This window comes from Mariprofundus sp. KV (genome assembly GCF_013387475.1).
Lineage (GTDB): Bacteria > Pseudomonadota > Zetaproteobacteria > Mariprofundales > Mariprofundaceae > Mariprofundus.
Window position 1 is genome coordinate 1 of record NZ_VWNB01000006.1, and the last position, 115,343, is coordinate 115,343.

The window sequence follows — 115,343 nt, forward strand, 5'->3', positions numbered from 1 at the left end:
TAGGGTAACTTTAGCATCGTTCATGGTCGCGGTGTCCTTTGGTCAGTTGCTTGGTGGTACAAACAATCTAACCGGGGACACCGCCCACTTTAAACTCTATTTCCCGCTAATCCGCGATGAACCAAAATTTTGGGTGCAAGATTTTCATCAACGCCATAACCATTATCTGACACAGAGAGTTGCGCATATTGACCAGCCTTCACCCCTTCATAGCGGCCGGATTGAATCGCATCCACTGTCACCAAACGTAGATCCAGTGATATCTCAGGTTGCTCAACAGCGGAAACCGCATGTACTGCGTTTGTGATCAAATTCATAATGACCTGATAGAACTGGTTAGGATTTACCTTTACCATCATTTCATCTTCGCCAAGCGTACAGTTAAACTCAATATCCTCCAGAATTGCAGTGCGAATGAATTTATTAATCTCTTTGATGAAGGAGCTTAATGATACGGTTTCAGTCTCTACATCCTCCTTCCTGACAAATGTGAGTAGCTGTTTAATCATCTCAGAGCCCTGCCTGCCAAGACTCTCTATCAACTCCAGTCGTTCCAGAAGCTTGCGATCTCCATCTGCCATTTTCCGACACAGATAGGCCTGCCCAAGCATGCCACTAAGAAGATTATTGAAATCATGAGAGATTCCACCAACAAATGTCCCCAGAGCTTCCATCTTCTGAGCTTGCAGAAACCGCTTTTCCATTGCATTTTTTTCGGTCATATCCTGCTGAAACGAGACAAAATGGGTAATCACTCCATCGTCATCCAAGACAGGTGAGATAGATGTTCTGGCTGGATAAAAAGAGCCATCTTTGCGCTGGTCTGTAAGTACGCCTTCCCAGACCTCTCCTGCAGTAATGGTTTGCCAAAGCTCGGAATAGACCTCAGAAGGCTGCGCAAGACTTTTCAATAATGAAGGCTTGCAACCCAATGCCTCTTCAAAGCTATAACCAGTGATGGTTGAAAATGCCCGATTAACGTATTCAATTGTACCATCTGGCCGAGTAATCATCACGGCTTCGGAAGATTGTTCAACGGCTGCTGAAAGTTTACGCAACATGATTTCTGTCTGATAACGTTCGCTGATATCACGCAGCACAGCAGTAATAATGACGCGACCATCCACATCTATCGTAGAGATAGAGGCCTCAACAGGAAACGTCCTTCCATCTTTGGCGAGACCAAATATCCCTCCTCGGGAATGCTTGTAGCGAGGCGGCTCCTGAGCGGTATGAAAGTCATGCACATGCTTCTTGTGTTGATGACGAATCGCTGAAGGAATTAATATATCAAGACTCTGGCCAATCACCTCATCTCGAGAGTATCCGAAAAGTGACTCGGCAGCATTATTAAACAGCACAATGCGTTGGTCTGCACCGATAGAGACTACAGCATCAGGCACGGTATTCAGTATCTCAGAAGAGATAGCATCCACATGAGTAGAGTGGCCGTTATAGCGCTCGTTTTTCACACAAAATGCCAAGCAATCAATGTGCCAACTACAAAACGGAAAACTGATCTGCCCTGTGCAACTTCATCAGCAGTTAATTTGAGTTTTGGAAATAATATCGTTCACGTGTATCTTTCGCCCCCGCAAAAGCTACGCAACACCTATACTGACGAAGTACACTGGAGTCCCCATGCAGGTTTCACCTCTTACCGCCCTCTCACCACTGGATGGCCGCTATGCCGGCAAAACCGGGGCACTGCGTCCGATCTTCAGTGAGTATGGTCTGATCAAGGCGCGTGTGACTGTTGAAGTGCGCTGGCTGCAGATGCTGGCCGCCAACAGTGATATCAGTGAAGTCCCTGCATTCTCGACCCAGGCGCAGGCATTTCTTGATGCCATTGTCTCCGACTTCTCTGTGGCCGATGCCAACCGTGTCAAAGAGATCGAAGCCACCACCAACCACGATGTTAAAGCGGTTGAATACCTGCTTAAAGAGAAGGTGGCCGATAATGCCGAGCTGGCAGCGATCTCGGAATTCTTCCACTTCGCCTGCACCTCTGAAGATATCAACAACCTCTCCTATGCGCTGATGCTCAACGAAGCACGCCAGAGTGTACTGATCCCTGAGATGCAGAAAATTGTTGATGCCATCGCTGCCGGTGCCAAGACCCATGCCGACCAACCACTGCTGGCACGCACCCATGGTCAGACAGCCAGTCCGACCACGATGGGTAAAGAGTGGGCCAATGTCGCCTACCGCCTCGCCCGCCAGCTTAAACAGATCGAAAATGCCGAGGTGCTCGGCAAGATCAATGGCGCGGTTGGCAACTACAACGCCCATCTCGCCGCCTACCCTGAGCTGAACTGGGAAGCCATTGCTAAAGGCTTTGTTGAGTCGCTGGGCATCAGCTGGAATCCCTACACCATCCAGATCGAACCCCATGACTATATTGCCGAGATCAACAACGCTACCGCCCGTTTCAACACCATACTGATCGATTTCAGTCGTGATATCTGGAGCTACATCTCACTCGGCTACTTCAAACAGAAGGTGATCGCCGGTGAGGTCGGTTCATCAACCATGCCACATAAGGTCAACCCGATCGATTTTGAAAATGCCGAAGGCAACCTCGGGCTGGCCAATGCTGTGCTGGCACATCTGGCTGAAAAACTGCCGATCTCACGCTGGCAGCGTGACCTGACCGACTCCACCGTACTGCGCAACCTCGGTGTCGGCTTCGGTTACTCGATTCTTGCCTACAGCTCGGCCATGCGCGGATTCAGCAAACTGGAGATCAATGCCGAGCGCATCAATGCCGATCTTGACGCCAGCTGGGAGGTGCTCGGTGAAGCGGTGCAGACGGTGATGCGTCGTTATGGTCTGGAAAATCCCTACGAGCAGATGAAGGCACTGACACGCGGCATCGGCATCACTCCTGAGCGTCTGCGTGAGTTCATCGAAACACTGGAGATTCCAGCCGATGCCAAGCAGTCACTGATTGAGATGAGCCCTGCCACCTACATCGGCAACGCCGCCGATCAGGCTAAAAACATCGATAATTTTCTGAAATAGTTACAAAAAACATAAAATCGAACCACGAATGCACACAAATCAACACGAATAAGAGAGGCTGTACTGGTTGAATATCTTTAAATTCGTGCTCATTTGTGTCTACAAGGTGAATGTACCACTGTGCAGAGAAGGTGGTCAGGGCCATTCGTGGATCTGAATGTATGCACTGAATTATTACCCTCTTTTTAATATAAACCCATCAATAATAAGAAATTCAGCGCAGCTCTGTGGGCAGACTGAAGGTGACATTCTCCTCACGCACCTTGAGCACTTGCGGCGTAGCAAAACCACGCGCCATCAGCCAGTTGCTCACCTGCTCCACGAGCACCTCCGGTGCAGAAGCTCCCGCCGAGATACCGATACGATCGCCAAAGCCGAACCAGCCCGGTTCGATATCATCGCAGCCATCAATCAGATAGGCGGCGCAACCGGTTCGCTCAGCAACCTCACGCAGGCGATTGGAGTTGGATGAGTTTTTGGAGCCGATCACCAGCACCACATCAGAGTTGGCAGCCAGCTCCTTCACTGCCGCCTGACGGTTACTGGTGGCATAACAGATGTCCTCACGCTTGGGTGACTGAATGTTCGGAAAGCGCTTCTGCAGAGCCGCAATCACATCGGCAGTATCATCGACACTGAGTGTGGTCTGGGTGACATAGGCAACCCTCTGCGGATCCGCCACTTCAAGCTGCTCAACATCTTCGGGTTGTGAAACCAGCAACACTGCACCATCAGGTGCCTGACCCATCGTGCCTTCAACTTCGGGGTGCCCGGCATGGCCGATCAGGATCACCTGATCACCATTCTGATAGTGACGCAGCAGCTCAAGATGTACCTTGGTCACCAACGGGCAGGTGGCATCAATGACACGCAGGCCGCGCTGATCAGCGCTGCTGCGCACCGCTTTGCTGACACCGTGGGCTGAGAAGATCAGCAGCGAATTATCCGGCGCATCATCCACCTCCGCGACAAATACAGCCCCTTTCGCCTTCAACCCTTCAACGACAAATTTGTTATGTACGATCTCGTGACGCACATAAACCGGAGCGCCGTAGACCTCCAGCGCCCGCTCAACGATCTCAATCGCGCGATCCACACCGGCACAGAAACCACGCGGCTCAGCCAACAGCACCTGACTCATAAACATATCTCCATGTGGCGAAGGCTAGCATCGTGACCTATGCTTGCGCATCCGATAATCCAGTTTTGCACTGACAACCTCAGCCAAGGAGCCTTTCATGAGCACATACACGATCAATCCCGGTGATACCGCACCTGCCGATATCGAGCTGCAGACCTGGCCTGAGGGCAGACTCAAGCTGGCCGATCTGAAGGGCAAATGGATCATCCTCTACTTCTATCCGAAAGACAGCACCTCCGGCTGCACCACCGAGTCGTGTGCGTTCCGCGATGCCCTGCCCGACTTCTCCGCTGCCGATGCCGCCATCGTCGGTGTCAGTCGTGATTCCGTGAAATCTCACCAGAATTTCGTCACCAAACAGGAACTCAACTTCCCGCTTATCTCTGATCCTGATGAAACACTCTGCAAAGCCTTTGATGTTCTGCAGATAAAGAAGAACTACGGCAAAGAGTATCTCGGCATTGAGCGCTCCACCTTCATCATCAACCCTGAAGGTGTGATTACTAACGCCTGGCGCAAGGTAAAGGTTGCCGGCCACGTTGAAGAGGTACTCAATACCCTCAAGGAAGCACAGGGCTAACATGTTGAAGAACAGACGCATCCTCATCGGCATCGGTGGCGGCATTGCGGTCTACCGTGTGGCCGAGCTTGCCCGCCTGCTGATCAAGGCAGGGGCAGAGGTGCGTTGCGTGATGACCCGTTCAGCCTCTGAATTTGTCACCCCGCTCACCTTTGAGGCTTTGACCGGCAACAAAGTGCATAGCGAACTCTTCGACCTCACCTCTGAGAGAGAGATGGGCCATATCCAGCTGGCACGCTGGGCTGATGCCGTAGTCATTGCCCCTGCCACAGCCAACATTCTGGCCCGGCTTGCATATGGTATCGCAGATGACCTGCTGACCACGATGATGCAGGTCAATGAGGCACCGGTACTGCTGGCCCCTGCCATGAACAGCTCGATGTGGGAGTCCGATGCCACCTGCCGCAATGTCGAAACGCTCAAAGCACGCGGTATATCATTTGTCGGCCCTGAAGCGGGGACACTGGCCTGCGGAGAGCAGGGCACTGGCCGCCTCTCTGAACCGGAAGCGATTGTCGCGGCACTGCAGCCGCTGCTCTGGGAAGATCAGGCTCTGAAAGGTCAACAGTGGGTGATCAATGCCGGGCCGACTGTCGAGGCGTGGGATGCCGTACGCGTGTTGACCAATCGCGCCAGCGGCAAACTCGGTGCACTGCTTGCCTCAACTGCCACAGCCATGGGAGCAGCGGTTACACTTATTGCAGGCCCGGGAACCCCTCATACTCATCCACAGGTGAAACGCATCGATGTTGAATCTGCAGATGATATGCTCAGTGCATGCCTGAAAGCAGCCAAAGGTGCCGATACATTTATCGCCACAGCCGCCGTCAGTGATTTCCGTTTTCATGAGATGTATACCGAGAAGATGAAACGCGGCGGCACAACCAGCATGCATGTCGAACTGATCGCCAACCCCGATATCGTCGCCCACATCGCCAACATGGAGAGACGCCCGTCTCGCGTCATCGCCTTTGCCGCTGAATCGTCCAACCATATCGCGTATGCAAAGAGCAAACTGTCGCAAAAAAATGTCGATGCGATTGTCGCTAACGATGTGAACAACATGGGATCGCACAATGCCAGCGGCTGGTGGATCACCCCGCAGAGTGAAACCACGATCGACACAGTCAGCAAACAGGCATTTGCCGAACAGATTATTCAACACATTACGGAGCTAAAGTGATGAGCAACCCGAAAGTACAGATTCAACGACTACCTCATGGTGAAGGTATTGATCTCCCCTTCTACGCCACCACCCACGCGGCAGGAGCCGATCTTCGCGCAGCGGTTGATGATGATGTGATCATTCAACCCGGAGAGACAGCACTGATCAAAACCGGTTTCGCCATGGCCCTGCCTGATAATTTTGAAGCCCAGGTTCGGCCCCGTTCAGGTCTTGCCCTGAAATTCGGCATCACCGTGCTCAATACACCGGGCACCATCGATGCCGACTACCGTGGCGAGGTGGGTGTCATCCTGATCAATCACGGCAAAGCCCCCTTCACTGTCAGCCGTGGCGACCGCATTGCCCAGATGATCATTGCCCCGTTTGTGCAGGCCGATTTCGAAGCAGTTTCAGAGCTTTCTGAAACCCAGCGCGGCAGCGGCGGTTTTGGCAGCTCAGGCAGAAAGTAGAGGCAGCGTGCATCCGGCTGGCCTCAGATTTGCTTTGCATCACATTGATAACAATGCTCTAATTCACAGACGATCTGCATAAACGTCTGTTTTATGGCAGCAGGGAGATAACGATGAAGTTTTGGGCTGGTCTTCTAGCGGTATGTTTAACAGGTGCTTTTACGGCATCTGCAGAAGATGCTGTCACAGCAGAAGAGGGATCGATGCCTGATGCCATGCAGCATCTGGTTACCGCCCCTGAGATCGATTTTGCCAACCTGCGTGACCCTTTCGCCTCCTATCTGGTGCGTGTCGCTTCACGTGGCCAGAGCGCCCTGCTTGATAACAAAACCCGCCTCTCCAACCGCGAACGCGAAAAACTCGAAGATTTTGATCTGGCCACACTGAAGCTGGTTGCCATCTTCTCCATGGGTGGTGAACGTGTAGCCATGGTTCAGGATGGAACGGCCAAGGGTTATATCGTACGTCGCGGCAACCATATGGGTAAAAACAACGGCAAGATCGAGAAGATCACCGATGACACCCTCTTCCTCGTTGAGCAGGTGCTGAATCCTGCCGGTGAGATCATCGACCGCCAGGTCAACCTGACCCTGAACGAAGTTAACGAGTAACAGCCCCTCACATGGCTAAGAAAATGACTGCTGCCAATGTGCGGCGCTTCTTTGAACACCTGCAAGCCATCGACCCCGAACCGGTCACCGAACTCAACTACAGCAATGATTTCGAACTGCTTGCCGCAGTGATGCTCTCCGCACAATCCACCGATGTGGGTGTCAACAAAGCAACCGCCAAGCTCTATCCGGTTGCCAACACACCGCAGATGATTCTCGATCTCGGTGAGGAGGGGCTGAAATCCTATATCGCCACACTCGGGCTTTATAACAGCAAAGCCAAACATCTAATGGCCACCTGCGCGATGCTGGTTGAGCTACACAATGGTGAAGTGCCGCGTACTCGCAAAGAGTTGGAAGCCCTGCCCGGTGTAGGCCGCAAAACCGCCAACGTGGTGCTCAATATACTGTTCGGTGAACCCACCATGGCTGTGGACACCCACATCTTCCGCGTCGGCAACCGTACCGGCATCGCACCGGGCAAAACCCCGCTGGATGTAGAGAAGGGACTACTGAAAAGAATTCCCAAAGAGTTTATGCAGCATGCCCACCACTGGCTGATCCTGCATGGCCGCTACACCTGCACTGCCCGCAAACCCAAATGCCACGCCTGCGCTGTAGCCAACGAATGCACCTGGCCCGAAAAACCAACTGCGATTTAATAGCTCTCACGCATATTCACATCCATTAAGATGGCATAGCGATAAAATCCTGAGAATTTTATTCAAGAAGTCTGAACAAAGAACCCTTTGGCAGTAAAAAGTAACAGACATGCATCAGCGACATCTGCATCATAGTGAGTACCCCTATTGGTTCTGATTTCATCCAGAGCCCGATCAATGCCCAGCCCGGCCCGATAGGGACGATGGTTACTCATCGCTTCAACCACATCGGCCACAGCGACAATGCGAGCTTCCAGACAGATCTCTTCCCCCTTCAGCCCATGAGGATAACCCGAGCCATCGACACGTTCATGATGCTGCTGTGCAATCAATGCTATAGGCCAGGGGAAAGCAACATCCTTGAGGATATCATAGCCCGTCTGGGCATGTGTCTGGATCAGTGAATACTCAATCCCTGTCAGTCTTGATGGTTTGCTTAATAACTCTGCAGGTGTCTGAATCTTACCAATATCGTGGATAATGGCTCCCAGATAGATACCTTTGATACGATCTGAATCCAGCCCCATCTCATGGGCAATCGCTACAGCTATCTCTGCCACTCTATTCTGATGACCAGAAGTGTATGGATCTCTTGCCTCAACCGCCTTGGCTACTGCAGAAACTGTGCCTTCCAAAGAGACTCGAAGATACTCATGACTCTGTTTCAGATCCTGTTTAGTTTTGATGGTCTCGGAAATATCTAGGAATGTGACCACACTGCCTGCGATCTTATCGCCTTTATAGATCGGGTGTGTCCAATAAGAAGCTGGGAAATAGCTGCCATTTTTTCGCCATATCACCTCATCATCAACATGAGACTCCTCTCCTGTCTCTAATGCTCGATACACAGGGCATTCATCTATGGGATATATTGTCCCATCTGAACGGCTATGGTGAATCAACTCATGCATATTTTTCCCTATTAACTCAGAGTGATCTTCATAACCCAGTATTTCCAAACATGATGCGTTTGCGAGAAAACATAGACCATCTCTATCAATACCATAAATTGCTTCTGCAGTAGAATCGAGAAGCAGACGAGTTCTCTCTTCACTTGCCTTGAGTGCCCGTTCAGCAAATTTTCGTTCAGAAATATCCCGAATTGAAGCCAAGAGAAGATCTCCACCATTCAAGATGGTACTCGTTAACAGAACCTCTGCTGAAAACTCTTCGCCTGAACTCTTTTTACATATCCATTCAAACTGAATAGAGCCCTCTTTATATGCTTCATCGATTCGCTCACATGCAGCTGTTTGCGAACAGCTACCATCCAATTGAACCTCTGGAGAAAGATCAGCCAAGTGCTGACCAATCAACTGCTCCTTACTTGAATATTCAAACAAGCCTAGCGATGCACTGTTACAATCTAAAACACCCACATCATCGAGCAGAAACAACACATCGGCGGAAGCATCAAAGATTGTGTGGAACTTCGCCTCACTTTTTGAGTGTTCAACCTCCGCGATTTCACGAATGCGAATCTCTCTGACCAGATCATCTCGAGATACAATCGCTTTCCTTAAACCTTTAGCCATACTATTAATGGACTGTGCAATATCTCCAATCTCATCACCTGACAAAGAATCAACCCTGCTATCAAGGTGGCCTGAACCTATCTCTTCAGTCACCTGCTTGAGTTTAACTATTCTGCTCATAATTCCGCGTGAGAGCAGCAAACCAAACAGAATAGCGGCAAGCAATACGCCAATAACAAGCTGAATAGTCAATGTAATGTTGGACTCAGTATCATCTCTAGCCCTCACCAACGCATTTTTCATCTCATTGGAGGCATCAATTCTCAGCTTAAAAGAGATCGATAAAATCTCCGCCACTAGCGGATTGATCTTATTATTGAGTAACTGATGAGCTTGCAAATAGGCACCCGAATTGAGCAATAACCCCAATTGCTCATTAATGGCATCAAATTGCGTTGATCGCCGCTTAAGGTCATTGATTTCTTTGATTTCTTGTAGTTCATCTTCATGATCAACCCACGCCATCTGCATTCGTGAAATTTGTTCCAGCGACAGGAGCGATTCATTCAGATCTAGAATGTTTTTTTTCACACCCTCTCTGGCCTTAGCAATATCAGCTGGATGTTGAGCAACCTGAGTTTCAAATATCCATGCCAGATAATTTAATTTGAGGCTTTGAATAGCACCATCAATTTTCTCTGTTAACTCTATTTCATGGGTGTTTGTATGAATAATCTGATCAATCTGGTGGAGAGAGTCATAGTGGCGTGTAAGACTATAGCCTCCGACTACAGCTACCAATGCACCCATTATTACGAAGCCCGAAACAACCTTATGACCAATTCTCATTGGGCTTGCACCTTCAAAAGAAGCACCATCATAGTGATACACTCTATTTCGCAACAATTAGTCATAATTTCATTATAGCAGCTTATTTTTCACTTGCTCTTGAACATAGCCCTGCATGTATTATGGATATCAGGCCTTATGGATCACGCAAGAAAGTTTTATAAAACACAACCCGAATGATTAAATCGCTCGCTCTGGAGAATCAGCCAGCACCTGCGGTTCGGGTTTAGAACTCTCTTTCACAAGCTGGACATCCTTGCCAAGCAGCATATCAATAAAGGCCTGATGGGTGGCATCAGATGCATCGTGAAACTGATTGAAAGGCGTATGTCGCTGCTGATCGGTCAAATCCAGTTCAATGCCCCAGATCGGTTTGGTGGAGGTTGGCAGCATCGAGTAGCGAGTATCACCAATCAACAGCTTTTCACCCGGAAACAGGGAGATGTAACCATCAGAGAAAAACTCAAAGCGTTTAATATCTGCTGCCAATACAGAGTCTTCGGATACCTCTGGAAGATCGGTCAATTCGAAACGTTTCACCGATTCACCGGCATAGAGCTTCTCTTCACCGGGTAGTCCGGCACGCACGGCATCCATATAGAAGTGGCCATCCGCCTCATAGATCGAGCGCCACAAAATCAGATTGCCCATTGTCGGTTTAATCTCGATGCGATCTACCTGATGGCCTCGTGTTTCAGCCAGCGCCAGCGCCATCGCTTCAACCCGTTCATGCTGGCCAAATCCGATCAGCAGATAGGATATGGCAAAGCAGAGGCCAAAAGCGGCATAGCGCGATGTACGTTTCACGGCTGCAAAAGCAATCGCGGTAATCAGCGCAATTGAGAAGAGCGGATCAAGAATAGAGATGATATTCCATGAGATGCGCTCATCAGTCAGCGGCCAGAGCAGAGAGGTTCCATATGAGGTGCAGGCATCAATCAGGCCCGATGTGCCGTAACCGGCGGTCGTAAACAGTAGTGCACGCTTAAACGGCAGCACCTTTTTCAGCACCGGCCACATCAGCAGTGCCGCAATCAGGCCGCCGAAAGGGATAAAGAAGATCGAGTGGGTAAAGTGGCGATGAAAATCAAGCTGCAGCAGTGGATCAAATTGGGAATGGGTAAACAGCGCATCGATATCAGCAAGCAGCCCTGCCAGAAACCCGATCACCATAGCAGTGCGCGTCTCATCCTTTTTGGAGAAACTCTGCGCCAGTACAGCACCAGCCAACCCCTGCGTTACAATATCCATAGCGCGGAATCGTGCCGTGTTACAGGCGATGGCTCAAGCCCCGACAAGATTAGGCCTGCTCCCTGTTCTATTTTTCAATCAGGCGATAGTGTTCGCCCATGCAGATATTTAACTCATGGGATGAGGCCAAAGTTTCAGAGATTAAAGGCGGTGCTATTACTGTCGGTAATTTTGATGGCGTACATATGGGCCATGAACAGGTGCTGGCTGAAACCAATGGTCACGCCAGCGCAGCCGACGGGCCGACGATTGTCGTCACCTTTGAACCGCACCCGCGCGCTGTTCTCTACCCTGAGGAGGCACCACGTCGCCTCTGCCATGTGCAGGAGCGTATGCAGTATCTCCAGGCTGCTGGCGTAGATGCTGTGCTACTGCTGGAGTTCACCAAAGAGCTGGCGACATGGTCAGCTGAAAGATTCTCCAACACACTGCATGAGACATTTGCCTTCAAACATATCCATGTCGGATACGATTTTGCCTTTGGCCATGATCGACAGGGCCATGTCGATGATCTGCGCAGGCTTGGCGATACCCAGCACTTCACTGTAACTGAAGCCTCTGCCTTTGAGATGATGGGCGCTGTGGTCTCCAGCTCGCGTATCCGTTCAGCTGTTGAGGCGGCCGATTTCAAACTGGCCAAAACACTGCTCGGGCGTGATTACTCGATAGCAGGCAAGGTGCTGCATGGTGAGAAGCGTGGGCGTGAGATGAATTTCCCTACCGCCAATGTTGATGTGGCTGATCTGGCCCACCCGCCGGTTGGTATCTACGCCGTGCGTGCCAACAATATCGACAGATCAAAAACGTGGAATGGTGCCGCCTACCTCGGCTACCGCCCCACCTTCAATGGCCGCACCCTGCTTCTGGAGACGCACCTGCTGGATGACTCTCCTGATCTCTACGATCACTGCCTGAATGTCAGTTTTATCAAACGCATTCGCGAAGATCGCAAATTCACCGGCCACGCCGATCTGGCTGCCCAGATCGCCAAAGATTGTGATATGGCCAGACAGATTTTAGAAGACACTGAGTAATTTAGACACAGATGAACGCAGATTGACGCAGATAAATTCAAATTCAAGGAACTGACTGAGCAGATTATTCGAGTGGCATATACTGTCCATAACGCACTGGGCTCAGTGCTTTCTGGAAAAAGTTTACGAGAATGCAATGGTGATTGAACTCGGCAAGACGGGTCTGAAAATCGATCAACAGGTTCCCTTACAGGTACAATATGATGACTTGATTGTAGGTGAATATTTCGCAGATCTGGTGGTGAATGATAAAATCATAGTGGAATTGAAATCAGTATCGCATATCCTGCCGGTTCATGAAGTGCAACTGGTCAACTATCTCAAGGCAACTGGCCTTGAAATCGGACTACTGATTAACTTCGCAGAGAAACGGGTGGAAGTCCGACGCAAGATTGAGAGCAGAGGTTAAATCTGCGAATATCTGCGTTCATCTGCGTCTAAACAAATGGAGCCACACTGTGTCTGAACAAGAAGTATTCGATTACAAATCTACTGTTTTCCTGCCAAAAACTGACTTTCCCATGCGTGGCAACCTGCCGCAGAGCGAGCCTACCCGCCTGCAGAAATGGGAAGATGAGAACCTCTACGCGCAGATTCGTGAGGCGCGCAAAGATGCGCCGAAGTTCGTGCTGCATGATGGCCCGCCATACGCCAACGGCAGCATCCATATCGGTCATGCCCTGAACAAGGTACTTAAAGATGTTGTGACCCGCTCCCGTACCATGCTCGGTTTTGATGCCCCTTACGTACCGGGATGGGATTGCCATGGCCTGCCCATTGAGTTGAAGGTGGAAGAGAAGTTCAAAAAGAAGAAGCGCAAAAAAGAGGATATCTCCGACTCTGAATTCCGTGCCGAGTGCCGCGACTATGCCAAAGGGCAGATCGATGTGCAGCGTGAAGAGTTCAAACGTCTGGGTATCACCGGTGATTGGGAAAACCCGTACGTCACCATGGATTATAACTTTGAGGCCAACACCGTTCGTGAGATCGGCAAGTTCCTCGACAATGGCGGCCTCTATAAGGGGGCCAAACCTGTGCACTGGTGTGTCTCCTGCGCGACTGCGCTGGCAGAGGCGGAGGTGGAGTATGAGGATCACACCTCACACTCGATCTATGTGAAATTCGCTGCCGGTGAAGATCTGACCGATATCGCACCTGAACTGACCGGTGATCTCTCTATTGTTATCTGGACCACCACACCGTGGACGATCCCTGCCAATCTGGCTGTCTCTGTCGGCCCATCTATCGAATACTCAGCTGTGAAGATCACCGATGCCGCTGATAACCGCAATCTCAAAGTCGGAGAGATCATTATTCTGGCAGAGGATCTGCGTGCCGGTGTGATGCAGGCGATCGGCGCTGCCGGTGAGGTTGTCGCAACATTCAGCGGCGACAAACTGGACAAACGCAACTTCCGCCACCCCTACCTCGATCAGCATGCTCCGATTCTGGTCGGCGATCATGTCACACTGGAGGCGGGTACAGGATCGGTGCATACCGCACCCGGCCATGGTCAGGAAGATTACGAGATCGGCATGAAATATGGCCTGAAGGCTTTCAACCCTGTCGGTGATACCGGCCTGTTTGATGAGGCCACCCCTGTTGTTGCCGGTCGCCACGTCTATCAGGCCAACGCCATCATGGTTGAGCATCTGCTTAACTGTGGCGCCCTGCTTGAGACCAGTGAAGTTCGCCACTCCTATCCGCACTGCTGGCGCTGCCACAAACCTCTGATCTTCCGTGCCACACCGCAGTGGTTCATCTCCATGGATGCCAATGATCTGCGCAGCAAAGCACTGGCCGAGATCAAGAAGACAACCTGGACACCGGAATGGGGTGAAAACCGCATTCGTGCGATGGTGGAGCAGCGCCCTGACTGGTGTGTATCACGCCAGCGCAACTGGGGTGTACCGATCACCGCCATCCGCTGTGCCTGTGGTTCACATAAGGTGACCACTGCCGAGGTCGTTGAAGGCATCGCCAAACAGGTAGAAGAGGGAGGTGCAGATGTCTGGTTCGCCAAAGATGTCAGCGCATTCCTGCCTGCCGCTGCAACCTGCCCCGATTGCGGCGGCACTGAATTTACGAAAGAGACCGATATCCTCGATGTATGGTTCGACTCAGGCAGTACGCACGCCTGCGTGCTGGAACATCGTGATGATCTCTCCAGCCCTGCCGATCTCTACCTTGAGGGCTCTGATCAGCATCGCGGCTGGTTCCAGTCCTCGCTGCTGGAGAGTGTCGGTACCCGCGGCGTGGCACCGTTTAAAGGTGTGCTCACGCACGGTTTTGTGGTCGATAAAAACGGCAACAAGATGTCCAAATCCAAAGGCAATGTTGTAGCGCCGCAGAAGATTATCCAGCAACTCGGCTCAGATATCCTGCGCCTGTGGATCGCATCTGCCGACTATTCAGCAGATATCCGTATCTCTGATGAGATTCTCAAACAGCTGGCTGAAGCCTATCGCCGCATCCGCAACACCATCCGCTTCCTGCTCGGCAATCTCGATGGCTTTGATCCGGTTCGTGATGCTGTTGCTCTGGCCGATCGTACGCCTCTGGATCAGTGGGCCAGCCACAGGCTTTCTCAGGTTGAGCACGTGGTGCACGATGCTTATGAGCACTACCAGTTTCACCGTATCCATCAGGAGATTCACAACTTCTGTTCGGTTGATCTGGGTGGCTTCTATCTCGATATCATCAAGGATCGTCTCTACTGTGATGCAACCGACTCCAGACGTCGCGCCTCAGCCCGTGCCACCCTGTATGATCTTGCCGATACACTGATTCGACTGATTGCTCCGATTGTGCCATTCACAGCCGATGAGGCGTGGGAGTTCCTGCCCGGCTCTGATGAGAAGAGCATCCACCTGCAGCGCTTCCATCCGGTTGCTGATATCACTGTCGATGAGAAGGCGTGGGAAGCCTTCTTTGCCCTGCGTGAGCAGGTCAACACAGCGATGGATCAGGCCAAGAAGGATAAGATCATCGGTTCATCCATTGCAGCGACGGTGACAGTACCAAATCTGGATAGTGCATTTGCCAAAGCTGTGGGTGAGAGCTGGGAACAGCTGTTCATCGTTGCCAAAGTGGAAGCCGGTGAAACCATCACAGTCAGGGCTGCAGATGGTGTGAAATGCCCACGCTGCTGGAACTTCAGCGCACCAGCCGAGCCAACCCATGCTGTGCATAACGAACTCTGCCCACGCTGCTTTGAAGCCGTAGCATAAGGGCGGAACCTGTGCGGCCCACGACGGGTCGCAGTAGCACGATGCGATGCGTTAAAAGCGTGTACGCATCCCGGCTCGCAACAATTTCCATTCGGTCGGGGAGAGGGCGAATGGATCTGCCGCATGGATGCAGCAGAAATTTCAGGATGAAAAAAAGGCCCCGCATTTGCGGGGCCTTTCTATTGCACTTTACGGCTTTCGCATTATCCGTTGAGATCTTCCGGCTCTTTGGAGAGCGCCTTACGACCTGTAATCATCGCTGAAACCAGGCCACCACCCTCTTTGATCTCGGTACGTACCACGACAAAGATATGCAGAAGAATCAGGAACATCAGGAAGTAGGATGTGTAGATATGCACAGTGCCGAACGGGCCTTTGAATGCGCTCAGGGCTTTGGCTTTCTCTGCATCAGTACCTGTTTTGTCATACGGTTTGATCGTTGCAGGATCAACACCTTCTGCTGCGATCTGTGCGGCAAACGTGGAACCAAACGGCGGGTAATAGATATCGGTACCGGCACGAACCAGACCGGTCACCGCCATCACAGAGAGTGAGAGCATAATCACCGCTACAGCCAGACGACCCAGCGGATTGTGACCCACATACTGTTTTGGCTCACCAGCTTTGATGCTGCCCAGATAGGCGCTCAATTCACCGATATAACCTTTACCGGGAAAGATATTCATCCAGCGCGAGTAACGACCACCGACAAAACCCCAGCCAATACGCACTGCCAGATTCAGAACAAACACATAACCGATCAGCACATGGATGGTTTTCAGGGTGATCTTCGCCTCCAGGCTGGTGATGCCCATATCCTTCTTGAACAGCATCATCAGACCCATAAAGATCAGTAGCAGCACGGTCGTGAAATTCACCCAGTGGAAAATACGCGTAGGGAGATCCCACGCCTTGTACGACTTCAAAATCTTCTCTTTCAATTCAGATCTCCTATCTCTTATCAAAGTCATGTGTGACTTCGATTGTTTCATAAAAATAACCCTCCCCCCATACAGGGGAAGGGCAGCAATGTTATTTGTGAATTGTGACAAAATGATGAATCATTTCGATGCATCATGCATAGCTCTCTACTTGTTGGCTTCTGCCTGTGCCGCCTTGGCAGCCTCTTCCAGCTTGGCAGCAGCTTCTGCTTCTGCCTTCTCATCAACGATCGCAACCAGTTCAACCTCGAAGATCAGTACGCTGTTGGGACCAATCTTGGCACCGGCTCCACGCTCGCCATAAGCAAGCTCAGATGGCAGAACAAGCCTGTATTTGGAGCCGACATTCATCAGCTGAACGCCCTCCTGCCAACCGGCAATCACGCCAGCCAGAGGGAAGGTGATCGGCTCACCACGGCTGTAGGAGGAGTCGAACTCAACACCATCAATCGTTGTACCTTTGTAGTGAACGGTAACTTTATCGTTGAGGGTCGGCTTGGCGCCCTCACCCTGCAGAATCACCTGATAGTGCAGACCACTCGGCGTTACAGTCACGCCCTCTTTGCCTGCATGCTCAGCAAGAAAAGCGGTGCCTTCGGCCTTGTTCTTTTCAGCTGCCGCTTTCTGCTCAACTGCCTTCTTCTCAGCCTGCTTTACAAAAAAGGCCTGTTTCACCTTGTTGGCATCTTCCTGAGTCAGTTTGGTCTCGACGCCATCAAGCCGATCATTGATCGCGGCTATCATTACAGCCCGATCCAGATCAGTACCCAGCGTTTTTAGTGACATGCCGATATCCATACCGATGGCATAGGCAAGTTTGGACTCCTCACTATCAAGTGTTAGTGCCGGAGCTTTTTTCTCCTCCTGCTGACTGCATGCTGCAAGCAGAACAACACAGGCAAGAATAAATACCTTTTTCATGATCTCTCCCTTCATAAGAAACTGTTAACTACCCGCTTATCAAAGCTGATATATCTGAAGATGGCAAGGTCAAACTTCTCGCTGCAACCCTGCAGTTGTTTTATTCCCACTCAATAGCGCCACCGTTGCTATTTAACAAAAACAAGGGGGTTTGTAAGTTCTTTGTAACACGATCGAGGATTTCGACTGAAACACAGAACTTCTAACCCCTTGATTTTAAAGAACTTTCAAAATCACAACTTACAAACTTTGCAACATAGTACCGCTACACCCTGCTACTGCAATCCCTTCGTACTTCCTGCGCTAATTCTACAACATTTTGTATATCTGCCTATAAGCACGATCATAGGAGAACGACATGCTGTATATCAAAGGAAGAGTGAACTCATCAAAGCTGGTTGAGCCGGATGGTAAGAAGCCATACTACAACGTCCAATTCATCAGCGAGGCCGCAAGCGGTGCGCTGATACCAACATGGGCGAGGGTCTATTCAGGATCAGCAATCAATATTGGCGACGAGCTGGAAGTTCAGGTCAAGGTGAATGCCTGGGACAAGGACAAGTTCCAGCTCATCGGCTTCATGGACTGAGGGAGTCGGGGAGGCCAATGCCTCCCCGTTGTCTTATGATGAAGCGACTGACACACCTTCATGCCTTCAATGTGGATGAGCGAACAGCTCACCACCTGCATCTGCTTTGTAATCGCTACGAGCTGAGCGAGAACGAACTCATTGCGAAGGGTCTCGAACTCGCGGAGCTGAAACTGGCCGAGTTTGAGATTCGTCTCGCCGTACAACTGGAGGATTGGCCGGATGAAGCTTGAGAAGTGCAAACCAATCGAAATTCCCATCGACCCAGCCAAGTTCTCGGCGGAACGCCGCGCGAAGAGAAAGGCGTTCGCCGAGATCCTGTTCAGGCTCCTCATAGGTGCTGCGGTTCTCTATTTCCTAACCCATCCAGCCGACCTCATGGCGACCATCACCTACCTGCAGAAGCTGTTCTCGTCGCCATGGTAGTAAAATCAATTCCGAATCACCTGCTGGAGCAATGCCTCGTGCTGTTTCGCGCTCTGTCGCTCTACTCTGTGGAGAGCGAGAGCTACATGTTCCCGAATATCGTGAGATCGAAGCAGAATGAGTTGGTGGTCGTGGCTCCGTATTCGATCAGCAGAGAGAAGTTCGAGAAGGCATTGGACGGGCTGGGAAGCATCTTCGGTCGCAAGTTCATCGGGCTGGAGGATTTGGGCAACCACCGATGGCTGCTTCAGGAGTACAAGCTCCCTGAACTGGTGCCGTACTCTTCCCGCCCCGCGAATATCCCTGTCGAGGACTACTGGCTGGGCACCTATGAAGATGGCTCGCCTGTCGTTCTGAGATTTGAGCATAGTCCGGTGCTGCTCGTTGCTGGTGCATCAGGATCGGGAAAAACCGAGCTGTTCAAGGTGCTGCTGCGGGAGATCGAGCAAGCATGGGGATCGGATGTGATCACTATCGCCGAGGGAGCCAAGGCCGGAAATGACTTCCGGCATCAGCCTTGCAAAAAGCTAGTCACCGAGACAGATGAAGTGCTAGCGGTGTACGAGCATATGCTCTCGCTCTATGAGAAGCGAAAACAGCTCATCAAGAAGCTCGATGTGGACAACTGGCTACAGGCTCGGGAGAAGGGAGTTGAGTGGCGGCCTCACTATTTCCTGATCGATGAGTGCCCACTATTCCTGTCAGCTCCGAAAAAGGGCGATGATGACTTCAACGAACGAACAAGAATCATCAAAATCGCTTCTCATCTCGCCGCACGTGGTCGCTATGTCGGTCTATTCCAGATTCTCGGAACTCAGGACCCATCCAGTACAGGGCTGCCCTCGGATATCATGAACCAAGTCAGGCTCAAGATTGGCTACTCAATGCGAACCGCTGAGATGAGCCGAGCCTACTTTGGTCAGGCAAGCGCACATGCAGCTGACCTCGTGAGAGGCAAAGGTATCGCGATGCTCGGTAGTGAGCCTCGGATTTTCAGAGGCGCATTAAATTAGGCGTGCTAGCCGCCACAAACAAAAAAGCCACCCCGAAGGGTGGCTCGATGCGATCAGGTGATCAATCCTCCCAAGGCGAGGGATACAGACTAGGATTACGGGTCATGGAGATGTATTGCGCGAGAGCCGTGATAAGACGCGGGGTACCAAAAAGGTACATGTCTCGGCTATTAACCCAGTCATGCTCATGATTCTGTCGCTCACCATCATTAAAAGCCACCCAGATACGATCATCTGACTTAACCTCACCACGGTGGCGGCCTACTGTAAAATAAGTGCATTCAACTTGATGCTCATCGTCGCAAGCCACCCAGATACGATCATCTGACGTATCAGCAGATTTAACAGAAGTTACGCCAATAATCCATCCCTTCTGTGTTCCTGCCAACAGAGGATCACTTTCGAGGTACATGCGAGTTGTGAGTTTCTGGGGGACTGATTTACCCCAACCCTCGCCATAAAAGACAACCTCGAGCGGATCAGAGACTCCCTTGAGATCACCAATCTTATACTGTCGATCGGTATCGACCTTATTCTGCACCGCCACATAGTAATCATTAGCTACCTCAGCCAAACGAAGTTCGATAGTCGCAATATCGGCCCCCTTAAGACTCTTGGCATACTCAGGAAACTTCATACAAGTGTCGTAAAAGATTTGACGAAATCCTTCAGGCTTGACCCATGCTTCCTTCGGGATAGAAGCCTGACCCTTACAATAATAAGAAAGGTCCATAGCCGGATACAACCATGTTGAAATAAAGCTACCAATTTTGCGGTCATAATCAATGTCATCAAAACTCAACCAATAATCCGGATAACGTGACAAGTTCTCCTTCGCAAGTTTATAATCCTCCCTGAAAACCTTCTTCCGTTCCTTAAGAATAGCCGCCTCCCTAGCAGCTAAAAGCTTCGCTTTATCTGACTCCGTTGCAATAACGCGCTTAGTTGGCGGGGGCACAAGGTCCGAGGGGCCAGCTGACGCCGAGAGTGGCGCTGCCAGCGTGAGTGTAAATAGAATAGTTAGTGATGTGATCAATCGATGCATTAAATGAAGTTCCTTTTAGGATTGTTGTGCAATTTTCAGGAATTAAAGCACAAAAAAAGCAAACATCAAGTCGCTCCCTTGATATGTATGCCATAACTCAAAAATTATGACGATTCATACAGATTAAAGTACATAGACCATGCACCAGCAAGCTCATTCCCTTGAAAAACCTACAGCGTTTTGTAATGGCTGGAATGAGTTACCAATTCCAACCATCCAAGAAGCCAGGAGGCTTCATTCATTTTCAAGTCGGCGAGAATGATGTGTCATTCAAATGCTCGGAAAAATATTACAAGACGCGAAAAGAGACATCAGAGAAAACAGGCACTCGCGGTTCCATTGTGTTGTTCTCCAACAAGTCGAAGCACGGACTCCGTCATAAAATTAGAAATACTCAACACACTTTCAAACAGTTTATAACGTTGACCTATCCGGCCAAATTTCCGATGGATGGTGCTACAGCAAAGCAGCACATTAATAATTTCACAACTAGAATGCGTCAGGAATTCCCTGGCATCCAGTATTGCTGGGTATTCGAAGCCCAGACTCGTGGTGCTCCGCATTTTCACATTATTATTGATACAGAACTTCCGAATGAGAATCATCAAGATAAGGATGGGGAATACTTCTACTCGGAGAAGTGGTCAAAAATATGGTCAAAAATCACAGGTAATGCAGAAAACAAGCAGCATCTGCGCCGTGGACTCCGAATTGATCCGATCTGGAGATCGGATTCCAAAAAGTTGGCCAACTATTTTGCGAAATACTACACGAAGAACGAGCAGAAGGAGTTTACTGCTGGATTCACTAATATCGGCAGGTTCTGGGGAACATCGAAAGGGTTTTGCGAGCCTCGATCAGAAGGAGTCTACCGAGCAGAAGACCTGAGGTGGATGCTCAAGCTCTGCTTTCACTACGCCAATCTCGAACGGGATCGCAAAGGGCTCAAGCGATACCGATACAGTACCGAGGCAGGATGCTCCCTCTGGGATTTCCGCGAAATCCTGTTCGGCAAGGTGCTGCCACAGATGCCAGCATCCGCATCTGTTAGGCTGGCGATGCCGTATCAGGGACTGAGCAGGCCGCCGACCATCACGAGCTAGCCTTCTTTTTCCAACAGCAGGCCGAAATCCGGGTTCTTAGCATCCTCGTACTGTTGCAGTGCTGCCGACTTCATCATTTCATCCATTGCATGGCCATAATGGTTCTCGATAAAAGCCACTCCGGTGCCAGCAATCTTAGACATATTCCAAACCGTCACACCAGCAGCCAGTCGCATTGTGATTCCAAAGTGTCTCAGGCTGTAGAACGACAGCTTACGGCTCTTGTGATCGACTCCGATCCCAACCATCAGCTCTTCCCAGTATCTGTAGAGCTTGGTCTTGTCGAACTGCTCCGAAGCGTCCAACGATGAGAAAACAAAATCATCATTGGAGCGGTAGGGAGTCCGCTCTTTCAGTCGTCGAAAATATTGCCCTCCTCGGGTGATGATATCTCGCCGCTTGCGATTCTTAGAAGTCACCGCGCGAACACCTATATGAGCGAGTGCTGTCCTCCTCTCCGCGTCATATTCGTGATCTTCTACCCGCACATCCCCCCACTTAAGCTGCCTTGCCTCACCAATTCGCATGAAGGTGTTCGACAATATCAAAACAAAATCTCTGACTAACAGCTTTTCCAGCCTGACTCGCTCATCCGGATTGTGTTTCTTACTCGACCACGACCGCATAAAGCGAGTCAGAGCATCATACTCATCGGGTGTAAATACATCCCGCCGACCCGCCTCAGTAATGCGCGGCATGACGTCGAACTCCAGCTTGGGAAGTGAACAATGTCCATTCTCGAATGCCCAACGGATCAGAGCATTGATTGTAGATTGCTCATTTCGGATGGTGATATCCTGAGCCTCATCCTTGATACGGAAGTCCCTATATTCGAATGCCGACTTTCGCTCCAGCTCACTGAGCTTGGTTGGTGCTCCCTTGTAGCGGAGAAAGTGACGGAGCTGGCTGTCAATGGTTCTCAACCGACCTGCGGTAATGACTCCCTTCTCGACGTGCTTCTCGCGATGCTCAAGGTAAGCGTTCACGAGCTCCCGCAACGTCATGCTGAAAATCTTTCTTCCGGACTTGATATCAGAGTGGATTTGAAGGTACTCATCCCGAGCTCTGAGAATTGCGGCTCCCTTATCCCGAGTGCGAAGCGACTTCCTGACGTACTTGCCCTCTTCCGAGACATAGCAGCGAAACTGCCACACCCCATTGGATGCCTTGGTTTGGAGAATATGGGCAGCACCATCGAGAATTTCGTGGTGGTTCATCGTCCAGCGATCATTGTTTTCAATAGAACTCATAGTTTGTAAGCCTCTTTGTAAGCCGAAATCCCAAGTGGTTGAAAACTTAATGATTTACGAGCACTTTGTATAGAGTTTGTAAACTATGAATCCTTATATAACAATTACTTAAGAGCGAATTCCTATTCCCACTCAATCGTGGCAGGCGGCTTGCCCGAAACATCATAGACCACACGGTTGATGCCGCGCACCTCATTGATGATACGGTTGGATACCCTGGCCAGCAGCGCATGCGGAAGCTCTGCCCAGTGTGCGGTCATAAAGTCCTGTGTCTCCACTGCACGCAGTGCAACGACCCACTCATAGGTACGGCCATCACCCATCACACCAACCGATTTCACCGGTAGAAAAACGACAAAGGCCTGACTGGTCTTCTCATACCAGCCGGATGCGCGCAGCTCATCAATAAAGATGGCATCAGCACGGCGCAGAAGATCGGCATACTCTTTTTTCACTTCGCCGAGAATGCGGACGCCAAGACCCGGCCCCGGGAATGGATGACGATAGACCATATCGTGCGGCAAACCGAGTGCTACCCCCAATTCACGCACCTCATCCTTGAACAGGTCACGCAGCGGCTCCAGCAGTTTCAGGTGCAGGGTATCAGGCAGGCCGCCGACATTATGGTGACTCTTGATGGTGTGCGCCTTCTTGGTTTTGGAACCGGCCGACTCGATCACATCAGGGTAGATGGTTCCCTGCGCCAGCCATTTGGCTTTGGGCATACCCTCAGCCTCTTTCTGGAACACATGCACAAATTCGCGACCGATAATCTTGCGCTTGGCCTCCGGATCAGCGACTCCTGCCAGCTCACTGAGGAACTTATCAGATGCATCGACATGATCCACCTTGACGCCAAGGTTACCGGCAAACATCTCCATCACCTGTTCAGCCTCGTTCAGGCGCAACAGACCGTTATCGACAAAGATACAGGTCAGCTGATCACCAATAGCGCGATGCAGCAGCGCTGCGGCTACAGAGGAGTCAACGCCACCGGAGAGGCCGAGAATCACATCTTCACTGCCGACCTGCTCACGAATCTTTGCTACCGCCTCATCAATATAGTGCGGCATCGTCCATTCACGACCGCAACCACAGATATCATGGACAAAACGGGAGAGCATCGCCTTACCCTGATGGGTATGGGTCACTTCCGGATGGAACTGCAGCGCATAAAAACGGCGCGACTCATCAGCCATACCAGCGATCGGTGTGGAGTCATTACTGCAAAGCACCTCGAAACCATCCGGAAGCGCGGAAACCTTATCGCCATGGCTCATCCAGACATCGAGAATACCACCCTCTTTATCTTCAATACCGCGAAGCAGCGGAGAATTACCTGAAGCTTTAAGCTCTGCATAACCGAACTCACGCACATGGCCTGTTTCAACCGCACCACCAAGCTGCATGGCCATCGTCTGCATGCCGTAACAGATGCCCAGTACAGGCACACCCAGTTCAAACACCACTCCGGGTGCCTTAGGGGTCTCATCTTCATAGACTGAGTTAGGACCACCGGAGAGAATAATACCGGAAGGTTTAAAGGCGCGGATATCAGCCTCTGACATATCCCAGGGGTGCAGCTCGGAATAGACCTGCGCTTCACGCACACGCCGCGCAATCAGCTGCGTATACTGTGAACCAAAATCCAGAATTAATATTTTATCCATTGAGTTCCCTTCACCCGCAAAATATATCCGTATATTTTGCTTAAATCGTTACGCAAAAGCGTCGTTTTGCTTCACTCACAGCCTCATTTCATTTGGCCGCCACCCATCCATGGGTGGATATAAAGGAGCTTTGTTGCAAAGCCCATGACAATTCAATCCGCGCGGCAAACATACTATCACACGTTGAAACTATCGATCCCCACCCATGGATGGGTGGCTTTAGTGAACCTTATGAAAACCGCGCTTTTCATGAGGTATTTAAGGCAGAGGGCAGGAGCCCGATGCCATATCAAGCAATCAGGACTCGAAACGGTAGTTCGGAGCTTCCTCAGTGATCGTTACATCATGCACATGTGATTCACGCAGGCCAGCACCGGTAATACGGACAAACTTGGCACGCTTGTGCATCTCTTCGATGCTGGCAGCACCGGTGTAACCCATGGATGCGCGCAGACCACCAACCAGCTGATGCAGAATGTCGGTCAGTGCACCCTTATAGGCCACACGACCTTCAATACCTTCAGGAACCAGCTTCATCGCTTCATCGACATCGCCCTGGAAGTAGCGATCTTTACTACCCTGTTTCATGGCGCCGATGGAGCCCATACCGCGATAGGCTTTATAGGTACGACCCTGATAGAGGATTTTGTCGCCAGGCGCCTCTTCAGTACCGGCAAACATGGAGCCGAACATGCAGGTCGAAGCGCCAGCGGCCATCGCCTTGGCAAAGTCACCGGAGAATTTAATGCCGCCATCGGCAATCACCGGCACACCAAGCGCTTTACCGGCCACAGCGCACTGCATTACCGCTGTCAGCTGTGGTACACCCACACCGGCAACGATACGCGTGGTACAGATTGAACCCGGGCCGATACCGACCTTCACAGCATCCGCACCGGCATCAGCCAGATCACGTACAGCTTCAGTGGTAGCGATATTGCCGCCAACCACCTGAATCTTGTCACCATACAGGCGTTTGATTTCACGTACCTGATTGATTACACCCTGCGAGTGGCCATGGGCGGTATCAACGATAATGGCATCCACACCAGCAGCGTAGAGCGCCTCAAAGCGCTGCATCTCAGCATCACCGACACCAATTGCTGCAGCAGCCAGCAGACGGCCAAGATCATCACGTACGGCATTCGGATTGGCCGAAGACTTTTCGATGTCGCGAACAGTTACCATACCCTGCAGACGGCCTGTTGCATCGACAACCGGCAGCTTCTCAATACGGTGCAAGCGGAACAGATCCTTGCAGGTATCAAGATCAACACCATGCTCAACAGAGACCAGACGCTCACGCGGGGTCATCATATCTTTTACTTTACTGTTCGGGTCACGCTCAAAACGGATATCGCGGTTGGTGATAATACCGCACACCTTGCCATCGTTATCCAGCACAGGAAAACCGGAGAAACCGTTCTCTGCAGCCAGCTTGTGTATCTGTGCCAGCGTCGTTTCAGGTGTTACCGTCAAAGGCTCCTGCACCACACCTGCTTCAAAACGTTTCACGCGACGGACTTCAGCAGCCTGTTCAGCAGGGGTCATGTTTTTGTGGATAACACCGATTCCGCCCTCCTGAGCCAGCGCAATCGCTGTGCCCGATTCGGTAACGGTATCCATCGCGGCTGAAACCACCGGAATATTCAAACGGATCTTTTTGGTTAATTGCGCTGAGGTATCAACCCCGCGCGGCATGACGCTGCTTGCCTGTGGCACAAGTAGCACATCGTCAAAGGTTAGTCCCTCACCCAGCATCTGCTCATTCATGCGATTGTTACCTCCGAAATCCGTATAAAAAGAGGGCGGCATGATAACGGAACAACAGGCATCCCGAAAGCAGCGATCAAAACCCCGATCTCAGGTCAGGCATCATCCTCATGGAAAACCTCGGGCTGGGCATCCTCCTGCGCAGTTGCGCAGTGCGGACAGAAGAGATAATCCGGTGCGATACCATGATTACAGGAGGTGCACTTGGCAGAGTTATTGATCATGCGCCCCACCTTCACGGAGATCACCGCGGTTACCATCGCAAACATGCAGATACCGGACATGATCAGACTTGCCGCCAGCACCTTGCCGAGAGCAGTCTGCGGCACAAAGTCACCATAACCCACCGTACTCATGGTCACCAGCGACCACCATGTACCTTCAAACGCATTGGAGTAGGTCTGTGGCTCAAGGATATAGATCATATTACCCACCATCACAGAGATCAGGCCGATGGTTCCCAGTACACCCATAAGCAGCTTCAGTGAGCCACGAAGCGAGGCAAACAGGGATCGAACCACGGGGAATGAGATCGCCACCCTGATCACACGCGCCAGACGCAGCAGTCGCACCAGCACAAAGGAGTCGCCGACAACAAACAGCGGCAGCACCGTAATCAGATCGACAACACCGTTAAAGCTGAGCATGTAGTGCTTACGATTGCGCGCCGCGTATACCCGCAGCACATATTCAATCGCAAAGGCGTAGAGTACCCAGCGCTCAAACTCATAGATCTGCTCACCCCACTGCGCATTGTAGGCATCTACAGTGTTAACCATGGAGCCAGTCACCACAATCATAATCAGGGCGAGCATGCTCCAGTTAGTGATCCGACCTACCAGCGTGCGCGTATCAAAAAGTATCTCATTAAGAACCTTTCGCACTCCGCTCAGGTGCAGATGATGGTCATCCAGATCCTTCAGATCCTTGCTTTGCATAAGAATTTCCCCTATATCGAAGTCTCGGCGAAAAATTAGCAAGAAGTTCGCCAAAACACGAGCAAAACAGGATCTGTCCCCCAAACGTGGGACAACAGGGGAGGGTTCGCATCTTCTGCATACAGTGTTTGACAACCACCACCCCCAACTTATAATGCGCCGCCCTTGCACGGCAGACCACCTTGAAAAAGGGGTCAACGCAACACTCGCAAACATGGAGAAATTTTTTATGCGTACTTGGACTGTTCGCCCCGGCGATATTGAACGCAAATGGTATATTGTAGATGCCAATGATCTTATTCTGGGCCGTCTGGCAACTCAGGTAGCAACTGTTCTGCGCGGCAAACACCGTCCGCAGTACACTCCGCATGCTGATTGTGGCGACCATGTTATTATCATCAACGCCGATAAAATTGCTGTAACCGGCAATAAAGAGAGCGCCAAAACCTATTACCGTCATACCCGTTTTGCCGGTGGCCTGAAAAGCATCACGCTGGAAAAACAGCGCGAAAAGTTTCCTGAGCGCATCATTGAACTGGCTGTTAAAGGCATGATGCCAAAAGGTCCTCTGGGCCGCGCTATGCTGAAAAAACTGAAGGTTTACGCTGGCAGCGATCATCCGCATGCCGCGCAGCAGCCTGAAGTAATGAAACTGAATTAAGAGGAAAGTGAAGATGGCAGAGACAATGTATCGCGGCACTGGTCGCCGTAAACGTAGCGTAGCCCGTGTAATCATCCAGTCCGGTAAGGGCAATGTGCTGGTTAATGGTCGTGAAGTAGAAAACTACTTCCCGGTTGAGATTGTTCGTCAGCAGGCTCTGTTGCCACTGACTGCAAATGATCTGGCAGGCCGTATCGATGTGCGTGTTAATGTTCATGGTGGCGGCACATCCGGCCAGGCTGGCGCAATTCGCCACGGTATCGCTCGTGCTCTGCTTGAATATGATTCCGGTCTTCGTCCGGCACTGAAAGCGGCAGGCTTCCTGACTCGTGACTCTCGTAAGGTTGAGCGTAAGAAGGCTGGTCTTAAGAAAGCACGTCGCGCTCCACAGTTCTCCAAGCGTTAAGTTTCGCAAGAGACATTTTAAAAGGGAAGGCATTGCGCCTTCCCTTTTTTTTGGTTCATCGCGGATTTGCGGAAACGATGAATTGCACTCTTGTTTTTTGATCCCCCGTTAGCAGGCTGACTGGACAAATCAGCAGGAGAGCTGATTTGTTAGAGTGCAGGATCGGGAACCCGACAGGAGTAAGCGGCGCTGTCCCGCCGCGCGATGAAGCTTTTTTTGGCTGTATTATATCCTGCAACATGCCGATGGTTGGCAACGCCCGGTCAGACGATAGGCTAAGCGCTGATCCATGTTCAAACTCTGAACTCATCGCAGGTGCCGATTGCACTACTACCGACACGGAGAACCACTTTGATCCCATCCGTTTATGAACCTGAACGCTTCAGCAGTCCGGAATATCTCGCCGTTCTTGATGACAGCCAATCGCCGGCAACACTCTCTCTGCCCGCCTCCTGCATCGAGGCGATTCAGAATCAGGGGGAAGCCGGTTATCCGCATGAGATATGCGGCCTGCTCATTGGCAGCATCACTGAAAACGGCTGGATGATCACTGAAGTCAGACAGGTTGAAAATCTTAACACTGCGCGGGCAGCCGACCGTTTCGAGCTCGATCCGGCAGCCTACCAGCGCATTGACAGGGCGTTGCGTGGCACCGGCCATGAGATCGTTGGCGTCTATCACTCCCATCCTGATGCTCCGGCAAAACCTTCACCGACCGACCTTGGCAGCGCCTGGGAGGGCTTCGCTTACCCCATCATCAGCATCTGTGATGGCAAAGTTGCTGATCTGCGCTGCTGGTCAATCAATGAAAGCGGCGACCGCTTTCAGCAAAACGCTATTGTGGATGCTGCATGATCAGCTGTTTGAGAAAGGCCGCCACACTGCTGCTCTGCAGCGCCCTGCTTGGCGCCTGCAGTATCCAGAAATCCGACCGGGGATCAGAAGCTCACGAATCTGAAGCGGCGCAAAAGAGGCAACAGCAACAGATTGAGCAGATGGATCCCCCGTTTCTCTATCTGGCTGCGCAAAATGCACTGAAAGATGGCAACCGTCCTCTGGCAGCACGCTTCCTCACAGCCCTAGTCGAGAAAGAACCGGAGGCGATTGAGCCGCAGATCCAGCTGACCAGCCTGCTACTACAGCTGGGCAAAACCGAAGAGGCAGAGAGACACATTGCCCTGCTGCTCAAAAAAGAGCTTAAAAAGGAAGACCTGGAACAACTGCTGCTGACTCAGGCGCGCATGAAGGTAGCAAAAAACAAGCAGGATGAGGCACTGCCGCTTCTTGATCAGCTGTTCAAAGAGAATCCGGCCAACCTCTCCGGCCGCGACCTGCAAGCCCGCATCCTCTCCGGCCAGAGCCGCTATGCCGAAGCTCTTGCCGCTATCGATGTGGCAATCCGCAGTGAAGAGCTGCCTGAATTCCGTCTTCTGCAGGCGCAACTGTTTCTCAAGCAGGAGGATAGCAAAGCCGCCAGAGTATCACTGCAGCGCATGCGTCTGCTGGCGCCTGAAAACGATACTGCTGTACTGCTGCTCAGCAACATCTCCCTGCAGGATAATGACACAGATAGAGCCGAGAAGGAGCTGCGTGATTTCCTCAATGCCTATCCGGATGCCATTCGGGTGGGCCACGCCCTTGGTAAACTGCTCATTCAGGAGAACCGCATAGCAGAAGCCATTCTGATCTATCGTGATCTGGCCAACCAGAGCGGCCAGAATCCGGAGATCCTGAAAACACTCGGCATACTCTATTTCCGCTACAAGGACTTTGAGAAGTCTGAAGCAACCTTCAAAAAACTGAACCAGAACAGTCCGGACGATCAGAGCCGTTTCTACCTTGCTGCCAGTCTTGAGGCGCTGGAACGGCCTGATGAAGCCCAACCGCTTTATGAGCAGATCGACCCGAAAGGGGCAATGGGGGATGCTGCGCAGATACGCCTGGCAGGCATTGATTTCGCCAATGATGATCTTAAAAGTGCGCTAACACGGCTGCAGACTGTTCTGAAATCGAAACCATCCGACACCGAAGCCCATCTGATGCGCTCAGCCATTCGCCTGGCCCAGAAACAGTACAGCCTGCTGCTTGAGGAGACCAGTGAGCTCTCCACCATGAACAAGGTGCATCCGCAACTGCTGTTTAACCGGGCTGTCGCCTTTGATCATCTGAAACAGTATGACCAGCTGGAGTTGATGCTCTCTCAGCTGCTCACCCACGCTCCGAAGCACTCCGAGGCGATGAACTTCCTCGGCTACAGCTACGCCATTCAGGGCATTGAGCTGCATAAAGCTGAAAAACTGATTCTTAAAGCGCTTGAGCTGAAGCCGGATGATGGCTACTACCTTGATTCGCTGGCATGGGTCTATTTTAAACGTGGTGAGTTCAAAAAAGCCCTGACCACCCAGAACAGAGCCCTCAAACAGATCAGTGATGATCCGATTATGTTTGAGCACCTTGGCGACATTCTCTGGAAAAATGGTGATCAACCTGCTGCACGAGAGGCATGGGAGAAGTCCCTGCAGATGAACAGTGACGATTCCGACGCCATTAAACATAAAATTAAACATGGTCTGGATGGCGACTGATGTTTGCCGCAGTCAGGTCTCGCGTTGCACCTTTAGCGTTACTGTTGATCTGCACAGCCATGCTTACATCGGCATGTGTTAAGCAGCCTGTTACCACGACTGAAAAAACCTCTATCGGCCCCTACAGCGACTTTGCAGCCCGGCTTATTGTCATCGAACCCAAACGTCGCTGGCAGGTGATGCTGCAGTGGCGTGCCGACTCCCCTGACAGAGGCGATGTGAGACTAACCCATGCTGCCACCGGCACCGTCATCGAACTGCGCTGGTTCGCCAATCAGATGCAGCTGCGCAGCACAGCGTCGCGGATGTGGGAGCCCGTCGATTCGACACAACTGGGAAGTCAGGGCATTGTTATTCCGCCGCAACAGCTGGCCTCCATTCTACTGGGGCAGATGCCCAGCCACTTCATCCATAAAAAAGAGGGGTTATGGGAGAGCAGAGCATCGGGAAGTCCGATCCGCCTGCAGTGGACTGCATCGATGCACAAACTGACCATGACCGACATTAAACATGGACGTCGGGCAACGATGTTGATTCAGCCATGAAATTGAGACTTCCTGCGCCGGCCAAAATCAACCTGCACCTGTTGGTCACTGCGATTCGCGAGGATGGCATGCACGAGCTTGATACCAGCTTCGCCTATACCGACATCTGCGATGAGCTGCAGATAGAGCCTTGCGATACGCTGACAGTCAGTTGCTCCACGCCTGAGCTCTCAGGTGAAAAGAATCTGGTGTATAAACTGCTTGATGCTTTCAGAAAACAATACGGCATCTCGCAGGGGCTTGCCGTTCATATCGTCAAGAATATCCCTGCGCAGGCGGGACTGGGTGGCGGCTCCTCCGATGCTGCCACCGCACTACTGGCTGCCAACCGGCTTTGGCAACTGGATATTCCGACAGCGGAGCTGATCACTTTCGCAGCCCCCTTCGGCGCTGATATCCCCTGCTTCCTCTATGGCAAGGCGAGCTGCGCTCGCGGTATCGGTGAAAAACTCAATGATTACCCGGATTCACTACCTGAAAAGGCACTGCTTCTGGTCTGGCCCGGCACAGGACTCTCTACCGCAGAGGTCTTTCAACACTTTGATCATCAGATAAATTCGGGGGATCGCACATTGACCCCGCCAGAGGGGCTGGATACCATCCGGCGCGATTCAAGCTGCCTCGGGAAAAATGATCTCGAAGGTAGCGCATGCAGCCTGAGTCTTGAGGTTTCGCAGCTCCTACAAGCGTTGCGCAAACATTCAGATACAGTATGGATGAGTGGAAGTGGCTCAACATGTATTGCCCTGTTTGATCATCCTGAACAGGCCAGAGCCGTGGCAGCACATCTGAAGATGCAGAACCCGGCAAACTGGACGTTTGTCGGCACAATGCAGCAGCAACATCAGCTGGATGAGAAATATTGGGACGTAGCCAAGCGGTAAGGCAGCGGGTTTTGATCCCGTCATGCGCAGGTTCGAATCCTGCCGTCCCAGCCAGTTATTTTTTCGGGATGCTCTGAATAACTACATCCGTGTAGGCATTCAGCAGGCAAAGGAAAAAGTGTCACTGTTCCTTTGCTCACAACATCAGGCACTTAGCGTGCATGATGTTGGCAGGCCATCCATAGCCTGCTCGGATACGCTGACTTTTTCAGCGCATCCTTAGCAGAACCCAGGGTAGAGGTGATCGATGAGCGCTTACACTATCGAACAGAGGAGTGATCACACTATGGTCTACGAGAAACTGCGTCTCTTTTCAGGCACCTCAAATCCACCGCTTGCACAGGCGATCTGCGAACATATCGGTAAACCTCAGGGTGAGATCTACACCCAGCGCTTCTCTGATGGCGAAATCTTCATACAGGTCAAAGAGACCATTCGTGGTCTGGATGCCTTCTTTATCCAGAGCACATCTGCTCCTGCCAACGACAACCTGATGGAGCTGCTTATCTTTATCGATGCAGCCAAACGTGCCTCAACCCGTAACATCTGTGCTGTCATCCCCTACTTCGGCTATGCACGTCAGGATCGTAAAAGTGCCGGACGCACCCCTATTTCAGCCAAACTGGTTGCCGATCTTATCTCCCGTGCCGGTGCAACTCGCGTATTGACCCTCGACCTGCACGCCACCCAGATTCAGGGCTTCTTCGATATTCCGGTGGACAACATCTTTGCTATCCCGCTGTTTTCCAAGGATATTGAAGAGAAAAACAATATGGATAATGTGATGATCGTCTCCCCCGATGTGGGTGGTGTGGTTCGTGCCCGCGCACTGGCTGCTCGCTTGCATGTGGATATGGCGATTGTGGATAAACGTCGCCCTGCCCCTAACGTTGCCAAAGTGATGAACATCATTGGTGATGTGGCTGGCAAACACTGTATTCTCATCGATGATATGGTGGATACTGCCGGAACCCTCTGCGGCGCTGCCGAAGCCCTGCTTGAGCGTGGTGCGACCAAGGTCAGTGCCTACGCCTCCCACGGTGTCCTCTCTGGACCTGCGGCAGAACGACTGGTTAAGTCCAATCTGCATGAGCTGGTGATTACTGACAGCATTCTGCAACCGCAGCGAATTCTCGATACCGGCAAGGTTCGCACAATCTCAATTGCCCCTCTGATGGGAGAGGCGATCACCCGCATCTACGACGCCCGTTCAATCAGCAGCCTCTACGAGGATTAATTTCGATGACGCATCGGCACAGAGAGATGCCGAAGTCACAATAAATATGAAGCTGATCTCTGTTGATACTGAAGCTATTGAGCAGCACTACGCGGTACTGAACCGGATCGGCCCTGTCGACGGTGATCCCGACAACGGTTTTCTTCGCGCCCCCTACTCCGCTGCTGAAACTGCAGCCATCAGCTATATCCAACAGGTTGCCAGAGCGGCAGGCCTGAACTGCCGATTCGATGCTGTCGGCAACCTGATCGTTGCAACCCCCGGATCGTTCTCCGCATGGGTAGAGACAGGTTCGCATATCGATACTGTTCCGGGTGGCGGCAACTTTGATGGCACTGCCGGTGTGGTGGCAGGACTAGCGGCACTGCTGGCCATCCACAGCTCCGGAACTGTTTTACAACGCGGTCTGCGCCTGCGTATCTGGCGTGGCGAAGAGTCCGCCTGCTTCGGTGTCACCTCTATCGGTTCCAGAGCTGCCTTTGGCAGACTCGATGCATCAGCTCTTATGCATAACTATGCCGGAAGATCACTTGCTGAGGCAATGCTTGAGCAGGGGGCAGACCCTGAGCTGATTCGTGCAGGCAGACCGGCAATAGATAAGCATGAACGTGATAGCATCGCCGCCTTTCTCGAACTGCATATTGAACAGGGCAAGGTGCTCGAAGCTTGCGGCAAGGATATCGGTATCGTCACCGCCATCCGCGGCTCCAAACGCAGCTGGGTTAATCTTCACGGCACCTTTGATCACTCTGGAGCCACGCCGATGGGGCCTGAATTCCGGCAGGATGCCAATCTGACTATGGCATATATTATGGTACGGCTCGATCAGCTACTCAGACAGGCCAACAGTGAAGGTGCCGATCTCGTACAGACCGCGGGTCTGGTGAATCCTCCGCAGCAACCCGGCTCCAGCCTTCCTCTTGGTGAAAATGCCATTACCAAAATAAGTGGAGCCGCCTGCTTCTCATATGAGGTGCGTGGTTGCGATGCAGAGAGCGTGGAGAGCTACTGTGATCGCGCCTTTGCACTGATCCGTGAAACTGCAGAAGAGTTCGGCACCACTGTTGCGATAGAGACCTTCTCCGATCAGGCTGGCATCCCAAACCTGAACCCTGAACTCCAGAAACTAATGACAGAAAGCTGCATGGCACTGGATCTCAGCTACACATCTCTGCCCAGCGGCGCCTGGCACGATGCAGGCACACTGGCACAACAGGTAAGAGGCGATGGCACAACCATCCCGGTCGGCATGATATTTATTCCGTGTTACAACGGCATCAGCCACTCACCAGATGAACGCTCTACCCCCCTGCAGATCGCCAGAGGGGCATCGTTGCTCGCCACAACCATGATCGAGCTGGCCTCTATCTGACCTGCTCAACCGAACCGGTCTGCTTGAAAAAACTGTCCGCTGCCTGCTGTGTGGCATCCATTGCCTGCTGAACAGACAGCAGCGCTTCATGATCATCAGCATCTGCCGCAACGCTCACAGCTTCACCATAGACGATAACGCCAGCAGTAAAAGGCTTGGGGATATAGAAGTGATCCCATGATGAGGTGATGCGCCACTGCCGTTTTGTTGCCCAAATCACAGGGCGAATCGGCAGCCCGGTCTTTTTAGCCAGTTGAATGGTGCCGAGCTGCACCCTCTCACGCGGCCCCTTCGGCCCGTCCGGTGTAATGCCGAAATCGCATCTCTCTTTCTGATAGGTTCGCACCATCTGCAACAGTGCTCTGGCTCCGCCGCGCGTGGACGAGCCGCGTATGGTTCTAAATCCCTGCAACTGCAGTGTATCAGCAATATAACCGCCATCACGATGTTCGGAGATCAGCGTATAACCACGACACCCTCGCAGGGCCACCCCCATCATCAGGATGCGTGCATGCCAGAATGCGAAGATATGGCGCTCAGGGGCCGCCGGATCGTAACAACCTCCCAGACGCTGCCAGCGAATCGTAAGCGACAGAAAGGCGATGATCAGCCTGATCAAGCGCGGCACCAGCCAAATCAACAGTCGCTCTCTCATCCGTTTTACTACCCTCTCCCCAAAAAAACGTTTTTCTGTTCAACCCTAAACTTATCACCAAATCCGGAACGACGTTAGAGCCTTCTCATCTTAACGTGGCTCTGATTCAGAATCAGAGTCCTGAAATGCAAAAAAAGGTCTGACTTGCGCCAGACCTTGATCACTTCATCGTTGCTGCGAACCTGCTTACTTCATCACAGCCGCAGCCGCATCAACAGCTTCGGAACTTTTTTCACTGACAACCTCTGCAGCGTCGGAAGCCACTTCAGCAGTGGCATCAACCGCATCAGATGCAGCTTCACTAACGACCTCTGCAGCATCAGAAGCCACTTCAGCAGCTGCATCAACAGCTTTAGAGGCGGCCTCGCTTACAGCTTTCGCTGCATCTGCTGCAGTATCAGAAGCAGCCTCTACAGCACTGGACGCTGCAGCCGGAATAGTACGTTCTGCAGGTTTTTCGCTTGAACAAGCCGCCAACGAAAATGAGACTACAGCTGCGACGGTTATAATCAGGGTATTCAACTTCATCAGGTTTATTCTCCTTTTTTACAATGCTCAATCATTTTTTGAACAGTGCCTCTATCAGGTGCAGTTCATAGCGTATGACAGCGCATCAAATAGTCAATCAATCCGCTGCATTGATTAAATTCATGCGTGCAAAATATGATCACCTTACAGCTCATCTAGAGCGCAGAAAACAGCTCCGATAGCAGCAACAGCGAGATCGCAACAGTCAGGCCGGAGAACAGAAACAGTTTCCTGCCATAACCGTTGAGTTTGGAGAGTGGAGGCAGGCGCTCTTTATAACGCCTCTGCTCCTCTTCAGGCAGTTCAATCATGAACAGCTGCTTAGGTCCGAAACGAATATAGATATAGAGCCCGAAAGCGCTATTCATGGTCAGCAGCAACAGCATGATCATGACAGTTTCAGCTGTCATCTCAAATTCTGCTGCCGGCATTTATTTTGCTCAATGTCCAACTCCCTGGAACTCTTTCAGTCGCCAACCCTCAACCGATAGTCGAAATCTGTATAGTCCCAAGAGGGGGGATAAGACAAATTGGACTTTTATGTTGCAATGCATAGAGTGCGCGCCCGCGTTGAAAACCTGTATCAACGCCGCCGTCACGGGATAACCCGACGGTGCATTTTTTGGAGGATATACTATGACTGATTTTATTGTAGAAGCTGAGCTTCGCGAAGAGACTGGCCGCAGTGCAGCACGCCGTCTGCGCCGCGCCGGCAAACTGCCCGGCATTATTTATGGCGGCGACAAGCCTGACCTGCCGATCACTATGGACTACAACACTGTTTCCAAGCTGTTGAATGAAGAGCTGTTCCACACCTCTATGCTGGAAGTTAAAGTAAAAGGCTCACGTGGTAAAAATACCGTGATGCTGAAAGATTCCCAGTATGATCCTCTGAAAGATACTGCAACCCACCTCGACTTCATGCGCGTATCTGCCTCTGACAGCATCACCATGGACGTTCCAGTTGTAGCGATCAATACCGAGAAGTGCCCTGGTGTTGCCATGGGTGGCATGGTTTCCATCATCCGTCACTCTCTGGAAGTCAGCTGCCGTGCGGACTCCGTACCTGAGCACATCGAGATCGACTGTGGTGCACTGGAGCTCGGCGCTTCTGTTCACATTGAAGACATCACGCTGCCAGCAGGCACAGAAGTGCATCACGATGTAAACTTCACCATTCTGAACATTGCTGTACCGAAGGGTGCAGGCAGCGCTGAATCAGAAGAAGAAGATGCAGTAGAAACCGAAGTAGAAAACGGCTCAGCTGAGTAAAGCTTAAGTGAAGCTGCTTGTCGGCCTGGGTAATCCGGGTAGCAAATACGAGCAGACGCGCCATAACATCGGCTTTCGTTTTCTCGATCTGCTGGCGAAATCGGAGGGGCTGCGCTTTGACGCAGCCCCTCGTTTTCATGCCGAGACAAGTATCTGGAACCGCTCACCCAGCCAGCGTGTTCTACTGATTAAACCCCAGACATTCATGAACCATAGCGGTGAAGCTGTGGGTTCTCTGGCCCGCTATTATCAGGTCGATGATGAGGATATCTTCGTTGTCTATGATGACCTTGACCTGCCCAGCGGCAAACTGCGCATCAAACAGGGTGGTGGCCATGGCGGCCATAACGGGTTGAAATCACTCAATGCCCACCTGAGCACACCTGAATATACGCGCATTAAAATCGGTATTGATCGCCCCTCTCACGGCGATGTCAGCGCCTGGGTGCTTGGCAAAGCGGATGAGGGCGATCGTGCTGATGAGAACCGCATCTTTGCTGCCCTGCTGGATGAGATCGGCACCCTGCTCGATGGCCAGAGTGACAAAGCGGCTAATCGCATTCACCTGGCACTACAGGATTAAAGCCTTATCCACTAAGGCACAGAGGCACAAAGATATTACACCAAAGACATACGAATTCATTCCGGCTTTGTCTCTTCGTGTCTTTGTGGTGAAAAAGAGGTTATAACAACATGGCACTGAGTATTGGTATTGTGGGTCTTCCCAATGTAGGTAAATCCACGCTTTTTAACGCACTTAATGGTGGCGGCGCAGAGGCGGCCAACTATCCGTTCTGCACGATTGATCCCAATGTCGGCATTGTGCCGGTACCGGACAAACGCATTGATGCTCTGGCTGCCATTGTTAAACCGCAGGCAATCCAGCACGCTATCGTTGAATTTGTTGATATTGCCGGTCTTGTGGCTGGTGCAGCCAGTGGTGAAGGGTTGGGCAATAAATTCCTCGCCAACATCCGCGAGTGTGCAGCCATCGCCCATGTAGTGCGCTGTTTTGATGATGAAAATGTAACCCATGTTGCAGGCAAGATTGATCCGCTTTCCGACATCGAGATCATCGATACCGAATTGATGCTCAAGGACATGGAGGGTGTTCAGAAAGGCCTGATCCGCATTGAGAAGCTGGCCCGTACCGGCGACAAGGATGCAAAGAATCAGGTTGAGGTGTTCAAAAAGGTCAATCAGGGGCTGGAGGATGGCACACCAGTGCGCCGTCAGGGACTGAGCCGTGATGAGCTGGCCATGGTCAAAGAGCTCTGTCTGCTGACTGCCAAACCGGTTCTCTACGTCACCAATGTTGATGATGGTTCACTGCCCGATGGCAACGCCTATGTCGATAAGGTGCGTGAGTACGCAGCCCAGGAGGGTGCCGGCGTTGCGGTTGTCTCCGCCCAGATCGAAGCCGAACTGATTGAGATGGATGAGGAGTCCCGGAGTGAATTTCTCGCTGATCTCGGCCTCACCGAGCCCGGTCTGAACACTGTGATTCGGGAGGCATATACGCTGCTGGATCTGATCTCCTACTTTACTGCAGGCGTCAAAGAGGTGCGCGCATGGACTATTCATCGTGGTGATACTGCCCCCAAAGCGGCAGCAGTGATTCACAACGATTTTGAGAAAGGGTTTATTCGTGCAGAGACCATTGCCTATGAGGACTATGTCACCTTTGGCGGCGAAGCCAAATGCAAAGAGGCGGGCAAGATGCGTCTGGAGGGCAAGGATTACATCGTTAAAGATGGCGATGTGATGCATTTCCGATTTAATGTGTAAGGGGTAAGGTGAGAAGCGCACCGCCGACAATACTCTTCGTGTACTTCAAGAGCGTCGTGGTGAATAATTACGCCATCAACAATCAAAAGGGAGAGCAATCGTGGATATTTCTAAAATTCCTGTAGGGGCTGATATGCCCAATGACATCAATGTTGTGATCGAAGTGCCGCAGCACGCCGATCCGATCAAGTATGAGCTGGATAAAGAGTCCGGTGCTGTATTTGTCGATCGCTTCATGCACACCGCCATGCACTATCCGTGCAACTACGGTTTTGTGCCCAACACCCTCTCCGATGATGGTGATCCGGTAGATGTGCTTGTTGTAAGTCAGTACCCGCTGATTCCCGGTTGTGTCATCCCTTGCCGCCCTGTCGGCGTATTGCAGATGGAAGATGAGGCTGGTATGGACGCCAAGATCTTGGCTGTACCTGCGTCCAGACTCAAACCCTACTACTGCAACGTGAAAGGCCCTGAAGATCTGCCTGTGTTCCTTATCGATCAGATCAAACACTTTTTCGAGCACTACAAGGATCTGGAAAAGAACAAGTGGGTGAAGGTGACCGGCTGGGGTGACGCAGAAGAGGCCAAGAAAGAGATCATCGATTCAGCGGCACGCTATCAGGCAGAAGCTTGACGGTTCCGTTTTAAAACTTCATAAAGGCGGTTGAGTAATCAACCGCCTTTTTTTATGGCTATTCAAATGTCGCTGGGGAGGTTCTTATGACTACAACAATGATTCCGGTCATGTTTGGTATGCTGGGACTGGCCTGCGCCTGGTATATCTTCGTGGCCGTCAAACGATACCCTGCAGGTGAAGGTAAAGTCACCGAAATCGCAGCAGCCATCCATCTTGGCGCCATGGTCTTCATGCGCCGTGAATATACGATTCTTGCCATTTTTGTCGCCATCGTTGCATTCGCCCTGGGTGTAAGCCTGGGCAGCCACACCACCATCGCATTTCTGGTTGGTGCAGCCTGCTCAGCGATGGCCGGATACTTCGGCATGTTTGCCGCCACAAAAGCCAATGTACGTACGGCTGTAGCTGCCCAGCATGAGGGTGCAGGCACAGCGCTGACCATCGCTTTCTTCGGCGGCTCTATCATGGGGCTCACTGTTGCTTCACTCGGACTGCTTGGGCTTGGTACCCTCTATCTCTTTTTCGGCGGCGACCCGGTCACAGCACACGCCATCCACGGCTTTGGCATGGGCGCATCATCGGTTGCCCTCTTCTCACGTGTCGGCGGCGGTATCTTCACCAAAAGTGCCGATGTCGGTGCCGATCTGGTGGGTAAAATAGAGGCGGGTATCCCTGAAGATGATCCACGCAACCCCGGTGTGATTGCCGATAACGTCGGCGATAATGTCGGCGATGTGGCGGGCATGGGCTCCGACATCTTTGAATCCTACTGTGGTGCTATTATTGCAACGATCGCTATGGCATCAACACTGGCGGCAGATATTCTCGATCCACTCGGCAATCAACAGTCTCTGATGTTTCTGCCCCTGGCGCTCGCCTCAACCGGCCTGATCTGCTCCATCGTCGGTATTGGCGTGGTCAAAGTGTTATCATCCCATCAGGCAGAGGCAGCGCTGCGTGCCGGCACCATTGGTGCCTCACTACTGTTTATTGCAGCGGCCTACTTTGTTATTTCTCTCAGTGGAATCTCCTCTCATGTATGGGGCGCGGTTATCTCCGGAGCGATTGGCGGCATCGTCATTGGACTTATTACAGAGTATTATACCGGTGACCAGCCGGTTCGCGATATTGCCAAGTCCGGTGAAACCGGTGCTGCGACCGTCATCATCTCCGGTCTGGCTATCGGCATGCAGTCGGTCATTATCCCCGTACTCACTATTGCCACGATCATCTTCATCTCCACGAAACTCTGTGGCCTCTACGGTGTTGGTATTGCCGCTGTCGGTATGCTGGCCACCGTCGGCATGACCATGGCCATCGATGCCTACGGCCCGGTCGCTGATAATGCAGGCGGCATCGCCGAGATGGCTGGTCTCGGTGATAAGACACGAGGCATTACCGACTCGCTCGATGAACTGGGTAACACCACTGCCGCCATCGGCAAAGGTTTTGCCATTGGTGCAGCAGCGCTTGCCGCTCTGGCAATCATCACCGCCTATGTACAGACCGTTTCAGTCAATGTTCCCGACTTCAGCCTTGATCTCTCCCATCCCATTGTACTGGTCGGCATGTTTATCGGTGCCCTCTTCCCCTTCTGGGTCGCATCCCTGACCATGACAGCGGTTGGTGATGCCGCCTTTGAGATGATCAAAGAGATTCGTCGCCAGTTCCGTGAAATCCCCGGCTTGATGGAGGGTACGGCCGAGCCGGATCATGCCCGTTGTATTAATATCGCCACCAATGCGGCACTGAAAAAGATGGTACTGCCCGGCATACTGGCTGTGGCAGCACCGGTGCTTGTCGGCTTCGGATTGGGGCCGGAGGCACTCGGCGGCATGCTCGGTGGCGCACTGGTCTGCTGTGTACTTCTGGCGCTGACCATGGCCAATGCCGGTGGCGCCTGGGATAATGCCAAAAAATATGTCGAACAGGGCAACCTCGGCGGCAAAGGTTCGGATGTGCACAAAGCCGTGGTGGTTGGCGATACTGTGGGTGATCCGTTCAAAGACACCTCCGGCCCTTCGATGAATATTCTGATTAATGTGATGGCCATCGTTTCTCTGGTGATCGCACCTCTGCTAGGATAGCCCGAACCGGTCTCTCAGCAGACCATAATTACCAGGAGTTAATATCATGAGTGATGATCTCAAAGAAAATGTGATGGATACCAATATCTGGCTGCGGCTGGTTTTCATGCTGCTGTTTGCCGTGGTGTTTGCTGCTACACGCGTGGTGCTGGTAGCCGTCATTGCAATACAGTTCCTCTGGGTGCTGTTTACCGCCAATCGCAATGAAAAGCTGCTCTCCTTCGCCTCCCAGCTGGCCACCTTTCTCTATCAGATCTACCGTTACCTGAGCTTTAATACCGAAAAGCGTCCGTTTCCTTTTGATGATTTTCCATCCGATGAAGCCCTGCTGGATGACAATGAAGCTGAGGTAGCCGTTGCAGCCGAAGAGGCTGCTGCTGAGCCGGAAACTGCCGCCGAAGCAGAAGTCGTCGAAGAGAAGAGAGCGGCTGCAAAGCGTAAAGCACGCAAGCCGGCCACCGATAAGCCCGGTGATGAGGCAGCTTCTGACGACGCATCAGATGTAGCATCTGAAAGCGGTATCGAAGCAGACAAAAGCTGATCAAACACCTTAACCTCAAAGGGCGGCCCGATACCGGTGCCGCCCTTTTTTGTCTGATTGCTCATAAACAGAGCCGTGAATATCAACCGCCGAGTTCTCGGGTGGCAGCTTCGATATCTCTCTCCAGCTTCTTAAGCAGATCATTACGCCGCACCGCATTCACCTCTTCTGCAGGAATATAGGGGAGAAAACGGAAGGTGATGGTGCCCGGCTTTTTGATGAATCCGCGTTTGGGCCAGAGGGCTCCGGCATTGTGTGCCATCGGCAGAATACCGGCCTTCGCCTTCTGCGCCAGAATCACGCCGCCGGGCTGATAGTTACCTGTAGTACCCACAGCTGAGCGTGTCCCCTCGGGAAAGATCACCACCCAGCGCTGTTTCTCAAGCATGGCTGTGCCATCCTGAATCACCTGCTTGATCGCCTCGCGAGGGCTTCCCCTGCGAATGCCGATCGTGCCCATCAGTGCCAGCGCCCAACCGAAGAATGGAATATTGAACAGCTCGCGTTTCAGTATCCATGTGTAGGGCGGAACCAGAATCGGCATGGCCACGGTCTCTGCCGCCGACTGATGTTTGGCTACCACCACACAAGCATGATCCGGCATATGCTCTTTTCCCTCAATGACAATGCGAATACCACAGAGCACCCTTAAGAGCAGGAAAATGCTCTTCGACCACATCTTTGCCCAGATCCATGAGGCTGAAAAACCAAACGGGCGAAACAGAATCACCAGCAGCGAAAAGAGCGGCGTGAGAACCATAAAACAGAGATTAAACAGGGCTGATCTTATGGTCAGCATGCAGCCCCCCCTAAAACAGCATCAACGGCAGCGCCCAGATCGGCAAAAGCGCTGATCTCCGGCATCAGCAACTTCGATCTCTGCAAAATCTTTTCACTCTCACCATAACCGCTCTGCACCAGCATGGCAGGCACACCTGCTGCAAAGGCAGCCTCAACATCACGGATCGAATCACCGATAAACAACGCCTCTTCAGGCGAGCCAGAGAGCCCCAGAGCAGCAAGGGAGTCGATCACCATGCCCGGCAGTGGTTTGCGACAGACACAGCCATCATCCGGCCCGTGCGGGCAGTAAGCGACATGCGAGATAAAGCCCCCGGCCTGCTCAATGGCCAGCATCATCTTGGCATGGATATCATTGAAAGTATCTTGATCCATCATACCTCGACCCAGGCCGGACTGGTTGCTGACAATAGCCACGCTGATTCCTGCGCCATGCAGACGGGCAATCGCCTCAAGAGAACCGGGAATTGCATGCCACTGCTCAGGGGCAAGAATATAATCGGGTGAATCAAAATTGATGACGCCATCACGATCCAGCAGTACGGCTTTTGGTCTCTTCAGATCAGACATATCCATAGCGGAACAATACGCGTTACAACGAGCAGAGAAAAGCGGTGACCCGTTATGAAGATTTCAGCATTTGATGCATCAGCCGACTAAGCTCATGAATCGCCACCGGTTTATTCAGCAGAGTAAAGTGCTCAAACCTCTCCACCTCTTCGCCACACGATGAGAAGTCATAACCGGTCATCATGATCACCGGCACATCACTACCGGACTGGCGAATCTGTTGCACCAGTTCAACGCCACCCATCACCGGCATCACCATATCGGTGAGCACGATGGCAATCTTATCCTGATGCTCACGATAGCAATCCAGAGCAATAGCGCCATTACTCGCCTCAACCACCAGATATCCAAGCGTTCTTAGCACCTCAGCCACCGTACCAAGAATACCTGCGTCATCATCCACCAGCAGCACAGTTTGCCCCGAACCGGCAACCGCCTTCTCATTGCTCTCTCTCTCTTCACTGCGCTGCTCCTGCAGCAGCGGCAGATAGATATGGATGGTTGTGCCCTGCCCCTCTTCACTCTCAATCTCAAGCAGGCCACCATGCGTCTGCACCGCCCCATAAACCATCGCCAGTCCAAGGCCGGTCCCCTTCCCCACCCCTTTGGTGGTAAAGAACGGCTCAACCACTTTACCGATCAGCTCAGAGGGGATACCGCTGCCGTTATCCGCCACAACAAGATGGGCGAATCGGTCGCCTGCCACCTCAGGGTGTAGCTGATGGAAGGCTTCAGTTGCCTCATAGCATTCAAGACTGACTGAGATACTGGGATTCTCACTGCCAGCCACCGCATCATGGGCATTATTCAGCAGGTTCATCACCACCTGCTGCAGCTGGGTAGCATCCCCTTTGACCAGCATCTTCTGCTCTGTCACAGCCTTGCTTACCCTGATATTTTCAGGAATTGCACTACTGGCAAGCTTCAATCCCTCTTTGATAAATGTATTGATTGGAAGCGCACGCAGCTCAACCATATCCTTGCGGGCAAAGGTGAGCAGTTGATGCACCATATCCGCCGCCCGTGCACTCAACTTATCTACTTTCTCCAGCTTATCAGCCACAACGTCCGGATCATCAACCTTACGCTTTGCCAGATAGACGTTGCCCTGCAGAGCAGCCAGCATGTTATTGAAATCGTGGGCAATACCACCCACCAGCGTGCCGATCGCCTCCATCTTCTGGGCCTGCAGGAACTGCGCTTCAAGCTTCTCATGCTCAGTCATATCCTGCTGCAGGGATACAAAATGGGTGATCTCTCCATCTTCATTATGAATCGGAGCCACACTCATCAGCGCCGGATAGAAACTGCCATCCTTGCGTCGGTCAACCAGCGTTCCATGCCAGACATTGCCGGATGTAATCGTCTGCCAGAGCTCTTTGTAAAAGGCCGGGTCCTGAGCATGGCTTTTCAGCACGGATGGGTCCTTGCCGAGCACCTCTTCAGATTGATAACCGGTCATCTCACAAAATGCCGGATTCACATACTCAATCACTGCATTGCGATCGGTGATCATCACCGCCTCACCTGCCTCTCTGATCGCCATCAACATTTTTCGCTGCTCAGCCTGCGCTGCTACCTGTTCAGACATATCGCGAATCATGACTGTCATAATAACATCGTTTCCAACAACAACCTTAGAAATCGAAATCTCAACAGGGAACTCTTCACCACTCTTTCGCAGTCCATACAGACCACTACTCCGGTGGTGCACCGTGCTTTCTGAGTCATCTCTCTTAAATGCCTCAACACCACGGCCATGCCCTTCTCGGAATCGCTCTGGAATCAATTGATCAAGATGATTTCCCAATAGATCAGCTTCTGAGTAATCAAACATAATCTCAGCCGCTCTGTTAAATAAAATAACTTCCTGATGCTGGTTAATAGAAATGATCGCATGTTCTGCCATCTCTACGATACTGGAAAAACGATCTCTGCTGGCGATCACCTCCAGCTCAGCCAATTTGCGCCGGGTAATATCCTGAACAGTACCAATTGAGCGAATCGCTTTACCTTCACTGTATTCGGTTCGGCACTGCTCATGAACCCATTTCACGGCGCCATCAGCCATCAACAGGCGGTGCTCGATATTGTATGCCGTCCGATTATCAAGCGAGGCGGTGAATGCTGAATTTACATCATCCAGATCATCAGGATGTACCCTCTCTAAAAAGGTCTCATAGGTGTTCACACTTCCTGGCTCAACACCGAAAATACGATAGTTCTCATCGGACCAAAAAAGTTTATCATTGATAAGATCAAGCTCCCAATGACCAATATGGGCTACAGATTGCGCCTCCTCATGGAGTGTTTCTGCTTTCAGCAACATCTCCTCAGTTTGTTCGCGCTGCTGATTAAGATTAATTGCTGAGATAATTTGAGCGCATGCTTTGATGAACGGATTGAGCACTTCGGTTAATGACTCATCAAACCCTCCTGGCCTGTTAGCAATACCTATCATACCGATAAACTGACTACCCATGGAGATAGGAATACCCATATATGCATTGAGTGACGGATGCCCCTTGGGAGTGCCGCAACCTCTCGGATCACTGGCAGGATCATTGGCGATAACCAGTTCTCCTGTCCTGATTGTCTCACCAAACAGCGAATTCAGGTTATGAAACTCCATGCCCGACTGTTTATTCTTCGCATACAGCGCCTGCGTCTCTTCATTCCAGGCAATATTTGTCAGTGCAAACACCTTCAAGTAGGGGCTGTTCTCTTCGCCATGAAGAATACGTCCGACAAACCCGTACTCGCTTTCAGTTACAGCCAGCACCTCATTAAGCAACGACTCAAACAGCTTCTGTGGCTCTTCATTGGCGATATACATGCCCTGTGCCTTAGTTACCGCATCAAGCAATCGCCTTTCCAGCTTCAACTTTTCTTTGGAGCTCTGCGCACGCTCAAATTGAAAGATGGTCTCCTGCCAACGCCTGTAAGAGAACCAGATACCCAGCAGTGAAATTGAAAGAAGAACCAGCATGATCTCAACAAGCTGCCAATGCTCATGGCTATGCAAAAGGTCATGCAGTAATTCAAACAGATCCAGATTCACTGCTGCGACCCACACCACAACTGCGACAGAGGCAACAATGATCAGATCACGTCTGAATCTAGTGTGGATAGATTTATCCATCAGAGGAACTCATAACAGCCCATGCAAACCTCCTGAGAATGCGCTCAACTCACATCATCACTTATGAGCAATGATGATGCCAATAATCATTATGCACAGTTAATTGCTTACATCCTGTTTTTCAGGCACAAAAAAAGGGCCGCCAATGGCAGCCCTTTTACTATCCGTGTATATATTACTCTTACTCTTGAGAAGCGAACCAGCGCTCCACATCCAGAGCCGCCTTGCACCCTTCACCGGCGGAAGTAACCGCCTGACGATAGACAGGGTCGGCCACATCACCGGCTGCAAAGACACCTTCAACCGAGGTGGCAGTGCTCTTGCCGCGAGTTTTCAGATAACCGGTGGCATCCATCTCCAGCTGGCCACCCAGGAAGCCTGTATTCGGTTTGTGACCAATGGCGATGAACACGCCGTGCACATCCAGTTCACGGGTTGAACCATCAATTGTGGACTTCAGACGAATACCGGTCACACCGGAGTCATCACCGAGAATCTCATCGGTAACGCTGTTCCATGCCACTTCGATATTCTCAGTAGCCAGCAGTTTATCCTGCATAATCTTCTCAGCACGCAGCGCATCACGACGATGGATCAGTGTGACTTTATTGCAGAGGTTGGCCAGATAGAGCGCCTCCTCCACGGCCGTATCACCGCCACCAACCACAGCCACATCCTTACCGCGGTAGAAGAAACCGTCACAGGTAGCGCAGGCCGATACACCACGACCGGCAAAGGTCTCTTCACTGGGCAGCCCCAGATACTGGGCCGAAGCACCGGTAGCGATAATCAGCGCATCACAGGTGTAGGTGCCGTCATCACCATTGAGTGTGAACGGACGTTTGGAGAGATCGGCCGAATTGATATGATCCCAGATGATCTCCGTGCCGAAACGCTCAGCCTGAGCTTTGAAATCTTCCATCATCTCAGGGCCCTGCACGCCATCCTTATAACCCGGATAGTTATCCACATCGGTCGTCGTGGTCAGCTGACCACCGGCCTGCTGTCCCTGAATAACAACCGGATTCAGGTTGGCACGCGCAGCATAAATTGCCGCCGTATAACCGGCAGGGCCGGAACCCAGGATGATCAAATGGTGGTGAACAGAATCAGACATGAAAAACTCCGCAGAAAAAATCGATGATGAAACCTAGCGCAGCCCCCCCGAATCGCAATGACAGAAAATCATTTTCCGCAAGGGCCCAAAGAGCGCAAAGTATTTGAAGAGGCAATCAACTGCAAATGTAATGGCGGAGACCGTGGCTGACCTGTCGCCAGCTGCTAAATAATTTATTTGCCTTTGCGTACTGAAAAACTACATGGACCTGGTTTTTCAGAGATTTCCTAACCTTTGCACCCTTGGCGGTGCAATCCTCAGATAAGGAAAAGTGTTGCCAGACCGAGAAAGGAGAAGAAACCGACCACATCGGTCACCGTTGTCAGAATCGTGCCTGATGCCAGTGCCGGATCGATGTTCAACCGCTGCAAGGTCAGCGGTATCAGGGAGCCGGCAAGGGCAGCAGCAAACAGGTTGATCATCATCGCTACTGCAATTATCCAGCCCAGGCGAAGACCAAGATCAGGGAACCAGAATGAGGCAATGGTGCCGATCACCACGGCAAAGGTGATACCGGAAACCATACCAACGGAGACCTCTTTGATCAGTGTTCGGCGGGCATTGGCAAAGGTGATTCGCCCCAGCGCGATACCGCGCACAATCACCGTCAGTGTCTGGGTACCGGCAATGCCACCCATACTGGCAACAATCGGCATCAACACAGCCAATGCGACCACCTGCGCAATGGTCGCTTCAAACTGGGCAATCACAACAGAGGCGGCAATAGCCGTAAGAAGATTCACCGCCAGCCAGACTCCACGCCTGCGAGCAGTGATGCCAACAGGCTCAGAGAGGTCATCCTGATCCGAGAGGGCTGCCAGTCGATACATATCCTCGGTAGCCTCTTCCTGAATCACATCGATCACGTCATCAGCAGTAATGCGACCGACAAGCACCCCCTGTTCATCAACAACCGGCAGCGCCAATACATCATATTTCTCAAAAATATGCGCCACATCCTCCTGATCCTGCCCGGCTAAAGCGCGTGGAAAATCAGTTTTGGCAACCCCCGAAACGATCACATCAGGTTCAGCAAACAGCATCTCATGCAGCGACATGACCCCCACCAGACGATCATCATCATCAACAACATAGACGTAGTTGAGGTTTTCGATCTCCCTGCCAAAGCGGCGCAACACCTGTAGCACCTTCTCTACCGACCAGTTATCACGCACCTTAAACAGCTCGGCCTGCATCAGACCACCGGCGGTCTCATCATCATGAGTCATGAGCTGTTCGATCTCGCGTCGTTCAGCCGGGTCAAGATGCTCAATGACCTCGTCGGCCACCTCTTTATCCACAGCCTGCAGAATATCCGCGGCATCATCCGAATCGAGATGGGCTACAAACTCCTCAACTTCACCGGCCTTATAATCGGCAAGCAGATCCTCCTGCATACCTTCCGGCAGTTCGAGCAGCACTTCACCCAGCATCTCATCGGGAATGAACTCGATCAGAGTATGGCGTTCACTATCCTTACGACAGGCAAGCAGAAGCTCACCCAGTTCAGAGCCGTGCATCGACGATAACAGCTCTTCAAGCCGCGACTCATCCCACTTGGCGAGATGCAGTGCTTCCTTGCTGCTTAGCAGTTCCGGGCCGTTCTCATGGTTATGCACTGCACTCCTCCTTAGAGCCTGTGACCAGGCACTTGTGAACAACGCAAGGCTACACCACTGCCGATAGCCTTGAAATGGTCACTTGTTCAACAGTGCAATCAGAAGCATCTATACAAAGCTGAATTTATTGCCTACGTTTAGGTCATATGCACTACAGGATGAAATAGATGAGCAGAACACCCCTGATTCTTATCGTTGATGATGAGGAGATCATCCGCAATATCCTTGAAAAACTGATCCGGGCGCTCGGCTTTGAGGCCATCACTGCTGCCAGCAGCAGTGATGCGCTAGCCATGATCGACCAGCAGAGACCCGACCTTATCCTGCTTGATATTATGATACCCGGCTCCAACAGCATGGAGATCATCGAGACAGTCAGGGAGGATCAGGCACTCAATAAAACTGCCATTGTGATGATCTCCGGCACCGATGATCTCAATGCTATTGCCTCTTTTATCAAAGCAGGGGCCGATGATTTTCTTCTCAAACCATTCAATGCCACCCTGTTCAAGGCTCGCATTGTCAATGTGCTGGAGCAGATATCCATTCAACAGGAGAAACGGGGACTGCTCTCTGCCATTGCTGATGGAAAACTTAAACTGACAAAGGCTGAGAGCGCTCGCGACCAGTTCTGCTCCAAGCTCTCTCACGATCTCAACAATGCCCTCACCGGCATCATGATGGCAGGTGATCTTCTGCTCATGGGAGAGCTGCCGGATCATGTCACAAAAGGCATAGATAACATCCTCGAATCAACCGAAGAGATGACCAGGATCATCAAGCAGGCCAGAGAAAAAATATCTCCCCGCTAACAGGCCTAAGCCCGTAGAAGAGCAGCCCACTTTCCGGCAGGATGCGCGCCCGATGAATGCGACCAGTCAAGACAATACCCCGGCCAGATTATCGTCAATGACAGGGCTGGCGTGGCAGCTGGCCACCCTTGCCCGCAGTGGCAAACTCTCGCTCTGGATCTGCCCTGATTTGCGCAGCTACCGGCAACTGGCTGAAGAGGTTGCTTTTTTTCTGCAGGATGAGCCCGATCTGCTGTGGCGATTCCCGGCCTGGGAGGTACTGCCCTATGACCGTGTTTCTCCGCACCATGCTATCGTCGGCCAGCGCTTTGCAACCCTTGGTCGGCTACTCAACACCCCTGATCCGCATGGTCTTATCCTCACCGCCCTGCCCGCCTGGCTGCAGCGCATCGCGCCACCGGAAACGGTAGCTTCGCATGTCTGGCAACTGGAGGTTGGAGCTCCCTTTGATATCAGCAGCCTCAAATCACGCCTGACTGAAGCGGGCATGATCGCCTCAGAACGTGTACTGGCTGCCGGTGAGTTTGCTGCCCGAGGCGGCCTGTTCGATGTCTGGCCAGCCACCGAAACCACCCCGCTGCGCATCGATCTGTTTGGCGATGAGATTGAATCGATCCGCCGCTTCGACCCTGAAACCCAGCGCAGTGGCGAGGAGCTTAATCGCTTCACCTCGGTACCTGTACGCGAAGTGATCCTCGACAAGCCCGGACAGGAGATTTTCGCATCGGCATTCAGGGCACGATTCCCGCAACTGCGCAAACACCCGATGCTCTCCGCAGCCATGGCCGGCCGGCCTCATCCGGGCATTGAAGCACTGCTGCCACTGGCCTACCAGAGTAGCGCCCGCCTGCTTGATTACCTGCCAAAAGCAACAGCGATCTACGCCGCCGAAGGTCTTGAACAGCAGCGGCTTGCCTTTGCCGGACAGGTACGCGCCCAGTTTGAGATGGTCAAAGCCAGCGCCGAACCGAGCATCTCTCCGCAGGAGCTCTACGCAGTTGATACAGCCACCAGCTACAGCGCCCTGCATGGCAGAGCTGTTGAAGCAGCACCATCCATCACCGATTTCAGCAACCGCAGGCAACCACTGCATGCGCTGCTGGAGTCACTGAGCGAGCGCATCAAGGCAGGCTGGTCGATCAGCCTGATTGCCCACGGTCTGGGCCAGCAGGAGCGCATGCTTGAAGCGTGTGCCGGACTCGGGCTCCCCATTACTGAAATGCATCCACAGCAGGTTGGCAAACAGCAGCAAATAAGCAGCTGTATCGGCTATCTCGACAGCGGCTTTGCCCTGCCGGATAAAAAGCTGCTGCTGCTCACCGGCCGTGAACTGCTTGGTCAGCGTCTGCCACGCAAACGCGGCCACAGCACTACGGTACTGCGAGCCGACATCTTCAACTCTCTTGCCGAATTGAGAGTCGGTGATCCGGTCGTGCATGAGGATCACGGTGTCGGCCGCTATCAGGGCCTTGAGACGATGGGAGATGCCGATGAACTGGCAGATTTCATCAAAATTGAATACGCCTCCGGTTCTCACGTCTTTGTACCGGTGGAGGAGCTCTCCCGCCTGCACCGTTATACCGGTGAAGAGTCACCCAAACTCAATACACTCGGCTCTGAAAAGTGGAAGCGTACCCGTGAACGGGTAGAGCGCGATCTACTGGCTATGGCCCATGAGTTGATCGAAATTGAAGCCGAACGAACCGGTGCACGCCGCCCGGCAATTAAGCTGAAGGGTGAACTGTTTGATGCCTTTGAGGAGTTTGTGACCCGCTTCCCCTTTGAGGAGACCGATGATCAGGCCGAAGCAATTGATGCGGTGCTGGCCGATCTGGCACTGGACCGGCCAATGGATCGTGTTGTCTGTGGTGATGTCGGTTTCGGCAAAACAGAGGTGGCCATGCGTGCTGCTTTTGTGGTTGCCCAATCGGGGCGGCAGGTGGCTATTCTCGCCCCGACCACTGTACTGGCCAACCAGCACTTCTCCAGCTTCAGCGAACGCTTCTCCGGCACCGGCCTGAAGGTAGAGATGATCTCCCGTCTGCAGGGTAAAAAAGAGGTGGATCGTATCAGACAAGGGGTCAGCAGCGGAGAGGTTCGCCTGCTGGTCGGCACCCATCGTCTGCTCTCCGAACAGTTTGAGTTCGCGGATCTCGGCATGGTCATTGTTGATGAGGAGCAGCGCTTCGGTGTGAAACACAAACAGAAGCTCAAGGCACTCAACACAGCCGTTGATCTGCTCACTCTTACCGCCACGCCGATTCCGCGCACCCTGCATCAGACCCTTTCCGGCTTGCGCTCGGTTTCGATCATCAGCACACCACCGGCTGAGCGCGAGGCGATCCGCACCATGGTCTCCAGTTTTGATACCCATATCGCCAATGAGGCGATCCGGCGTGAACTCTACCGTGGCGGGCAGGTCTACTATCTGCACAACCATGTTAAGAGCATCGAACGCATCACCGCACGCCTGCGTGAAGATATTCCCGAGGCGGAGATCGGCATTGCCCACGGGCAGATGAGTCCGGCTGAACTCGATCGCCAGATGATGGCCTTCTACGAAGGGCGCCTGCACATTCTGGTCTGCACCACGATTGTCGAATCAGGGCTGGATGTGCCCAATGCCAACACACTGATTATTGAACGTGCCGATCTGCTCGGACTCTCACAACTGCATCAGATTCGTGGCCGGGTCGGGCGCAGCCATCGTCAGGCCTACGCCTACCTCTTCACCCCCGATGCCCGCGCCATGACCGCCGATGCCCGCGAACGCCTGCAGGCGATTGCCGAGCATACCGAACTTGGTGCCGGATTCCTGCTGGCCCGTCAGGATATGGAGATTCGCGGTGCTGGTAATCTTCTCGGTGCTGAACAGAGCGGCAAGATCGAGGAGATCGGCCTGGATATGTATATGGAGATGCTCAGTGAAGCGGTCGCTGAAGCGCGCGGGATGGCCAAAAAAGCTGTGCAACCAACCGATATGCATCTTGGTGTGAATGCCATTCTGCCACCGGATTATGTGCCGCAGCCGGGTGAACGTCTGAACCTCTACCGTCGCATCTACCGCGCGGTTGATGACAATCAGATCAGCATGCTCTTTGAAGAGATGACCGACCGCTTCGGCCGCATGCCTGATGAGGTGAAATATTGTCTGGAGACCGCCCGTATCCGCTGGCGCGCACAGGCGCTGGCACTGGCATCAATCCGTGCCTCGAATCAGGGCATCCGCCTCAACTTCACCGCCGCCTCACCGATTGAACCGGTTGATCTATTGATGCGCGTGCAGGCGGAGCCCAACCGTTTCCGTCTTACACCCGATGGCAATCTCACACTGCTCCAGCACGAGCCGGATATTCGCCAGCGCCTTAAAGGTTGCATTGCCTTTCTCGATTCCCTGCTGAATAGTTCAGCATCATAATTCCCATTGCCTTTTCCACCTCAGGAGCCCTGTCATGCTGAGTAATTTCCTGCTACCACCAGAGTATGCGTTGCCGATCCCGGTCAACTCGCCGCTGTTTGTAACGCCCGGTGGTGGCCGACTCCTGCTCTGCAGCACGCATGACGCCTATCGCCTGCGCGAACATTATGGCTGTGCAACACTTGAAGCGGTTCAGATGCAGATCAATCTGCAGGAGGGGAAACGGCTGGATATCTGGCAGTCCGAGCTGGAGGCGGCGCATATGAACGCCCATATCTTCGGTTGTGACGATTTCAATGCCTTCAAGGAGATTTGCGAATCGCTGATGCTGGAGCGCATCGGTGTACTGCAGGTGAGCACACAACCCGGCCACTGCCGCATGCTGCTGGCAGGCTCCGCTGATGCCACAACCATGACCACCCGCCTGCGCCCGCTCTCAGAGCGCCTGAAGGTGGATATCGCTGTCACCGCACTGAAACCGTCTCCGAATCTTGCTGAACCCGGCCTGCTGCTGATGGATATGGACTCCACCCTGATCCAGAACGAATGTATCGATGAAATTGCCGACTTTATGGGTATCAAGGAGCAGGTCGCCGCCATTACCCAGCTCTCCATGGAGGGTAAACTCGATTTCGTGGCCTCCTTCACCGAGCGCGTCAAACTGCTCAAAGGGTTGGATGCCTCTGTGCTGCAACGCGTGCTGGATGAACGTATCAGGCTCACTGATGGTGCCGAAGCGCTGATCAAAGGGCTGCAGGCCCACGGCTGGAAAACCGGACTAGTCTCGGGCGGCTTCACCTTCTTTACCGACTACTTTGAAAAAACATTGGGGCTGGATTTCTCCATGGGCAATCAACTGGAGATCGTTGATGGCAAACTGACCGGTGGTTTTATCGGTGAGATTGTTGATGCCAGAAGCAAACGCACTGCTCTGCTGAGCAAAGCGAAAGAGTGGAATATCCCAATGGCGCAGACCATTGCCATCGGTGATGGTGCCAACGATCTGCAGATGATTGAGGTGGCGGGCATGGGTATCGCCTTTCACGCCAAACCGCGTGTGCGTGAACTGGCCCCCTACGCCCTCTCCTATGGTGGTCTGGATCGGACGCTTGATCTGCTTTAACGCTTAATCAAGCAGATGGGAGACCACGCCATCAGCAAGCTTGGGTTCAAACCATGTCGATTTGGGCGGCATCACCTCACCGGAATCCGCAACGGCCATCAGATCATCCATTGAGGTCGGGAACATCGAGAAGGCAACAGCCATCTCACCTGAATCGACGCGCTTTTCAAGTTCGGAGAGACCGCGAATGCCACCGACGAAATCGATACGCGGATCACGGCGTGGATCGGAGATACCCAATAGCGGCTCGATCAGATTGGCCGCCAGCAGCGATACATCAAGGCGGGCCACCGGATCATCCTGAGGGATCAACTCATCCCGGATAGTCAGTGCATACCACGAGCCATCGAGATACATACCAAAGCTGTTCGCACTCTCCGGATGTACAGCTTCATCGGTCATCTCAATATCGAAAGACTCCCCGATCCTGGCAACCAGTGTATTGGCATCCAGACCATTCAGATCACGAATCACACGGTTGTAGTCGAGGATATACATCTGATCATGGGGAAAGATCACAGAGAGAAAGTAGTTGTACGCTTCATCCCCGGTATGAATGGGATTGGCTGCTTTGCGGGATGCGGCTACGCGTGATGCAGCAGCAGAGCGGTGGTGGCCATCGGCAACATAGAGTGCATCCATCGCTTCAAATGATTGAGTAATAGCCGCTATCTGGCCGGCATCTCGGATCACCCAGAGCGTATGCTGAACACCGCTATCGGCGGTGACATCCATATCGGGTCTCCCACTTGCAACATCGGCAAGGATGCCATCCACCACCGCATTGGCGCGGTAAACAAGAAATACCGGCCCGGTCTGGGCACTGAGTGCATCAATCTGGCGTACCCGGTCATCCTCTTTAACAGGACGGGTGAACTCATGCTTTTTGATGCGTCCTGCATCGTAAGCATCCACAGATGCCGCAGCGGCGATACCGGTCTGCAGATGTTCACCCATCTTCAGGCGGTAGACGTAGTAGCACGGAGCCTCATCCTGAATGAGCACATGCTCCGCAAGCATACGATTAAAGTTTTCTGCCGATTTTGCGTAGACAGATGCATCGAAAGGGTCGGTATCCTCAGGCAGATCAATCTCCGCTTTGGATACATGCAGGAAACTCCATGGTTTGCCCGCCGCCTGCTCTCTCGCCTCACTGCTGTTGAGCACATCATAGGGTGGTGCCACCACAGCCTCGGCAGAATTGGCAGCAGGCCGCAAACCTGAAAATGGACGGATTAAAGACATGAAAACTCCAGAAAAACAGTTCAGATATTAAGGACTCAGGATACAACAGACCTTCTGGAAATCCTGTTCCGATTGAGCGAAATCGGCAAGTGATCAGTCATCCAAATCCAATTGCACAAACAAGCAGCAACAAGACATTTGAATTGCCCAGTTTTTACGCTCTCTTTAGAAAAAACAACAGTATGGCAAAGCACCTGATCAGTTCACGCTTACTGGCATAAAACCTGCTTACTTTATCCTACCATGCAGGATCACACGCAAAGAACTCTGAACAACCATAGTAACAGCCAGTTCAAGACTGGTATTTTACGCTATTTTCTTGCGGCATTTTTACCACTTGCGCTACTGATTGTCTCTGCTGCCTACGCCATCTATGTGGTTGATTCCAATGGCCAAATCAAACTGAAGGTTCAACAGAATCAGAGCATGATCAAGCTACAGACGGCAGCCATTACTCAGGATTTCACACTGATCGCTTCCGACATCCTCTTCCTGGCTGCAGAGAGCGAGCTGCAGGAGGCCTTTGAAGAGGGTGACACCGAACACCTTCAACAGGCCTCCATCGAGTTGAAAAATTTCGTCAAGGCGAAAAAGATCTATGATCAGATTCGATTTATCGATAACAACGGCATGGAACGTATCCGTATCAATTTTGACGGAACAGATGCGAGTATCGTGCCTGTTGATAAACTGCAATCCAAAGCTGACCGCTACTACTTCACTGAAGCCCTGAAACTTAAAGCTGGTGAGATCTATATTTCACCCCTAGATCTGAATATCGAGAATGGTGAGGTCGAGCAGCCTTATAAACCGATGATCCGCTTTACCACACCGGTGATGGATAGCCGTGGAAATCGACTGGGCTTCCTGGTCAGTAACTATTACGGGCAGGTGATGCTTGATCATTTCATTGGCATTCACACAGAGGATCCTGAGCTATCACATCTGGTCAACAGCGACGGCTACTGGCTGCACAGCAATCCACACGGGCTTGAGTGGGGTTTCATGTTTGCCGACAAAAAGCAGGTAAGCTTTAAGCACGCTCATGCCGAAGCCTGGCAGCAGATCAACACAAGAGAGAACGGCCATATCGAACTTGATAAGGGCATCTACTGCTTTACCACCATAAACCCACTGCACAGAGTTTTACCTGACTACCAAATCACCAGCCTGCATCAGGTCGGTGAGTGGAAGGTCATCTCTTTCGATTCACGCGCTGATCTCAATGCCATGCTGGCCAACACAAAAAACATCATCTCCATCTGGACTATCATCTCTCTACTGCTTGCCAGCATCATCTCCGGTCTGCTTGCCCGCGCCATCAGTAGCCGAAAAATAGCCGAAGCGACTGCACATCAAGCTGATCTCAGGATGAAAGAGGCGGTACGCACAGCACTGGATGGCATCATCACCATTGACCATGATGATCTTATTGTTTCGCTTAACCGCTCTGCTGAAACAATATTTGGCATCAGTAGTAGTGAAGTTATCGGCAAATGCCTCTCTGAAACCATCATGCCCGAACGCTTTCGTGAAATGCATCGCAAAGGCATGGCCCGCTATCTTGAGGATCGGGAATCACTGCTGCTCGGCAGAAGAATGGAAGCTATTGCCCGGCACAGCGATGGCCATGAGTTTCCCATCGAGCTCTCCATCACCGTCATTGAAGGTGAAGCGCAACCGCTGTTCACTGCTTTTATCCGTGATCTTACTGAACAGAAAAAAGCCGATGACAAGATACGAAAACTATCCCGGGCCATTGAGCAGGCCGGTGAATCGATCATTATCACCGACCACCAAGGCAGCATCGAATATGTGAATCCCGCTTTCTGCGACATCACCGGCTACCAGTCCGATGAGATCATTGGCCAAAACCCCAGAATCCTCAATAGTGGTGAACAGAATCGTCGATTCTATCAAGAGATGTGGAGAACCATCAAAGCTGGCGAAAACTGGCAGGGCAGGATTGTTGACCGGCGCAAGGATGGCTCTGTTTTTCCGGCCATACTCAACATCTCACCGATCTTTGATGAGAACAACAACATCACCCACTTTATCGGACTGCAACAGAACCTGCAGGAGTATGAGGAGTTGGAGGAGCGCTTTCAGCAGGCCCAGAAGATGGAGGCGATCGGAACGCTGGTGGGAGGCATCGCTCACGATTTCAACAACACGCTGGCAGGTATTATCGGTAACCTCTATCTGATCAAACGAAAGGTATCGGACCAACCCACTGTAGTTTCCAGGGTTGAGACCATTGAAACCCTCGCCTCCAGAGCATCCGAGATGATCCAGCAGTTGATGGCATTTTCACGCCGTAGCGTGATCAATATGCAGCAGATCAATCTGCCCCCATTCATCAAAGAGACAGCCAAGCTGCATGAGGTGTCCATCCCTGAAAACATCAAACTCGAGTTGACCATCAAAGAGGAGGCGATGTATATCCATGCTGATGCCAATCAGCTACAGCAGATGCTCTTCAATCTGGTCAATAACGCCCGCGATGCACTTGATGACATCGACTCCCCTGTGATATCGCTCTCTCTGAAGCGATATATCGCAGATAATAAATTCCAGGAACGGCATCCTGAAACAGAGATCATGGAATTTGCGCTGATCTCGGTTGCTGATAACGGCGCAGGCATCGAGGCTGAAAACCTTGAACATATTTTTGAACCATTTTTCACCACCAAAGCCGTTGGTCAGGGCACCGGCCTTGGCCTCTCGATGGTCTATGGCGCCGTGCAGGCGCATGGCGGTTGTATTGAGGTTGATTCCCGCAAAGGTAAAGGAACCTGCTTTAACATCTATCTGCCACTGCTCAGCAGCAATATCGAAGAGACCGCCACCTCCTCACTTTATGTAACTGAAATCATGGATGGAGAAGGTGAAACCATCCTGCTTGTTGATGATGACACACTCCTCGTCAATACCGTCCGTGAGATTCTTGAAGATATGAAATACAACATCATCACCGCCAGCAATGGACGGGAAGCTATCGATGCATTTATTGCTCATCGTCATGAGATCAAGCTGATTATTATGGATGTGGTCATGCCGCAACTTGGCGGTGTTGAAGCGCTGCTGGAGATTCGCAAAGTTGAGCCGGCTATCCCCTGTATTTTCACTACCGGCTATGACAGATCGAAGGTACTGGAGCAGCATGGCATGGCAAATGTGGAGAGTGTACTGACCAAACCCTATGAGGTTTTTGATCTGGCCCGACTGGTCAATGAGAAATTAAGGTAGCGACTGGAAGATTACAGTGATGCCGTCAGCATTTTCAGCTCACTTTCACTAAAACCTGCCTGCGCTCTGGCATCAAGATTAAACGGACCGAACAATCCCTTGGGATAGTGCTTCTCCAGTAGTTCAAGAAAGAAAGGCACAGGCTCAAGACCCCGCTGCTGACAGAGATAGCTGTACCAGCGGTTACCAATAGCCACGTGGCCAATCTCATCACGCAGAATAATATCCAGAAGACTCACCGCATTATCATCACCGGCCTGCGTGAGTTTTTCCTGAATGCCCGGTGTCACATCAAGGCCTCTGGCCTCCAGCACACGCGGCACCAGCGCCATACGCACCAGCACATCATATTCGGTCTTCTCGCACATCTCCCACAAACCACCATGGGCAACATAATCACCGTACTCTGCCCCCAGGTGACGCATATGACCGCGAATCAACTCGAAGTGGTAGGCCTCTTCATGGGCCACGCGCAGCCAATCGCTGTAATACTCTTTTGGCATGTCTGAAAAGCGCTGCACAGCATCAAGTGCCAGATTGATGGCGTTAAATTCAATATGGGCAACGGCATGCATCAGGGTTGCCCGCCCCTCGGCTGTACCAAAACCACGTCGTTTTACCCGACTGGCTTTGACCAGTTCGGGAAACTCGGGTCTGCCCGGTTTTCTGATCGGCTCAGGAGTCCACGCAGGGTCCAACGCGAGCCCCCCCTGCAGCCACAGTCGATTCAGCTCGCGCACCGCGGCAAGCTTCTTATCCACATCATTGATCAACAGGGCGTGGCAAGCACCGTCTCTAAGTTCATTCATCGCTTGAGCATCTCCCTCTCTAACACCAGCATGTCGGCCATGACCGCATCTTCACCATCCAATAGCACTCAGGTTACGCCACTACAGCGGCGGGCGATTGCCCTTGCCGCGCTCACGCAGGCAGTCTATCTGGTCGACTCGATTGCCCGCAAAGGCCTGGCTGATGCCGAGGATAGCAGAGCATTGATTGAAAGTATTTTCAACGATCCGGCAGGCAGTGACTCACCAGCCGAAGTCTACGGAGGAATAAAGCAGCTCTCTACCGGCATCCGCATCAGCCGTGAAATCCTGCAGGGCAAGTCCATGCCGCAAACCAAAGCCCTGATGAGCTACAGTGCCGGTCTTCTCACTATTGAGCAGCGCCTGAACAAAGATCATGAGATGCGTAGCAAGTTGGGCGAAGGCATGGCCCGCATCGATAAACAAAAACACTATTTCGGTAGTGCCGTGCATCCCAGTGTCTGCGCCGCCATTGCTGATCTCTACGGAGAGACCATCAGCACCATGAAACCACGCATTATTGTGCGTGGCAAAAGTGAACATCTCAGTCAAAGTGAGAATACACGGCGCGTCAGAACACTGTTGATGGCAGGCCTGCGTGCTGCCCATCTTTGGCGTTCTAACGGCGGTGGCCATCTGACGCTGCTGTTGAGAAGAAAAGCGATTCTGCGTGAACTGGAACTTCTGCAAAAGAGTATCAGCCTCGATTAGGAGCTGTTCACACTAACGCAACGGCCCTGACCATCGATGTGTGAAATAGTTCACACGCCGCTTTTGCTATTTGCATCTAAAGTTCGCACTATACAGCACAATGTAGCCTGGGCTTTTGATATGCACACCTATCAATGCTTATCGCTGCAGAGTTTTGCATAACTATAGAACGGAGGCGTACGAATGAGGATCACTTTACTTTTATTTACGTTATTTGCTTTTAGCCTGCCAGCCAATGCTGGCATGTTTTCAACCATTGATGACAGGGCAAATCAAATCTCAGCACAACTGGAAGGGAACAACAGCTACCACGCACATCTGGCGCGTGAGCTGGCCAATGTGGCTGTCGAAGAGAAAGGACAGCACGATGTGACTGCCGCACTCGAATTTATCAGAATGGCTGAAGATCACGCAGCACAGGCCGGAGGTTCAAAATGATTAAACGTATGATAGTAGCAACTGCTGCCCTCTCACTTGCCGCATGTGCAGGTGGACACAGCAATATCGATATTGATGAACTGTCAGAAGCCAGAGCAGCAGTAGCGGCCTCAAAAGCTGCAGGTGCTGAACGCTGTGCACCGAAGCTGCAGGCACAAGCCGTTGCATCCCTCTACTGGGCAGCGCATGAAATTCAGGAAGGCGGCCATGCCACTGAGGAGACCGAACTGACTGAACGGGCTATCTCAAAAGCCAATGCAGCCCGCACTCAGGCCAAGGTCAACTGTGCCCCCAAAGCAGCGCCAAAAGTGGTTGAGATCATCAAACTCTCCGGCGTTAACTTTGCCAACAACAGCGCTGATCTGACACCTGAATCGATCGCTATCCTTGATGGTGCGGTGGCAACACTCAAACGTCGTGCCGATATCAAAGTAGAGGTAGCTGCACATACCAGTAGTCGTGGTGCCGCTGCATACAACCTCTCACTCTCCAGGAGCCGTGCTGCAAGCGTGATGGATTATCTGGTTTCTCACGGTATCGCTGCTGATCGCCTGACCTCTAAAGGTTATGGTGAAACTCAGCTGATCGCAGATGAGAGTACACGTGCCGGTGAAGCACAGAACAGGCGTGTTGAGCTTCGTGTAATGAACTAAACGGCCTCATTAATAAGAGGTGATTTCGATACGGGCCGCACTTGTGTGGCCCGTATTTTTTTGCCATAAAGAAAGTTTTATATTCCCATACTATGCGCCACCTTTCGACTACTGATCTTTCTGCTATACTTGGATAACGTACACAGGAGGCGTATCTATGAGGATTACTTTACTTTTATTCACACTGTTTGCTTTCAGCATGCCGGCCAGCGCTGGCATGTTTTCAACGATTGATGAGAGGGCAAATCAGATTTCAACACAACTTGAAGGCAACAACAGCTACCATGCACACCTGGCTCGTGAACTGGCCAATATTGCTGTTGAAGAGAAGGGCCAGCACGATGTTACTGCCGCACTCGAATTCATCAGAATGGCCGAAAGCCATGCCGATCAGGCTGGAGGTGCCGAATGATCAAACGTATCATAACATTGACAGCATCTCTCTCACTCGCGGCTTGTGCCGGTTACACTGACATCAATATTGGGGTCGATGAACTGGCAGAAGCCAGAGCAGCCATTGCCGATGCCAAGACAGCCGGTGCTGAGCGCTGTGCTCCGAAACTGCAGGCCCAGGCCGTTGCATCCCTCTACTGGGCAGGCCATGAACTCGAAGAGAGTGGCAACTATGATGCAGGCGATCATGCTGAAGAAGAGGCCATGCTGGTTGCACGGGCCGTTGCAAAAGCCAAAGAAGCCAAAGCAGCGTCCAAAGGCGCTTGCATGCCTGAGATCATCAAACTTTCCGGCATTCAGTTTCCGCATGACAGTGCGAGACTGACTCCTGCTGCAACTGCTATTCTCGATAACGCGGTCAAAACACTGCAGAAACGCTCCACAATCAAAGTGGAGGTGGCAGCCCATACCGATAGTTCCGGTAGTAATGAGTACAATCTGGCTCTCTCTGAGCGCCGTGCTGCCAGTGTGATGAACTATCTGGGAACGCATGGTATCAGTAGCAGCAGACTGACCTCGAAAGGTTATGGTGAATCACAGCCTATCGTTAGCAATGCCACCAAAGAGGGGCGCACAGCAAACCGTCGTGTTGAACTGCGTGTCATGAACTAAAGCAGTTCTAGCTCTGCATCACCCCGATACGGGTCGCCTCTGGCGGCCCGTATTTTTTTGGTTCTTCGCGGAAGTCCGGGAAAACAGTCTTAGTAAATCAAAACTGGAGGCGTATCCTCTCCTGCTATAATGGTAGATTTATCTGTTCATTTCTTTTCCAGAAAAGAAACGAACCAAAGAAAGCTGCCCGGCAATCTGCTTCTCCCTGCGTATTTATCGTTCAATGGGGCGAAACTATTTTCGCCTCTTTCCATTGAACAATAAATACTCCGGCGCATCTTGGAGCGGGATTAAAAGGCAACTCAATCTTGCGGCTGGAACAGTGTCGTTTGATCCCCCGTTAGCAGGCTGCCGAGACAAATATTCAAAATCGGAGAAGAGCGGCGGAGCCGTGGCCGATTTTTAATATGCAGGATCGGGAACCCGAAGGGCTGGCTGGTTCCGGGGGGGCTTTCTTTCGTTCTTTCTTTGCCATCAAAGAAAGGACAAGTGAATATATATATTCACTTACATTGCCTTTGGTTTGATTGAAGCAACTCAGTTCCTATGAGGATCATTCCCGTAATTGCGCGATGAACCATTTTTTTATCCGCATCGTTTTTGCTGAACGGAAGCCGCCTTGCACTCCTCTGCCCCTCCTTTAGAGTGCCGCCCCCAACAGGAGTACCCCATGTTTCAGCTCTATTATGATCACGCCGCCAAAGCCAAAGACGATGTTCTCTCCGGTCTCACCGTTGCTCTGGCACTGGTGCCGGAAGCTGTAGCGTTCGCATTTGTTGCCGGTGTAAACCCGCTGGTTGGTCTCTATGGTGCTTTCCTGATGGGGCTGGTGACATCACTCGTTGGTGGGCGTCCCGGCATGATCTCCGGTGCCACCGGTGCTATGGCTGTCGTGATGGTAGCCCTGGTTGCCCAGCATGGCGTTGAATACCTGTTTGCCACCATAGTGATCACGGGCCTGATTCAGGTGGCCTTCGGTGGACTTAAATTCGGTAAATATATCCGCATGGTTCCCTACCCTGTGATGCTCGGCTTTGTGAATGGTCTGGCAATCGTGATCTTCCTGGCCCAGATGCAGCAGTTTCAGGTTAAAGGGGCTGATGGCATCATGCACTGGCTCTCCGGCCCACCGCTGTTCACCATGCTCGGACTGGTCGCCCTGACCATGGCGATCATGTTCCTGCTGCCTAAAATCACCCGCGCATTCCCCGGTGGTCTGGCAGCCATTATCACCGTCAGTCTGCTGGTCATTTTCGGTGGTCTGGATACCAAATCGGTCGGTGATATCGCCGATATCAGCGGTGGCTTCCCAACCTTCCATATTCCCGATCTGCCGATGAATCTGGAAACCCTCTATATCATCCTTCCCTACGCTTTCATTCTCGCCGGTGTTGGCCTGATTGAATCCCTGCTGACCATGACCGTGGTGGATGAGATGACCGGCACCCGTGGTCAGGGCAACCGCGTCTCCATCGGCCAGGGTCTGGCAAATATGGTTAATGGTTTCTTCGGTGGCATGGGTGGTTGTGCGATGATCGGACAGACCATGATCAACGTCTCTTCCGGTGGCCTGCGCAATCTCTCGGGTATTTCCGCAGCCCTGTTTCTGCTCAGTTTCATCGTATTCGCATCAGATCTGATCGCCATGGTACCTGTTGCAGCCCTTGTCGGCCTGATGTTCATGGTGGTGATCGGCACCTTTGAGTGGGGTAGTTTCAACCTGTTAAATAAAATCCCGCGTGAAGACTCTTTTGTCGGCATCCTTGTCGCGGTTGTGACTGTCTTTACCGACCTGGCTATGGCTGTGATTGTCGGTGTAATCGCCACAGCACTGGTGTTTGCCTGGAAGCAGGCGCGTCATGTTTATGCGGAAACGCTCATCAATGAGGAGGGCAGCAAGATCTACATCCTGCACGGCCCGCTCTTTTTTGCCTCGATTCACCGCTTTAATGAACTGTTTGATGTCGAGAATGACCCGGACGATGTAATTATCGACTTTGCCTATTCTCGCGTAGCCGATCACTCCGCCATTGAGAGTATTGATAGCCTGGCAGAGAAGTACACCAAGGTCGGCAAAACCCTGCACCTGCGTCACCTCTCATCTGAATGCAAAGAGCTGTTTGAGCAGGCTGGTGATCTGGTGGAGGTAAATATCAAGGAAGACCCGCACTACCACGTCGCCGACGACAAACTGGCTTAACTACAACTGATTATATGCCGATCTGAATGCCCACTTTCGGCCACTACAAGTAACTTAACCGGCAGGAACGATCTTGCCCTGGTGGATTCTGAAGACATCGAGCTGTTTCTGACCTACACCAGAATCATCAAAGTGCACATGACCGGTCATGGCAGGGAAACCCTCCTGCCCATGCAGTTCGCGACTCAATTCTGACTTGGAGAGGCCCAGCCGACTGGTCATCACTGTGGCGATACGCATGGTATCATAGGCCAGCGCCATCAACTCCGAAGTTTTATCACTACCCCACACCTCGCGATGCACAAAGCGAAAGCGGCGCAGAGACTGATCATCGGTGCCTGCCAGCATCTCAGCAGAAGTACTTGAGGCCGCAAAGCGGGCTCTTGAAAGGTAGCGGCCACGATCATCCAGCAGATGGCCGTCCTGCCAGCGACTGCTGCCGTAGATCGGCACACCCGAGATATCGGCATAGGCCAGCTGTCCGGCCAGCAGTGAAACCTGCTTGCCATCAAGAGCCAGATAGATGGCATCAAAACCGACCGGCAGATGGATCTCCATCTCCATCTCCGGCATAAACAGTTCCATATCTTCATCAAGTTCAGCCAGCAGCTCTTCGTTATCTGTTGCAGAGCGCAGCTCTCTGAGCCTGCTACGCTGATCCAGCACACCTCTGTCGAGTTGCAGGGTGTGCAGCACTTCACCACCGAGCGCTTCAAAGGAGGCGGTAAACATCTCGGTCTCAGCCTGATCAGCGGAGTTATCGGTAATCACCACCATCTTCTCCGCCTCATGCTGGCGGGCATAATCAGCCATCACATAGACCTGAGCCAGAGGCGAAAGCGTATGCACAAACAGCGATGACGAACGGTGTGCCAGATCGATGCGACCGGTCAGACTCATCACCGGCAGTCCCGGTTTAAGATAGGGAATCAACGCCTCGGTCGTATCCGAGAGCAGCGGGCCGATAATCATATTCACCGATTCATTGGCCAGACGTTTATAGGCTGCCACCGCCATATTGCGGTCAGAGGCGGTATCCTCCACGCGCAGCGTGATGTAAGCACTGCTACCGACATCGGCCAGCGCGATACGCAGGCCACGCAGCGCCTCCTGCCCGTAACGGCCATACTGACCGGTCAACGGCAGTAACACACCAATGGTTGCCGCTCTCATCTCACCCGATGCCCAGGCATGCAACTGGGCAGTAGCACTATGATTAGGCATGGCCGCAGCAAGCAGATCGGCGATCCGTTTTACCGCCTCCCGATCACCGGTCATCAGATGAGCACGACCGGCATGCAGATCAAACTGCGCCATCAGCTGGCGAGAGAGCGAACCATCACGGTGAATCTGTTCAATGGTCTCAAGAGAGGCGCGTCGTGCTGCAAGGCGCAACCAGCTCTCCTGACTGCCACTGTTAATCTCTGCCGCCACCAGAAACCAGTTTACCGCCTCCCGCTCCGGCGCATCCTGAGCCACGGCAGGGGCAAGATCGAAAATCGAATCGGCAAGTTCGCGGGTCAGCCGTTTATGCTGCAGCGCCCACTGCATCCGCTCCAGCGCGCGCCCCGCCTCATCCTGAGTAAGCCACCATCTACCACTCCAGAATGCCGCGTAGGGAACCAGCGCATGGTTGGGATACTTCTGCATCACCGCGGCCACTGCCTCCAGAGCACCCGGTAGCCGCTTCTCAAGCATCAGCTCGGCTTTGCGGAACTCGGCCTCTTCACTAATAGGAGCCGGCCTATCGGCAATAAGACGATCAAATTCACTCAGAACTGCTTCGAGATCCGCACCCTCTCTGGCCTTCTGCATCAGCGCCTGAACTTCCGCAGCACTCTGCGGTGCGGCAAGCAGCATTCTGCTGCCCGGTTTATCACTAACCAGAGATCCGGGCTGTTTGGGTTGACAACCATTGAGCAGAAGCAGTGCGCAAACAGCAAGTAGCGCAACTTTCATCCATGAATAAGGTGAGGCCGCCATTGCAGCATGGGAGTGAGAACGATAACGTATCCAGAACATGGAATCGCAGACTAAACATCTAACCGCTACTGGCCAACTTTTCATCGTTGCCACCCCGATCGGAAATCTCGGTGATATCACCTATCGCGCTGTTGAGACACTGAAAAGTGTTGATCTGATTGCCGCCGAAGACACCCGCACCAGTCGAAAACTGCTGCAACACTGTGGTATCACTACTCCGATGATGGCCGTACATGAGCACAATGAGGAGTACGCCGCCGGTAAACTTCTGCAGCGGCTGCAGCAGGGAGAGAATATCGCCCTGATCTCCGATGCGGGTACGCCGCTGATCAGTGATCCGGGTTATCGTCTTGTTCGCAAGCTGCGCAGTGAAGGCATTCGCATCACACCGATTCCCGGCGCCAGCAGTGTACTTACCGCCCTTTGTGCGGCAGGCCTGCCGACCGATCACTTCCGCTTTGAAGGATTTCTGCCACGCAGTGGCTCATCACGCTCAGCTGCCCTGCAGAGGGTAGCCGAATCCTCTGAAACCAATGTTATTCTTGAATCACCGCATCGCCTGCTAAGCAGCCTTAAACATCTGCAACCACTACTGGAGGAGGCGCGCGAACTGGTGGTTGCCCGCGAACTGACCAAACTGCATGAGGAGTTTATTGCCGGCACGGTTGCAGAACTTATCGCCCACTTCTCAGCCTCAGCACCACGTGGCGAGATTGTACTGGTTGTCGCACCGGCCCTGCCGAAGGTGCGCGGTGAGATCAGCGACAGCGATATCCAGAGTCTGCTGGAAACTGCCGCCATGCAGGTTTTACCCCCCTCTGCCAGAGCCAAAACCGTTGCCAAAGAGCTCGGCATCAACAAATCACGGGTCTATGATCTGATTTCGGGGCAATGAGCACTTCACAGGGGCGCAGTGGCGAGGATCTGGCCAGTTCATATCTCAGCCGCAGAGGTTACACCATTCTCGGCCGCAACCTCCGCCTTGGCCGCGGCGAACTTGATATTATCGCCTGCTCTGAAACGCTGCTGCTGTTTGTCGAAGTCAAAACCCATAAAACGCGGGAGTCAGGGTTGCTGGCTGTGAATGAAGATAAGTGTGCCCGCCTCTACTCCGCTGCAGAAGCCTGGCTGGCCAAACATCCCGCCTATGCCGGTTTACAATGCCGCTTTGATTTAATCATCGTCACCCCTAGGATGGGCTTACCCCGCTGGCTGCCACCACGCATCGAGCACATGAAGGATATTATTAATTAATATGAAACCAGAACTGATCAATCAGGCCATAACAGATGGCATCGAACTTCGCAGACAATGTCTGGATATACTCTCCCAGCCGTTGCTGGATGCAGCAGGAGCTATTGTCGATTGCATTGAAGCTGGCGGAAAGATCCTTGCCTGCGGCAATGGCGGTTCAGCTGCCGATGCCCAGCATTTTGCTGCCGAACTGGTTAACCGTTTTGAGATCAACCGCCGTGGTCTCCCTGCTGTGGCACTGACCCATGACGCCTCAGTGATCACCAGTATCGCCAATGACTTCTCTTTCGATCAGGTGTTCTCCCGTCAGGTGCAGGCACTGGGCCGCCCCGGTGATCTGCTACTGGCCATCTCAACCAGTGGCACCTCAAATAATGTATCAGCCGCTGCCGATGCCGCTGCCGAAGCGGGCATGCAGACCATCGCCCTCACTGGTCGTGATGGCGGCACGCTCGGCTGCAATGCCAACATCAAATTCCATATCAATATTCCGCACAACTCTACCCCGCGCATTCAGGAGATGCATATCACCTGCCTGCATATCATCTGCTCCCTTGTTGATCAGCACATGTTTGGAGACAAGCCATGACCATTAAACCTCTCTCGTTCACCAAATTGACAACCACGCCGCTCGCCGATCGCAAAGTGGATAGTGAAGGCATGGATTTTGCCGCCCCCTATAGGGCTGGCAGCGGCCTTGAGAACTTTCTCTGCAGCCTGCCTAATCTCGGCTGTGCTGCCGACCTCTTCCGCCTGCGCGATGCAATTGTCACCGCCCACCGCCACAACCACCAGGTGATTCTCGCCTGTGGTGGTCATGTCCTTGATTCAGGTCTGGGACCACTGATCTGCCGCCTGATTGAGCAGCGTATCATCAGTGGACTGGCGCTCACCGGAGCCGCACTGGAGCAGGATGTAGAGATTGCCATTCTCGGACAGACTGTTTCGCCACGGGAGCGCGAACTCAACAGTGGTAACTACTGCCTGACTGAGGAGACCGGCTGCCTGATCAATGATGCCATCAATTTTGGTATCACTGAAAACTGGGGGATCGGCAAGAGTGTCGGCCAACGACTGCTGGAATCAGAGTTTGAACATCTCGATCACTCCATTGTTGCGACTGCCGAACGCTATGGCATTCCCGTTACTGTACATCCGGCCATTGGTGCCGATGCCTTTGGCATGCATCCGGCCTCACATGGCGAATCGCTCGGTGCATCCGCGTTCAGGGATTTCCGACTGCTGGCCGGTATGCTGGCAGAGTCGAGCCACGGTGTGATCGTCAATGTCGCTTCCAGCGTGATTATGCCGCGTGTACTTCTGCAGGCCGTCGATGCAGCCCGTAATGTAGGCCAAAATATCGAGGGGGTGACAACTGCGGTGATTGATCCGGCAGCCAGCTGCTCGGCGATTACCGATGTGGTAACACGCCTGTCGCAACCCGATGGTCAGGGTTACTGGTTGTCCGGCCCGGATGAGATTCTTGTGCCTCTGCTCTTTGCCTCTGTACTGGAAGCTTTAGGTGATGAAGTGGTATAAAGCCAGCTAGACCTGCCGTATAAAATCGGCAGCATTGCACAAACCGAATTACTGCTCTGCAACTGTGCCGAGTCATATAGTTTCATGGAGTTTTTAATGCTAATGCTACGCCCGTTACTTATTCTGTTGATGATGTTCTCACTCTCAGGCTGTTTCGCAGCCGTTGTCGGTGGTACCGCCGCTGTTGGCACCTCGGTCAATGATGAACGCAGCATCGGCACCCAGCTTGATGATGCATCGCTGACCGCCAAGATTGATGCGCGTCTGATTGCCGAAAGGGATATGCCGTCACGCTGGGTCAGCGTGCAGGTGATTCATGGTGCCGCCACCCTGACCGGTCACCTGCCCACTCAGCGCCATATCGAACGCGCCATCTTTATCACCAAGTCGATTCGCGGTGTTCGTTCAGTGCATTCTGAACTGCTGATCGGCACACCCAGGATCGGTTCGATCATGGAGGACAGCTGGATCACCACACAGGTTAAATCCAAACTGTTTAACGATGATCAGGTATCCGGTTATGCCATCAAGGTGGAGACGGTGAACGGCAAAGTATACCTGCAGGGTATTGTGAACGATTTTGTACAGCGCGAGCATGCCAAAAAACTTGCCCTGTCGATCCAGGGTGTTACCGCTGTCATTGATCTGATGCAGGTCGCCCAAAAATGAACCATGCCGCCGAATGGGAGGCAGCTCGCAGCCAGGTTGCTGCATGGCGAGAGCAGGGTAAAACCATTGTCTTCACCAACGGCTGTTTCGATCTTCTGCATCCCGGCCACATCGACTATCTGGGCAAGGCCCGGGCCCTCGGTGATGTGCTGATTGTTGGTCTTAATGATGATGATTCCATTTCCGGACTGAAAGGGCCCAGCCGCCCGATTAACCCGCTGTCAGACAGAAAATGTATGCTTGCCGCTCTCAAAGCCGTGGATCTGGTTGTCCCCTTTGCTGAACAGACACCGCTTGAGCTGATTAAGACCCTGCTGCCGGATATCCTTATCAAAGGCGGTGATTATACACCGGAAGATATCGTGGGCGCCAAAGAGGTTCGCGATAACGGTGGCCATGTTTCGGTTATCACCTTTGTTGATGGTCACTCCACCACCGCACTGATCAAGCGCATCCAGCAGCTCGGATAATTTTCTCAGATGCTCTCTGTTCAACAGCACCACTGAGCAACAAATAACTTGCTGTGCAATTTGTAATCGTCATCGTTAGCCAATGAGTTCCAGGCTGAATATTGTCGCTGATGCCCACATCTGGGGGGTTGAATCCGCCTTCTCTGAACTGGGCGGCTTCAATGCCAAACTCACCATGTTAGAGAGCCGCGATATCACCCGTGAAGCACTGCTTGATACCGACATCCTGCTTACTCGCTCATCAACAAAAGTGAATGCTGAACTTCTTCAAGGCACGCCCGTAAAATTCGCAGCTACGGCCACCATTGGCGATGACCACTACGACAAACAGTGGCTCGATGATAACGGCATTGTCTGGGCCAACGCAGCAGGTTCATCCACCGGCTCGGTCATCGAATACATGATCACCTCGCTTCTCCATCTGCATGTCAACGGATTGATCGCTATCCCTGAGAGCAGCATCGGCATTATCGGGGTTGGCCGCATCGGTTCAGTACTGGCAGAAGTGTGTGAAGCGATCGGCATGAAGGTGCTGCGCAATGATCCTCCACGCGCCCGCAGTGAGGGAAATGAGGGCTTTTCAACACTGGATGAGCTGCTTGAGCAGGCTGATATCATCAGCCTGCACACGCCGATGATTCGCGACGGAGAAGATGCAACCGCCCACTTGCTTAATGCGCAGCAGTTCAACCGTTTCAAAGGTGTTGGCATCTTTAATGCCGCCCGCGGTGGCTGTGTCGACAATGCCGCCCTGCTGAAGTGGCTGGATGGGGACGCATCCAGATTTGCCGCACTGGACTGCTGGGAGTTTGAGCCCAGGCCCATGATCTCGCTTCTGCAGCACCCGCAGATGGCTATTGCCACACCCCATATCGCAGGCCATTCACTCGATGGCAAAGCCGCCAATACGCTCTATGTTCACCGGGCCCTGTGCCGCTTTCTGGAGCTTGATGCTGCATGGGATATGCAGGCGCGCCTGCCCTCTATACCGCCACCGCTACATGTCGACTATGCAGATGATCACTGGTTTTCACTCTATCGGGCTGCCAGTGCCCTCTACCCCATTATGGATGATCATGATTCGATGAAGGGGTGGGTTGAATGTACCGCAACTGAGCTGCCCCGCGCCTTTACCGGCTACCGCCGTCACTACCCTGTCAGACGCGCTTGGCAACACGCCTGGGTTCACTTTGACACAACAGATGCGATACTTCTGCAACTTGCAGATGCTTTCGGCATAAAAATTGTTTAAGGTGATGCCATGACAATAAATCGACACAATCTGGTCTGGATGGACCTCGAGATGAGCGGTCTTGATCCTGATCGCGAAACCATCCTGGAGATCGCAACCATCATCACGGATGGCGAACTGAACATTATCGCTGAGGGGCCGAGTATCGTCATCCATCAGCCTGATGAGGTGCTCGATAACATGGATGAGTGGTGTACACAGCATCATGCCCAGTCCGGACTGACAGCCAAAGTACGCAACTCCACCATCAGCATGCGCAAGGCAGAAACTCAGACGCTCAATTTCATCAAAAAATATGTGCCTGAACGCTGCTCACCGCTGTGTGGCAACTCCATTCATCAGGATCGTCGTTTTCTTGTCCGTTACATGCGCGAACTTGAGGGTTATGTGCATTATCGCAATATCGATGTCAGCACCATCAAAGAGCTTGGCCGTCGCTGGTATCCGAAGGTTCGCACCCCCCTGAAAGATGCTGAACATCTGGCTCTTGCAGATGTGCGCGAATCAATCAAAGAGCTGGCATTCTACCGCAACAACTACTTCCGCTAAGCGCAGTCAGTCCAAACAGTCTCTATCAAACGATCATGCATTAGAAAATGTGTGAATCGTCACAGCAACGCATCAAGTGCTGCTGATAATTCGCCATTCAATCAGCCACACTGTGTCTGAAAAGAGGAGTTATCTATGTTATTGCGTCTGTTTTTTGCAACCTGTCTGACCCTGTCACTGTTAACAGCGGGGTCACTGCAGGCAACACCGATGGATGATGCCAAAGCTGCCATCACCGAAGCTGAAGCTCTACGCGCATCGGAATTCGCACCTGCACACTTTAGCAGCGCCACAGCCAGGCTTGCCGAAGCAGAGAACCTGCTGGCCTCCCATAAGGATAGAGGCAGAGTGGAGATTCTTATTGATGAAGCAATCCTTGCTGCCAGAGAAGCATCAAAACTATCCGAGAAGTTCACCCGCAATTTCCCTGCACTGGTGGACTCACGTGACCGTCTGAAGCTTGCCGGTGACAACTATGTGCGTGATGATCTTGGTGAGCGCTCTGAAAGAGAGTTTGCCCGTGTCGTTGAAGCGGCAGAGAGCGGCAACCTTAAGAGTGCAAAACGGGAAGCCAAGATTGCCCGCCTCACCTTCCAGGCCGCACAGACTGTGGCCGCACGCGAACAGTTCGTTCGCCCTATCTCTAAAAGCATTGCCGCCGCACGCAAGCAGAAGGCGCGCAACTTCGCCCCTGAAGCATTGAACAGAGCCACTCAGGCTCAGGCCAGCGTGGAAAAACTGATCAAAGCCAATCCCGATGCACAGAGTGAAGCCTACTCGATCTCCCAGCAAGGAGAGCAGGCTGCTCAACACGCCATTCGTGTATCCAGACTCGGTACTCAGTTCGATCACAAACCAGCCACGGTAGAGTCATGGATTGATGCCAGTGATGCACGCATGGCCATCCTTGCCAATGCCCTTGGCCTGCAGCTCGATCGCTCCCAGAGCCCTGAAGTTCAATTGGCCCTGCTTAAACAGGCTATTGAAGATATGCAATCGGAGCATCTGGCTCAGATTGAAGATGCAGATAAACAGGTGCGCGAGCTCGGTGAGAAGCTGGCCCGTTATGAGGGTGAACTCTCCGACATGGCCGAAGTACGCCGTAAACTGCAGCTTAAACGTGAAGCAGAAGCCAAGATCAAACGCCTGACTAAACTCTTTGATCCTGCGATGGTGGAGATTCTGCTCACACCTGATGCCGATGTAATCCTGCGTCTGAAGAAGCTCAACTTCCTCAGTGGCAGTGCTGTGATTCCACCTGAAGCCTATGTGATACTGGACAATACAATCAAATCGATCGAAATCTTCCCGGGTCGCGCTGTTCGCGTGGAGGGACATACCGACTTCATGGGCACCAATGAGTACAATCAGGAGCTATCAGAGCGCCGTGCCAATGCCGTTCGTGACCACCTGCTACTACAGATGGAGAACAGTGAAAGCCGTGTCTCTGCTATTGGTCACGGTGAAGAGAAGCCGATTGCCAACAATGAGACAGCCGCCGGTCGCACCAAAAACCGTCGCATCGATATTGTCCTGATCGCACCGACTGCACCTGCAGCCAGTGAGGAGCCACAATAAAACTGTGGTTGGCAGGCAACAGATAGATGGCCTACACTAGTAGTGAAGTCAGTTCACTGATTTCAACTACAGGAGGCTGATATGTTCCTGAAAAATGCAAGAAACGGCGATCTGGCCGAGGTAGTCAATGTGAGTGAGTTAATCGATCCCAACGCTTCCTCAGTCACCGTTCGCTACCACGCTGGTGAAGAGGCTGGTGATCCCATGGAAGTTGAAAAATCCGGAATGGTCTTCCCATCCGGCGAAGCACTACCTAAATGCTGGCTTGATCCGCACTACAGAGCCAGCTTCTGATCAGAAGCCTTAACCGCAAACAAAAACAGCAGCTCTTAACCCGGCTGCTGTTTTTTTATCATAATTAACTCAATACCTCCGTCGACCATTCTCCAGTGTCAAACCCAACCCATCGCAGAGAATAGAATCACGATATCTTTCGTTAATCAGCTTATCCTTTGAAATTTGCGATGGCGTATTCAGTCATCTTTTCAACTGCAAGATCAATGGCACTTTCAAATGACCCCCCAAAAAAACCCCCGCTTATAACAGCATCGGTCTGCATGGAACTAAGTTTATTACCATTTTCATCATAAAAGTCTGCCTGAATCAACAGAGTGCCTTGTCCCCAGTTACCAATACCGCCACCCATATATCGCTTGAAACGACTACCTTCATCAAAGCTGATAAACCGGTACTCCAATCTTAGCTTATTTCCGTTGGCAAATGACTTATGCACTTCAGATCGTAGTCTTTTATCAAAATAAGCCACAAATTCATCTGGCACTTGAACTGTTGAGTTGGCCTTGGTGACCTCAATTACATCTGTTTTATATATTGTTGTTGTCGGTTCAGTAACAATATTTCTGGCACTACCGCAACCTGCAAGCATGATTGATGCTGTGACCAAGCAAAAAAACAATCCTCTTTTCATCTGCTCTCTCCAATTAACTTTATTCTTTTTGGCATGATAAGTGACGAACGTAATCATTCCTGATGAGAAGAATAGTTGAATAGAAAACGATTGTATGTCCCCCAAATGGGGGACAAGCTGATCAACAGTTACTTGCTGTAGAAATCAATGTACGAATTTACCCAGACCCTCTTCGAGGGAGGTCGTGGGCTGGAGCCGCTCAGATCAGGCTTTTTTCCAGGTGGTTCCGGCAGCGGTATCCTCCAGCACGATACCCTCTGCGGCCAGTTCATTGCGGATGGCATCAGCTCGGGCGAAGTCACGGGCTTTCTTGGCTTCTGCACGTTCAGCGATCAGTGCGTCGATCCGATCAGTATCGGATTCACCACCCTGGAACCACTCATTCACATCATGCCGGGCAATGCCGAGCAATTTGGTGATGGCGGTAAACTGGCCGATAAGCTCAGCAACATCAGATTTTTCATTGAGTCCTTTATTCAGCGCACGACTCAGATCAAACAGTACCGCCAGTGCTTCAGTGGTGTTGAAATCATCATTCATCGCATCAACAAAACGCGCAGGTAGTGCAGCATCTACAATAGCTGCAGTCTCAGCAATGCGTTTTCTTGTCTCATAGATGCGGTCGAGTGCTGTTTTAGCCTCATCAAGTGCCCGGTCTGAGAAATCCAGAGGCGAGCGGTAGTGGGTGCCGAGCATAAACATACGCAACACTTCAGGATGATAGGTTTTCAGTACTTCGCGGATGGTGAAGAAGTTGCCGAGTGACTTGGACATCTTCTCGGAGTTGATATTCACAAAGCCGTTATGCAGCCAGTAGCGGGCAAAGTTGCCGTCGTTGGCAGCACAGGCCTGCGCTATCTCATTCTCATGATGCGGAAATTTCAGATCCATGCCGCCACCATGAATATCGAAGGTGGAGCCCAGGTGTGAACAGCTCATCGCTGAGCACTCAATATGCCAGCCGGGGCGGCCACGGCCCCACGGAGAGTCCCATGCCGGCTCTTCAGGTTTAGCCATCTTCCAAAGCACAAAATCGAGCGGGTCACGTTTTGTATTATCCACATCAACACGACTGCCCGACTCCAGATCATCAATGTTTTTTCCTGACAATTTACCGTAAGCAGCGAACTCACGCACCGCATAGAGCACATCACCGGAAGCGGAGACATAAGCACAACCGCGCTGCACAAGTGCCTCGATCATGGCAATCATCTCATCCATATGGGCAGTGGCACGCGGTTCATGGGTAGGCCGATCACAGCCCAGCGCATCAGCATCCTCGTAAAAGGCTGCAATCATCTCGTTGGTAAGCTGATCAATAGCAATGCCACGCTCAGCCGCACGGGCAATAATTTTATCATCTACATCGGTGAAGTTACGCACATAGTCGACGTCATATCCGATCTGCTTCAGCCAGCGGTTGATGATATCAAAGACGATCATCACGCGGGCATGGCCGACATGGCAGTAGTCATAAACCGTTACACCGCAGACATACATGCCTACCTTGCCCTCAACCAGAGGTGTGAACGTCTCCTTATTACGACTGATCGTATTATATACCTGTAAACTCATGATCCCGCCTGCCCCTCTAAACAGAGATGTTTCGCACCCTCAAGTCTGGCCACAATATTTTCACTACCGAGAAATGCCACCACATCACTCATCTCAGGCCCGTGTAGTGCACCGCTGAGTGCGACTCGCAGCGGCATAAACAGCGCCTTACCTTTACAGCCGGTTTTCTCTTTCACACCTGCAGTCAATCCCTGCCAACTCTGCGCATCAACGGATTGCCATACATCCAGTGCATGCTGATAAAATTCAGCACCCGCTTCGCAAAGTACAGGCAGAGCCTCAGCCTCCAGTGGCGCATCAATATCAAGCAGCCGCTGAAACAGTGCAGCATCACTGGCGCGTTCAAGATTTCTCTCAATCAGGGCGGCAAACTCAACCAGTCGCTGCGGATGCACCTCCGGTACAAATGGTCTGATCATCGGAATCAGAAGTTCACTATCAAGCTCATGCAGCAGGCGTGTATGCCATCGCCACATCTCATCATCCGACCAGCGTACCGAGCTGGTTGAGACGTGTTCAGCATCAAAATGGGCAGCAATGGCCGCTGAATCGTGCAGAGTATCGGGCATATTCGGGTGTCCGAGTCTGGCCATCGTCTGCACCAGTGCGGCAGGAATAAGTCCCTCTTCGCGCAGTTCAGCGACTGAGTGGCTACCACTGCGTTTGGATAGCTTTGCCCCATCCTGACCGAGCAGTAACCCGTGATGAAAATAGATCGGCGGCTGATAACCGAGACTGCTGAGTAACCAGACCTGATAGGCGGAGTTGGTCAGGTGATCATCGCCGCGCAGTACGTGCGTGATACCATCAACAGCATCATCCACAGCATTGGGCAGCAGGAAGGTGAAGCTGCCATCAGAACGCACCACTACCGGATCATCAAGATCACGCCGGGCAAAGGTGACATCGCCATGCAGAGCATCAGGTACAATCACTTCACCCTCTTCGGCATGGATCGCCAGGCGCCAGACAAAGGGTTCACTAGCGGCACGCTCGGCTACCTGCTCAGCATCGAGATGCCGACAACGACCGGCATAACGGGGTGGCAGACCACGGGATGTAGCAAGTTTGCGGTCGAGATTGAGTTTGGATTCACTGCAGAAACAGCGATAGGCCAATCCCCTGGCAGCCAGCCTCTCAAGGGCATCAGCGTGTTTGGCGGCATGCTCAGACTGAAACAGCACATCACCATGCCAATCCACACCCAGCCAGCTCAGATCCGCTTTAATCGCCTCGATATATTCAATTTGTGAACGATCCTGATCGGTATCTTCGAAGCGCAGCAGAAAAGAGCCGCCATGTTTGCGGGCATAGAGCCAGTTGAGCAGCGCAGTACGCACATTACCCAGATGCAGCAGCCCTGTCGGTGATGGTGCAAAGCGGGTGGTTACCTGTAAGGCGTTAGGGGCGAGGGGTGAGGCGACATGGCTCACGCATCACCTCTTTTTTGAAGCGAATTAATCAGGCCACCGAGCAAACCAAACAGTATATTCATCTCATCCATCACTTTTTCCATGTTTGAAACATACCCCAGACGCTGAGCGATCAGCAATTGTGTTTCAATCTCACACAATGAACCACGTGCGATATAGAGAAACCTGAGAAACTCCTTTTCTCCACTTCGTCCTGCTCCCTCTGCAATGTTACTTGGCACTGAAACAGCTGCCCTCTCTATTTGAGAAGTCAGACCGAATTTCTCATGATCCGGAAAACCCGAGGTGATCTGATAAACAGTTTCAACAAAGTTCATGGCTTCCTGCCATGCACGTAACTCATGATGAGAGCGTTTCACCGCTTGCTCCCCTCACGCTTCACGCCTGACACCTCACTGCTTCTGCCTTCCGGCATAATCAACATGATCTCATCGGGGTAGACATATCCCAACTCACGGTGCACCAGCTCCTCAAGTGCATCAGGATCATTTCTCAGCCGAAGCACCTCTTCGGCCAGTCGCTCCCGATCAGCCAGAAGCTCTTCAAGCTCCTGCCTGAGCATGCCGGTCTGCATCGCCTCCTGGCGATAGACCAGATAGCCGTGATCGGAAAAAATCAGGCTCCAGGTCATGTAACAGAGGGCAACGCCGGAGAGTCCCCAGAAGAGCCAGCGACCTGCCAATTTCACCACTTCAGATACTCACTGCGCCAACAGGCGCGGCCTTCTCTCCCCAATCAGGAAGAGAGACCGAAAGCAGCATGGCCGGCGAAACGTGCAGCACTACCAAGCTCCTCTTCAATACGCAGCAGCTGATTATATTTTGCCATACGATCTGAGCGCGATGCCGAACCGGTCTTGATCTGACCGGTTGAGAGTGCCACGGCCAGATCAGCAATAGTTGCATCCTCGGTCTCACCCGAGCGGTGGCTCATCATGCAGCGGTAGCCTGCATCGTGTGCCATGTTCACCGCAGCGATCGTCTCGGTCAGCGTGCCGATCTGGTTGACCTTCACCAGCAGCGCGTTGGCAATACCCTTATCGATGCCCTCTTTGAGAATCGCAGGATTGGTTACAAACAGATCATCACCGACCAGCTGCACACGTTTGCCGACACGTTCAGTCAACAGTTTCCAGCCATCCCAGTCATTCTCGTCCAGACCATCTTCAATGGAGACAATCGGATACTGTCTGCAGAGTGAGTCAATCAGATCAACCATACCTGCAGCGTCAAGCTTGCGGTTGCCTTCACCGGCCAGCACATACATGCCGTCACGGTAGAATTCAGATGCAGCCATATCCGAACAGATCACAATATCGGAGCCAGCCTTCAGGCCTGCTTTCTCAATCGCTTCAAGGATAACGGTGATACCCTCTTCATTGGATCCGAGATTCGGGGCAAAACCGCCCTCATCACCCACGGCAGTGATATGACCACCGGCTTTAAGTACAGATTTCAGCGCATGGAAAACTTCAGCACCCATATCCATCGATTCAGCGAATGAGGATGCACCGGCAGGTGCGATCATGTACTCCTGAAAATCGATACTGTTATCAGCGTGGGAACCGCCATTGATCACGTTCATGCACGGAACCGGCATCAGATTGGCATCAGCGCCACCGAGATAACGGAACAGCGACTGGCCATTCTCTGTGGCCTGTGCCTTGGCTACAGCCATCGATACACCGAGAATCGCATTCGCACCCAGACGTCCTTTGTTTGCTGTACCATCAAGCTTAATCAGTGCGTTATCCAGAGCCGCCAGATCAGCTGCATCCATACCTTTCACAGCCGCTGCAATAGCACCATTGACATTGGCCACAGCATTTTTAACACCTTTACCTTCAAGGCGGGAGCCGCCATCGCGCAGCTCTACGGCTTCGCGCGAACCTGTGGAGGCACCACTTGGAACTGCTGCACGTGCAAAGGCACCACCAGCCAGTGTTACATCAACCTCAACGGTTGGGTTACCACGAGAATCAAAAATTTCCCGTCCATGGACTTTTACAATTTCACTCACTCTCTTATCTCCTGTGTCCGACCCGATTGCCGAACATCTTTCTTTCGTTTCAATTTATTTCGGCAGGTCATCCTGACCGGTGCCGTTAACTCTCTTTGGCGATCTCATCCAACCGTTTCAGGCGGTTCAGCAGCTTCGGCAGATCAGCCAGGGCCAGCGAATTGGGACCATCGGAGAGTGCTTTATCCGGATCCGGATGCACCTCCATAAATAGTGCTGCAATGCCTGTGGCCACAGCAGCCTGTGACAGACCCGGCACAAATTCGCGATTACCGCCGGTTGCACCACCAAGGCCACCCGGCTGTTGTACCGAATGGGTGGCATCAAAAACAAGTGGTGCGCCAAACTCTTTCATCACCAGCAGCGAGCGCATATCCGACACAAGATTATTGTAGCCAAAACTTGCGCCTCGCTCACAGAGCATGATCTGGTTATTACCGGTCGCCAGCGCCTTATCGAGCACATGTTTCATATCCCAGGGAGCCAGAAACTGCCCCTTCTTGATATTCACAGGTTTACCGGTCTCTGCCACAGCCTGAATAAAATCGGTCTGACGACAGAGAAATGCCGGGGTCTGTAGTATGTCGGCGACCTCGGCCACTGCTTTAGCCTGCTCAGGCGTATGCACATCAGTGATAATCGGCAGACCGAGATCATCCTTAACCCGTTGCAGAATCTTCAGCCCCTCATCAAGACCGGGGCCTCGAAAACCATCTTTGCTTGTACGGTTGGCTTTATCAAAGCTCGATTTGAACACCAGCGGCACACCCGCATCTGCAGCGATCGCAGCAATCGCTTCGGCTGTTTTCAGGGTAAAGGATTCACCTTCAATGACACATGGCCCGGCAAAAAGAACCAATGGCAGATGATTGGCGATCCTGATGTCGCCTACAGAGACGACTGAAGCCATCAGATCGTCGCCTTCTCTTTACTGGCACCTACAAATGCTGCAAACAGAGGATGCGGCTTGTATGGGCGCGACAAGAACTCGGGATGGAACTGGCAAGCAACAAACCATGGATGATCAGCCACCTCTACCATCTCCACCAGCGAATTATCCGGCAGTGTACCTGATACAATCAGGCCTGCCTCTTCAAGTTGAGTACGGTAGGTGTTGTTAAACTCATAACGGTGACGGTGACGCTCACGAATCTCACTCTCGCCGTAGGCAGCAAAAGCATGTGTACCTTCAATCACCTTGCATGGATAGCCACCGAGCCGCATTGTGCCGCCCAGGTCGCTGTCGAAGTCACGCTGAACACGACTGCCCTCCTGCTCCCACTCGGTCATCAATGCGATGACAGGCTGCTCGGCACGTTCATCAAACTCACTGCTGATCGCTTTATCAAGGCCAGCGACATGACGTGCGAATTCAACCACAGCCAGCTGCATACCCAGACAGATACCGAGGAACGGTACGCCGTTTTCACGCGCATATCGGATCGCTGCAATCTTGCCTTCTGTGCCACGCTCACCAAAACCGCCCGGCACCAGGATACCATCCATACCTTCCAGACAACCGGTGCCCTTTTTCTCCAGCGATTCAGCATCGAAATATTTTATTTTAACACGCACGCCATTGCTCATGCCGCCATGAATCAACGCTTCATTGACCGATTTGTAGGCATCTGCAAGTTCAACATATTTGCCAACCATGGCGATGCTGATCTCCTGCTCAGGCTCTCTGATCTCGCGGCAGATGTTCTCCCAGACAGAGAGATCCGGCTCAGGTGTATCCATGCCGAAATGATCAAGCACAACTTTACCAAGACCACCCTCACGCAGCGTTAACGGCACGCCGTAGATCGTATCGACATCAGGCGCATCAATGACTGCATCGCGATCAACATTACAGAACAGGGCAATCTTATCTTTCTGACCCTTTGGAATCGGATGCTCGGACCTGCACAGCAACACATCCGGCTGGATACCGATTTCACGCAACTTCTGCACCGAGTGCTGAGTCGGCTTGGATTTAATCTCACCGGCTGATTTGATGTAAGGCAGCAGGGTAAGGTGAATATAGGCAGTATTTTTACGACCCAGATCAAAACGCAGCTGACGAATCGCTTCGAGGAACGGCTGCGACTCGATATCACCGACCGTGCCACCGATCTCAACCAGTGCGATATCCACATCTTCAGAGCGCAGTGAGAGAATAGCATTCTTGATCGCATCGGTAATATGGGGAATCACCTGCACTGTGGCGCCCAGATAATCACCACGGCGCTCACGACGAATCACCGACTCGTAAATACGGCCGCTGGTGAAGTTGGAGCGTTTGGACATCGTGGCGTGAGTGAAACGTTCATAGTGACCCAGATCAAGGTCGGTCTCAGCACCATCATCGGTGACAAAAACCTCACCGTGCTGAAACGGACTCATGGTGCCGGGATCCACATTGATATAGGGGTCAAGCTTCTGCATCGTGACCTTCAGACCACGTGCTTCAAAGAGGGCCGCAAGAGAGGCGGCAGCGATACCTTTGCCGAGTGATGAGACCACCCCGCCGGTTACAAAAACGAATCGAGTATTATTATTCATGACGGGGCGGCAAGTTATCAGAACCTGCCACCCTTCGCCAGTTAAAAGCGCTTAACAGACGGGCGGTCAGCACCATTTTCTGGCATTGCGGAACATGCGCATCCACGGGCCATCCTCTCCCCAGCCTTGCGGCTTCCAGGAGTACTGGGAACTACGGAACAGACGCTCGGGATGCGGCATCATAATCGTGAAACGGCCATCGGCAGTGGTAAAACCGGTCAAACCATTCGGCGAGCCGTTCGGGTTATGCGGATAGCTTGTTGCAGCGGCACCATCAGGGCCAAGATAACGCAGTGCCGAGAGGGCATTGGCCTGCTGATCAGCTGTAGCAAATTCAGCTCTGCCCTCGCCATGAGCGACGACCAGCGGCATTTTCGAGCCAGCCATACCATCAAGGAAGATCGAAGGCGACTGGAGCACCTCCACCTGCAGCAGGCGCGCCTCGAACTGCTCTGAGCGGTTACGCTCAAAACTCGGCCAGTTTTCAGCACCCGGAATAATGGTTTTCAGACCACTCATCATCTGACAGCCGTTACAGACACCCAGCGCAAACGAGTCACTGCGATGGAAGAAGGCATCAAACTGATCACGCGCCCGCCCATTAAACATCACCGAGTTGGCCCAGCCGCGCCCGGCACCGAGCACATCACCAAAGGAGAAACCACCACAGGCCACCAGCCCCTGAAACTCATCAAGGCTGCGACGTCCTGCAATGACATCGGACATATGCAGATCGACACAATCAAAACCGGCCCGATCAAAGGCAGCAGCCATCTCAACCTGACCGTTTACCCCCTGCTCTCGAAGCACAGCCATTTTCGGCCTCGCCTTACCAATATAGGGGGCAGTGATATCCTCTTGCGGATCAAAAGTAAGTTCTGAAAACAGTCCGTCATCTTCGGTATTCGCGATCGCGTTAAATGCCTCTTCAGCACAGGATGGGTTATCACGCAGTGCCTGCATACGGAAGCTGGTCTCAGCCCATAACTGCTGCAGAACCTGTACATTTTCACTGTAAACAGCGTGATCATGGCAAGCCATAACAATGCGCCCATCGTTGCGCGGATGACCGATAATATGAGCCACATGGGCAAGCCCATGATCAGCAAGAAGCACCAGTACCCTTTCACGATCAGCACGGCGGATCTGAATCACAGCCCCCAACTCTTCGGAGAAGAGGACGCGTGCCTCATCACCGCTCTGGTCACCCATCAATGTCTCCAGATGAATTTTCAGACCTGTACGGGCAGCAAAGGCCATCTCCGCCAGTGCGGCAAACAGACCACCATCAGAGCGATCATGGTACGCCAGCAGAAGCCCTTCACTATTCAAACACTGGATACCATTGAAAAAGGCTTTCAGCAGTGCCGCATCATCAACATCAGGGACGGCTTCACCGGTCACACCATAAACCTGCGCCAGTGCAGAGCCACCCAGACGATGCTGGCCATCACCCAGATCAAGCAGAATCAGATCGCTGTCACCCTGATCCAGTTGCAGTTCAGGCGTGAGTGTTTTACGGATATCAGAGACCGGAGCAAATGCAGAGATAATCAGCGACAGCGGTGAGAACATCTCACGCTTGCCATCTTCATGTTGCCAGACCGATTTCATTGAGAGTGAATCTTTACCCACAGGGATGGAGATACCGAGTTCAGGACAGAGCTCCATACCCACCGCTTTCACGGTATCAAACAGACGCGCATCCTCACCTTCGTGACCACAAGCCGCCATCCAGTTGGCCGAGAGCTTGATGTCACCGATTTTTTCAACCGCTGCGGCAGCAACATTGGTCAGCGCCTCACCAATTGCCATGCGGCCGGAGGCCGGCGCATCGAGAACGGCAATGGGGGTGCGTTCACCCATGCACATCGCTTCACCTGTATAGTTCGTATAATCGGTTGCAGTTACCGCCACATCTGCGACCGGCACCTGCCATCTGCCAACCATCTGATCACGGGCTACAAGGCCGGTGATGGAGCGGTCACCAATGGTGATCAGAAACTCTTTACTGCCCACCGCAGGCAGACGCATGACGCGCTGAACCGCCTCATTCAGATCAATGGCACTCAGATCCAGAACTTCATGTTTGCTTGGTGTGTGGGTGACCTCACGCACCATCTTCGGCGGCTTACCAAGCAGCACATTCAGTGAGATATCAACCGGCTGATTATCAAATTCAGGATCATGAACCGTAAGATCGCGCTGCTCTCTGGCTTCACCAAGCACAGCAAACAGGCAGCGCTCACGCTCACACAGCTCTGTAAACAGGGCGCGAGATTCAGGTGCAATGGCCAGCATGTAGCGCTCCTGCGCCTCATTACACCAGATCTGCATCGGGCTCATGCCCGGCTCCATATTGTGCACAGCACGCAGATCAACCCAGCCGCCACGGCCTGCATCATCAATCAATTCAGGCACGGCATTGGAGAGACCACCGGCACCGATATCATGGATAAAGAGAATCGGGTTGTTATCACCCATCTGCCAGCAGCGATCCAGAACCTCCTGACAACGACGCTCCATCTCAGGGTTGCCGCGCTGTACGGAATCAAAATCAAGGGACTCGGCATTGGCACCTGTATCCATACTCGATGCAGCACCACCACCAAGACCGATCAACATGGCCGGACCACCCAACTGAATAATCAGACTGCCAACCGGCACCTCTTTTTTATAGACATGGCGGGCATCGATATTACCAACACCACCGGCGATCATGATCGGTTTGTGATAACCACGCAGCTCCCCTGCCACCTCCTGCTCATAGGTGCGGAAATAACCGGCAAGGTTCGGACGGCCAAATTCATTGTTAAAGGCTGCAGCACCAATCGGACCATCAATCATAATATCGAGTGCCGAGACAATACGATCGGGCTTGCCGTAATCGACCTCCCACGGCTGCTCAAATCCGGGAATGCGAAGATTGGAAACGGAGAAACCGCACAGACCCGCCTTCGGCTTGGAGCCGATGCCGGTCGCCCCCTCATCGCGAATCTCGCCACCGGAACCGGTAGCAGCACCGGCAAACGGAGAGATGGCCGTAGGATGATTGTGCGTCTCCACCTTCATCAGAATGTGCAGATCATCATCATGTGCTTTGTAGTGGCCATCGCGATCCGGATAGAAGCGTTTAGACTTGCCGCCTTCAATCACCGAGGAGTTATCACTATAAGCGACCAGCGTGCCTTCAGGATTAAGCTGATGGGTATTGCGAATCATCGCAAACAGGGAGCGATCCATTGGCTCGCCATCGATCACCCAGTCGGCATTAAAAATCTTGTGGCGGCAGTGCTCGGAGTTGGCCTGGGCAAACATCATCAACTCGGCATCGGAGGGGTTGCGCTCAAGGCGCGTGAAATTCTCAAGCAGATAATCGATCTCATCTTCGGCCAGCGCCAGCCCCAGTTCTCGATTGGCCGTTTCAAGGGCTGCACGACCACCGCCCAGCAGGTCTATTTTGACCAGCGGTGCCGGTGCATGATGGGCAAAGAGAAGATCAAGTTCATTGACATCGGAGAGTACCGACTCAGTCATGCGATCATGCAGCAGCGCGGAGACCTCGGCATGCAGCTCGTGTGGCACACCACTGATATGGTAGACAATACCACGCTCCAGACGAACCAGCGCGTCCAGGCCACAGAGACCTGCAATATCGGTAGCCTTGGATGACCACGGGCTGATCGTGCCGATACGCGGCACCACAATAAACAGGTTATCGGCTGCATGATCGCCAAACAGATCGACCTCATCACCCAGCAGCTCGGCAAGACGTTTCGTATCATCAGCAGCCCAGCCGGCAGCCACCTCTGCTACATGGATAAAGTCGGCCTGAATCGCTGTATCGGCAACTCCCAGCGCTTTTATCGCGGCAAGCAGCTTATCTCGCCGAAAGTCGGAGAGCGCGCTTTTACCTTTGAGTGTAATAATCGGGGTTGAGGAGGTCTGATCGGTCATATCCGCATCCTATGATCTCACGAACGGAAACCAAGCAGAAAATTCAAGGTGTATGATGGCCTGTGAGAAAAAGAAAAAGGGGAGCCGAAGCCCCCCTTTAAATCCTGTTGCCTGATAACAACCGGTCTGGTCTTAGTAGCGACGCTCGCGGATACGGGCAGCCTTACCACGCAGATCACGCAGGTAGTAGAGCTTGGCACGACGAACACGGCCGTGACGAACTACAGTAATACTCTCCAACATCGGAGAGTGCAGCGGGAATACACGCTCAACACCAACACTGTTGGAAATCTTGCGGACAGTGAAGCTGCTGGAGATGCCTTTGTTATGACGGGCGATAACAACACCCTCATAGGCCTGCAGACGTTCAGTCCTCACTACGCCATTTTTGGTGTCTTTAAAATCGATAAGACGTACGTTTACGCGGACGGTATCGCCCTCACGGAAAGACGGGATATCATCACGTAGCTGATCTTTAGTTACATCATCCAGTGCACGCATTTTGTTTTGCCTCCAAACTTAACCACTGTCGGGCCTATATTTTTCAACCTTTTTTCAAGCGATCCAGATAAATCGCCAAGGCAGCCCGTACAGAAAGGTGGCGCACTTTACCGATACCTTCTATCGGTGACAACCATCCATTTGCATCTGGCATGTTTTCGCTATCCAGACCCCAACCTGTTCCCAGCACAATCAGGTGTTTTCCAGCCATTCTCGGGATCTCTGAGGGCTCAATCGTCTGCCCCTGCGGCGGCGTCGCTGAGGTGTACCAGAGCTTGTAGTCATCCAATCCAGGAATCTCCTCAATGGATTTGACGCAGCGAATCGCCTGCAATACCTCACGGCGGCCGGGATTACGCTCACCGCCTGCCCCATTGAGATAGTAATCTGTCATGTCGTGAATCAGCGCATGCATGCCATCGGCCGGATGCACCAGGAAGACCGGTGCCACATCATAAAAGGCACAGCAGCGTGCAAAATCGTGCACATCAATCGAGGTAATGGCGGTGGTTCCCGTCTCCCCTGTGCGGGTAAGGATAGGATGATGAACCAGTGCTACAGCAATTTCAGACATGGCGGCAGCTTAAACGCTCTTCTTTCCTACGCAAAGAAGATGATGAACAGGCAGGCCTGATCTATTTCCGATTTACAGGCTGCTGCGGAGTCTGCGGTAATTTGTAATCCTTCAGCTTGGTTGGCAAGGCCTTCTTCTTTCTGGCCTTTATCTTCTCAATTCGACGCAGGTTCTGCTGCGTATAGATCTGATAGAAAGCATTAAAAGCCAGCAGCCCTACCAGTGCACCGAAGATGTGTACCTGCCAGGGGGGGATATAACCGCGCGGCATATCCAGAGATGGTGGCATCAGCCCCAGATACTCCACGGCAACCTTTCCGATCAGCACCGCCAGAAGTGCATAACCGAGAACGAACTGCAGATTAAAACCTCTGCTCTCAACAATCAGGTACCAGCTAACCACCATCCAGAGCATCATCACCATCGCCGACGCACCACGAAAATACTCCATAGCCGGCACCATCAGAACCACCAGCGCCGTAATCACCGGCATGGCAAACACAAGCGCGATCAGCAGGTGCAGCACCCTGGTAAAGCGGCCGACGACAAGTGCGAGAAAAAAGAGCGTGCCGACGTCGGTTATCATATGACCACGGGAGTAGTGAACCAGATGCGCGCTCCACAGCCGCCACCATTCACCATTAAGAATGGCAAAGCGGTCAAATGCCAGCCGATCAAACTGATCGGGAACAAGAAACCAGAGAGCCGCAGTGGCGAGGATAAAGAGCAGACCAACCATGAGCCAAGAGTACGTCTTTAGATGTTTGGCGCAATGATACCCGTGTCACTGCAGGGGTTAACTCTTCGATGCAGTCGGGCCGTTTTACGTGTACCTTCGCCCTATTCTTCTACAGGGATGTATTTTATGACAGATATCGGCCGACTGAACAGACTGAAAGTGGTGAAAGAGCTGGATTTCGGTGTCTATCTCGATGGCGGTGAGCTGGGCGAAATTCTGATGCCAATCCGTTATGTGCCTGTGCCGTGCAATATTGGCGACGAGCTTGAAGTTTTTGTCTATCGTGATTCCGAAGATCGACTGATCGCCACGACAGAAAAACCTTTCGCCATGGTTGGAGAGTTTGCCCTGCTCAAGGTTGTCTCTGTCACCAGCATGGGGGCCTTTCTTAACTGGGGGCTGATGAAAGATCTGCTGGTACCGTTCGGAGAGCAGAAACCGCGCATGGAGGAGGGTAAATCCTACGTTGTGCGCATCTATCTCGATGAGGAGAGCAATCGCATTGTCGGCTCGGCCAGACTCGATGATTTCCTCTACCGAGAATCCGAGGGCGAACTTGAGGCGGGAGAAGAGGTCTCCATCTTTATCTCCAACAAGAGTGATCTCGGTTATCAGGTGATTGTTAATGACACCTACTGGGGCCTGCTGCACAACAATGAGGTTGCGGTACCTCCCCGCCGCGGAGAGCGCCTGACCGGTTACATCAAAAACATTCGAGAGGATGGTCGCATCGACCTCTGTCTGCACAGCCAGCCAAGTGAGAAGACCGATGATGTTTCTCAGTTGATTATCCGTGCACTCAGAAAAAATGACGGTTTTATCACCACCACCGACAAAAGTTCGCCAGAAGAGATTCAACAGCAGTTCGGCGTCAGCAAAAAGATGTATAAAAAGGCCGTGGGTGCCCTCTATAAAAAGAAACAGATCACAATTGAGACCGATGGCATTCGTCTGCTCAATGCATGGGGCAGGAAAGAGAGTTAACGCTGGCAGTAACGGCAACCCTCAGCAGCTATACGTGCCAGAGAGGACAGATTTCAATCAAATTCCACCCCTTCGGAGGTTTTATGAGCGATAAAAACAAGACCCGCAGCATGGCGCTGTTTTGCGATTTCGAGAATGTTGCTCTCGGGGTGCAGGATGCAAAGTATGCTGCCTTCGATATTCAGAAAGTGATGGAACGTCTACTCCTTAAAGGCAACATCGTCGTTAAGAAGGCCTACTGCGACTGGGAGCGCTACAAGAAATTTAAAGCCCCCATGCATGAGGCCTCCTTCGAACTGATTGAAATTCCTCATGTGCGCCAGAGCGGTAAAAACTCTGCGGATATACGCATGGTCGTTGATGCCCTCGACCTCTGTTACACCAAATCGCATGTGGATACCTTTGTTATCATCTCGGGCGACTCCGATTTTTCACCACTGGTATCCAAGCTGCGCGAAAATGACAAGGTGGTGATCGGTGTCGGCGTAAAGAACTCGACATCCGACCTGCTCACCTCCAACTGTGATGAGTTTATCTATTACGATGATCTGGTTCGCGACTCCGAAACCAGAGGTAAAGCCAAACGCAAGCGCAGCAGTACCAAGCCCAGGAGCAAGGCCGCCAGCCCGGATGTAAAAGAGGATCCCGAAACGCTGAAACAGGAGGGGATCGATCTGGTGATGGCAACGCTGGAGGATCTGTTTAAAGAGCGCGGCGAAGAGGAGAAGGTGTGGGGTTCGATGGTCAAACAGACACTGAAACGGCGTCAGCCCGGCTTCTCCGAGAGCTACCACGGCTTCCGCAGCTTCGGCCAGCTGCTCGATGAAGCGCAGGCGCGTGGCCTGCTGGTGCTTGAACTGGATGAAAAGTCTGGGGGTTACATCATCAAAAGCTTCTCGCAAGACGAATAACACCCTGCCCGGCCTCCGCAACAGGGCAAAAGAGCTTCATCGTGGAAGCCCTGGAAAACAGTCTTAGTAAATCAGAACTGAAGGCGCGTTCTCTCTTGCTATGATGGTGGTATTTTTTTCATCTCTTTTAATTCGGGCCGTCATGGCCCTCACCCTGCAGACGAGCTAAAGCTCGACCAAACGGCTCCTGCCTTTTTGTCCAAAAAAGAGAGCAGCAAAAACAATTCAGTAGCTGTGCGGATAATCTGTAATTGTGCGACGAACAAAAAAAAGGCCCCGGGGGAGGGTCCGGGGCCATATTTGCACTTCTCAACACGAGTATAAATCAGTATCCGGAGGGTTAGGAGGGAGGGGAGGGAAAACCGACTCCGGACAACCCGTACGTTAGTGCGACTGTGTGATACCACTATGAATTGCCCATGAAAAAAAATTCATGCTTACTGTTGCAGATTAATGTGCCACTTTTGCAATGTTGGCATCATATATGCTCATAGATTGATAACGGTTCGTTACACTGGTTTTATGGCTTATAAGGTTGGGCCGATGCGTACTGAACGGGAGCTCGTCTATCCTCGCTGTGTGAATCCCGAATTCGGGATACCTGATGCGGGGATGCTGCGCCCACCTTTTCGTAAAGGGTTCAGATCGTTATAGGCCATAATACCAGTGCAATGATCACGACAACTTAACGAAGGCCTGCCTCTCCCCCTCCCCCCCCCAGGCAGGCCTTTTCGTTTCCCTCGTAAAACTTACACAGTCACATGCTCAAAAAAAGGAGAAGCAGAGCTCGCCTTTAACGATCAGTTATCAGCCAATGCCTTGGCGAAGGCGGCCTCCAAAGCGCTCATTGGCTTTTTCTTGTTGCGTTCCAGCTTCTGTTTCACCTGATCTTTGGCCGTTTTAGGCTTGTTGGGGCGCGAAGCTTTCTGATGTGAGCTGTTCGAACGTGGCCGGTCACCCTCTTTGCCACCACGACCACGAGAAGTGCGACCACCTTCTGAACGGGGCTCTTTCTCAACTGCCCCCGGCTGATCATCCAGACGCATGGTCAGGGATATGCGCTTACGCTTGGCATCCACTTCCAGCACCTTCACCTGCACCACTGCACCGGTCTTGACCACCTTACGGGGATCATCGACAAACTGACTGGTCAGCGCGGAGATGTGGACAAGTCCGTCCTGATGCACACCGATATCAACAAATGCGCCGAAATTGGCAACGTTGGTCACCACTCCTTCCAGGATCATGCCTTCACGCAGATCGCGTATCTCTTTTACTCCAGACTTGAACTTCGCGGTCTTAAACTCAGGACGAGGATCACGGCCAGGCTTCTCCAACTCCAGCAGAATATCGGAGACGGTGATCTGCCCAAATTTCTCATCCGCATAATCGGCTGCTTTCAGCTGCTGCAGAAACTCGCGGTTACCCATCAGTTCAGCCACCGCCCGGCCTGTTCGGGCCACGATCTTCTCCACCACAGGATAGGCCTCCGGATGCACCGCAGAGGCATCCAGTGGATTATTACCCTTATTGATACGCAAAAATCCGGCTGCCTGCTCAAAGCTTTTCGGCCCGATGCCCTGCACTTTGAGAAGCTGCTGGCGATTGTTGAAAGCCCCCTTCTCATCACGGAAACGAACAATATTTTCTGCCATCGAACGACTCAAACCTGCCACATGGGTCAGCAGTGCTGCCGAGGCTGTATTGATATCTACACCGACGTGGTTCACACAATCCTCAACTACGCCATCCAGACTGCGAGCCAACTGACTCTGGCTGACATCGTGCTGATACTGACCGACTCCAATCGATTTCGGCTCAATCTTCACCAGTTCTGCCAGCGGATCCTGTAGCCTGCGGGCAATGGATACTGCCCCGCGCAGGGATACATCCAGATCAGGAAACTCCTGAGCTGCTGCTGCAGAGGCTGAATAGACCGATGCACCGGCTTCAGAAACCGTCACCTGGGTAAGATGCAGCTGCGCAAAGCGTTCGCGCAGCTCTTTCACCAGCGTCTCGGTTTCACGCGAGGCTGTACCGTTACCGATTGCAACCAGATCCACATGGTGTTTATCGGCCAGCACAGCCAGTGCCGCAATCGCCTCATCCCAGCGTTTGGCCGGGGCGTGCGGATAGATGGTCGTGGTATCAAGCACTCTGCCGGTAGGGTCGACCACTGCCACCTTCACACCGGTACGCAGACCCGGATCAAGCCCCATCGTGGCACGCTGTCCGGCCGGTGCAGCCAGCAGAAGATCGCGCAGGTTATTGGCAAACACCCTGATCGCCTCCTCCTCAGCCTTCTGGCGCAACTCGATAAACAGGTCGAGCTCAAGGCGCATCAACAGCTTCACCTTCCATGCCCAGCGCACGGTCTCCAGCAACCAGCTATCGGCAGCCCTGCCGCGATCACTGATTCGGAAATGGCTGGCTATTGCAGATTCACAGTGACCGGCCGTTGTACGGCTTTCAGCCTCATGATCCTCAAGCATCTTCACGCTGAGAATGCCATCGTTGCGCCCACGAAACAGCGCCAGCGCCCGATGCGATGGAATGCGTTTCAGCGGTTCACGATAATCAAAGTAATCGGCGAACTTGGCACCCTCCTCCTCTCTGCCGGTGATGACCGTGCTGACCAGCAGTGCATGTTTACTGAGGTAGTCACGCAAGCGACCGATCAGGTCGGCATCTTCACCGAACTTCTCCATCAGGATTTGACGTGCACCATCAAGGGCAAGCTCACCACTCTCGATGCTGTGCTCAAGATTGATGTATGACTCTGCCAGAGTCGTCGGATTCTGCGCAGGATCGGCCAGCAGTAATTCAGCGAGAGGCTCAAGACCCGCCTCTCGGGCGATCTGCGCCTTGGTGCGGCGCTTTGGCTTATAGGGAAGATAGAGATCCTCCAGACGCGCCATGGTTTCAGCCGCCTTGATCACCTTCTCCAGCTCAGGGGTAAGCTTCTCCTGCTCTGAGATCGATTTGAGGATTGTAGCCCGGCGCGACTCCAGGTCGCGCAGGTAACGCAGGCGCTCTTCAAGATAACGCAGCTGGGTATCATCCAGCCCGCCGGTCACCTCTTTACGATAACGGGCAATAAACGGCACCGTTGCACCACCATCCAGAAGCCCGACAGCTGCCACAATCTGGCGCTCGTTGACGTTCAACTCTTTGGCGATCCGCAGTTCAATTCGCATGGTTTCTCCCGAAACAAAACAGTGTGTAGCAGCATCCTCGGCAACCCCGAAGTCGGCGGCAGTTTATAGCCAGTTTTTGAGAAAGAAACGGGCAATACTCTCTGCCACTTTTAGATATAATAAAAAGGCCCCGACATCAGTCGGGGCCTTACTATTCTCCATCAGGAGAACGAATGTCCGGAGAAATCGAGGGAGGGGAGGGAGGGTGATCGGCTCCGGACAACCGGGACAATGCGCAGTTGCGGGTTAGCCTCTTGTGAATCAACCATGAAGATTACTTCATCCGCTCAAAGAGGTTTAGTTTGCTTATCTATATATACTATCTATACTAGTAACACCAACAAGTTACCGAAGGCCTGCCACCCTCCCCTCCCCCGGCAGGCCTTTTCGTTTATCCTTCCTCAGTTATGCACAGCCTGTCAGCGAAAGGTGGCTCGCCACTCACCAAAATCATCGCGGAAGACCCGGTAATCAACGACTGTATCAAAGGCAAGCTTCTGCTCATTGCCTTTTGCAACCTCCAGATCACAGACCCCTTTTACCTGCAACCTGTAGGGCCAGTATTCATGGGTTGTATTAAAGCGGCCCTGCCTGATGATGCGTATAGTGGAGATCTTCACATCTTCAGCATAACCCTGATGCACATCTCTCAACCAGCTTAGCGGAATGCCATTATCCACACTCTTCTGAACCAGACCTCTGAGCTCGAAAAACTCCGGCGCTATATATGATCTGGCCCTCGCAGCCATATCGCGGGCATGACGGAACCCGGGTACAAAACGGTCGGCCTTGTCAAAGGCAATAGCCGCCTGATCAAACTCCTGACGATCCATCAAACGCTCACCCTCGCGGTAGGACCTGCGAGCATCCTCGCGATTGGCAAGGTCGGTGTAGTGAGTAGCCAGTTGCGTCGCATCGCGGAAATCGGGGACAAAGCCGAGTGCGGCGGTAAAAGCTGCGGCTGCATCCCTGTAGTGGTGTGCCTCTGCCAGCCGTTCACCCTGCAGATAGTTGGCAAGCGCATCCTCCTGGTCAGCGATTGCCATGTATTTCATGGACAACTGATGGGCATCTTTAAAACCGCGAATAAAGGCATCGGCTCTGGCAAAGGCAGTGGCGGCAGCGCGGTGGTCATGGGTGCGGATCGCCTGCCCCCCTTTTGCATACTCGATTCTCGCATCAGCCAGATCGGCAAGGTGTTTGGTCTCAGCGGCCAGTTTGATGGCATCCCTGTAACCACTCACAAAGGAGAGGGCCTGGTTAAACTCCTGTGTTGCCTGACGATAATCTCTGGCCGCCTGATAGCGCTTACCATTGCCGTAATGGCCTGCAGCAGCCCGCTCATAAGCCTCATCACGCAGGGCTGCCACATCGTGCTGGCGAATTGCCAACAGCTGGTTCATCGCTGCTCGCCTGGCCCTGGTCACCTGCACTTTTTGTGCATAGGTGCGCATCGCATCCTGAATGCTCTGTACGGTACGATTCATGTCGATGATGCGATCATAACCATAAGCAGCCCGGTCCCAGTTGGCCGCAGCCCTGTAGTGGTCTATCTCTGTCAGCTTCTGCGCAAATGCATGTTCTGCAATGGCGGGAAACAGGGCGATGGCTTTATGGTTGCCAATCTCTGCATGAAGCGAGTGTGAGGCCTGATCAAAAGCCGAGGCATAATCCCCCTTCTGCATACTCTGCTCGGCCAGCTTCTGATTTTTCTCTGATACCGATGCACAGCTGACGAGTAACAATAACGCCGCAAGGATCACCATAACCTGTTTCATCAACTGCATCTGACCACCTCCAATCATCACATTGCCGACAATACATCAGAGTTTGATAAGCAACAGTCCATTTTTCACCCCCTTAAGCGTTGCCACTCCACCACGGAAAAACCATGGTGGGCCATTTTGCCACACATGTGTGTCACTTTGTTGACGAAAGGGCCTTGCACGCCACCATTGCCCGCATGAATACAAACGTTTCACGTAAGAAGATTGCACCTTTCGGTTGGCTAGTGGCCCGCCGAACTGCTTCCCTGTGTCCAAGCGTATTCTGATTCACTAAAGAAATTACTGCTGCTGAAACGGCCACGGGTTTTGCTGAATCCGTGGCCGTTTTTTTTGGTCTGCATTTTAAAACTTTTACCACGAAGGCACAGAGACACAAAGTAAGAGCAGAGACTTAGATTGTTCTCTCATACATCTTCTTCATAGGGTCTCTTTGTGCCCTTTGTGTCTTCGTGGTTATTCATAAACAGGAGAAAACCATGTCTGTGCCATCGGCGTATTTAGGCGTCATTATCATCTGGAGCACCACCCCGCTTGCCATTCTGTGGAGCAGCCAGGAGGTCGGATTTGTTTTCGGTGTTACCAGCCGAATGCTGATCGGCGCTGTGCTGGCACTCATTGTGGCAGCACTACTGGGTTCCGGACTTAAATGGCACCGTCGCGCCCTGCTCGCCTACACTGCGGCGGCTATCGGTATCTATGGCGGCATGATCAGCGCCTATTGGTCTGCTCAATTTATTCCGACAGGCTGGATCTCTGTCATCTTCGGCCTGTCGCCGCTGTTTACTGCTTTGATGGCGCAGCTGTGGCTTAAAAGTGAGACGCTGACCGCAACGAAAAGCATTGGCATGCTGACAGGGCTTATTGGCCTGGCGATGATCTTCGGCAGCAGCCTTGAGCTTAACGATCAAGCGGCCCTGGGTGTGGCTGGCATGTTGATCTCAGTAATCATCCATTGTGGTAGTGCAGTATGGATCAAGCGTATCAATGCAGAGCTGCCTGCCATTGTCATGACCAGTGGCGGACTGCTGTTTGCAGCACCACTGTTTCTGATGACATGGTTTTTTGCCGGGGCTGAACTGCCTGGTGAAATATCCATTCGCACATTCGCTGCGATCGGCTACCTTGCCCTGCTCGGTTCAGTATTGGGATTTGCTCTCTACTACTATGTACTGAGCAAGGTGGAGGCGACCAAAGTTGCGCTATTGACCCTGATCACACCCCTCAGTGCTCTGGGGCTGGGTCATCTGTTTAACAATGAGCCGATAACCCTGAACATCATCGCGGGAACAGTTTTGATTCTCTCTGGTCTTGCTGTCTTTGAATTCAGCAATCAGGCCGGACGCATCAGAGCCCGTTTCCTGCGTTACTAAGTACAGTCAGGGCTCTGCAGTGTCAGAGCCCTGATCACCCATCACGAGCCGCAATCATCTCGCCTACGGCTGCTGCTAATGCAGAGATCTGGAATGGCTTATTCATCACGCAACTCTGTTGAGTATCTTCAGCCAGCAGACGCCTCTGTTCAGCCCCTCCCTCATAACCACTGATATAGATTGCCGGCATATTCTGATCTATAGCCCTGACCGCATCAATAAAGTCGATGCCACCCATTTTCGGCATCACAATATCGGTAATAATCAGTGCAATCTCCTTTGCCCTGGATTGAAACAGCTGTAGCGCCTCTTCGCCATCGCCAGCCTCAATCACCTGATAGCCATGGCTCTCCAGCACCTCGCGCAGGGTATGACGCAGGGATGCCTCATCATCGACCAATAGAATAAGTCCACCTATTGATGCAGCAGTAGAAACATGTTCTTCCAACACATCACGCTGCCCCTCACTTTCACTCAGTGGCAGATAGATTGAAAAGGTGGTACTCCACCCCTCATCGGCTCCAGCCTCAATCACGCCACCATGTCCACTGACGGCACCATAGACCATCGCCAGACCTAACCCCGTACCTTCGCCAACCCCTTTGGTGGTATAAAAGGGCTCAAATATTTTGGATGCCTGCTCCGGATCTATGCCCACCCCGTTATCTGAAACGCTGATTCTGGCAAAATGATCTCCCTGCAGGTCAGGATGCCGTTTACGAAAAATATCATTGGCATAAAAACGACTGAGTGTGCAGCGAGTCTTTGGCTTCTGAACGTTCGCCACGGCATCACAGGCATTACCCACCAGATTCATCATCACCTGTTGAAACTGTGTTGCATTCCCATAGATAAACAGTTCGTCATCACAGAAATCTGTTTCATGTACAATGTTTTCAGGAATAATCGATTTCGCCAGTCGGTACCCATCCCGCATAAATTTATTAAGCGAGAAGATACGTTTCTCAAGCTGATCCTTTCTGGCAAAGGTAAGCAGCTGCTGAATCATCTCCGAGCCCTGATCGGTAAGTGCATCCACACTGCTTAATCGCTCAGCACACCTCTTCTGATCATCCATTTCGCCTCTTGCCAGATAGGTGTGACCTTTAACTGCCGCCAGAATATTATTGAAATCATGGGCGATACCGCCAACGAGCGTCCCGAGTGCCTCCATCTTTTGAGACTGCAACAGCTGCTCTTCGAGCTCCTGACGCTCCGTCATATCCTGCTGCACACTAACATAGGCAGCAATCTCACCCTGATCGTTAAGAATGGGTGAAACTGTCATCGCCACCGGATAAAAGCTGCCATCCTTACGGCGATCTATCAGCGTGCCGCGCCAGGTCTGACCCGATACAATCGTTTGCCATAACTGCTGATAGACCGATGCATCCTGAGCTGAACTTTTCAGCATCGAAGGCTTTTTACCCATCAACTCCTGTGCCGAATAACCTGATACCCGCTCCAGTGCCGGATTCACATACTCGATAATCCCATTGCGATCGGTCAGCAAGATCAGCTCATCAGCATGCTCAACAACCTGAGACAGCTTCTCCAGCAACCGCTGCGATTTCACCTGACTGGTGACATTGATGATGGTGGCGGTATAGGCGTGGCAGCCCAGCGATGCGTCAAAATGCCCCTGGTGATTCCAGTGGAACTCCACCTTGGATTTTTCGCCTGTTTTGGAGTTAAAAGATCCCGATACTGCCTGAGTTAATCTACCACTCTCTACCAGTTGTGCGAATGACGTCTGCAGTGAGCTTCGACAAAGATCACTCGAGCAGAACTTCCACAGGTGGGAACCCAGCAACTCATCTTTACTACATCCAAGGATGTCGCATATCTTTTGATTGGCAAACAGTAATTGGCCTGAGCTGTTGCATTGAACAACGCCATAGGGCATCGCATCGAGAATGGAACGGCACTGGGCAAGACTCGTTTGCACACGATCTTTGGCCAGGCCAATCAGGAACCCGGCTACGCCACCAACCATCATAGGCACCAGAAATCTGAATATCTCATCCTCATGCCCTGTGCCATGCAGAGCAATCCGGCCAAACAATGGCACTATCGTCATGCCCACAAGGGCGTATTTTATTCGTTTCTGCATCCAGCAATTCCCCGGGATGCTATTCCTTAACACTCCCGTATAACTTCACATAAACATATTCTAAATTGATATCATATTGGCACATTACATCTAACCACCATACAGACAACCGTCACCAGCCGCGGCATATTGTCGCAGACCTCACTCGATTACAGCATCAAAGCTTACTGTGCGTGTCTGCCAATCAACTGACGATAGGCCAGAATAAATATCACCGTCCAGATGGTGGAACGCAGTGTCATTGCTGCTACTGTGCGCATCTCATAGGCACCATCAGCAAAGATATGCAGGCCAAAAGCGGCAAAAACCAACAATGTGGCAACTGCAATCACCAGAGCGAGACCCGCAGCCCATGGCTTGCGCAGGGCGAGACCGACACCCGCAATCAGATAGACAAACCCAGCAGTAAAGTTAAACCAGAGCACAAAGGGTACATAGTTGCCTGCTGCAACCCTGTAACTCTCATCACCGAACAGTACTTGCCCGCCTGATTTGATGGTTAAGATGCCAAAGATGATGGCTACGGCGGCGGCAAGCCAGATGATCACTTTACTGGTCATGGATAGACTCTGATTCATATGAATCAGCTTTCGCAGCTGCCACAGGCACCACCGGGTTTCACACCCAGCTTGATAAGGATCTTCTCCATCAGGCACCAGCGGGTAAAGCCGGACTGAAAGAGGTTGGCACCCACAAACAGGGTGAACCAGAGCCAGGTCGGCTCGTTCAGCACTGAGCCGTTATAGATTGAGCTCAGGGTTACTGAGAGCATGATAAAAAATCCTGCGATAATTCGAATTACGCGTTCTGTAGTCATTATATTCTCCTTTCTCTACTTATTGATTGTTACTTCAGGCAGCTGGAAGCTGGCGTGGCAGGCGATGCAGTTGTTCATGGTTTCAGCCAGCTTCAGCTGAATCTTCTTAGACGGCTCTCCTGCCCTGGCCATATTGGCGATATCATCAAAGGCGTAGTGGGTGCCAAAGCCAAGTTTTTTAAACTCCAGTGGCAATTTGGCACGAAGTCTGAAATCGACGGTAGCGATGGCAGCACTGCCGATGGGGCGAGCCGCCGCCTCTACAGCTGCCAGATCATCATTGGCCAGTGCCTCAACAACCGTTTGGGTTGTCTCGAGCAGCAGCCTCATCTCCTCCAGCACAGCCTGTCGCTCTGCCGGTTCAAGAATGACAGCCGTGCGGCCATCTTCTGCTTTCTCTGTGTTGCCGAGTACAATCACCTTGAATGCCCCCGCAGCCAATATTGTTAGCAACACTCCAATGGCGATCCAGTGCGGTGTAGTTTTTTTCATTATATTCTCCTTGTCTCTTTGATTATCTGATTGCAATTAATCGTTCTGAAATCGCTTTCAGTGTTTTGATGGTAATCGCCTTCTCTGCATCGGGAATATCACTGAGCACCTCCAGCTGGAAATCTCGTACCAGCGGAATCATCACTGCCAGCGCCTGATGCCCCGCATCAGTCAATCCCACGCGAAAGCAGCGCCGATCATCCGGGCATGGATTGCGCTCCACCAATCCCTTCTTCACCAGCCCGTCGATACGGCGGGTGATGGTGGTTTTATCACGCATCAAAAGCTGTGTGATCTCCACCTGTGTCATCGGCCCCTGCTTCATCAGGCGAAACAGAATGCCGAAATCCTGAGCCGCCAACGGGTAGCCGTTGGCACTGAAACGTCTGGCAATCTCTTCGGTCATCAGAAATGCCGTGCGATTCACATTCAGGCCGATCGCCTGCTCCAGCTGAAAATCCAGAATTGATTCACTCATACTTCTCTCCTGTGGGCCGAACCTTACGCACTTTAGTTGCATGTTACAACTATTGTATTATGCATCTTATTGCTTGCGCTATCCGCTATGCATTATGAAGCGATCCATTCAGAGTGGCGCCATGCTCAGCTATCAACACTCCTACCATGCCGGCAATCACGCCGATCTGTTGAAACATATCATTCTCGGCGATGTGGTGGCCGGCATGTTCAATAAAGAGAAGCCAATGTTTATGCTCGATGCCTTTGCCAGCCGTGGCATCTATGCACTGGATTCAGAGCAGGCGCTGAAGAACAGGGAGTTTGAGAGCGGTATCGGCAAACTCTGGGAGCTGCGTAATCATGCCAGCCCACAAGGGGTAGCGCGCTGGTTCAAGCTGATCGCCGCAGAAAATCCGGAGGGTGGATTCAACCGCTTTCCCGGCTCCACCGCGCTGCTGCATCATATGGCTCGAGAAGGGGATCGCCTCACTGCCTGCGATCTGCATCCGCAGGAGTTTGATAAACTGCGTGGCTCATTTCAGGCCAATCGCAGATTCAGCCTGCTTAAGCGAGACGCCTTTGAGGCACTCAAAGCGCTATTGCCGCCGAAAGAGAAACGCGGCCTGATCTTTCTTGATCCCTCCTATGAGGTGAAAGAGGAGTATCGGTCTATCGCCAAAGCGGTAATTGAGGCGCACCGCCGATTTGCAACCGGTGTTTATGTGATCTGGTATCCGCTGCTACCGGCTCAGCGCCACCTTGATCTGTTCAGAGCGCTGAAATCTTCAGGCATGCGAAAAATCCTGCGCATTGAACTCGATTGCGGCGACTGCTTTCCCGAGATGCAGATGTATGGCTCAGGCATGCTGATCGTTAATCCCCCCTGGCATGCTGAAAAGCCGATGCAGGATTCACTGGACTGGATCTGTGAACACCTGACCGCTGGCAGAGGAACAAAGCAGTATGGCTGGCTGGTGCCTGAGTAGCGCAACGCGCACAACAACTATTGCCTGAAAGGGCACGCCAATCGATAATGATGACGCCTTAAATCCGGGTGATAAAATATGATCGTGGGTACCAAATGATCCAAACAGTGACTACCGACAACGGCTCATCGAACAAATTCGACCGAATCGTATCTGATCTGATCGAGACGGGGCTATCTATCTGCGATGATTTTCTCTCACCGCTGCTGGTCGCCAGCATCTCCAGAGAGGCTCATGAACTGTATAATGAGGGTGCCTTCCGCCATGCCAGGGTTGGACGCGGAGCTTCCATGCAGTTGCGTCCGGAGATCCGAAATGACCGGGTGCTATGGCTGGAGAGTGAGAAGCCGACTGCCGTTCAGCTCCCCTATCTCCTCGATCTGGAGACGCTGCGCAGAGAGATTAACCGCAACCTCTATCTGGGACTGTTCGAATTCGAAGGACACTTTGCACTCTATCCACCGGGCGCCTCCTATGACATCCACTACGACCGCTTTATCGGATCAATGCAGCGCGTTGTCACCTGCATCCTCTACCTTAATCAGGAGTGGCAGGAGGAGGATGGCGGCGCACTGAAGATATATGAGGGAAACGATGCCAGCGACCTGCCCCTGCCCATGCAGATTCTGCCGCTGGGCGGCAGATTGGTCACCTTTATCAGCGAGCGGTTCCCGCATGAGGTGCTGCCATCAAGGCGCGATCGTCTGAGCCTGACCGGCTGGTTCCGTATTCGTTCATAACTCCCCTGCGGGGAGCGAATTATCTATACAGGCAGAGGTAGGCGGACTGGCCGATGGAGCGAACGCCGAAGCTCACACCCTTCTCAACAGTGAACTGATCACCGGCCACGTAGGAGACCCAGACATCGGTGCCCGGATGTTTAACATCGAGTTGACCGGAGGTGACCGACATAATCTCTCTGGATGAGGTGCCGAATTCGTACTCACCCTCAGCCATGACACCGATCGTTGCAGGCCCATCTGCTGTTGCAAATGCGATGGATTTCACATTGCCATCGAAGTATTCGTTGGTTCTGAACATAAGATATTCCTTTATCAGTTGATTTAAGGATACTCTGAAAAAGTCAGAGTATCCGAGCAGGCTATGGATGGCCTGCCAACATCATGCACTCTCAGTGCTTGATGTTGTGAGCAAAGGAATAATGACACTTTTTCCTTTGCCTGCTGAATACCTACACGGATGTAGTTATTCAGAGCATCCTTAAATTTTAAGCGATGTCGCTGCCAGCCAGCAGCAGCATCTCACGTACCGCCTTGGCCGCCAGCACTGAAGAGCAGCCGGAGCTATCCAGCATCGGTGCAAGCTCAACCGCATCGAGCGCAACAATATCAACCGCATGCATCACCTTGATAAAGCGGTTGAATGTCCACCAGTCGATGCCACCCGGTTCGGGGGTACCGGTACCGGAGAAGCAGGCCGGATCGAAAACATCCAGATCAACAGTCAGGTAAACCGGCCGCTCAGCGATCCACTCAACCAGCTCATCGAGATCATCAGCCCGGAATGTGGTCAGCGTACCGAAACTGTTCATCACCTCATACTCACGTTTGGTGCCCGAGCGGATACCGAGCTGGCGAATATTCTCATCACCAATCAATTCGGAGATACGACGCATCACACAGGCGTGGGAGAGCTCAGTACCGAGATAATCTTCACGCTGATCGGCATGGGCATCCAGCTGTACCACCACCAGATCGGGATACTTCTCATAGACCATCTCAACCGCAGGCAGTGTCACCAGATGTTCGCCACCAAGAATAAAGGGGATCACATCATCATTCAGACACTCATCCACCGTTTCCCTGATAATGGCGAGCACCGATTTGGTATCGCCCATCGGCAGTTCAAGATCGCCCGCATCGGCGTAGTGAATCGATTCCAGATCACTATCGAGGTAGGGGGAGTAGGTCTCAACACCATCAGAAGCGTCGCGAATGGCGGCAGGGCCGAATCTTGCGCCGGGGCGGAATGAGACGGTACCGTCAAACGGGGCGCCGATAATGCGAATATCGTGGGGCTCTTTCAGATCCCGATCAGTAAAATCAAACATGGCGCCATGATAATCGTATAATTCACTCCCGCATAGATGCAGACTAGTCGCAGGCCGCTTGCGGTATTAGATTACTCAGCCGCCAGCAAGGCGAAAACATTTCAGATGAAGGTCTCTATTATGAAAAAGGTTCTGATTATCGGTGCAGGTGGCGTCGGCCGCGTGGTGGCTCATAAATGTGCTCAGAATGAGGATGTCTTCTCCGACATCTGTCTGGCCAGCCGCACCCAGTCCAAATGTGACCAGATTGCTCTGGAGGTGCGTGAGAAGACCGGCCGCACCATCCAGACCGCAGCGGTGGATGCCGATAATGTGCCTGAGCTGGTTGCGCTGATCAAACAGGTACAACCGTTTATGATTATCAATGTGGCCCTGCCCTATCAGGATCTGACCATTATGGATGCCTGCCTGGAGACCGGCGTTCACTATCTCGATACCGCCAACTATGAACCGCTGGATGAGGCGAAGTTCGAGTACAGCTGGCAGTGGGCCTACCGCGAGCGTTTTGAAAAAGCGGGACTGATGGCGCTGCTCGGCTCCGGCTTTGATCCGGGTGTCACCAATGTCTTCTCCGCCTATATGCAGAAGCACCATTTCGATACGATGGATTATGTCGATATCCTCGACTGCAACGGTGGCGATCACGGTTACGCTTTTGCCACCAACTTCAATCCTGAGATCAATATCCGCGAAGTGAGCAGCAATGGCCGCTACTTCGAGAATGGCGAGTGGATTGAGACCAGACCGATGCAGTATAAAAAGCAGTTTGATTTTGATCAGGTGGGCCCGAAGAACATGTACCTGCTCTACCATGAGGAGATGGAGTCGCTCGCCATCAACCTCAAAGGTGTCAAACGCATGCGTTTCTGGATGACCTTCGGTGATGCTTATCTCAAGCATCTGGAGGTGTTCCGCAATATCGGTCTGGATTCGATTGAGCCGATCATGTTTGAAGGGCGCGAGATCGTGCCGATCCAGTTCCTCAAAGCGCTGCTGCCCGATCCGGCGTCTCTCGGCCCGCGCACGGTTGGCAAAACCAATATCGGCGTCATCGTCAAAGGCTTCAAAGATGGCAAACCGGCATCGCGTTATATCTATAACATCTGTGATCATCAGGAGTGTTATAAGGAGACCAATGCGCAGGCTGTCTCCTACACCACCGGTGTGCCTGCCATGATCGGTGCGATGATGATGTGTCAGGGCAACTGGATGAAGGCCGGCGTCTATAATATGGAGGAGTTTGATCCCGATCCATTCATGGCTGCTCTCAACGAGCATGGCCTGCCGTGGACCGATATCGAAACCGACATCGATGTCGATGCGCTACCTGAATGAGCAGTCAAAACCCACCACTAAGACACGAAAGCACAAAGTTTTCAAATAAACAAGACAAGGCTGCATTCTGTCCAGGACATTCATATCACTTGGGTTTTCTTTGTGTCTCTGTGCCTTTGTGGTTAAGGGTTTAAGATGAGTTTTGATATCGAACAGATCCCCTCCCCCTGTTATCTGCTGGAGGAGGAGAAGCTGATCGCCAACCTCGAGATCATTAAGCGGGTACAGGCGGAGTCCGGTGCCAGGGTAATTCTGGCGCTGAAAGGTTTTTCCATGTGGTCGACCTTTGATCTGGTAAAACAGTATCTGCCCGGCTGTACGGCCAGCTCCCTCTATGAGTTGAAGCTGGCCGATGAGAAGTTCGGGCGTGAAAACCATATCTACTCTGCTGCCTATCGCGAAGATGAGTTTGCCGAGATCTGCCAGCTTGCCGGTCATATCGTCTTCAATTCGGTTAATCAGTGGAACCGGTTCAGCAGACAGGCCATTGATGCTGGTGTCTCCTGTGGCATCCGTGTGAATCCGGGTATCGCCGAGGTAGAGACTGATCTCTATAACCCCTGCTTTTCAGGCTCCCGCCTTGGCGTACGCCCTGAGCATCTGAAGGGGGCATCACTCTCCGGCATTGAGGGGATGCATGCGCATGCGCTGTGCGAAAACATGGCCGACTCCTCGATTGCCCTGATCGATGCCTTTGAAGAGAAGTTTGCCGATTACATCCCGTGGCTGAAATGGGTCAATTTCGGCGGCGGTCATCTGATGACCCACGCCGACTACGATGTGGATAAGCTGATTGAGCGCATCAAAACCTTCAAAGCCAAATGGAACAAGCAGGTCTATCTCGAACCCGGAGGTGCCATCGCCTGGCGCACCGGCCCGCTGATTACATCCGTACTCGATATTGTACCCACCGATGGTCTGGATGTGGTGATTCTCGATATCTCCGCCACAGCACACATGCCCGACGTGCTGGAGATGCCCTATCGCCCCACCATCACCGATGCCGGAGCAGCAGGAGAGAAACCCCACACCTATCGTCTGGGCGGCACCTCCTGCCTTGCCGGTGATGTGATTGGAGACTACGCATTTGATGCGCCGCTTGAGATTGGCAGCCGTCTGGTCTTTGAAGATATGATCCACTATACGATGGTGAAAACCACGATGTTCAACGGTGTCCGCCATCCCGATATCGGCATCTGGCACACAGATGAGACATTCGAACTGGTACGCCGTTTTACCTATGAAGATTTCCGCGACCGCCTCTCCTGATCAGGGCCTTCTGTCGGGGTCTCGTCGGTTATCAAATACAGCATGCACGACAAGCGCTTGCTGCTCGATGCTATAAAATATTGAAAAAGGGAATCGTCTGATCACGCGTCCGCGAATATCGCCATAGAGAATGCGAAATTTCGCCGGGTTTTCTAATATGGAATGGATGCTGTTTTCAACGCAATCCAAGAACTCAAATCCAAGTCCACGCCTTTGTCTTTCGTACCAGATAAACGCCAGTTCCAGATCTCGTCTGGCTCTACTGGTATAGCGCAGTTTCACTTGTAGCTGGCTCTTAGTTCCTCATGAACTGATTGCCAATCGTGCAGCTCCTGCTCACCGTCCTTGAATGACTGATAACGTTTGTCTAGCTCCTGCTTCTGCCACTCCGGCATCGGAAGTTCATCATTACCCTTGGCAATCGAGTCCCAGATATCTTCCACAAGCAGCAACTTATCCGACAACGCCAAAGCACTAATCTCGTCTCGAATCTCTTCAGCCCGCATAAACACACCTCGTTACTGAAGCAGTATAGGCTGATAGGGATGAGATGAACAACAGTTACTGATTTTGAAACTGCTAAGCAGAGCGCCGCATATAGATGGTGAAATCATCAGTCAGGTAATCACTGCGCAGCTGTCAATCAGGTGTGATGGTTCTGCAAAACTCCATGATCTCGTCCGGTTCAAAAGCAATCAGTTGACCAACCAGCGAGGCATCAAACCCTTGGCTATCGGGCATATTAAACGACACACCTTTGCGACATAGCTTAGGAGACCGCCATAACCACCCATAGGATTAGCGCTTATGTTTATCGGCATCCGCCTTGCTATAATGGGCGGGTGATTTTAAATCCGGGCAAAAACCTACAAATTCCGACCTTGATTCAGCGCTCTCTTAGGGTACGAATCGCGCTCATTCTGCTTGCCGCATTCTCAATCGGAGCAGCAGCTCTGATTCTCCTTATTGATGGCCGGAATCAAACGCTCATCACGCTCTTTATTCTTCTGCTTGTGATACTCACTATCTGGCTCTGCCTGCATCGGCTGGTGATCAGCCCGATCCTTCGCTTACAAAAACTGGCACGCAAAATTGGCACTGATGAAGACCGCAGTGAGGTGGAGTTCTCTCCACGTCGCGATGAGATCGGCAGCATTGGCACCACCCTTCTGGCCACTGAAAAAGAGAGTGAGCGACAGCGTCAGGAGCTCCTTGCGCTGGCCAACAGAATGGATAAAGAGCGCAGGCATGACCCGCTCACCAAACTCCACAACCGTCGCCATCTCTATCTGGAAGGCCCAAAGCAGTTCTCCATGGCTCACCGCTTAAACTACGCCATCTCGGTGATGATGATTGATCTGGATCATTTTAAGCAGGTAAACGACAGCTACGGCCATGCTGCAGGTGACACCGTACTGATCGAGGTTGCTGCAACCCTTCTAAAACATTGCCGCACCTACGATATTCTTATCCGCTTCGGCGGTGAAGAGTTCACACTGGTGCTGGTGAACTGTGACCATGCACAGTCACTACAGGCGGCTGAACGCATACGCCAAGATATCGCCTCCCTTAAGATATCCCACGAACAGCACACCTCAATTCCCATCACCAGCAGCATTGGCGTTTGCAGCGCTAAAGGCATGGACATGGAGAGGATGATTATCATTGCTGATGAGTGTGTGTATAAGGCCAAGGAGTCCGGCCGCAACTGTGTTCGTCATGCCGAAATTGCTACACAACCGGATTAATTGAAATTTTAGACGCGGCGCATGTAGATGGTGAAATCATCGGTCAGGTAATCACTGCGCAGCTGACAATCAGGTGTAATCGTTGTGCAGAACTCCATGATCTCGTCCGGTTCAAAAGCAATCAGCTGGCCAACCAGCGAGGCATCAAGCCCCAGACTGTCGAGCATATTAAACGCCACACCCTTGCGACATAACCTGAACATGCGCGTTATCACGCGCCTTGCATAATCACCGTTATCACCCAGATCCCAGTTCAATGTCCCTGAGAGAAAGACCCAATCAAAGGATTGCAGCGGCCAGTCGAAATCAAAGATCTCACCCTGCAGCAGATTCAGTTCCGGATTAAGTTCAATGGCTCTGCCCAGAATATCGGGCGAGAGATCAATGCCGGTATACGCCACGGCGACATCACGCCCTTTCAGCCAGCTGTAGAGATCAGCAAATCCACAACCGACATCGAGCAATGAATCCCCGCCAGACACTCCAATCTCAGCCAGCACTTTGAAGCGGACTTTCTGCGTCCCGCGCGAACCCCAGTGGAGTGACTCAGGAGAGTAACCAAACTCAGAGTAACTATGCTCATGCCGCTGGATCAGCCGCCTCCGCTGCACCCCATCCATCCCCTGGTAGACCTCACTTTCCCCATAGGGTACAAATATCCGCCTCATGGCCGCCACTCTATGCTGCGTTATGAAAGGAAGGTAGCCGCTTCATTTTACTTCACATTTCACGTTACAAAACAGATCATGCAGCCATGAAACAGCGCATACGATTGGCTACTCACAGCTCTCCATTGGCACTAAAATATGCCCAAAAAGTTGCTACGAACATCAAAGCAATTAATCCGCATATTCAGGTGGAGATGGTTAGGGTATCAACCAAGTCAGACACCTACTACTATGAATCACCATCAGAGATCGGCGGAAAATGCCTCTATCTAAACGAAGTTATTCAGGCGGTTCGCGATGGCCATGCCGATATCGCATCGCATGTCATTGAGGAGACCCCGCACAGCAAAATCGACTGGCCCAGAGGCTGGCTCAGCGTCAAGTGTAAAGAGGATGAAGGCGAAACCATTCACGTCTTCGCTGGGCCAAAACAGATCCCCGAAAGGTTCTGGAGAAGTAAGACCTGATCCAAGTCTGGTATCCCCATTGTTGAAGCAGAAGGGCATCACCTCCATAGTTCAGCCCCATTCTACACAGAGGTAATTTGATGAAACGAATTCCAGCAAAATCGACAAGTGCGACAAAAGGGCATGAACTGGTTTCATCACTGCAGAGCCGATTTGTGGCCGGGCTTGAGAAACTGGCAGGTGAACTTGGCAGTGCGCAGCGCTTCTCACCTGTGGAGTGGTTCCGCGATGAGGGCGTGCATGGCGGTGGTATCCGCTATGAGACGGCCGATGGTGATCTCTTTGGTCGCGGATCAGTCAATGTGTCGCAGGTGCATTATGATGATAACCCGCAGAAGAAACTGGGTTCGGCCTCGGCGATCTCCACCATCATCCATCCGGTCAATGCGCTGGCGCCTTCGGTACACATCCATATCAGCTGGACCGAGATGAAGGATGGCAGCGGCTACTGGCGCATGATGGCCGATCTGAATCCATCCAATGATAATGTGGCAGACAAGAACACCTTCCTGAGTGCCCTGCAAGAGGCTGCTCCAACGCAGTTTGCAGAGGCAGAGCAGCAGGGGGATCGCTACTTCTATATTCCGGCCCTGAACCGTCATCGCGGCATCGCCCACTTCTATCTGGAGAACTACGCTACCGACAATGCCGAAGCTGATTACCAGCTGGCCAGAGCTGTCGGTGAAGCGGCCATCGACACCTATCTCGATATTCTCGGTAGAACATTGAAGAGCGGAGCGGTGGCAACAGATGCCGAGAAAGCGGCACAGCTCGCCTACCACACCCTCTACCTCTTCCAGGTACTAACACTCGATCGCGGCACCACCACAGGCCTTCTGGTACACGATCAGAACGATGTCGGCATCATGGGATCGATCCCTGCTTATGTGGATCGTGACCTGCTCAGATCATGGGTGGATCGTATGCAGCCGCCTCAGCATCAGCTGCTCAATGCGCTGGTTGCAGCCCTGCCCGATAGCACTCCGGCACTGGTGGATACCGAAGTAAAACGCAGGCTCGCTGCTGTGGTACGTAACCACTACCGCGCCCATCCTGAGGCGATCGATATGCAGGCCAGCGGCAACACCGTTCCGCCAACGGTAAGAAACCATAGTTAATATCAGGTGATCTAACCCGCCATAGCCTCTGGCATCAGCCACAAAAAAGGCAGATGATAGCGCTGCAAACCGCAGGCAAAAGGAGTGAATATGCAACTGGCAATGGTGGGAATGGGCCGCATGGGCGGCAATATGGCGACACGACTGGCACTGGCCGGTCATCGTGTCACTGCATTCGATATTGATCTCAAGACAGCAGAGGCCGTTGCAGCCGGCCACCATGAGATCACTCCGGTAGCCGACTTTGCAACACTGATCTCTACCCTGCCTGCGCCGCGCAGTATCTGGCTGATGGTGCCGCATCAGGTTGTTGATACAACGATCACAGCACTTCTCGAGGCCGGGCTTGAGGCGGGCGATCTGATTATCGATGGCGGCAACTCCAACTACAAAGAGGGGCAACAGCGAGCCGCCATGCTTGAGGAGCATGGCATCGGTTTTGCCGACTGCGGCACCTCCGGTGGCGTCTGGGGACTGAAGAACGGTTATAGCCTGATGATCGGCGGCAGTGATGCGGCCATTGCACGCATCGCACCGGCATTGACTGCACTGGCCGCCAACAGTGGTAAAGGCTGGGCGCATGTCGGCCCTGTTGGAGCAGGCCACTTCGTCAAGATGGTCCACAACGGCATTGAGTACGGCATGATGCAGGCCTTCGCTGAAGGCTTTGAGCTGATGCAGGCTAAATCAGAGTTCGATCTTGATATGCAGCAGATCGCCCAGGTCTGGCAGAAGGGCTCGGTGGTGAGTTCATGGCTGCTCGATCTGACAGCCGATGCACTGCAGCAGGATGGTGATCTCAGCAGCCTCTCCGACTGGATGGATGACTCCGGCGAAGGGCGCTGGACGGTCAACGAGTCGATCGACCTCGGCATTCCGACACCGGTGCTGACACTGGCGCTGCAGATGCGCTTTCGCAGCCGCCAGGAGAACGCCTTTGCAGGCAAAGTTGTTAATGCCATGCGCGCCGGATTCGGCGGCCACCCTATCAAACCGGCAGAGAAATCATGAGCAGCGCATCAGTTCCACAACCTGAGCCCTGCAACATTGTTATCTTCGGTGCCTCCGGGGATCTGACCAAACGCAAACTGCTGCCTGCACTGGCACGCATGCACCACTGGAATCTGATTGCCCCGAACTCACGCATCACAGGTATCGTACGTAATCATGAGTGGGATATTGATCACTGGCGCAGCTATGTGCATGAGGCGCTGCAGCAGTTTCGCCCCGACTGCCTGAGTGATGCATCAGCCTGGCAATCGATCAACGACATGCTGGCACTGACGGTTGGTGATCTCTCCGATGCCCAGACCTATGAACGGCTGCGCGAAACCCTGATCAGCGCCGATGGTAAAACCAATGTCCTCTTCTACCTCGCCATTCCTCCTGAGTGGTATGAGCGCGTCGCCTCCAACCTCAATGCGGCAGGACTACTGGATGAGAGCAACGGCTTTCGCCGCATCGTCATCGAGAAACCGTTCGGCAGCGATCTCGCCTCGGCCCGTGAACTCAACCGCACGCTGCGCGAACATATGAAAGAGCGGCAGATCTACCGTATCGACCACTACCTAGGCAAAGAGGGGGTACAGAATCTGATGGTGTTCCGTTTCGCCAACACCGTGTTTGAGCCGCTCTGGAACCGCAACTACATCGATCATGTGCAGATCTCCGTATCCGAGAGTCTGGGGGTGGAGTATCGGGCCGGATATTATGAGAAAGCCGGTGCACTGGTTGATATGATTCAGAGCCATCTGATTCAGGTGATGACACTGGTGGCGATGGAGTCGCCGGTCTCTCTCGATGGTGATGCCGTACGTGATGAGAAGGTGAAGGTGCTCAAGGCGGTACGCCCGATTCCGGCTGACCGGGTCAGTGAATTTGCCGTCCGTGCCCAGTACGCTGGCGGTACGGTTGAAGGCAAACGTATCCCGGCCTACCGCGATGAGCCCGGCGTCGATCCCGACTCCACGATTGAGACCTTTGCCGCCATCAAACTCTATATCGATAACTGGCGCTGGCAGGATGTGCCGTTCCTGCTGCGCACCGGTAAGCGACTGCCCAACCGTGTCTCTGAGATCGCCATACGCTTTAAACGGCCACCGATGAATCTCTTCTCCCAGAGTAGTCGTCAGCTGCCACAAAATGAGCTTATCTTCCGCCTGCATCCCGATGAGGGGATGGTCTATCTGCTCAATGCCAAGCTTCCCGGCCTCAACGACCAGCTGCGTGAGCTGGCACTGGATGCCCCCTATGCCGTGGCCGGTGCCGACTCTCCGGAGGCCTATGAGACACTGCTGCACGATGCCCTGCTCGGCCAGAATGCGCTCTTCTCCCGCGCCGATGAGGTTGAGGAGTCCTGGCGCATCGTCACCCCGGTGATGGATGCCTGGAAGCAGAAACAGAGCATCCGCTTCTATGAGGCGGGCAGCTGGGATATCCCTGAAATCGAAACCATGATGCAGGGGTGTGTGGGCTGCTGGCGCGATCTCTCGGAGCTGCACCAGCATGGATATTCGAAAAGCGCCTGATCCGGGCGCGCTTGCCCGGCAGGCGGCTGCATATATTGCCGCCCGAATCACGGCGGTATTAAATCAGCGTGAGCTCTGCCATCTGGCACTGGCTGGCGGCAACACCCCCGGAGCCACCTATGCCCTGCTGCACGATATGGCGCTGCCGTGGTCACGTCTGCACTTCTGGTTTGGTGATGAGCGCTGCCTGCCGAGCGGCGATGCGCAACGTAACGACACGATGGTCAAAGCGGTGCTGCTGGCAGGTCTGCCGCTCTCAGCCTCGCAACTGCATAATATTGCGGCAGAACTCGGCCCGGAAGCCGCTGCCCGGCAATACTCTCAAGCGCTGAGTCACATCGAGCGACTGGATATTGTGCTGCTCGGACTTGGTGAAGATGGTCATACCGCCAGCCTCTTTCCTGACAACCCGGCTCTGGCCATGCAGACCCGGGCAGTCGCTGTTCACCATGCCCCCAAACCACCATCGCAGCGGGTTTCACTGAGCATGAAGAGCATCAGAGATGCCGGTGAACGTGTTGTCATAGCGGCAGGCGAGGATAAGCGCGAGGCTCTGGCTCGTATCCTTGCCGGTGAAAAGCTGCCAGCCGCTATGGTTGGTTCGGCAATATGGTTCGTTGATGAGGCAGCTATTGCCGGTCTGTGCAGCGACGCTGTTATTCAGGAGCGGCCGGAAAACGGGTAGAGGCAACGCTGCAAGCGGCATCGCCTGCTTTGGCACTGTTTATGCTCATAGATTATTACTAGTTCGTTGCACCGGCGTGGTGGTTATTAACTCTGGGCCGATGCCTACTGAACGGGAGCTTACAGATCCAGATTGTGTGCATCCCCGAACCGGGATACCTGATATCGGATTGCGGCACCCACCTTTTGCGAGGGTTCAGTATTAAGGTCATCACGCCGTGCAACGACAAAGAGTCCTCCGAAGGCCTGCCGCCCCCCCCTCCCCCGGCAGGCCTTTTCGTCTCCACACCACTGCTACAGAGCAACAGGCCGGTGAGATGGCACTATCTGTGCTTTAATAGTGGTATGCAGATGCTGGAGAATATTCCGACTACCAAGCTGGTCGCCCACCGTGGTGACCGCGCCGGTGGTATTGAGAACACACTGGCCGCTTTTGAATATGCGGCAGCCCGTGGCGCTCGCTATGCCGAGTGTGATATCCAGTTCACCCGCGATCTGGTTGCCGTGGTCATCCATGACAACCGGCTTGAACGGCTCTGCAACCGTCCTGATGTGAAGGTGGTGCAGACGGAGCTGGCAGATCTGCAACAGATCTGCAGCGACCATTTCAAACTCTGTGATCTGAGTGAACTGCTCAGCTGGCTGCAGAAGGTGCCGCAGCTGACCCTGTTTATCGAGATCAAACCTCCCATCCGGCGCAGACTCACCGCCAGAGCCATCGCCAGACGACTGGCCGACCAGATTCCCGCCCCACTGTTGCAACAGGTTGTGCTGATCAGTCAGAACGCCGATATCATCGATGCCTGCAACAACCATATCGGCTGCCGCACCGGCTGGGTTGCCGAAAGCCCTCGTCAACCATCCACCGCATTCGATTACATCTTCATGTCCAGCCAGCAGAGCAACACGATCTCAAGCTGGCAGGCTCGTGGCATCAGGGTGGGGCTCTACACCGTCAATGATTTAAGCCAGGCGCGCGCACTGCTGGCAGCCGGTGCAGACCTGATTGAAACCGACCAATTCAGCTGTTTGGCAGAGACCCGTGGCTGATTACGATGTGCTGATTATCGGTGCCGGCATCTACGGCTGCGGTGCGGCTCAGGCGGCGGCTGCCAGCGGTTACACAACCCGCATCATTGAGAAGAACCGTATCGCCTCGGGCACCAGTAGTCAGTCTACCAAGCTTATCCATGGCGGTCTGCGCTATCTGGAGCAGGCCAACCTGAAGCTGGTCTATGAGGCACTGGCCGAGCGGGAGCATCTGCTCAGGCTGGCGCCTGAGCTGGTCAGCCGCGAGTGGTTCTATATTCCGGTCTATGAGGATAGCAGACGCCCGGTCTGGATGATCCGCGCCGGGCTGCTGCTCTACTGGCTGCTCTCCGCTGGTCGCTCCCGCTTCAGACAGATTCCCCGCCAGCAGTGGAGCGAGCTTCTTCCTGGACTT

The 115,343-nt window shown here is 52.5% G+C and carries 109 protein-coding genes and 1 tRNA gene (1 of these 110 running past the window's edge); 64 read left to right on the top strand and 46 right to left on the bottom strand.

Features of this window, described 5'->3' with window-relative positions; genetic code table 11:
- Positions 1 to 89: 89 nt before the first annotated feature.
- Positions 90 to 1,472: a PAS domain S-box protein gene (locus F3F93_RS05895; protein WP_176958246.1), complete on the bottom strand. Its 1,383-nt coding sequence runs from the start codon at positions 1,470 to 1,472 to the stop codon at positions 90 to 92.
- Positions 1,473 to 1,641: 169 nt separating this feature from the next.
- Here F3F93_RS05895 and purB point away from each other — a divergent pair, with 169 nt between their 5' ends.
- Positions 1,642 to 3,024, top strand: coding sequence for an adenylosuccinate lyase (purB, locus tag F3F93_RS05900; protein ID WP_176958247.1), 1,383 nt, complete (start codon positions 1,642 to 1,644; stop codon positions 3,022 to 3,024).
- A gap of 214 nt (positions 3,025 to 3,238) precedes the next feature.
- Here the strand turns inward: purB and ispH are convergent, their stop codons facing one another.
- A complete protein-coding gene (gene ispH, locus F3F93_RS05905) occupies positions 3,239 to 4,165 on the bottom strand; it encodes a 4-hydroxy-3-methylbut-2-enyl diphosphate reductase (RefSeq protein ID WP_176958248.1) in 927 nt (308 codons plus the stop codon).
- A gap of 97 nt (positions 4,166 to 4,262) precedes the next feature.
- Here ispH and F3F93_RS05910 point away from each other — a divergent pair, with 97 nt between their 5' ends.
- The 5 genes from F3F93_RS05910 (at position 4,263) to nth (ending at position 7,653) form a co-directional block, all read left to right on the top strand.
- Positions 4,263 to 4,745 (top strand): peroxiredoxin, encoded by a 483-nt coding sequence (locus F3F93_RS05910; protein ID WP_176958249.1) that lies wholly within the window; start codon positions 4,263 to 4,265, stop codon positions 4,743 to 4,745.
- Position 4,746: 1 nt separating this feature from the next.
- Positions 4,747 to 5,928 (top strand): bifunctional phosphopantothenoylcysteine decarboxylase/phosphopantothenate--cysteine ligase CoaBC, encoded by a 1,182-nt coding sequence (coaBC, locus tag F3F93_RS05915; protein WP_176958250.1) that lies wholly within the window; start codon positions 4,747 to 4,749, stop codon positions 5,926 to 5,928.
- Complete coding sequence (gene dut, locus F3F93_RS05920) at positions 5,928 to 6,380, top strand: dUTP diphosphatase (RefSeq protein WP_176958251.1); 453 nt, start codon at positions 5,928 to 5,930, stop codon at positions 6,378 to 6,380. Before coaBC ends, dut begins: the two co-directional genes overlap by 1 nt.
- 113 nt (positions 6,381 to 6,493) lie before the next feature.
- The gene (locus F3F93_RS05925; protein ID WP_176958252.1) at positions 6,494 to 6,991 is read left to right on the top strand and encodes a pilus assembly protein PilP; all 498 of its coding nucleotides are present in this window, start codon (positions 6,494 to 6,496) and stop codon (positions 6,989 to 6,991) included.
- A 23-nt stretch (positions 6,992 to 7,014) separates the two neighbouring features.
- Positions 7,015 to 7,653, top strand: a complete 639-nt coding sequence (gene nth, locus F3F93_RS05930; protein WP_176958401.1) for an endonuclease III — start codon at positions 7,015 to 7,017, stop codon at positions 7,651 to 7,653.
- A gap of 62 nt (positions 7,654 to 7,715) precedes the next feature.
- Here nth and F3F93_RS05935 read toward each other — a convergent pair whose 3' ends face one another.
- Both F3F93_RS05935 and F3F93_RS05940 read right to left on the bottom strand, forming a co-directional pair.
- Positions 7,716 to 9,977, bottom strand: coding sequence for an HD domain-containing phosphohydrolase (locus F3F93_RS05935; protein WP_176958253.1), 2,262 nt, complete (start codon positions 9,975 to 9,977; stop codon positions 7,716 to 7,718).
- Between the two features lie 180 nt (positions 9,978 to 10,157).
- Positions 10,158 to 11,228, bottom strand: a complete 1,071-nt coding sequence (locus F3F93_RS05940; RefSeq protein ID WP_176958254.1) for a metal-dependent hydrolase — start codon at positions 11,226 to 11,228, stop codon at positions 10,158 to 10,160.
- 98 nt (positions 11,229 to 11,326) lie between these two features.
- Between F3F93_RS05940 and F3F93_RS05945 the strand changes: the two genes are divergently transcribed.
- From F3F93_RS05945 to ileS, 3 genes are all read left to right on the top strand, one after another.
- Positions 11,327 to 12,262, top strand: a complete 936-nt coding sequence (locus F3F93_RS05945) for a bifunctional riboflavin kinase/FAD synthetase (RefSeq protein WP_176958255.1) — start codon at positions 11,327 to 11,329, stop codon at positions 12,260 to 12,262.
- A gap of 136 nt (positions 12,263 to 12,398) precedes the next feature.
- A complete protein-coding gene (locus F3F93_RS05950; RefSeq protein WP_206675384.1) occupies positions 12,399 to 12,671 on the top strand; it encodes a GxxExxY protein in 273 nt (90 codons plus the stop codon).
- Positions 12,672 to 12,720: 49 nt separating this feature from the next.
- Positions 12,721 to 15,492, top strand: a complete 2,772-nt coding sequence (gene ileS / locus F3F93_RS05955) for an isoleucine--tRNA ligase (RefSeq protein ID WP_176958256.1) — start codon at positions 12,721 to 12,723, stop codon at positions 15,490 to 15,492.
- 203 nt (positions 15,493 to 15,695) lie between these two features.
- Here ileS and F3F93_RS05960 read toward each other — a convergent pair whose 3' ends face one another.
- Together F3F93_RS05960 and F3F93_RS05965 are read right to left on the bottom strand one after the other, a co-directional pair.
- A complete protein-coding gene (locus F3F93_RS05960; protein ID WP_206675385.1) occupies positions 15,696 to 16,433 on the bottom strand; it encodes a cytochrome b/b6 domain-containing protein in 738 nt (245 codons plus the stop codon).
- Positions 16,434 to 16,580: 147 nt separating this feature from the next.
- Entirely contained in the window at positions 16,581 to 17,354 is a 774-nt protein-coding gene (locus F3F93_RS05965) for an FKBP-type peptidyl-prolyl cis-trans isomerase (RefSeq protein WP_176958258.1), read from the bottom strand.
- Positions 17,355 to 17,712: 358 nt separating this feature from the next.
- Between F3F93_RS05965 and F3F93_RS05970 the strand changes: the two genes are divergently transcribed.
- Genes F3F93_RS05970 through F3F93_RS05985 form a run of 4 tightly spaced genes read left to right on the top strand, consistent with a single transcriptional unit; the run spans position 17,713 to position 19,382 of the window.
- On the top strand, positions 17,713 to 17,943 hold the full coding sequence (locus tag F3F93_RS05970) for a hypothetical protein (RefSeq protein ID WP_176958259.1): 231 nt from the start codon (positions 17,713 to 17,715) through the stop codon (positions 17,941 to 17,943).
- Positions 17,944 to 17,978: 35 nt separating this feature from the next.
- On the top strand, positions 17,979 to 18,176 hold the full coding sequence (locus tag F3F93_RS05975; RefSeq protein WP_176958260.1) for a hypothetical protein: 198 nt from the start codon (positions 17,979 to 17,981) through the stop codon (positions 18,174 to 18,176).
- Entirely contained in the window at positions 18,166 to 18,369 is a 204-nt protein-coding gene (locus tag F3F93_RS05980) for a hypothetical protein (RefSeq protein WP_176958261.1), read from the top strand. The genes F3F93_RS05975 and F3F93_RS05980 overlap by 11 nt, the downstream gene beginning before the upstream one ends.
- A complete protein-coding gene (locus F3F93_RS05985) occupies positions 18,363 to 19,382 on the top strand; it encodes a hypothetical protein (protein ID WP_176958262.1) in 1,020 nt (339 codons plus the stop codon). The genes F3F93_RS05980 and F3F93_RS05985 overlap by 7 nt, the downstream gene beginning before the upstream one ends.
- A 61-nt stretch (positions 19,383 to 19,443) precedes the next feature.
- Here F3F93_RS05985 and F3F93_RS05990 read toward each other — a convergent pair whose 3' ends face one another.
- The gene (locus F3F93_RS05990) at positions 19,444 to 20,427 is read right to left on the bottom strand and encodes a hypothetical protein (RefSeq protein ID WP_176958263.1); all 984 of its coding nucleotides are present in this window, start codon (positions 20,425 to 20,427) and stop codon (positions 19,444 to 19,446) included.
- A 185-nt stretch (positions 20,428 to 20,612) separates the two neighbouring features.
- On the opposite strand from F3F93_RS05990, the gene F3F93_RS05995 reads away from it, so the two are divergent.
- Positions 20,613 to 21,530: a hypothetical protein gene (locus F3F93_RS05995; RefSeq protein ID WP_176958264.1), complete on the top strand. Its 918-nt coding sequence runs from the start codon at positions 20,613 to 20,615 to the stop codon at positions 21,528 to 21,530.
- On the opposite strand, the gene F3F93_RS06000 is transcribed toward F3F93_RS05995, so the two are convergent.
- The 4 genes from F3F93_RS06000 to F3F93_RS06015 all read right to left on the bottom strand — a co-directional run bounded on the left by F3F93_RS06000 (position 21,527) and on the right by F3F93_RS06015 (position 27,161).
- The gene (locus F3F93_RS06000; protein ID WP_176958265.1) at positions 21,527 to 22,780 is read right to left on the bottom strand and encodes a tyrosine-type recombinase/integrase; all 1,254 of its coding nucleotides are present in this window, start codon (positions 22,778 to 22,780) and stop codon (positions 21,527 to 21,529) included. The two genes, F3F93_RS05995 and F3F93_RS06000, sit on opposite strands and share 4 nt — an antisense overlap.
- A 122-nt stretch (positions 22,781 to 22,902) precedes the next feature.
- Entirely contained in the window at positions 22,903 to 24,450 is a 1,548-nt protein-coding gene (gene guaA / locus F3F93_RS06005) for a glutamine-hydrolyzing GMP synthase (protein WP_176958266.1), read from the bottom strand.
- A 297-nt stretch (positions 24,451 to 24,747) separates the two neighbouring features.
- A complete protein-coding gene (gene guaB / locus F3F93_RS06010; RefSeq protein WP_176958267.1) occupies positions 24,748 to 26,223 on the bottom strand; it encodes an IMP dehydrogenase in 1,476 nt (491 codons plus the stop codon).
- Between the two features lie 95 nt (positions 26,224 to 26,318).
- Positions 26,319 to 27,161, bottom strand: a complete 843-nt coding sequence (locus tag F3F93_RS06015; protein WP_176958268.1) for an ion transporter — start codon at positions 27,159 to 27,161, stop codon at positions 26,319 to 26,321.
- Positions 27,162 to 27,390: 229 nt separating this feature from the next.
- On the opposite strand from F3F93_RS06015, the gene rplM reads away from it, so the two are divergent.
- The 9 genes from rplM (at position 27,391) to F3F93_RS06060 (ending at position 34,851) form a co-directional block, all read left to right on the top strand.
- On the top strand, positions 27,391 to 27,822 hold the full coding sequence (gene rplM, locus F3F93_RS06020; protein WP_176958269.1) for a 50S ribosomal protein L13: 432 nt from the start codon (positions 27,391 to 27,393) through the stop codon (positions 27,820 to 27,822).
- A gap of 13 nt (positions 27,823 to 27,835) precedes the next feature.
- Complete coding sequence (gene rpsI, locus F3F93_RS06025) at positions 27,836 to 28,228, top strand: 30S ribosomal protein S9 (protein ID WP_176958270.1); 393 nt, start codon at positions 27,836 to 27,838, stop codon at positions 28,226 to 28,228.
- Positions 28,229 to 28,579: 351 nt separating this feature from the next.
- Entirely contained in the window at positions 28,580 to 29,083 is a 504-nt protein-coding gene (locus tag F3F93_RS06030; RefSeq protein ID WP_194334990.1) for a M67 family metallopeptidase, read from the top strand.
- Positions 29,080 to 30,813 (top strand): tetratricopeptide repeat protein, encoded by a 1,734-nt coding sequence (locus F3F93_RS06035; RefSeq protein ID WP_176958271.1) that lies wholly within the window; start codon positions 29,080 to 29,082, stop codon positions 30,811 to 30,813. The genes F3F93_RS06030 and F3F93_RS06035 overlap by 4 nt, the downstream gene beginning before the upstream one ends.
- A 59-nt stretch (positions 30,814 to 30,872) precedes the next feature.
- Positions 30,873 to 31,358, top strand: a complete 486-nt coding sequence (locus F3F93_RS06040) for a hypothetical protein (RefSeq protein WP_176958272.1) — start codon at positions 30,873 to 30,875, stop codon at positions 31,356 to 31,358.
- Positions 31,355 to 32,242 (top strand): 4-(cytidine 5'-diphospho)-2-C-methyl-D-erythritol kinase, encoded by an 888-nt coding sequence (locus F3F93_RS06045; protein WP_176958273.1) that lies wholly within the window; start codon positions 31,355 to 31,357, stop codon positions 32,240 to 32,242. The genes F3F93_RS06040 and F3F93_RS06045 overlap by 4 nt, the downstream gene beginning before the upstream one ends.
- Positions 32,222 to 32,296, top strand: a tRNA-Gln gene (locus F3F93_RS06050). The genes F3F93_RS06045 and F3F93_RS06050 overlap by 21 nt, the downstream gene beginning before the upstream one ends.
- Before the next feature lie 232 nt (positions 32,297 to 32,528).
- A complete protein-coding gene (locus tag F3F93_RS06055; protein WP_176958403.1) occupies positions 32,529 to 33,479 on the top strand; it encodes a ribose-phosphate pyrophosphokinase in 951 nt (316 codons plus the stop codon).
- Positions 33,480 to 33,525: 46 nt separating this feature from the next.
- On the top strand, positions 33,526 to 34,851 hold the full coding sequence (locus F3F93_RS06060) for a Zn-dependent hydrolase (RefSeq protein ID WP_176958274.1): 1,326 nt from the start codon (positions 33,526 to 33,528) through the stop codon (positions 34,849 to 34,851).
- On the opposite strand, the gene F3F93_RS06065 is transcribed toward F3F93_RS06060, so the two are convergent.
- From F3F93_RS06065 to F3F93_RS06075, 3 genes are all read right to left on the bottom strand, one after another.
- On the bottom strand, positions 34,844 to 35,506 hold the full coding sequence (locus tag F3F93_RS06065; RefSeq protein ID WP_176958275.1) for a lysophospholipid acyltransferase family protein: 663 nt from the start codon (positions 35,504 to 35,506) through the stop codon (positions 34,844 to 34,846). The two genes, F3F93_RS06060 and F3F93_RS06065, sit on opposite strands and share 8 nt — an antisense overlap.
- Positions 35,507 to 35,692: 186 nt before the next feature.
- Entirely contained in the window at positions 35,693 to 36,034 is a 342-nt protein-coding gene (locus F3F93_RS06070) for a hypothetical protein (RefSeq protein ID WP_176958276.1), read from the bottom strand.
- A gap of 155 nt (positions 36,035 to 36,189) precedes the next feature.
- On the bottom strand, positions 36,190 to 36,444 hold the full coding sequence (locus F3F93_RS06075) for a hypothetical protein (protein ID WP_176958277.1): 255 nt from the start codon (positions 36,442 to 36,444) through the stop codon (positions 36,190 to 36,192).
- 226 nt (positions 36,445 to 36,670) lie between these two features.
- Here F3F93_RS06075 and F3F93_RS06080 point away from each other — a divergent pair, with 226 nt between their 5' ends.
- The 6 genes from F3F93_RS06080 (at position 36,671) to F3F93_RS06105 (ending at position 42,359) form a co-directional block, all read left to right on the top strand.
- A complete protein-coding gene (locus F3F93_RS06080) occupies positions 36,671 to 37,306 on the top strand; it encodes a 50S ribosomal protein L25/general stress protein Ctc (RefSeq protein WP_176958278.1) in 636 nt (211 codons plus the stop codon).
- 7 nt (positions 37,307 to 37,313) lie between these two features.
- On the top strand, positions 37,314 to 37,889 hold the full coding sequence (pth, locus tag F3F93_RS06085; protein WP_347239214.1) for an aminoacyl-tRNA hydrolase: 576 nt from the start codon (positions 37,314 to 37,316) through the stop codon (positions 37,887 to 37,889).
- Positions 37,890 to 37,999: 110 nt separating this feature from the next.
- Complete coding sequence (gene ychF, locus F3F93_RS06090; protein ID WP_176958279.1) at positions 38,000 to 39,094, top strand: redox-regulated ATPase YchF; 1,095 nt, start codon at positions 38,000 to 38,002, stop codon at positions 39,092 to 39,094.
- 100 nt (positions 39,095 to 39,194) lie between these two features.
- Positions 39,195 to 39,728, top strand: a complete 534-nt coding sequence (gene ppa, locus F3F93_RS06095; RefSeq protein ID WP_176958280.1) for an inorganic diphosphatase — start codon at positions 39,195 to 39,197, stop codon at positions 39,726 to 39,728.
- 86 nt (positions 39,729 to 39,814) lie between these two features.
- A complete protein-coding gene (locus F3F93_RS06100; protein WP_176958281.1) occupies positions 39,815 to 41,818 on the top strand; it encodes a sodium-translocating pyrophosphatase in 2,004 nt (667 codons plus the stop codon).
- A 46-nt stretch (positions 41,819 to 41,864) separates the two neighbouring features.
- Positions 41,865 to 42,359, top strand: coding sequence for a DUF4389 domain-containing protein (locus F3F93_RS06105; RefSeq protein WP_176958282.1), 495 nt, complete (start codon positions 41,865 to 41,867; stop codon positions 42,357 to 42,359).
- An 82-nt stretch (positions 42,360 to 42,441) separates the two neighbouring features.
- Here F3F93_RS06105 and F3F93_RS06110 read toward each other — a convergent pair whose 3' ends face one another.
- From F3F93_RS06110 to mgtE, 5 genes are all read right to left on the bottom strand, one after another.
- Entirely contained in the window at positions 42,442 to 43,158 is a 717-nt protein-coding gene (locus tag F3F93_RS06110) for a lysophospholipid acyltransferase family protein (protein WP_176958283.1), read from the bottom strand.
- Complete coding sequence (locus tag F3F93_RS06115; protein ID WP_176958284.1) at positions 43,152 to 43,730, bottom strand: HAD-IIIA family hydrolase; 579 nt, start codon at positions 43,728 to 43,730, stop codon at positions 43,152 to 43,154. Before F3F93_RS06115 ends, F3F93_RS06110 begins: the two co-directional genes overlap by 7 nt.
- 52 nt (positions 43,731 to 43,782) lie before the next feature.
- Positions 43,783 to 46,872, bottom strand: a complete 3,090-nt coding sequence (locus tag F3F93_RS06120; protein WP_176958285.1) for a PAS domain S-box protein — start codon at positions 46,870 to 46,872, stop codon at positions 43,783 to 43,785.
- A gap of 181 nt (positions 46,873 to 47,053) precedes the next feature.
- Positions 47,054 to 47,989, bottom strand: a complete 936-nt coding sequence (trxB, locus tag F3F93_RS06125; protein WP_176958286.1) for a thioredoxin-disulfide reductase — start codon at positions 47,987 to 47,989, stop codon at positions 47,054 to 47,056.
- A gap of 257 nt (positions 47,990 to 48,246) precedes the next feature.
- Positions 48,247 to 49,608: a magnesium transporter gene (gene mgtE, locus F3F93_RS06130; RefSeq protein ID WP_176958287.1), complete on the bottom strand. Its 1,362-nt coding sequence runs from the start codon at positions 49,606 to 49,608 to the stop codon at positions 48,247 to 48,249.
- A gap of 167 nt (positions 49,609 to 49,775) precedes the next feature.
- On the opposite strand from mgtE, the gene F3F93_RS06135 reads away from it, so the two are divergent.
- Genes F3F93_RS06135 through serB form a run of 3 tightly spaced genes read left to right on the top strand, consistent with a single transcriptional unit; the run spans position 49,776 to position 54,961 of the window.
- Positions 49,776 to 50,420, top strand: coding sequence for a response regulator (locus F3F93_RS06135; RefSeq protein WP_176958288.1), 645 nt, complete (start codon positions 49,776 to 49,778; stop codon positions 50,418 to 50,420).
- Between the two features lie 52 nt (positions 50,421 to 50,472).
- A complete protein-coding gene (gene mfd / locus F3F93_RS06140) occupies positions 50,473 to 53,838 on the top strand; it encodes a transcription-repair coupling factor (RefSeq protein ID WP_176958289.1) in 3,366 nt (1,121 codons plus the stop codon).
- Between the two features lie 34 nt (positions 53,839 to 53,872).
- On the top strand, positions 53,873 to 54,961 hold the full coding sequence (gene serB / locus F3F93_RS06145) for a phosphoserine phosphatase SerB (RefSeq protein WP_241697015.1): 1,089 nt from the start codon (positions 53,873 to 53,875) through the stop codon (positions 54,959 to 54,961).
- Between the two features lie 3 nt (positions 54,962 to 54,964).
- On the opposite strand, the gene F3F93_RS06150 is transcribed toward serB, so the two are convergent.
- Positions 54,965 to 56,206 carry a DUF1015 family protein gene (locus F3F93_RS06150; RefSeq protein ID WP_176958290.1) on the bottom strand — a complete coding sequence of 414 codons (1,242 nt, stop codon included), beginning with the start codon at positions 56,204 to 56,206 and terminating at the stop codon, positions 54,965 to 54,967.
- Between the two features lie 243 nt (positions 56,207 to 56,449).
- Here F3F93_RS06150 and F3F93_RS06155 point away from each other — a divergent pair, with 243 nt between their 5' ends.
- Complete coding sequence (locus tag F3F93_RS06155) at positions 56,450 to 59,455, top strand: PAS domain S-box protein (protein ID WP_176958291.1); 3,006 nt, start codon at positions 56,450 to 56,452, stop codon at positions 59,453 to 59,455.
- An 11-nt stretch (positions 59,456 to 59,466) separates the two neighbouring features.
- Here the strand turns inward: F3F93_RS06155 and F3F93_RS06160 are convergent, their stop codons facing one another.
- Positions 59,467 to 60,264, bottom strand: coding sequence for a ferritin-like domain-containing protein (locus F3F93_RS06160; RefSeq protein ID WP_176958292.1), 798 nt, complete (start codon positions 60,262 to 60,264; stop codon positions 59,467 to 59,469).
- 39 nt (positions 60,265 to 60,303) lie between these two features.
- On the opposite strand from F3F93_RS06160, the gene hflD reads away from it, so the two are divergent.
- The 6 genes from hflD (at position 60,304) to F3F93_RS06190 (ending at position 65,331) form a co-directional block, all read left to right on the top strand.
- A complete protein-coding gene (hflD, locus tag F3F93_RS06165) occupies positions 60,304 to 60,975 on the top strand; it encodes a high frequency lysogenization protein HflD (protein ID WP_176958293.1) in 672 nt (223 codons plus the stop codon).
- Positions 60,976 to 61,218: 243 nt separating this feature from the next.
- A complete protein-coding gene (locus F3F93_RS06170) occupies positions 61,219 to 61,413 on the top strand; it encodes a hypothetical protein (protein ID WP_241697016.1) in 195 nt (64 codons plus the stop codon).
- Positions 61,410 to 62,066 carry an OmpA family protein gene (locus F3F93_RS06175; protein WP_176958295.1) on the top strand — a complete coding sequence of 219 codons (657 nt, stop codon included), beginning with the start codon at positions 61,410 to 61,412 and terminating at the stop codon, positions 62,064 to 62,066. The genes F3F93_RS06170 and F3F93_RS06175 overlap by 4 nt, the downstream gene beginning before the upstream one ends.
- Positions 62,067 to 62,223: 157 nt before the next feature.
- Positions 62,224 to 62,478 carry a hypothetical protein gene (locus tag F3F93_RS06180; protein ID WP_176958296.1) on the top strand — a complete coding sequence of 85 codons (255 nt, stop codon included), beginning with the start codon at positions 62,224 to 62,226 and terminating at the stop codon, positions 62,476 to 62,478.
- Positions 62,475 to 63,131, top strand: coding sequence for an OmpA family protein (locus tag F3F93_RS06185; protein WP_176958297.1), 657 nt, complete (start codon positions 62,475 to 62,477; stop codon positions 63,129 to 63,131). Before F3F93_RS06180 ends, F3F93_RS06185 begins: the two co-directional genes overlap by 4 nt.
- A gap of 670 nt (positions 63,132 to 63,801) precedes the next feature.
- Complete coding sequence (locus F3F93_RS06190) at positions 63,802 to 65,331, top strand: SulP family inorganic anion transporter (RefSeq protein ID WP_176958298.1); 1,530 nt, start codon at positions 63,802 to 63,804, stop codon at positions 65,329 to 65,331.
- A 54-nt stretch (positions 65,332 to 65,385) separates the two neighbouring features.
- Here the strand turns inward: F3F93_RS06190 and F3F93_RS06195 are convergent, their stop codons facing one another.
- The gene (locus F3F93_RS06195) at positions 65,386 to 67,290 is read right to left on the bottom strand and encodes a penicillin-binding protein activator (protein ID WP_241697017.1); all 1,905 of its coding nucleotides are present in this window, start codon (positions 67,288 to 67,290) and stop codon (positions 65,386 to 65,388) included.
- Positions 67,291 to 67,351: 61 nt separating this feature from the next.
- Between F3F93_RS06195 and rsmI the strand changes: the two genes are divergently transcribed.
- From rsmI to F3F93_RS06245, 10 genes are all read left to right on the top strand, one after another.
- Positions 67,352 to 68,209, top strand: a complete 858-nt coding sequence (rsmI, locus tag F3F93_RS06200) for a 16S rRNA (cytidine(1402)-2'-O)-methyltransferase (protein ID WP_176958300.1) — start codon at positions 67,352 to 67,354, stop codon at positions 68,207 to 68,209.
- A complete protein-coding gene (locus F3F93_RS06205) occupies positions 68,206 to 68,568 on the top strand; it encodes a YraN family protein (protein WP_176958301.1) in 363 nt (120 codons plus the stop codon). Before rsmI ends, F3F93_RS06205 begins: the two co-directional genes overlap by 4 nt.
- A gap of 1 nt (position 68,569) precedes the next feature.
- Positions 68,570 to 69,157 (top strand): SIS domain-containing protein, encoded by a 588-nt coding sequence (locus F3F93_RS06210; protein ID WP_176958302.1) that lies wholly within the window; start codon positions 68,570 to 68,572, stop codon positions 69,155 to 69,157.
- Entirely contained in the window at positions 69,154 to 70,107 is a 954-nt protein-coding gene (locus F3F93_RS06215) for a deoxyhypusine synthase family protein (RefSeq protein ID WP_176958303.1), read from the top strand. Before F3F93_RS06210 ends, F3F93_RS06215 begins: the two co-directional genes overlap by 4 nt.
- A 96-nt stretch (positions 70,108 to 70,203) precedes the next feature.
- A complete protein-coding gene (locus F3F93_RS06220; protein WP_176958304.1) occupies positions 70,204 to 70,776 on the top strand; it encodes a BON domain-containing protein in 573 nt (190 codons plus the stop codon).
- Positions 70,773 to 71,246 carry a D-glycero-beta-D-manno-heptose 1-phosphate adenylyltransferase gene (rfaE2, locus tag F3F93_RS06225; RefSeq protein WP_176958305.1) on the top strand — a complete coding sequence of 158 codons (474 nt, stop codon included), beginning with the start codon at positions 70,773 to 70,775 and terminating at the stop codon, positions 71,244 to 71,246. Before F3F93_RS06220 ends, rfaE2 begins: the two co-directional genes overlap by 4 nt.
- Positions 71,247 to 71,328: 82 nt before the next feature.
- On the top strand, positions 71,329 to 72,498 hold the full coding sequence (locus tag F3F93_RS06230) for a 4-phosphoerythronate dehydrogenase (RefSeq protein WP_176958306.1): 1,170 nt from the start codon (positions 71,329 to 71,331) through the stop codon (positions 72,496 to 72,498).
- A gap of 9 nt (positions 72,499 to 72,507) precedes the next feature.
- Positions 72,508 to 73,047, top strand: coding sequence for an oligoribonuclease (gene orn, locus F3F93_RS06235; RefSeq protein WP_176958307.1), 540 nt, complete (start codon positions 72,508 to 72,510; stop codon positions 73,045 to 73,047).
- Between the two features lie 135 nt (positions 73,048 to 73,182).
- Complete coding sequence (locus F3F93_RS06240) at positions 73,183 to 74,625, top strand: OmpA family protein (RefSeq protein ID WP_176958308.1); 1,443 nt, start codon at positions 73,183 to 73,185, stop codon at positions 74,623 to 74,625.
- Between the two features lie 81 nt (positions 74,626 to 74,706).
- Positions 74,707 to 74,919: an acetyltransferase gene (locus F3F93_RS06245; RefSeq protein ID WP_176958309.1), complete on the top strand. Its 213-nt coding sequence runs from the start codon at positions 74,707 to 74,709 to the stop codon at positions 74,917 to 74,919.
- Positions 74,920 to 75,070: 151 nt separating this feature from the next.
- Here the strand turns inward: F3F93_RS06245 and F3F93_RS06250 are convergent, their stop codons facing one another.
- The 12 genes from F3F93_RS06250 to F3F93_RS06305 all read right to left on the bottom strand — a co-directional run bounded on the left by F3F93_RS06250 (position 75,071) and on the right by F3F93_RS06305 (position 88,895).
- A complete protein-coding gene (locus tag F3F93_RS06250; protein WP_176958310.1) occupies positions 75,071 to 75,553 on the bottom strand; it encodes a DUF4410 domain-containing protein in 483 nt (160 codons plus the stop codon).
- Positions 75,554 to 75,757: 204 nt separating this feature from the next.
- Complete coding sequence (cysS, locus tag F3F93_RS06255; RefSeq protein WP_176958311.1) at positions 75,758 to 77,128, bottom strand: cysteine--tRNA ligase; 1,371 nt, start codon at positions 77,126 to 77,128, stop codon at positions 75,758 to 75,760.
- Entirely contained in the window at positions 77,125 to 78,561 is a 1,437-nt protein-coding gene (gene gltX, locus F3F93_RS06260; RefSeq protein WP_176958312.1) for a glutamate--tRNA ligase, read from the bottom strand. Before gltX ends, cysS begins: the two co-directional genes overlap by 4 nt.
- Positions 78,558 to 78,920 (bottom strand): four helix bundle protein, encoded by a 363-nt coding sequence (locus tag F3F93_RS06265; RefSeq protein ID WP_176958313.1) that lies wholly within the window; start codon positions 78,918 to 78,920, stop codon positions 78,558 to 78,560. The genes gltX and F3F93_RS06265 overlap by 4 nt, the downstream gene beginning before the upstream one ends.
- On the bottom strand, positions 78,917 to 79,249 hold the full coding sequence (locus F3F93_RS06270) for a septum formation initiator family protein (protein ID WP_347239215.1): 333 nt from the start codon (positions 79,247 to 79,249) through the stop codon (positions 78,917 to 78,919). The genes F3F93_RS06265 and F3F93_RS06270 overlap by 4 nt, the downstream gene beginning before the upstream one ends.
- 47 nt (positions 79,250 to 79,296) lie before the next feature.
- Positions 79,297 to 80,580 carry a phosphopyruvate hydratase gene (eno, locus tag F3F93_RS06275; RefSeq protein WP_176958314.1) on the bottom strand — a complete coding sequence of 428 codons (1,284 nt, stop codon included), beginning with the start codon at positions 80,578 to 80,580 and terminating at the stop codon, positions 79,297 to 79,299.
- An 85-nt stretch (positions 80,581 to 80,665) separates the two neighbouring features.
- A complete protein-coding gene (gene kdsA / locus F3F93_RS06280) occupies positions 80,666 to 81,490 on the bottom strand; it encodes a 3-deoxy-8-phosphooctulonate synthase (protein ID WP_176958315.1) in 825 nt (274 codons plus the stop codon).
- Entirely contained in the window at positions 81,490 to 83,124 is a 1,635-nt protein-coding gene (locus tag F3F93_RS06285; protein WP_176958316.1) for a CTP synthase, read from the bottom strand. The genes kdsA and F3F93_RS06285 overlap by 1 nt, the downstream gene beginning before the upstream one ends.
- Positions 83,125 to 83,190: 66 nt before the next feature.
- Positions 83,191 to 87,081, bottom strand: coding sequence for a phosphoribosylformylglycinamidine synthase (purL, locus tag F3F93_RS06290; RefSeq protein ID WP_176958317.1), 3,891 nt, complete (start codon positions 87,079 to 87,081; stop codon positions 83,191 to 83,193).
- Between the two features lie 132 nt (positions 87,082 to 87,213).
- Positions 87,214 to 87,582, bottom strand: coding sequence for a 50S ribosomal protein L19 (rplS, locus tag F3F93_RS06295; protein WP_176958318.1), 369 nt, complete (start codon positions 87,580 to 87,582; stop codon positions 87,214 to 87,216).
- 43 nt (positions 87,583 to 87,625) lie between these two features.
- The gene (locus F3F93_RS06300) at positions 87,626 to 88,156 is read right to left on the bottom strand and encodes an RNA methyltransferase (RefSeq protein ID WP_176958319.1); all 531 of its coding nucleotides are present in this window, start codon (positions 88,154 to 88,156) and stop codon (positions 87,626 to 87,628) included.
- Between the two features lie 61 nt (positions 88,157 to 88,217).
- Positions 88,218 to 88,895: a rhomboid family intramembrane serine protease gene (locus F3F93_RS06305; RefSeq protein WP_176958320.1), complete on the bottom strand. Its 678-nt coding sequence runs from the start codon at positions 88,893 to 88,895 to the stop codon at positions 88,218 to 88,220.
- Positions 88,896 to 89,021: 126 nt separating this feature from the next.
- Here F3F93_RS06305 and F3F93_RS06310 point away from each other — a divergent pair, with 126 nt between their 5' ends.
- Both F3F93_RS06310 and F3F93_RS06315 read left to right on the top strand, forming a co-directional pair.
- Positions 89,022 to 89,879: a S1-like domain-containing RNA-binding protein gene (locus F3F93_RS06310; protein WP_176958321.1), complete on the top strand. Its 858-nt coding sequence runs from the start codon at positions 89,022 to 89,024 to the stop codon at positions 89,877 to 89,879.
- 83 nt (positions 89,880 to 89,962) lie between these two features.
- Positions 89,963 to 90,790, top strand: coding sequence for an NYN domain-containing protein (locus F3F93_RS06315; RefSeq protein ID WP_176958322.1), 828 nt, complete (start codon positions 89,963 to 89,965; stop codon positions 90,788 to 90,790).
- A gap of 800 nt (positions 90,791 to 91,590) precedes the next feature.
- Here F3F93_RS06315 and F3F93_RS06320 read toward each other — a convergent pair.
- Both F3F93_RS06320 and F3F93_RS06325 read right to left on the bottom strand, forming a co-directional pair.
- The gene (locus tag F3F93_RS06320; protein WP_176958323.1) at positions 91,591 to 93,987 is read right to left on the bottom strand and encodes a Tex family protein; all 2,397 of its coding nucleotides are present in this window, start codon (positions 93,985 to 93,987) and stop codon (positions 91,591 to 91,593) included.
- Positions 93,988 to 94,406: 419 nt separating this feature from the next.
- Complete coding sequence (locus tag F3F93_RS06325) at positions 94,407 to 95,774, bottom strand: hypothetical protein (RefSeq protein WP_241697018.1); 1,368 nt, start codon at positions 95,772 to 95,774, stop codon at positions 94,407 to 94,409.
- 476 nt (positions 95,775 to 96,250) lie between these two features.
- Between F3F93_RS06325 and F3F93_RS06330 the strand changes: the two genes are divergently transcribed.
- Complete coding sequence (locus F3F93_RS06330) at positions 96,251 to 97,144, top strand: DMT family transporter (RefSeq protein ID WP_176958324.1); 894 nt, start codon at positions 96,251 to 96,253, stop codon at positions 97,142 to 97,144.
- A 34-nt stretch (positions 97,145 to 97,178) separates the two neighbouring features.
- Here F3F93_RS06330 and F3F93_RS06335 read toward each other — a convergent pair whose 3' ends face one another.
- From F3F93_RS06335 to F3F93_RS06355, 5 genes are all read right to left on the bottom strand, one after another.
- Complete coding sequence (locus F3F93_RS06335) at positions 97,179 to 99,224, bottom strand: PAS domain-containing sensor histidine kinase (protein ID WP_176958325.1); 2,046 nt, start codon at positions 99,222 to 99,224, stop codon at positions 97,179 to 97,181.
- 197 nt (positions 99,225 to 99,421) lie between these two features.
- Complete coding sequence (locus F3F93_RS06340) at positions 99,422 to 99,817, bottom strand: hypothetical protein (protein ID WP_176958326.1); 396 nt, start codon at positions 99,815 to 99,817, stop codon at positions 99,422 to 99,424.
- Between the two features lie 23 nt (positions 99,818 to 99,840).
- A complete protein-coding gene (locus F3F93_RS06345; RefSeq protein ID WP_176958327.1) occupies positions 99,841 to 100,074 on the bottom strand; it encodes a DUF2892 domain-containing protein in 234 nt (77 codons plus the stop codon).
- Between the two features lie 15 nt (positions 100,075 to 100,089).
- Positions 100,090 to 100,566, bottom strand: a complete 477-nt coding sequence (locus F3F93_RS06350) for a hypothetical protein (RefSeq protein ID WP_176958328.1) — start codon at positions 100,564 to 100,566, stop codon at positions 100,090 to 100,092.
- Between the two features lie 22 nt (positions 100,567 to 100,588).
- Positions 100,589 to 101,044, bottom strand: a complete 456-nt coding sequence (locus F3F93_RS06355; RefSeq protein ID WP_176958329.1) for a MarR family transcriptional regulator — start codon at positions 101,042 to 101,044, stop codon at positions 100,589 to 100,591.
- Positions 101,045 to 101,138: 94 nt separating this feature from the next.
- On the opposite strand from F3F93_RS06355, the gene rlmJ reads away from it, so the two are divergent.
- Both rlmJ and F3F93_RS06365 read left to right on the top strand, forming a co-directional pair.
- Positions 101,139 to 102,011 (top strand): 23S rRNA (adenine(2030)-N(6))-methyltransferase RlmJ, encoded by an 873-nt coding sequence (gene rlmJ / locus F3F93_RS06360; protein ID WP_241697019.1) that lies wholly within the window; start codon positions 101,139 to 101,141, stop codon positions 102,009 to 102,011.
- A gap of 95 nt (positions 102,012 to 102,106) precedes the next feature.
- Positions 102,107 to 102,751 (top strand): 2OG-Fe(II) oxygenase, encoded by a 645-nt coding sequence (locus F3F93_RS06365; protein WP_176958330.1) that lies wholly within the window; start codon positions 102,107 to 102,109, stop codon positions 102,749 to 102,751.
- Positions 102,752 to 102,770: 19 nt separating this feature from the next.
- On the opposite strand, the gene F3F93_RS06370 is transcribed toward F3F93_RS06365, so the two are convergent.
- Entirely contained in the window at positions 102,771 to 103,052 is a 282-nt protein-coding gene (locus F3F93_RS06370) for a pyrimidine/purine nucleoside phosphorylase (protein WP_176958331.1), read from the bottom strand.
- A 187-nt stretch (positions 103,053 to 103,239) separates the two neighbouring features.
- Positions 103,240 to 104,082 carry an agmatinase gene (gene speB / locus F3F93_RS06375; protein WP_176958332.1) on the bottom strand — a complete coding sequence of 281 codons (843 nt, stop codon included), beginning with the start codon at positions 104,080 to 104,082 and terminating at the stop codon, positions 103,240 to 103,242.
- Between the two features lie 120 nt (positions 104,083 to 104,202).
- On the opposite strand from speB, the gene F3F93_RS06380 reads away from it, so the two are divergent.
- Together F3F93_RS06380 and nspC are read left to right on the top strand one after the other, a co-directional pair.
- Complete coding sequence (locus tag F3F93_RS06380) at positions 104,203 to 105,417, top strand: saccharopine dehydrogenase family protein (protein WP_176958409.1); 1,215 nt, start codon at positions 104,203 to 104,205, stop codon at positions 105,415 to 105,417.
- 135 nt (positions 105,418 to 105,552) lie between these two features.
- Positions 105,553 to 106,686: a carboxynorspermidine decarboxylase gene (nspC, locus tag F3F93_RS06385; RefSeq protein ID WP_176958333.1), complete on the top strand. Its 1,134-nt coding sequence runs from the start codon at positions 105,553 to 105,555 to the stop codon at positions 106,684 to 106,686.
- Here the strand turns inward: nspC and F3F93_RS12740 are convergent, their stop codons facing one another.
- Both F3F93_RS12740 and F3F93_RS06395 read right to left on the bottom strand, forming a co-directional pair.
- Positions 106,687 to 106,968, bottom strand: a complete 282-nt coding sequence (locus tag F3F93_RS12740; protein ID WP_176958334.1) for a type II toxin-antitoxin system RelE/ParE family toxin — start codon at positions 106,966 to 106,968, stop codon at positions 106,687 to 106,689.
- The gene (locus F3F93_RS06395; RefSeq protein ID WP_176958335.1) at positions 106,965 to 107,192 is read right to left on the bottom strand and encodes an addiction module protein; all 228 of its coding nucleotides are present in this window, start codon (positions 107,190 to 107,192) and stop codon (positions 106,965 to 106,967) included. Before F3F93_RS06395 ends, F3F93_RS12740 begins: the two co-directional genes overlap by 4 nt.
- 375 nt (positions 107,193 to 107,567) lie before the next feature.
- Between F3F93_RS06395 and F3F93_RS06400 the strand changes: the two genes are divergently transcribed.
- On the top strand, positions 107,568 to 108,434 hold the full coding sequence (locus F3F93_RS06400; protein ID WP_176958336.1) for a GGDEF domain-containing protein: 867 nt from the start codon (positions 107,568 to 107,570) through the stop codon (positions 108,432 to 108,434).
- A gap of 8 nt (positions 108,435 to 108,442) precedes the next feature.
- Here F3F93_RS06400 and F3F93_RS06405 read toward each other — a convergent pair whose 3' ends face one another.
- The gene (locus F3F93_RS06405) at positions 108,443 to 109,102 is read right to left on the bottom strand and encodes a class I SAM-dependent methyltransferase (RefSeq protein ID WP_241697021.1); all 660 of its coding nucleotides are present in this window, start codon (positions 109,100 to 109,102) and stop codon (positions 108,443 to 108,445) included.
- 86 nt (positions 109,103 to 109,188) lie between these two features.
- Between F3F93_RS06405 and F3F93_RS06410 the strand changes: the two genes are divergently transcribed.
- From F3F93_RS06410 to F3F93_RS06440, 7 genes are all read left to right on the top strand, one after another.
- On the top strand, positions 109,189 to 109,569 hold the full coding sequence (locus F3F93_RS06410; RefSeq protein WP_176958337.1) for a hypothetical protein: 381 nt from the start codon (positions 109,189 to 109,191) through the stop codon (positions 109,567 to 109,569).
- An 80-nt stretch (positions 109,570 to 109,649) separates the two neighbouring features.
- The gene (locus F3F93_RS06415; protein ID WP_176958338.1) at positions 109,650 to 110,687 is read left to right on the top strand and encodes a coproporphyrinogen III oxidase; all 1,038 of its coding nucleotides are present in this window, start codon (positions 109,650 to 109,652) and stop codon (positions 110,685 to 110,687) included.
- A 90-nt stretch (positions 110,688 to 110,777) separates the two neighbouring features.
- Entirely contained in the window at positions 110,778 to 111,698 is a 921-nt protein-coding gene (gnd, locus tag F3F93_RS06420) for a phosphogluconate dehydrogenase (NAD(+)-dependent, decarboxylating) (RefSeq protein WP_176958339.1), read from the top strand.
- Positions 111,695 to 113,215, top strand: a complete 1,521-nt coding sequence (gene zwf, locus F3F93_RS06425; RefSeq protein WP_176958340.1) for a glucose-6-phosphate dehydrogenase — start codon at positions 111,695 to 111,697, stop codon at positions 113,213 to 113,215. The genes gnd and zwf overlap by 4 nt, the downstream gene beginning before the upstream one ends.
- A complete protein-coding gene (gene pgl, locus F3F93_RS06430; protein ID WP_176958341.1) occupies positions 113,193 to 113,900 on the top strand; it encodes a 6-phosphogluconolactonase in 708 nt (235 codons plus the stop codon). Before zwf ends, pgl begins: the two co-directional genes overlap by 23 nt.
- Positions 113,901 to 114,244: 344 nt before the next feature.
- On the top strand, positions 114,245 to 114,949 hold the full coding sequence (locus F3F93_RS06435) for a glycerophosphodiester phosphodiesterase family protein (RefSeq protein ID WP_176958342.1): 705 nt from the start codon (positions 114,245 to 114,247) through the stop codon (positions 114,947 to 114,949).
- On the top strand, positions 114,942 to 115,343 hold the 5' portion of the coding sequence (locus F3F93_RS06440; RefSeq protein ID WP_176958343.1) for a glycerol-3-phosphate dehydrogenase/oxidase. Its footprint extends 756 nt past the window's final position; the window shows 402 of its 1,158 coding nt (coding positions 1–402); it begins with the start codon at positions 114,942 to 114,944; its stop codon lies off the right edge, out of view. The genes F3F93_RS06435 and F3F93_RS06440 overlap by 8 nt, the downstream gene beginning before the upstream one ends.

Bases quoted from the DNA above. Each gene is read 5' to 3' on its own strand.
- purB (WP_176958247.1), top strand. From the start codon at position 1,642: ATGCAGGTTTCACCTCTTACCGCCCTCTCACCACTGGATGGCCGCTAT.
- ispH (WP_176958248.1), bottom strand. From the start codon at position 4,165: ATGAGTCAGGTGCTGTTGGCTGAGCCGCGTGGTTTCTGTGCCGGTGTG.
- F3F93_RS05910 (WP_176958249.1), top strand. From the start codon at position 4,263: ATGAGCACATACACGATCAATCCCGGTGATACCGCACCTGCCGATATC.
- coaBC (WP_176958250.1), top strand. From the start codon at position 4,747: ATGTTGAAGAACAGACGCATCCTCATCGGCATCGGTGGCGGCATTGCG.
- dut (WP_176958251.1), top strand. From the start codon at position 5,928: ATGAGCAACCCGAAAGTACAGATTCAACGACTACCTCATGGTGAAGGT.
- F3F93_RS05925 (WP_176958252.1), top strand. From the start codon at position 6,494: ATGAAGTTTTGGGCTGGTCTTCTAGCGGTATGTTTAACAGGTGCTTTT.
- nth (WP_176958401.1), top strand. From the start codon at position 7,015: ATGACTGCTGCCAATGTGCGGCGCTTCTTTGAACACCTGCAAGCCATC.
- F3F93_RS05935 (WP_176958253.1), bottom strand. From the start codon at position 9,977: ATGAGAATTGGTCATAAGGTTGTTTCGGGCTTCGTAATAATGGGTGCA.
- F3F93_RS05940 (WP_176958254.1), bottom strand. From the start codon at position 11,228: ATGGATATTGTAACGCAGGGGTTGGCTGGTGCTGTACTGGCGCAGAGT.
- F3F93_RS05945 (WP_176958255.1), top strand. From the start codon at position 11,327: ATGCAGATATTTAACTCATGGGATGAGGCCAAAGTTTCAGAGATTAAA.
- F3F93_RS05950 (WP_206675384.1), top strand. From the start codon at position 12,399: ATGGTGATTGAACTCGGCAAGACGGGTCTGAAAATCGATCAACAGGTT.
- F3F93_RS05965 (WP_176958258.1), bottom strand. From the start codon at position 17,354: ATGAAAAAGGTATTTATTCTTGCCTGTGTTGTTCTGCTTGCAGCATGC.
- F3F93_RS05970 (WP_176958259.1), top strand. From the start codon at position 17,713: ATGCTGTATATCAAAGGAAGAGTGAACTCATCAAAGCTGGTTGAGCCG.
- F3F93_RS05975 (WP_176958260.1), top strand. From the start codon at position 17,979: ATGATGAAGCGACTGACACACCTTCATGCCTTCAATGTGGATGAGCGA.
- F3F93_RS05980 (WP_176958261.1), top strand. From the start codon at position 18,166: ATGAAGCTTGAGAAGTGCAAACCAATCGAAATTCCCATCGACCCAGCC.
- F3F93_RS05985 (WP_176958262.1), top strand. From the start codon at position 18,363: ATGGTAGTAAAATCAATTCCGAATCACCTGCTGGAGCAATGCCTCGTG.
- F3F93_RS05990 (WP_176958263.1), bottom strand. From the start codon at position 20,427: ATGCATCGATTGATCACATCACTAACTATTCTATTTACACTCACGCTG.
- F3F93_RS05995 (WP_176958264.1), top strand. From the start codon at position 20,613: ATGGCTGGAATGAGTTACCAATTCCAACCATCCAAGAAGCCAGGAGGC.
- F3F93_RS06000 (WP_176958265.1), bottom strand. From the start codon at position 22,780: ATGAGTTCTATTGAAAACAATGATCGCTGGACGATGAACCACCACGAA.
- guaA (WP_176958266.1), bottom strand. From the start codon at position 24,450: ATGGATAAAATATTAATTCTGGATTTTGGTTCACAGTATACGCAGCTG.
- guaB (WP_176958267.1), bottom strand. From the start codon at position 26,223: ATGAATGAGCAGATGCTGGGTGAGGGACTAACCTTTGACGATGTGCTA.
- F3F93_RS06015 (WP_176958268.1), bottom strand. From the start codon at position 27,161: ATGCAAAGCAAGGATCTGAAGGATCTGGATGACCATCATCTGCACCTG.
- rplM (WP_176958269.1), top strand. From the start codon at position 27,391: ATGCGTACTTGGACTGTTCGCCCCGGCGATATTGAACGCAAATGGTAT.
- rpsI (WP_176958270.1), top strand. From the start codon at position 27,836: ATGGCAGAGACAATGTATCGCGGCACTGGTCGCCGTAAACGTAGCGTA.
- F3F93_RS06035 (WP_176958271.1), top strand. From the start codon at position 29,080: ATGATCAGCTGTTTGAGAAAGGCCGCCACACTGCTGCTCTGCAGCGCC.
- F3F93_RS06040 (WP_176958272.1), top strand. From the start codon at position 30,873: ATGCTTACATCGGCATGTGTTAAGCAGCCTGTTACCACGACTGAAAAA.
- F3F93_RS06045 (WP_176958273.1), top strand. From the start codon at position 31,355: ATGAAATTGAGACTTCCTGCGCCGGCCAAAATCAACCTGCACCTGTTG.
- F3F93_RS06055 (WP_176958403.1), top strand. From the start codon at position 32,529: ATGGTCTACGAGAAACTGCGTCTCTTTTCAGGCACCTCAAATCCACCG.
- F3F93_RS06060 (WP_176958274.1), top strand. From the start codon at position 33,526: ATGAAGCTGATCTCTGTTGATACTGAAGCTATTGAGCAGCACTACGCG.
- F3F93_RS06065 (WP_176958275.1), bottom strand. From the start codon at position 35,506: ATGAGAGAGCGACTGTTGATTTGGCTGGTGCCGCGCTTGATCAGGCTG.
- F3F93_RS06070 (WP_176958276.1), bottom strand. From the start codon at position 36,034: ATGAAGTTGAATACCCTGATTATAACCGTCGCAGCTGTAGTCTCATTT.
- F3F93_RS06075 (WP_176958277.1), bottom strand. From the start codon at position 36,444: ATGACAGCTGAAACTGTCATGATCATGCTGTTGCTGCTGACCATGAAT.
- F3F93_RS06080 (WP_176958278.1), top strand. From the start codon at position 36,671: ATGACTGATTTTATTGTAGAAGCTGAGCTTCGCGAAGAGACTGGCCGC.
- ychF (WP_176958279.1), top strand. From the start codon at position 38,000: ATGGCACTGAGTATTGGTATTGTGGGTCTTCCCAATGTAGGTAAATCC.
- F3F93_RS06100 (WP_176958281.1), top strand. From the start codon at position 39,815: ATGACTACAACAATGATTCCGGTCATGTTTGGTATGCTGGGACTGGCC.
- F3F93_RS06105 (WP_176958282.1), top strand. From the start codon at position 41,865: ATGAGTGATGATCTCAAAGAAAATGTGATGGATACCAATATCTGGCTG.
- F3F93_RS06110 (WP_176958283.1), bottom strand. From the start codon at position 43,158: ATGCTGACCATAAGATCAGCCCTGTTTAATCTCTGTTTTATGGTTCTC.
- F3F93_RS06115 (WP_176958284.1), bottom strand. From the start codon at position 43,730: ATGTCTGATCTGAAGAGACCAAAAGCCGTACTGCTGGATCGTGATGGC.
- F3F93_RS06120 (WP_176958285.1), bottom strand. From the start codon at position 46,872: ATGGATAAATCTATCCACACTAGATTCAGACGTGATCTGATCATTGTT.
- trxB (WP_176958286.1), bottom strand. From the start codon at position 47,989: ATGTCTGATTCTGTTCACCACCATTTGATCATCCTGGGTTCCGGCCCT.
- F3F93_RS06135 (WP_176958288.1), top strand. From the start codon at position 49,776: ATGAGCAGAACACCCCTGATTCTTATCGTTGATGATGAGGAGATCATC.
- mfd (WP_176958289.1), top strand. From the start codon at position 50,473: ATGAATGCGACCAGTCAAGACAATACCCCGGCCAGATTATCGTCAATG.
- serB (WP_241697015.1), top strand. From the start codon at position 53,873: ATGCTGAGTAATTTCCTGCTACCACCAGAGTATGCGTTGCCGATCCCG.
- F3F93_RS06150 (WP_176958290.1), bottom strand. From the start codon at position 56,206: ATGTCTTTAATCCGTCCATTTTCAGGTTTGCGGCCTGCTGCCAATTCT.
- F3F93_RS06155 (WP_176958291.1), top strand. From the start codon at position 56,450: ATGCAGGATCACACGCAAAGAACTCTGAACAACCATAGTAACAGCCAG.
- F3F93_RS06160 (WP_176958292.1), bottom strand. From the start codon at position 60,264: ATGAATGAACTTAGAGACGGTGCTTGCCACGCCCTGTTGATCAATGAT.
- hflD (WP_176958293.1), top strand. From the start codon at position 60,304: ATGACCGCATCTTCACCATCCAATAGCACTCAGGTTACGCCACTACAG.
- F3F93_RS06170 (WP_241697016.1), top strand. From the start codon at position 61,219: ATGTTTTCAACCATTGATGACAGGGCAAATCAAATCTCAGCACAACTG.
- F3F93_RS06175 (WP_176958295.1), top strand. From the start codon at position 61,410: ATGATTAAACGTATGATAGTAGCAACTGCTGCCCTCTCACTTGCCGCA.
- F3F93_RS06180 (WP_176958296.1), top strand. From the start codon at position 62,224: ATGAGGATTACTTTACTTTTATTCACACTGTTTGCTTTCAGCATGCCG.
- F3F93_RS06185 (WP_176958297.1), top strand. From the start codon at position 62,475: ATGATCAAACGTATCATAACATTGACAGCATCTCTCTCACTCGCGGCT.
- F3F93_RS06190 (WP_176958298.1), top strand. From the start codon at position 63,802: ATGTTTCAGCTCTATTATGATCACGCCGCCAAAGCCAAAGACGATGTT.
- F3F93_RS06195 (WP_241697017.1), bottom strand. From the start codon at position 67,290: ATGAAAGTTGCGCTACTTGCTGTTTGCGCACTGCTTCTGCTCAATGGT.
- rsmI (WP_176958300.1), top strand. From the start codon at position 67,352: ATGGAATCGCAGACTAAACATCTAACCGCTACTGGCCAACTTTTCATC.
- F3F93_RS06205 (WP_176958301.1), top strand. From the start codon at position 68,206: ATGAGCACTTCACAGGGGCGCAGTGGCGAGGATCTGGCCAGTTCATAT.
- F3F93_RS06210 (WP_176958302.1), top strand. From the start codon at position 68,570: ATGAAACCAGAACTGATCAATCAGGCCATAACAGATGGCATCGAACTT.
- F3F93_RS06215 (WP_176958303.1), top strand. From the start codon at position 69,154: ATGACCATTAAACCTCTCTCGTTCACCAAATTGACAACCACGCCGCTC.
- F3F93_RS06220 (WP_176958304.1), top strand. From the start codon at position 70,204: ATGCTAATGCTACGCCCGTTACTTATTCTGTTGATGATGTTCTCACTC.
- rfaE2 (WP_176958305.1), top strand. From the start codon at position 70,773: ATGAACCATGCCGCCGAATGGGAGGCAGCTCGCAGCCAGGTTGCTGCA.
- F3F93_RS06230 (WP_176958306.1), top strand. From the start codon at position 71,329: ATGAGTTCCAGGCTGAATATTGTCGCTGATGCCCACATCTGGGGGGTT.
- orn (WP_176958307.1), top strand. From the start codon at position 72,508: ATGACAATAAATCGACACAATCTGGTCTGGATGGACCTCGAGATGAGC.
- F3F93_RS06240 (WP_176958308.1), top strand. From the start codon at position 73,183: ATGTTATTGCGTCTGTTTTTTGCAACCTGTCTGACCCTGTCACTGTTA.
- F3F93_RS06245 (WP_176958309.1), top strand. From the start codon at position 74,707: ATGTTCCTGAAAAATGCAAGAAACGGCGATCTGGCCGAGGTAGTCAAT.
- F3F93_RS06250 (WP_176958310.1), bottom strand. From the start codon at position 75,553: ATGAAAAGAGGATTGTTTTTTTGCTTGGTCACAGCATCAATCATGCTT.
- cysS (WP_176958311.1), bottom strand. From the start codon at position 77,128: ATGAGTTTACAGGTATATAATACGATCAGTCGTAATAAGGAGACGTTC.
- kdsA (WP_176958315.1), bottom strand. From the start codon at position 81,490: ATGGCTTCAGTCGTCTCTGTAGGCGACATCAGGATCGCCAATCATCTG.
- F3F93_RS06285 (WP_176958316.1), bottom strand. From the start codon at position 83,124: ATGAATAATAATACTCGATTCGTTTTTGTAACCGGCGGGGTGGTCTCA.
- purL (WP_176958317.1), bottom strand. From the start codon at position 87,081: ATGACCGATCAGACCTCCTCAACCCCGATTATTACACTCAAAGGTAAA.
- rplS (WP_176958318.1), bottom strand. From the start codon at position 87,582: ATGCGTGCACTGGATGATGTAACTAAAGATCAGCTACGTGATGATATC.
- F3F93_RS06300 (WP_176958319.1), bottom strand. From the start codon at position 88,156: ATGTCTGAAATTGCTGTAGCACTGGTTCATCATCCTATCCTTACCCGC.
- F3F93_RS06305 (WP_176958320.1), bottom strand. From the start codon at position 88,895: ATGGTTGGTCTGCTCTTTATCCTCGCCACTGCGGCTCTCTGGTTTCTT.
- F3F93_RS06310 (WP_176958321.1), top strand. From the start codon at position 89,022: ATGACAGATATCGGCCGACTGAACAGACTGAAAGTGGTGAAAGAGCTG.
- F3F93_RS06315 (WP_176958322.1), top strand. From the start codon at position 89,963: ATGAGCGATAAAAACAAGACCCGCAGCATGGCGCTGTTTTGCGATTTC.
- F3F93_RS06320 (WP_176958323.1), bottom strand. From the start codon at position 93,987: ATGCGAATTGAACTGCGGATCGCCAAAGAGTTGAACGTCAACGAGCGC.
- F3F93_RS06325 (WP_241697018.1), bottom strand. From the start codon at position 95,774: ATGCAGTTGATGAAACAGGTTATGGTGATCCTTGCGGCGTTATTGTTA.
- F3F93_RS06330 (WP_176958324.1), top strand. From the start codon at position 96,251: ATGTCTGTGCCATCGGCGTATTTAGGCGTCATTATCATCTGGAGCACC.
- F3F93_RS06335 (WP_176958325.1), bottom strand. From the start codon at position 99,224: ATGACGATAGTGCCATTGTTTGGCCGGATTGCTCTGCATGGCACAGGG.
- F3F93_RS06340 (WP_176958326.1), bottom strand. From the start codon at position 99,817: ATGACCAGTAAAGTGATCATCTGGCTTGCCGCCGCCGTAGCCATCATC.
- F3F93_RS06345 (WP_176958327.1), bottom strand. From the start codon at position 100,074: ATGACTACAGAACGCGTAATTCGAATTATCGCAGGATTTTTTATCATG.
- F3F93_RS06350 (WP_176958328.1), bottom strand. From the start codon at position 100,566: ATGAAAAAAACTACACCGCACTGGATCGCCATTGGAGTGTTGCTAACA.
- F3F93_RS06355 (WP_176958329.1), bottom strand. From the start codon at position 101,044: ATGAGTGAATCAATTCTGGATTTTCAGCTGGAGCAGGCGATCGGCCTG.
- rlmJ (WP_241697019.1), top strand. From the start codon at position 101,139: ATGAAGCGATCCATTCAGAGTGGCGCCATGCTCAGCTATCAACACTCC.
- F3F93_RS06365 (WP_176958330.1), top strand. From the start codon at position 102,107: ATGATCCAAACAGTGACTACCGACAACGGCTCATCGAACAAATTCGAC.
- F3F93_RS06370 (WP_176958331.1), bottom strand. From the start codon at position 103,052: ATGTTCAGAACCAACGAATACTTCGATGGCAATGTGAAATCCATCGCA.
- speB (WP_176958332.1), bottom strand. From the start codon at position 104,082: ATGTTTGATTTTACTGATCGGGATCTGAAAGAGCCCCACGATATTCGC.
- F3F93_RS06380 (WP_176958409.1), top strand. From the start codon at position 104,203: ATGAAAAAGGTTCTGATTATCGGTGCAGGTGGCGTCGGCCGCGTGGTG.
- nspC (WP_176958333.1), top strand. From the start codon at position 105,553: ATGAGTTTTGATATCGAACAGATCCCCTCCCCCTGTTATCTGCTGGAG.
- F3F93_RS06395 (WP_176958335.1), bottom strand. From the start codon at position 107,192: ATGCGGGCTGAAGAGATTCGAGACGAGATTAGTGCTTTGGCGTTGTCG.
- F3F93_RS06405 (WP_241697021.1), bottom strand. From the start codon at position 109,102: ATGAGGCGGATATTTGTACCCTATGGGGAAAGTGAGGTCTACCAGGGG.
- F3F93_RS06410 (WP_176958337.1), top strand. From the start codon at position 109,189: ATGAAACAGCGCATACGATTGGCTACTCACAGCTCTCCATTGGCACTA.
- F3F93_RS06415 (WP_176958338.1), top strand. From the start codon at position 109,650: ATGAAACGAATTCCAGCAAAATCGACAAGTGCGACAAAAGGGCATGAA.
- gnd (WP_176958339.1), top strand. From the start codon at position 110,778: ATGCAACTGGCAATGGTGGGAATGGGCCGCATGGGCGGCAATATGGCG.
- zwf (WP_176958340.1), top strand. From the start codon at position 111,695: ATGAGCAGCGCATCAGTTCCACAACCTGAGCCCTGCAACATTGTTATC.
- pgl (WP_176958341.1), top strand. From the start codon at position 113,193: ATGGATATTCGAAAAGCGCCTGATCCGGGCGCGCTTGCCCGGCAGGCG.
- F3F93_RS06435 (WP_176958342.1), top strand. From the start codon at position 114,245: ATGCAGATGCTGGAGAATATTCCGACTACCAAGCTGGTCGCCCACCGT.